Here is a 113641-nt window from a genome sequence, read left to right as displayed (position 1 = left end):
AGGCTGCACAGGGGCCAGACCGCCTCGGGCGAGGACTCTGGCGAGCGATTCGACCACCTCCGGCTGGTAGTCCCGCCCGGTGCCGAGGCGCAGCTGTTCGAGTGCGCCGAGCGCTCCGCCCGCTGTTCCTCCGCTTCCCCCGGTCAGATCGTCGTATGCGTTGACGGCGCGGACGATCCGGGCGGGCAGCGGCTGTTCGCGGTACGGATCGGCCTGCATCTCGACTACGACGGCCACGGCGGCCGGGACGCCGGTCTGGCGTACGACCGCGCCCCCCAGCAGGGCGATCCGCCGCTGCTCGGCGACGGGCAGCAGGGCGGTGGCCCCTTCCGGGACGGGATCGACGAGCGAGAGCTGCCCGATGTCGTGCATCAGGGCCGCGTATTCCAGAACGGTCAGATCGGGGCCCGAGAGCCCCAGCTCGCGCCCCACGGCCGTGGAGAGCGCCGCGACCCGGCGGGCGTGCCCCGGCTGGGTGTATCCGGCGATCTCGGTGGACCTGGCGAGGGAGGCGATGGTCTGCAGGTACGTGGTGCGCACGGCGGCGTACCGGCGGAAGGACAACTGGGTCAGCAGCAGCGGCACACAGAACACGGGCAGCGCCCAGAGTCCGGCGACGGCGACGGAGAGGGCCATCACGGCCCCGGTCGCGCAGACGGCGGACCCGATGCCGATGAGGGCGCGGAGCTCGTCGCGCAGCAGCGGTGGGTACGGGAAGCGGGTGCGGGTGTGCAGCATCGCGGCGGCGAGGACGGCGTCGCACAGGGCGGTCAGGAGGAGCAGCAGGATGAGGAAGAGCGCGTAGTACGCCCCGTGCCCGACCCAGCGCTCCAACTGGCCGGAGTTGTACAGCGGTTGGAAACACGCGGCGGCGAACCCGACGGTCAGCACGCGCCGCGCCACATGATCGAGCGCGGGCCCGCTCCCCCGCGCCACATGGGGCACGGCCCCGGCGAGCGCGGCCGCGACGACGACGGAGACGACCTGCAGCACGCCGTGCGTCGTGGGCCGCCCGGCGCACTCGCCGAGCAGCGCGTACGCGAGGGCCCCCGCGGCTCCGAGCGGCGCGGGCTCCCGCTCCCCGGGCAGGGCCCCCCACCGGGCCAGCTCCCCGACGGCTATGAACGCCCCGAAGGCCAGGGCGTTGCCGGGCTGCTCAAGCCCCTGCCACAGAGTCCACGCCAGGGCCCCAGCGGTCAGCACGGCGGCGGCGACGCACACGCCCCGGACGCCGAACCCGACTGCGGGGCTCACCCCGGCCCGTCCGCGCGGTCGTCGCGCCCCCGCATCGCCACCCGTACCGGCTCCGACTGTGCCGGGACGTTTCCCCGCGCCGCCGGCGGTGCGCCCGGCTCGTCCGAGGTGACCGCCGTCTCCCAGCCGTGCCGCGTGAGCGCCCGCGCCAGCGCCCGGACCATCTGCGGGTCGAACTGCGTCCCCGCGCACCGCTTCAGCTCCTCCAGAGCCGCAGCCACCGGCCGCGCCCGCCGGTAGGAGCGCGTCGACGTCATCGCGTCGAACGCGTCCGCAACCGCCACCACCCGCGCGAACTCCGGGATCTGCCGCCCGACAAGCCCGTACGGATAGCCGCTGCCGTCCAGCCGCTCGTGGTGGTGCAGGATCGCCGCCCGTGCCTCTCCCAGGAATCCGATCCCGCGCACCATTTCGTGCCCGTACTCCGGATGCAGCTCGATCACCCGCCGTTCCTGCGGCGTCAGCGGACCGTCCTTGCGCAGCACCCGCGTCGGCACACCCAGCTTGCCCACGTCGTGCAGGATCCCGGCGAACCTGAGCACTTCGAGACGCCCCTCGTCCATGCTCAGTTCGCGCGCGATGAGCACGGACGCGCGCCCCACCCGCTCGCTGTGCCCGCGGGTGTACTTGTCCTTGAGGTCCACCGCCTGCACCAGCGCCCGGATCGTCGCCTGATGCGCGGCCCGCTCGCGGTGGTACTGGGCGAAGATCCAGCAGGAGATGTACATCGGCAGCAGGACGAACAGCGCGGACAGCGGCCCGTACGGGCTGCGCCACAGCACCGCCATCATCAGCCCGGCGAGCCCGTGCACGAGGTGCGTCGCGAGCGAGCGCAGCAGCAGCCCGCGCCAGGCGCTGCGTACGGGCAGCCGCTCCGCGGTGGCGAGGATGCCGCCGTCGAGCGCGGTCAGCACCAGACAGAAGGCGAGGGCCCCGGCCGCGGCGGGCAGCAGCGCGTACGGGAAGTCGGGGGCCCGCAGCGTCCGCTCACCGCCGAGCAGCAGATACGCCTGCGCCGCGCCCCACGTCGCGAGCGAGAGCTGCGCCGCGCGCCAGATGCGCCGTACGCCCTCGGGCCGCTGGTCCACCCGCCCCAGCAGCGCCCCCGGCACGGCGACGAGCGTGGCCGCGGCGGGCGGCAGCAGAAAGGCCGCGGCGAGCAGTACGGGGAAGAAGGACCCGGCGCCCACCGGCACGGAGTCGCCGACGTAGCGGCAACGGGCGGGCAGCTCGCACACCGCGTACAGACCCGCGAGCATCAGCACCGCGCTCCAGGAAACGGGGGCACCGGTCCGCAGTGGCAGCGCGCAGGCCGCAGCGCAGAGCACGGCTACGAGAATGTACGCACGTGCCGCCGTCGGTATGGCCGTCACCGCCCGCCCCTTCCTCAAATCGAGCGCCAGGCTAGCGAGTTGAGGCGTGAACGGCGGGCGGTTGCGCTCTATTCGCACCCACGGGTGACACGCGGGTGAACATACGAACAGGGCGCGCCGCGACATCCGCGGCGCGCCCTGCACTCGTGTACGAGAGCTACGAGAGCTTCTACTCCTTGGCGAGGCCCGGAAGCTCGGCTCCGGTGATCGTCACATCCTGCTCGGGCACGGCCTGCCCCGAGCGGATCAGATCGATGCGCCCCATGACCTTGGCCCGCAGATCGCTGGGCACGTCGTCATGTCCGCAGCAACGCTTGACCAGCTTCTTCACGGCCTTCTCAAGGCCGTACTTCTCCAGGCACGGCGAGCACTCCTCGAAGTGCACCTCGAACTTCGTGCAGTCGCTGTCGGGCATCTCCCGGTCGAGAAACTCATAGAGATGGTCCAGGACCTCTGAGCAGTCCGTCTCGTGCGGCTCTCCGCAGCTCATGAGCCCGAGCCTTTCGCGTCGTTCGACTCCCCCGCACCGGCCGGGACGAGTCCGCGCTCGCGCGCGTAGTCCTCGAGCATGCCGCGCAGTTGGCGACGGCCCCGGTGCAGGCGGGACATCACCGTCCCGATGGGTGTTCCCATGATGTCCGCGATCTCCTTGTACGCAAAGCCCTCTACGTCGGCGAGATAGACCGCGATACGGAACTCCTCGGGAATAGCCTGCAGCGCTGCCTTCACGTCCGAGTCCGGCAGGTGGTCGAGAGCCTGCGACTCGGCGGAGCGCAGCCCTGTCGACATGTGCGACTCGGCGCGCGCCAGCTGCCAGTCCTCGATCTCCTCGGCGGCGCTGCGCTGGGGCTCGCGCTGCTTCTTGCGGTACGAGTTGATAAAGGTGTTCGTGAGAATCCGGTACAGCCACGCCTTGAGGTTCGTGCCCTCGCGGAACTGGTGGAAGGATCCGTACGCCTTGGCATACGTCTCCTGCACAAGATCCTCGGCATCGGCCGGATTGCGCGTCATGCGCAGCGCGGCCGAGTACATCTGGTCCAGGAAGCCGAGAGCGTCCCGCTCGAAACGGGCATTGCGCTCGGCAGTCGTCTCCTCGGACTGCTCCGCCTGGCCGTCGTCGGTCCCTGCGTCGGTCCCAGTGACCGGACCCACCTCCTCCAACGCTGTGGCGAGACCGAATGCGGACCCGCTCGAATCGGAGGATAGACGACGATCCGCTCCGCCCGCCGCCCGGACAGGGGCGGTCTTGGCCGCGGAAAGCACCGTCCACTCCAGGTCAGCGGCGTGCGAGCGGCTCGGGCAGATGGTCGAACCCATGCGGCGGACTCCCTACTCCATGCTCAGGTGACTGACGTTCCGACATCCGCCACAACAGTGCATGCGCGCGCATCATTCCCGGAGCCCGCGCGTCCAGATCCGGACCGCGTCCGTGATGGTTCTCATACTCTCACTCTCCGTGACCCCGGCGCGCTTGGGGACGGCGAACCCGTGATCTCCGTACGGGACTTCCACGAGCTCGTACGCCCCTTCGGGGAACTCCGCGGGCTTCCCGAAGGGATCATTGCCCCCCTGTACGACGAGGGTCGGCACCCCGGCTCCCAGGAGCTCGTCGGCGCGGGACTTCTCGGGCCTGCCGGGCGGATGCAGCGGAAAACTGAGCGCGAGGATGCCGACGGCCCCGAGCTCGGTCGCGGTCCGGCAGGCCACGCGGGCCCCGGCGCTGCGGCCTCCGGCGACGACGGGCAGCCCAGGCTTCTCCAGCGCGGGCCAGATGCCGCGCCACCCGAGGTCGAGCGTCTTCGGCGCCGGAGCGAGCTTCTTCCCGGCCACCCGCCACGGCTGCTCCACCAGCACGACGCTGACCCCGTCCGCGGTCAGCGCATGGGCGACGGCCTGCAGATCCCGTGCCTCGATCCCGCCCCCGGCCCCATGACTGAGCCCCAGCACCAGCCGGGCCTGCTTGGCGGGATACCAGGTGACCCGCCCCTCACCGGCGTCCGTCTCCACGATCTCAATCCGACTCACGCCTCCATCCTGCCGCGCGCCGGGCCCGCGAGACGGACGCGCCGCGAGCCGAAACCGGCGTACAGCGGTTCGGGCCCCGGCGACACGAGGCCGACGCCCCCGCCCCCCGCGACGCGAGGGCAACGTGCAGCGGGCTCCCCGCGACGCGAGGCCGACGTGCAGCTGGTCCCCCGCGACGCGAGGCCGACGTGCAGCTGGTCCCCCGCGACGCGAGGGCAACGTGCAGCTGGTCCCCCGCGACGCGAGGCCGGTCAGAACAGCGTGGTCTCCTCCGGCGCCGCCAGTTCCTCCAGCAGCTCCGGCCCGTTGTTCCTCACGTTGCTCACCGCCGTCGTCACCGCATACGCCCGCATCAGCCCCTCCGGCGGCGGCTCCAGCATCCCCCGCAGCTCCTCCACGTCCGTCCGTGACGGGTCCAGCCACGCGTCCCACCGGTCCGGCGTCAGCATCAGCGGCATCCGCGGGTGGATGTCCGAGAGCGACCTGGGGCCGTCCGCCGGGGCCACCCCCAGCGGCCCCTTCTCCGCCTCGGTCGTGATCACCGAGCACGTCACCCACCACGCCTGCGGATGATCGTCCGGCAGCGTCCGGTCCCGCCAGAACTCGTACAGCCCCGCCATCGCGAACACCGACCCGTCCGCCGGCGTCACGAAATACGGCTGCTTCCGCGGCCGCTTCTTCTTGCCCTCGACCTCGAGCTCCCGCTCCCCGGCCCCGGTCACCCACTCGTAATAGCCGTCCGCTGGCAGAATGCAGCGCCGCGAGACGAAGGGCTTACGGAAGGACGGCTTCTCGTGAATCGTCTCCGCCCGCGCGTTGATCATCCGGGCCGCACCCTCGGGCGACTTGGCCCATGACGGCACCAGCCCCCACTTCAGCGCCCGCAGCTGGCGAACCGGACGCGGATCTCCGGCGTCTTTCACCGGACGCTCGAGAATCGCGAAGACCTCCTTCGTGGGGGCCACGTTCCAGTCGGGCGCCAGCGTCTCCTCCGGCTCCCACTTCTCGACCTCGAAGAGTCCCGTGAGGTCCTCGGGCCTACGACTCGCTGCATACCGTCCGCACATGAGTGCCAGACTGCCACTCCCGCCCGCCGCCCGAGGAGCCGCCCGAGAAATGGCCATCACACAGTCCGCCACCGATCTGTGGGACCGCGTCTTCGGCTCCCAGCCCGCCCCCGACAAATGGCTTGTCATGGTCGCCGGGGTGATCGCCCTCGGTGCCGTCGTCCCCCACCCGATATGGCGGATCTCGCGCAACGCCATCACCATCGCCCACGAGGGCGGCCACGGCCTCGTCGCCCTGCTCACCGGCCGCCGCCTCGACGGCATCCGCCTGCACTCCGACACCAGCGGTCTGACGGTCAGCCGCGGCAGGCCCACCGGCCTCGGCATGATCCTGACGGCCGCCGCGGGCTACACCGCGCCGCCCCTTCTCGGCCTCGGCGGCGCCTGGCTGCTCGCCGCGCACCACATCACACTGCTGCTCTGGCTGGCCACCGCCCTGCTCATAGCGATGCTGGTGATGATCCGCAACGCGTACGGGGCGCTCACCGTGATCCTCACCGGCGCCACTTTCCTTCTCATCTCGTGGCTGACAGAACCCGGCGTACAGGCCGCCTTCGCCTACGCCGCCGTCTGGTTCCTGCTGCTCGGCGGCGTACGGCCGGCCTTCGAGCTCCAGTCGAAGCGCCGCCACGGCGGGGCCCCCGACTCGGACGCCGACCAGCTGTCCCGGCTGACGCATGTACCGGCCGCGATGTGGCTGTTCCTCTTCCATGCCGTGTCACTGTGTTCACTGATCGGCGGCGGCCGCTGGCTGCTCGGCCTGTGAACCTGACCGGCCAAGCCCCCTATCACGCCCCGGTTACGCCCCTATTTCGCCACTTTTGATCAAGATCCGGGTCTTCTCGGAACCACTAAAGTGATGGCCATGACCGAAAGCTCCGTGCACCCCGCCCTCTGGCCCGCCCCCTTCGCGACCGGAGCCGTCGAAGCGACCGTGACCGTGCCCGGATCCAAATCGGTCACCAACCGGGCGCTGGTGCTGGCCGCCCTCGCAGCCGAACCCGGCTGGCTGCGCCGCCCGCTGCGCTCCCGCGACAGCCTCCTCATGGCGGAGGCCCTGCGCGCGCTGGGCGTCGGCATCGAGGAAGGCGTCGGCCCCGACGGCGAGGGCGAGACCTGGCGCGTGATCCCCGCCGGTCTGCACGGCCCGGCCACGGTCGACGTCGGCAACGCGGGCACGGTCATGCGCTTCCTGCCCCCCGTCGCCGCGCTCGCCGACGGGGCGGTCCGTTTCGACGGCGACCCCCGTTCCTACGAGCGCCCGCTGAACGGCGTGATCGACGCCCTGCGTGTCCTCGGCGCCCGTATCGACGACGACGGCCGCGGCTCGCTCCCCATGACTGTGTTCGGCAGCGGCGCGCTGGACGGCGGCCCGGTCGAGATCGACGCCTCATCGTCCTCACAGTTCGTGAGCGCGCTTCTGCTGTCCGCCCCGCGGTTCAACCAGGGCGTGGAGGTACGGCACATCGGCGGAACGCTCCCCTCCATGCCGCACATCCGGATGACCGTCGACATGCTCCGCGCGGTCGGCGCCCAGGTCGACGAACCCGAGACCGGCGGCGAGCCCAATGTCTGGCGGGTCTCCCCGTCCGCCCTGCTCGGCCGCGATCTGACCGTCGAGCCGGACCTGTCCAACGCCCAGCCGTTCCTCGCCGCCGCGCTGATCACCGGCGGCCGGGTCACCATCCCCGACTGGCCCGAGCGCACCACCCAGCCCGGTGACGCGCTGCGCGGGATCTTCACCGAGATGGGCGGTTCCTGCGAATTGACCGAGTCGGGTCTCACCTTCACCGGCACCGGCCGCATCCACGGTATCGACGTCGACCTCGGCGAAGTCGGCGAGCTGACCCCGGGCATCGCGGCGGTCGCGGCGCTCGCCGACTCCCCCTCCACGCTGCGCGGCGTGGCGCATCTGCGCCTCCACGAGACGGACCGCCTGGCGGCCCTGACCAAGGAGATCAACGAGCTCGGCGGCGATGTGACCGAGACCGAGGACGGGCTGCACATCCGCCCGCGCCCGCTGCACGGCGGCGTGTTCCATACGTACGACGACCACCGGATGGCCACGGCGGGCTCGATCATCGGCCTCGCCGTGGAGGGCGTACAGATCGAGAACGTGGCGACGACCGCCAAGACCCTGCCCGACTTCCCGCAGATGTGGGCCGGAATGCTCGGGGCCTGACGAGACATGCGCCGCTACGGCAAGCACACCGACGAGGACGACATCCGGTCCCGCCCCAATCGCAAGGGCAACCGTCCCCGGACCAACATCCGCCCCAAGCACGAGGACGCGGTCGAGGGCATGGTCCTCACCGTCGACCGGGGGCGGCTCACATGCCTCGTCGACGACCGCGTCGTGATGGCGATGAAGGCCCGCGAACTGGGCCGCAAGGCCGCGGTGGTGGGCGACCGCGTCGGCATCGTCGGCGATCTCTCCGGCGAGAAGGACACCCTCGCCCGCATCGTCCGTATCGAGGAGCGCAAGTCGGTCCTGCGCCGCACGGCCGACGACGACGATCCGTACGAGCGCGTGGTCGTGGCGAATGCCGACCAGCTGGCGATCGTGACGGCACTCGCCGACCCGGAACCGCGCCCGCGCCTGATCGACCGCTGCATCGTCGCTGCGTACGACGGCGGGCTGACCCCTCTGCTCGTACTGACCAAGTCGGATCTGGCCTCGCCCGACGAGCTGCTGGAGAAGTACGGCGCGCTGGGAGTCCCCCATATCGTCACCACCCACGACGAGTTCGTGGACGGCGTCGCCGCCGAGCGGGTCCATGAGCACCTCAAGGGCAGGACCACCGTGTTCGTCGGCCACTCCGGCGTCGGCAAGACGACCCTGGTCAACGCCCTTGTCCCGAAGGAGCGGCGGCGGAGCACCGGCCTCGTCAACGCGGTCACGGGCCGCGGCCGGCACACCACCACATCGGCGCTGGCGCTTCCGCTCGCGGACAAGGAGGGCGGCTGGGTGATCGACACCCCGGGCGTGCGTTCCTTCGGTCTTCACCATGTCGATCCGTCCCGCGTGATCCTCGCCTTCCCGGATCTCGTGCCGGGTACGGAGGGCTGCCCGCGCGCGTGCAGTCACGACGAGCCCGACTGCGCGCTGGACCAATGGGTCGCCGACGGACATGCCGATCCGGCGCGGCTCTATTCGCTGCGACGCCTGCTGGCGACCCGGGAGCGACGCGAGGGGGACTGACTCGTGCACGTTTGCGGTCCCCCGCAGTTGGTAAGTGCATAATCGCACCAAGTCCGACGAAGCAGTCACCGACTGATGCGGGAGGCACAGATCATGGCGTGGCTGCTGGTGGTGGTCGCCGGGATCCTGGAGACGGGTTTCGCGGTCTGCCTCAAACTCTCGCACGGCTTCACCAGACTCTGGCCGACCATCGCCTTCGCCGCCTTCGCGCTGGGAAGCTTCGGCTTGCTGACGCTCGCTCTGAGGAAGCTCGATGTCGGTCCCGCCTACGCGGTGTGGACAGGCATCGGCGCTGCGGGCACCGCGATCTACGGAATGATCTTCCTGGACGACCTGGTGTCCACCCTCAAGATCGTCTCGATCTCGCTGGTGATCATCGGCGTCATCGGTCTCCAGCTGTCGGGCTCGTCTCACTGACGGTTCCGCCCACCGCCTTACGCACCAGCGTTCCGACCCCTTCGCCGACGGGCGCGATCACACAGGACAACGCGAGCCGCGCCGCCAGCTCGCAGCGGTGCGCCACATCGGCCGACTCCTCCTTCGTACGCCCCTCGGCTCTCCCCTGTTCCAGCGCGGCCACCGAGCGGTCCCGTACGGCCGCGACCAGATCCGCGGGTGACGGCGGTCCCGCGTCCGCACGCCGCTGGGCGGGCACCCCGGACAGCACGGCACCGCGGCGGGCGGGCCTCGGCGCGGGCAGCCGCTCGCCCCAGCATGCGGTGAGCAGGGCCCGCAGCAGCGGCCTCGCGCATGCCTCGGCGACGGTCCACTCGGCGACGGAAACCAGCCGGTCCCCGGCCCCGGCCTGCTCGGCCAGCAGCCGCTCCACACCGTGGAGATACGTGTCGGCCTCGCGCCTCACCAGCGCCCGGGCAAGTCCGTCCTTGCTGCCGAACTCGTTGTAGAGGGTCTGCCGCGAGACCCCGGCGGCGGAGGCGACATCGACCATCCGCACCCCCGACCAGGGCACATCGGCAAGCGCCGCGAGAGCGGCGTTCAGCAAGGACTCGCGCGCTGTAGGCATCGTCGCCTCCCCGGCCGTGCGGCTCTACGGCCGTGCGCCTGCGAGGCCGTGCGGCACTGCGCTCAGAGTTGACGCGCGGCCATCCCCTGTCAATAGCCATGCCGGACAGGGCCTGGGCTCGGCCTGGCCAGGGCCCAAGGACGGCCCCCTTGAGCCCCGATAGAGTGACGACCATGCCCGACTACCACGACGATCTGCGTCTTGCCCATGTCCTCGCGGACGCTGCCGACGCCGCCACGATGGCCCGGTTCAAGGCTCTGGACCTGAAGGTCGAGACCAAGCCGGACATGACGCCGGTGAGCGAGGCCGACAAGGCGGCGGAGGAGCTGATCCGCGGACAGCTCCAGCGGGCACGGCCGCGTGACGCGATCCTCGGCGAGGAGTACGGCATCGAGGGAACGGGCCCGCGGCGCTGGGTGATCGACCCGATCGACGGCACGAAGAACTATGTGCGCGGAGTGCCGGTCTGGGCGACGCTGATCTCACTGATGGTGCAGGGCGAGGGCGGCTACCAGCCCGTCGTGGGCGTGGTGTCGGCCCCGGCGCTGGGCCGCCGCTGGTGGGCCGCGCAGGGCGGAGGCGCGTACACCGGGCGCAGCCTGAGCTCGGCGAGCCGGCTGCGGGTCTCCAAGGTCGGCCGGATCCAGGACGCCTCGTTCGCGTACTCCTCACTGAGCGGCTGGGAGGAGCAGGGGCGGCTCGACGGCTTCCTCGATCTGACCCGGGCCTGCTGGCGCACCCGCGGCTATGGCGACTTCTGGCCGTACATGATGGTCGCCGAGGGTTCGGTGGACATCTGTGCCGAGCCGGAGCTCTCGCTGTGGGACATGGCGGCGACGGCGATCGTCGTCCAGGAGGCGGGCGGATCCTTCACGGGCCTGGACGGACGCCCTGGTCCGCACAGTGGCAACGCCGCCGCGTCGAACGGTCTGCTCCACGAGGAGCTGCTGGGCTATCTCAACCAGCGCTACTGAGGGTCGACCGACCGTCAACCGGCGGACAACTGGCGGGTATATACACCCTTTTCCGTCCGTGCGTGCCCCCTTGCTGCCCTGCCGCAGGGCTGCGACTCTGAGAGTCCCCCCACTTGTGAACTTGTGAATCGGTTCCCGAACAACCGATCCACCAAGGAGGTGGCTCCATTCATGCTCGTCCGTGACGCCATGAGCACGGTGGTCCTCACCATCGGACCCGCACACACACTCCGCCAGGCGGCCCGCCTGATGGCCGCGCGCCGTATCGGCGCCGCCGTCGTCCTCGACACCGACGCCGGCGGCCTCGGCATTCTGACCGAGCGCGACATCCTGAACTCGGTGGGTACGGGGCAGGACCCCGATCTGGAGACCGCCGGGACCCACACCACCACCGACGTCGTCTTCGCCGCACCCTCGTGGACCCTGGAGGAGGCCGCGGAGGCCATGACACACGGCGGCTTCCGGCATCTGATCGTGCTCGACAACGACGGGCCCGTCGGCATCGTCTCCGTACGCGACATCATCCGCTGCTGGGCCCCGGCCAGGCGGCATCCGGCGACGCTCGCCGGCTAGCGGAGAGCGGACACAGGACGCAGACAAAGGACAGCGGACATACGGAAGGGCCGGACCCCCCTGGACAGGGATCCGGCCCTCCGTACTACGGCAAGCACCCGTCAGCCACGCAGGGCCTGGACCGCGGCCTCCAGCCGCTTACCGAAGTCTCCGTCGGCGTGACGGAAGTTGTTGACCGCGCGCTCGGCGATGTCGTCGCGCGACACCTTCGCGATGAACCCGGCGAGGTTCTCGATCAGGCGGCCCTTCTCGTCCTCCGACATCAGCCGGTAGAGGTTGCCCGCCTGCACGAAGTCGTTGTCCTCGGCGTGCGAGGGAGCCTCGTGGTTGCCCGTGCCGCCGGCGACGGCGGTCGACACCCACAGCGGCCTGTCCGTCTGGAACGGGCCGCCGAAGCTGTTCGGCTCGTAGTTCTTGGCGCCCTTGTGGCGGCCGTCGTACAGGTAGCCGTCACGGCTGTTCGTGCGCGCCTCGGTGGCGTGCGGGCGGTTCACCGGCAGGTGGTCGGCGTTGATGCCGACGCGGTAGCGGTGGGCGTCGCCGTACGCGAAGAGACGGCCCTGGAGCATCTTGTCCGGGGAGGGACCGATGCCCGGCACGAAGTGCGCGGGGCTGAAGATGGACTGCTCGACCTCGGCGAAGATGTTCTCCGGGTTGCGGTTGAGCTCCAGCTTGCCGATCTCGATCGGCGGGTAGTCCTCGTGCGGCCAGACCTTGGTCAGGTCGAACGGGTTGAAGCGGTAGTTGGCCGCCTCGGACGCCGGCATGATCTGCACCTGCACGGTCCAGGACGGGAAGTCACCGCGCTCGATGGCCTCGCGCAGGTCACGCTGGTGCGAGTCCGGGTCCTCACCGGCGAGCTTCGCGGCCTCTTCCGAGGTCAGGTTCTTGATCCCCTGGTCGGTCTTGAAGTGGTACTTGACCCAGAAGACCTCGCCGGCCTCATTGTTCCACTGGTACGTGTGCGAGCCGTAGCCGTTCAGGTGGCGCAGCGTCGCGGGGATGCCGCGGTCGCCGAAGAGCCAGGTCACCTGGTGCGTCGACTCGGGGCTCAGACCCCAGAAGTCCCACACGTTGTCGGCTTCCTGCGAGCCGGTGTACGGGTCGCGCTTCTGCGTGTGGATGAAGTCGGGGAACTTGATGGCGTCCTTGATGAAGAACACCGGGGTGTTGTTGCCGACGAGGTCGTAGTTGCCCTCTTCGGTGTAGAACTTCAGCGCAAAGCCGCGGGGGTCACGCACCGCGTCCGCCGAGCCGAGGTTGCCGGCCACGGTGGAGAACCGGAGGAAGGTCTCGGTCTGCTTGCCGACCTCGGAGAGGAACTTCGCGCGCGTCCACTGCGACACATCGCGGGTCAGCGTGAAGGTGCCGTACGCACCGGCACCGCGCGCGTGCACGATGCGCTCCGGGATGCGCTCACGGTTGAAGTGGGCGAGCTTCTCGAGCAGCAGCTGGTCCTGAGCCAGGACCGGCCCACCGACGCCCGCGGTCTCGCTGTTCTGGTTGTCGGCGACCGGCGCGCCGGCCTCCGTGGTGAGCGGTCCCTGCGTCACGTGCGCCTCCTGCGTCATTCCTGCAAGTCCTGTCCTTGGCCAGTGCCAGCCCCGATCCTACAATGGACTTTGTCTAAGTCAAGTGCCCATCCAAAGTCACACTCGTTCGGGACCTGGTTCCCTTCGCTGTTAGGCTTGTCGTTATGAGTGACCTGTTGGAACGACTTCGCGGACGCGGCTGGCGCATGACGGCACAGCGGCGTGTCGTGGCTGAGGTCCTCGACGGCGACCATGTCCACCTGACCGCCGACGAGGTGCACGCGCGTGCCGTGACGAGGCTGCCCGAGATCTCCCGGGCGACGGTGTACAACACACTGGGCGAGCTGGTCAGCCTCGGCGAGGTCCTCGAAGTCTCGACGGACCGCCGCGCCAAGCGGTACGACCCGAACGCGCACCGCCCGCACCAGCACCTGGTCTGCGCCCAGTGCGGCGCGATCCGAGACGTCCACCCCGCGGGCAACCCGCTGGCGGACCTCCCGGACGCGGAGCGCTTCGGCTTCACGATCTCGGACGTCGAGGTGACGTACCGGGGCACGTGCCCGAACTGCGCGTCAGCCTGAGGGGTTGCGCCCGCCACCGGCCTGCACCCGGAAACGACGAAGGGCCCGGATCCTATGGATCCGGGCCCTTCGACTATCAGTAGCGGGGACAGGATTTGAACCTGCGACCTCTGGGTTATGAGCCCAGCGAGCTACCGAGCTGCTCCACCCCGCGTCGGTGAACACAACATTACGTCACCCCGCCGACCAGCGCAAATCGGTATTCGTCTCACCATCCGCCCCTCCGTCCGCCGCTACGCCGTGAGCTCCTGGTGGAGCGCCTCGCGCAGCCGAGCCGCACGCTCCGCCACCTCGGCAGGACCCAGCTCGACGGCACGTGCGCACCACCGCTGCCCCTCGGTCAGCTCGCCCCTGCGGGCTGCAAGGAGGGCAAGGCGCAGCGCAGCCCGGCCGTGCCCCGCGCGGGCCGCACGGGTCCACCACAGAGCCGCCTCGCGCTCATTTCCCTCGCGGGCGAGCAGCAGCCCGAGGTTGAACGCGCCGTTGCGGCTGCCCGCCTCGGCGGCCTCCCGGTACCAGCGTGCGGCGTCGGCCATGTCGCCGCGGGCGGCGGCGAGCATTCCGACCCGTACCTGGGCACGGCGGTGCCCCTGCTCGGCGGCACGCTCGTACCACTCCTCGCATTCGCTCTTCTCCGCCATCGGCTCGCCGAGCGCGGGCGGCCCGGGCGGCGGCTGGCGGGAGTCGAGCACGGTGGCGAGCCGGAACGCGGCCTCAGCGCTGCCGCCGCCCGCCGCGCACCGCAGATGGCGCTCGGCGGCCTGCTCGTCACCGTCCCTGAGCAGCGCGATGCCGACCTGGAGGGCGGCCTCCGTGTGACCGGCGGCCGCCGCCCGCTCGTACCAGGACAGGGCCGTACGGTCGTCGTCCCGGCCGACGTAGAGGATGCCCAGATTGAAGGCGGCGTCGACGCTTCCGGCCTCGGCAGCCTTGGAGAACCACGGCTCGGCACCGGTCGCGTCCCCGGCCTGCAGCAGCAGTACGGCGAGCGCGTTGGCGGCCTCGCGGTGACCCGCGTAGGCGGCGCGGCGATACCACTGCTCGGCCTGCGGCGTACGGTCCTGGGCAGCGCAGAGCAGCCCCAGGTTGTACGCGCCGTTGACGTCACCCGCGTCCATGGCAGCGCGGTACCAGCGCTCGGCGGTCTGCTGCTGGCCACGGGCAGCATGCAGGGCGCCGAGGGCGTTGGCGGCATTGCCGTCACCGTCCTGGGCGGCACGCAGCCACCACACTGCGGCGCTCTCCTCGTCGCCGGCGTCGCGCAGCAGGAAGCCGAGCGCGCAGGCGGCGCGGGCCTCGCCGTCCTTGGCGGAGGAGAGGTACCAGCGACCGGCCTCCTTGAGCTCGCCACGCTTCTCCAGGATCGCCCCGAGGTGCAGCGCGGCCCGCCGATGCCCACGGGCGGCGGCCTGCCGGTACCACTGAGCGGCCTCGTCGAGTACGGACAGCTCGCCGTCCTCGTCGCTGGCGGGCGTACCAGCCGCAGCAGCAGCGGCGCCACCAGCAGAAGCCGTACCAATAGCCGCGTCCGACGCACGCGAAACCGCAGCGGCAGCCGCAGCCGGGGCCGCGTCCCCGCAGGCCCGCGCTCCCGCCGTGCCTTCCGCGCGCCCCATCACCGGGCCCACGTCACCACCCGCGCGGGCCTCCTCCGCCGCCCGGCGCTCCAGCGTGCGGGCCAGCCGGTAGGCCGCCTCACGGTGTCCCTGCTCCGCCGCGGCGCGCAGCCAGCGCTCCGCGCCCACATCGCTGCGGTGCTCCAGCAGGTCGGCGAGGGCGTAGGCGCCCAGCGCGTGCCCATGCTCGGCGGACTGGCGCAGCCAGTACTCCGCCGCGGGCTCGTCGCCGCGCTCACGGAAGTGCCGCCCCAGCGCATGCGCGGCGGCCGCGGAACCGGCAACGGCGGCGATACGCCACCACCCGGCCGCCTCGTCGGCGTATCCGCGCTGGTGGAGCAGGACACCCAGGTTGTTGGCGGCGGCGCGGTCGCCCTCGGCGGTCGCGGCACGCAGATAGGGCTCGGCGCCGTCGAGGTCGCCGCGGCGAAGCAGCAGCGCGCCGAGCACGCTCATCGACGCGGTGTCGCCGCGTTCGGCCGCGCGCCGGTGCCGTGCCTCGGCCCCGGCGGTCTCCACCGAGTCGGCACTTTCACCGCTGCCGGCACTGTCAACGTTGTCAGCGGCTTCGGCAGAACTGATCGCATCTGCCACGTTTCCGGCATGCCGCTGCACAAACCGCCCTGTCTCCAACAGAGTTGCCCTGTCCCCCATAAATTCCATCGTCGCACCACCTGCAACCCGCGTACACCTGGTATACCGCAGCCAGTGAGGTCACTTCAGCGTTTTGTCGACATGCCCACAGAGAGATAAGTCAAACACGCCGAACCCCAACTCACGCCACGCGGCACACAGTTCTCACCGGCAGCACATACGCACGAAGAGGGCCCGGATCCTCAAAGGATCCGGGCCCTCTTCATTTCAGTAGCGGGGACAGGATTTGAACCTGCGACCTCTGGGTTATGAGCCCAGCGAGCTACCGAGCTGCTCCACCCCGCGTCGTTGTGTTGCAACCGTACCACGACGCGGGATGGTGCCTGCTCAGCCTCCTTCGGCCACCGTCAGCCGCCCTTGGACGGCGGGGCCGTCGGAGTGGGCTTGGCCTGTGCCTCGGAGAGCCTGCGCAGCGCGTCGTCAAGTGCCTCCTGAGCCCTGCCGTACGCCTCCCAGTCCTTCGGGTCCTTCGCGAGCGCCGCCTCGGCGTCCTGGTGCGCCTTCAGGGCGTCCGCGATGGCCGCCCTCGTCGCCGCGTCACCGGTCGCCGGTGGCGTGGTGGTGCCCGGTGGCGGGGTCGTCGTCGGCGGTGGCTGCTCGGCGCCGGCCGTCGCGAAGGCGGCGTCGAGTGCGGCCGTGAGGCTGTCCTTGAAGACCGGCTTGCCTCCGCCGTAGGCGACGGCAACCTTCTTCAGCAGCGGGTAGTTCGCGCTGCCGCCTCGGGCGTACACCGGCTCGATGTAGAGGAACCCGCCGTCGAGCGGCACCGTCAGCAGGTTGCCGTACTCGATGTCCGAATCGGTGCCTCTGAGGTTTCTGACGAACTCGGCGACATCGTCATTGCCGTTGAGCTCACTCTGCACCTGTTGTGGACCTTGCACGGTCTCGGTGACTCTCAACAGCCTTATCGTGCCGTACTTCTCGCTGTTGGCATCGGCGTCGACCGACATGAACGCGCCCAGGTTGGGGCGTCCGGCCGGCGTGAACGTCGTCGTCAGCGAGAACTTCTGCGTCTTATCGCCCGGCATCTTCAGGCTCAGATAGTACGGCGGGACGGCGCTGGTGTCCTTGTTCGTCGGGTCGTCCGGCACCTGCCAGGCGTCCGAGCCGCTGTAGAACTGCTCCGGCTCGGTGACGTGGTACCGGGTGAGCAGCTCGCGCTGCACCTTGAACATGTCCTGCGGGTACCGCAGATGGGCCTTGAGCGAGGGCGAGATCTCGTCCTTCGCCTTCACCGTGCCCGGGAACGCCTTCATCCAGGTCTTGAGCACCGGGTCCTGGGTGTCCCACTGGTACAGGTTGACCGTGCCGTCGTACGCGTCGACGGTCGCCTTCACCGAGTTCCGGATGTAGTTGACCTGGTTCTGCTGGGCGACGACCGCGCGCTGATTGGTGGTCAGCGAGTCGGCGGTGGTCTCACCCAGCGTCGTACGCGAGGCGTAGGGGTAGCCGTTGGTCGTGGTGTACGCGTCGACGATCCACTGGATGCGGCCGTCGACGACCGCCGGGTAGGCATCGCCGTCGATGGTCAGCCAGGGGGCGACCGCTTCGACGCGCTCCTTGGGCGTGCGGTTGTACAGAATCCGCGAGCCCTCGCCGACGGCTCCCGAGTACAGGATCTGCGGCTCGCTGAAGGCGACGGCGTAGGCCGCGCGGTTCAGCGGGTTGGAGAGATTGACGCCGCTCTTGCCCTTGTAGCTCGTGTACTTGGTGGGGCCGACGCTCGCCTCGTAGTCGAGCTCCTTCTGCGGGCCGCCGACGATGGAGTACTGCTCGGTCTTCTCGCCGTAGTAGATCCGCTGCTCGTACTTGGGGAACTGGTCGCCGGTGGGCATGCCGGACTCGGTGAAGTCGGGCGAGCCGACGGTGCCCTTGTCCGGGTCCGTGATGGTGTTCGTGCCCTTGGCCGCGATCGCGCCGTAGCCATGGGTGTAGGTGAAATGGTCATTGATCCAGTTGCGCTTCTGGATGCCCTTGATGTTGAGCTCGCGCAGACCGATGACGGTGTCCTGCGGCTTGCCGTCGGGGCCGGTGTACCGGTCCACGTCGAGGGTCGCCGGGAACTGGTAGTACTTGCGCTCCTGCTGGAGCTGCTGGAAGGCGGGCGAGACGACGTTCGAGTCGACAAGTCGGTAGCTGGCCGCCGTGGGGGCGGCAGCTCGCTGCTGAGCCTTCCGCTTGGTGTCGCCCTTGCCGGAGTAGTCCTCCGGGTTGGCCTTGTCGATGCCGTACGCGTGGCGCGTGGCCTCGATGTTCTTCTTGATGTACGGACTTTCCTTGGCCTGCTCGTTCGGCTGGACCTGGAACTTCTGCACGATCGCCGGGTAGAGGCCGCCGATGAGGATCGCGGACAGGACCATCAGCCCGAAACCGATCACCGGGAGCTGCCAGGTGCGGCGCCACAGGGTCGCGAAGAACAGCACGGCGCAGATGACGGCGATGCAGAAGAGGATCGTCTTCGCGGGGAGGTAGGCGTTGGCGTCGACGTACCGAAGGCCCGTCCAGTTACCGGTGGCCTTGAAGTCGCTGGACTTCACCGCCAGGCCGTACCGGTCGAGCCAGTACGCCACGGCCTTGAGCGACACGAAGACGCCGAGCAGCACCGAGAGATGCCCGGTCGCCGCGCCGGTCGCCCGCGCGCCGGGGCTGGTGATGCGCAGCCCGCCGTACAGATAGTGCGTAAGGGCGGCGGCGATCAGAGAGAGCACAGCGGCCGCGAAGCCGAAGCCGAGCAGGAACCGGTACCAGGGCAGATCGAACGCGTAGAACGACACGTCCATCTGGAACTGCGGGTCCTTCTGGCCGAAGGGGACGCCGTTGACCCACATCAGCCAGGTCCGCCACTGGCCGGTGGCGGAGGCTCCCGCGATCAGCCCGACGAGAGCGGTGATCGCGAGGAGCACCCACTTCTTGTACGGCGCAATGCCCATCCGGTACCGGTCGAGGCTCTGCTGCTCCAGCGACATCGCGCTCAGCGGCGGGCGCAGCCGGTGGGCGAGCCAGATGTTGACGCCGACGGCCGCGGCCATCAGCAGTCCGAAGACGGCGAACAGTCCGACCTTGGTCCACAGGGTGGTGGTGAAGACGGAGGAGTAGTGAACCGATCGGTACCAGAGCCAGTCGGTCCAGAACCCGGCGAACATGACGAACGCCATGGCCAGAACGGCCAGGACGCCCAGTGTCATGAGCAGGGTGCGGACACGCCGGGACGGGCGGCCCACTCTGATCCGTGGCCCGGTCGGGCCTCCGCCGCGGTCCGGCATCTGGAAAGCCAACGTGCGCACCTCGAAGTTCGCGGTCGTGTGAAACGGGCCCCGCGATCGTAGAGCCCACTACTGCAACTTACTGAGGCTTTACCTAGTTCCCGTCTTGGGGTCGGAAGGAGGCAGGATGTTGGGCATGTCCAACGTTTCTCCTTCAGGCCCTCCGATGGCCGCGAGCCCGCTGACCCGCGCCGTGCTCGAAATCGACGAGTACGCGTCCGGGCTCGGCTGGGACCAGCCGGCCAGGCTCTTCGCGCTCGTCGACACCGCGCAACTGCGCTCCCAGGAGCCGGGCCTCGCGGCCCAGCTCGGCCTCGACGGCGAGGACGCGGCCGCGCCGCTGACGCCGATCGAGCAGGACGAGATCCCGGCCGGCACCCCGCTGGACGAGTTCCTCGCGACGATCGCCTGGCCGGACGCGGTGGCAGGCTGCGCCCTGACGGTGGAGCGCCAGATGCTCCCGCCCTCGGCCGAGTCCTCCGTCCCGGCCGGCCTCAGCGACAAGGCCCTCACCAAGTGGGTCTCGTCCCACCCGGACCGTCAGGAGGTCCGCATGACGGTGGCGGTCCTCCGCGACGGCACCCGCGAATCGGCACTGCGCCTGCGCGAAAAGGACTCCCCTACGGAGGTCCTGACGGGCGGGGCCCTGGTCCCGGGCCTCGCGGAGGCCCTCTCGGCGACGTTCGAGGCGTAGCCCCTCATGCCGACACCGCCGTACCGGGTACGGCGGTGTCGGCAGTCAGCGCTCCGGAAGCGGGCCGAGCGCGGGCTGATCGAAGCCCTGGCAAGGGCGGGGCTCAGCCCGCCGCGCAGCCCACCAGGCCCGCCGTGTTCCCCGAACGGATCTTCTCCAGCGACTTCGCCGCGTCGGCGATCGTGTTCACCTTCACCAACGTCAGCCCGTCCGGAATGTCCGATGCCGCCGCCGCGCAGTTCTCACTCGGCGTCAGGAAGTACTCCGCCCCGGCATTCCGCGCGCCCACCAGCTTCATCTCGATCCCCCCGATCGGGCCGACCTTCCCCGCATCGTCGATCGTCCCGGTGCCCGCGACGAACTTCCCGCCGGTCAGGTCGGCCGGCGTCAGCTTGTCGACGATCCCGAGGGCGAACATCAGCCCCGCACTCGGCCCGCCGACATCGGCCAGATTGATGTCGATGCCGAACGGAAACGTGTGGTCGGTCCCCGCCTGGATGCCGACGATCGCCCGGTCGTCCTTGTCCGCCTTGACCGTGGTGATCGTGATCTTCTCCGTGCCCTCCGGCTCCTTGCCCGCCTTCTCGGCCGCGGCCGCCTCCTTCGCGGGCACGATCGTGAAGACCACGTCCTCACCGGGCTTGTGCTTCACGACCAGCTTCGCGACGTCACCGGGCGCCTTCACCGCCGCACCGTCCACCGCGCGGATCACATCACCCGCATGCAGCCGGTTCTCCGACGGGGTCCCCTTGAGAACCGTCGAGACGACGACGCGCGACTTCACCGGGATCTTCAGCTGCTGCAGCGCCGCGACCTTGGCGCTCTCCTGCGACTGGGTGAACTCCTCGGCGTTCTCCTGTGTCGACTGCTCTTCCGTCTTGCCGTCCGGGTAGAGCGTGTCGTGCGGCACCACCACGTTGTCGTGGGCCAGCCAGCCGTACACCGCCTCGACGAGGTTCATGTTGTAGTCCGCGCCGGTGACCCTGACCGTCGTCATATTGAGATGACCGCTCGTCGGGTACGTCTTGCGGCCGGAGATCTGCAGGACCGGTTCTCCACCGGCCGCGCCGAGCGTGTTGACCGTCGGCCCGGGCGACATCTCCGAATACGGCACTTTGATGAACACCCCGGCGCAGAGCAGCGCGATGAAAATCAGGGTGGAGGCGAGCATCGTCGCGGTGCGGCGTGGCATGGAACGACAGTACGGGACGGGTCTGTCAGTGCACCGCCGGGGCCGGTCCGTACGTGGCATGCTGGCAACTGCGTACGGTCAGCGGCCGGGTCGTCCCGGGGTCAGACGGGTCGGATGGGCCAGAGGACGTCAGGCGGCGTCAGTACCGGAGCCTGCTTTCTCCATCGCGTCGCGAAACCGCGCATAACCGGCAAGCTCGGCAACGTCCCCGGAGGTCCGGTTCCGTGAAGCCCAGCTTCCCCATATCGCAGCACCGACGGCGGCGAAAAGCGGAATCAGCAGCCAAGCAAGTGCCGCCATCGCGACCCCCTTACCCCATGAACGTACTCAACTGAGTGATCAGCAGATTAGTGTCTGCAAGTTCAACGCTCATGGCAGGGGGGCAGTTACGCAAATCGGGGCGCTTGGTAACCCTCCGGGTTTCAGCCGAGCCCGGCTCAGCAGGCGCCGACCCACTCCTCCGTGCCGTCCGAGAACTTCTGGTGCTTCCAGATCGGCACCTCGTGCTTGAGGTCGTCGATCAGCTTCCGGCAGGCCTCGAAGGCCTCCCCGCGGTGCGGGCACGACACGGCGACGACGACCGCCAGATCGCCGACCGCCAAGTCACCCACACGGTGGACCGCGGCAAGCGCCCGAACGGGAAACTCCGCCGTGACCTTCTCGGCGATACGGCGCATCTCGGCCTCTGCCGTGGGATGGCAGGAGTACCCCAGAGTGTCCACATCGGCGCCGCCGTCGTGATTGCGCACGGTGCCGACGAAGAGGGCAGTGCCGCCCGCCGCGTCGTCGCCGACGGCCGCGAAGACCTCATCGAGGGAGAGCGGGGTGTCGCGGATCGCGAGCAGACGGATGGGGTCCTGAGCGGCCTGCTCACCGGGGTGGTCGTACCTGCTTGCCATGCCTTCCATCGTGCCGTACGCCACTGACATCGCGGAATAGCGCATTCGACCGGCCGGGGCAGCTCCGCCTTGGAGCCTCCTACAGACGGCGTCTGGCCTTGCGCGCACGCCGCACCAGCGCGGCCGTACCGAGGAGCGCCACTGTCGCACCCGCGGCGCCCGCCGCAGTCGCGTCCTTGCGGCCGAGGCGGCGGCCCGCGACGGTGTGGCGGCCCTCCACCTCCTCCAGCAGCGCGGCCAGGACCTCCTCATTGGTCCACTGAGGACGCCAGCCCGCGTCGTGGAGACGGCTGACACTGACCACCCAGGGGTGCATCGTGTACGCGAGGTCCCCGGCCGGGGACGGCGTCAGACCGATCCGGTGGAGCCGCGCCGCCGCGCCCAGGGCGACTGCCGATGGCAGCTCCATCCGCCGGATGCCGCTGAGCTCCTCGACCTCCTCCTGTTCGAGCCAGCCGTCGCAGCCGACGGCCAGCTCGCCGTCGACCTTCTCCAGCGCGGCGTACTCCAGAGCGCTCACCAGGTCCTCGACATGGCAGAACTGCCAGGTGGGACGGGATCCGGCGACCACAAGGAGACGTGGCGACTCGAAGTAGCGGGTCAGCGCCGTGTCAGTACCGCCGACCAGGACGGCGGGCCTTACCACCGTCACATTCAGCCCGGGATGCGCGCGCGGCGCGCGGCGGCCCAGGCGTTCGATCTCCAGCAGGTCACCGACGCCCGTGGCCTCGGCGGTGGCGCGCAGCTCTGCGTCCTCCGAGAGGGGGATGTCGTTCTCCGGCAGCGCCCCGTAGACCATCGCCGAAGTGCACAGGACGACCCGGTGCACGCCTGCCGCGGCGGCGGCGGTCAGCACGGTCTGTGTACCGCGCACGTTGTACGCGGTACGGGCGGCCGAGTCGGTCTCCAGGTCGAGGTCGAGCGCCAGGTGCACCACCACGTCCGCACCGCGCAGCTTCTCGGCGATGGCCGGGTCGCGTACGTCGAGAATGTGCCACTGCGCCTCGGCGACCTCGCCCCGGCGCTCGTCGATCGCGATGACCTGCTTGACCTCGTCGGACCCGGCGAGGCGCCGGGTGAGCAGCTCGCCGACGCCCGTGGCGGCACCAGTGACCGCTACGACGGGCCCACGGCCGGCGGACCCGCGGCCCGGGGCCGAGGTCTGGGTTGAGCGGTTTCGCGCTGCGCGAACCTGCGGATCTGGGGAACTCACCAGGCGTCTCCAGCGGTTGTCTTCAGTACGTGAGCGAATGAACGCGTACGTACCAGGTGGCGTCCATCCTGCCGCAGGCCAAAGCTCGGCGGAGCACCGAGCCCATTTGCGGCCCGCATGTCTACGCTGGGTGGTGTTGTCGGGCAGCCGCCGCCGGCAGGAAGCCGGCGGCCCTACGAGCCGAGGAAACCCGTGAGTGACACCCCATTCGGATTCGGCCTTCCGCCGGAGGAGCCGGAGAACGGCGACGAGGGCAAGAAGAAGGATCCCGCCGGAGGTGGCCAGGGCTCCGGCGGGCCTTCCCCCGCCAATCCTTTCGGTTTCGGCTCCGGGGACAGCGCGGACAATCCGTTCGCCGCGATGTTCGGTTCCCTGAACCCGAACGACCTGGGTGCGGCCTTCCAGCAGCTCGGCCAGATGCTGAGCTATGAGGGCGGTCCCGTGAACTGGGACATGGCCAAGCAGATCGCGCGCCAGACGGTCTCCCAGGGCACGCCGGACGGCACCAAGGACCAGAGCGTGGGCCCGGCCGAGCGGACCGCGGTCGAGGAGGCCGTGCGCCTCGCCGATCTCTGGCTGGACGGGGCGACCTCGCTTCCCTCCGGGGCGAACACCGCCGTGGCGTGGAGCCGCGCCGAGTGGGTCGAGGCGACCCTTCCGGCGTGGCAGCAGCTCGTCGACCCGGTCGCCGAACGCGTCGGCCTGGCCATGGGCGATGTGCTGCCCGAGGAGATGCAGGCCATGGCGGGCCCGCTGATCGGCATGATGCGCTCCATGGGCGGCGCGATGTTCGGCCAGCAGATCGGGCAGGCCGTGGGTGTGCTGGCGGGCGAGGTGGTCGGCTCGACCGACATCGGCCTGCCGCTCGGCCCGGCCGGCAAGGCCGCGCTCCTGCCGCTGAACGTCGAGGCGCTCGGCAAGGACCTCGGTGTGCCTAAGGAGGAAGTGCGGCTGTATCTCGCGCTCCGCGAGGCCGCCCACCAGCGGCTTTTCGCGCACGTGCCGTGGCTGCGCTCGCATCTGTTCGGTGCGGTCGAGGCGTACGCACGCGGGATCAAGGTCGACACGAGCAAGCTGGAGGACGTGGTCGGCCAGTTCGACCCGCAGAACCCCGAGCAGCTCCAGGAAGCTCTCCAGCAGGGCATGTTCCAGCCGGAGGACACCCCCGAGCAGAAGGCGTCGCTGGCCCGTCTGGAGACCGCGCTCGCGCTGGTCGAGGGATGGGTGGACGCGGTGGTGCACGAGGCCGCCTCGACCCGGCTGACCTCGGCGGACGCCCTACGCGAGACGCTGCGCAGGCGGCGGGCCTCCGGCGGTCCCGCCGAGCAGACGTTCGCGACGCTGATCGGTCTTCAGCTGCGTCCGCGGCGGCTGCGGGACGCCTCCCGGCTGTGGGCCTCGCTCACCGATGCTCGGGGCGTGGACGGGCGCGACGGCCTGTGGGAGCACCCGGACATGCTGCCGACGGCCGATGATCTCGACGACCCGGACGGCTTCGTCCACCGTGAGCAGCTCGACTTCTCCGAGCTGGACAAGATGCTCGGCGAAGCCGCGAGCGGCAACAAGCCGAATCTCGACAAGGACCTCGGCAAGGACGAGGGCAAGGGCGACGACGAGGGCGACAAGGACAAGTGAGCCTGCACGACGACGCCGTCCTCGTACTGAAGAGCTACGAGGACCAGGAGGAGCTGCGCCGGCTCTATCTGGACCACTTGGCGGCGCATCCCGACGGAATGTGGAAGGCCTGCGAGGCAGGGCATGTCACGGCGAGCGCGCTGGTCGTCGACCCGGAGCGCGGCCGGGTGCTGCTGACCCTGCACAAGAAGCTGGGCATGTGGCTTCAGATGGGCGGCCACTGCGAGCCGGGCGACGCGACGCTGGCGGCCGCCGCGCTGCGCGAGGCCACGGAGGAGTCGGGGATCAGCGGCCTGACGCTGCTGCCCGGTGGCCCCGTACGCCTTGACCGGCATCCCATTCCGGCGCCCTGCCACTGGCATCTCGATGTGCAGTACGCGGCGCTGGCTCCGCCGGGAGCGGTCGAGGAGATCAGCGAGGAGTCGCTGGATCTGCGCTGGTTCGCGTACGACGAGGTGGCGGACGTGGCCGACACGTCGGTCGTACGACTGCTTGAGCTCACGCGAGCGACACTGGTCGCCGGCCGCCGCGCTTGACGACCGATGCATGCGTAAGGGGCGGCCTCCCATGGGGGCCGCCCCTTACCTGTGCCCTACTGCGCGTCAGCTCCAGGCGTTGTTCTGGTTCTGGGCGTGGGCGCCGTGCTGGCCCACGCCGTACTGCGCACGCATGCCCTGCCCGATCTCCGCGGTCTGCGGCGGCATGACCTCACTGGGCTGCACCAGCGCGAAACCCTGGCCCAGGAAGCTCAGTTCCCAGCCCTCGCCGGTGTTGCCGCGCCTGCGCCGTACACCGGAGGAGTGCGTCTGCGCCTGCATCTGCACCCGCAGCGCGGACGACCAGGCGACGATCGCGTCGGCGTCGGCATTGACGTACTTGTCGGGCGTCACCTGCATCATCAGCGGCTGGCCCGAGGTCATCAGCGCGACCTTGCCTCGGCCGGAGATGTTGAGCTGGTACTTCCCCGAGCCGGAGATGCCGTACTGGCTGTCCACCGCGATGACTTCGGTGTGCAGTGTCGAATCGAGCGCCAGGACATAGGCGCTGTCGACGGTCATGCCGTCCTGGTCGACGTCCACGACATGGATGTACTGGGCGAGGTTGGCGAAGTAGACGGTGCCCTGCCCGGAGCAGCGCATCAGGTCCAGGCCCTCGCCGGTGTTGGCGCGGGCCCGCCGCTGATTGCTCGTCTGGTACTCACCGTCGAAGTCGACAAGACCCTGGTACGCGACCATGGCGCCCTTACGGGCGAGGATGTCGTCGTGGCCCGTGAGCGCGACCCGCAGCAACTGCGGGTTCTGCACGACATACCGGTCCTGGGACTGCTGTTCCGTGTGGCTGAAAAGCGGACTCTGCATGGTGTGTTCTCACTCCCCCTCAGTGCCGGATCCGCAGGCGGTCGGTACTGTCCTCGCTCGGCTGTACGACGACGATGCCCTGGCCCGAGAAGGCCATCTGGTACGCCTCTCCGCTGCCCCGCCCGATCAGCGAGGAAGCCTTGAAGCTGCGCTTGCCCTTCACCTTGAGGTTCGGGGACCAGGCGACAAGGGCGTCCGGGTCGACATAGGTCTCGTCCTCGCCGCGGCCGCAGTCGACGACGATCGGCGTACCGCGGGAGGTGAGGGCCACCCAGCCGGTGCCCGCGACCTCGACGTTCCACAGGCCCTGGCCGGCGAACTTGGCCAGGCCCTTGACCCGCTCCACGCCCCACTGCAGGTGCGCGTCGAAGGCCAGCAGATTGGTGCCGTTGACCGAGAGCGAGTCGTTGTTGAGGTTGATGACGACGACGTCCGCACCGTAGTCGGCGAGGTAGAGCAGTCCGTCACCGGAGCACTTCATGATGGGCGCGCCTTCGCCGGACACCCACTGGGAGGCGATCTGACGGACAGCGGGCGGGTTCGGCTCGTACTGCACGAAGCCTTCGTAGGCGACCATCGAGCCGGTGCGTGCGTAGAGGTCCTGGCCACTGGCCATGGCGACCTTGAGCATCGCGCGGCCGTGGTTCTCCATCCGGGCCGCGATCGGGGTCGGGGCGAAGCCCGCGAGTTGCTGGTTCATTTGTTCGGGCTCCCTCAGACCTCGTACGGCTGGACGACGATGAAGTTGCCGGGGGCGCCCCGGAACTGGAGGTTGACGGTCTCTCCGCTGTGTCCCGGGTACGCGTTGCGGCGCAGCCGGACCTGGCTGGAGAGAATCACCTGCGACGCGGCCGACCAGGCGACGACCGCATTGCAGTCGGCGAAGGTCGTCGGCGTGACCGGCAGGACCACGGGGACACCATGGGTCTTCACGACGACGGTGCCGGTGCCCTGGAACATCATGGTGAACAGCGCGCCGCCGGGGATGCCATGGCCCTCGATCCTGCGGACCTCGTGCTGCAGGGACTCGTCGAACGCGAGGACGTTCTCGGCGGAGACACAAATGCCGTCGCCCTGCAGCTCGATGGAGTGCAGATGCGCGCCGTTCTCGGCGAGGAAGACCTGGCCACGGCCACTGCAGCGCATCAGCTGCATCTCCTGGCCGGTGGCGTTGCCGACGATGCGACCGGCGAAACCGGCGCCCTTGTAACTGAAGTCGACCTTGCCCTGGTACATGACCATGCTGCCCTGACGGGCCAGCACGGGCGTGCCACCCATGGTCAGATCGACCCGCATGAGCTGCTGGTTCTGCGGGGTCCAGCGCTGGCCGGTGGCGGTCTCGCGGTAGGGCTGGAGAGCGGCCTGAAGACCGGCGCCCGCCTGCGGGACGCCCTGGGGGACGCCCTGCGGAACCCCTTGCGGCATGCCCGGAGGCTGCTGCCCGTACGGAGAGGGTGCCTGCTGTCCGTACGGCGAAGGCCCACCCGGCGGGACCTGCCCGGGGACCTGACCCGGCATCTGACCGGGCATCTGTCCCGGGACCTGGCCGTACTGCGGCTGCTGGGGCGGCTGTCCGTACGGGGACGGCGGCGGCACAGTACCTGCGGGCGGGCTCATCGGAGCCGCGATGGTGGGCGCGGCGTGCATCTGCGGGTTCGGCTGAGGTACGGGAGCCGGGGCCGCGGGTGCGCCGAACGACGGCGCGGGCTGCGGGGCCTGGGGAACCTGAGGCGCATGCGGTGCGGCCGGTGCGCCGAACGCCGGAGGCGCGGTGGCCTGCGGGGGCGGCGCGAACGACGGGGCGGCGCCCTGGGGCTGCGCGCCGGGCTGCTCCTCGGCGACCTCGCCGCCGAAGTTCTTCAGCAGCGCGTCGAGCCCGCCGTCGAAGCCCTGTCCGATGGCGGCGAAGCGCCAGACGTCCTTCAGGTAGAAGTCACCGAGCATCACCGCGCGCTCGGTGGTGAACTCCGAACCGGTGAAGGCGTACCGCACAACTTCCTCGCCACCCGCGACGATTCGGATGTGCCCCGGGCCGACCTGCGACATCTGTCCGGCACCGTCGATCGTGGCGGTGAAGGAGAGCCGGTGAATGTTCGCCGGAATGCGGTCCAGCGTGACGCGGAACGACTCGGTGTCGCCGGACTGCGCGCCGAGCAGCTGGATGGACTCCTCAGGCGATTTCGGCTGGTTGAAGAAGATGAAGTACCGGTCGTCGGAGAGCTGCTCGTTGGCGTCGAGTCCGAAACAGCTGATGTCGAAGGTCAGACCAGGAGCTGCGATCTGCACACCTACGTACAGATCCGTTCCTGGAGTGAGATCACTGATCTTGGCCTTGTGGCCGCGTTGGAATTCCCTGGCCATGCGTAACGACCGTCCCCCATCCCGAAATGTGACTGCGTCGCGCCAGGCTAACGGCTGAGTCCGGCATTGGGCCAAGCCGGTACACATTCGGTACAGGACGGCTGCCGGTCACTCTCCGCGTGCGGCGGGCAGGTGCGGCAGCCGGTCGGCGGCGACGACGCCCTCGAGATAGCCCCGCGCGCGCTCGGTTCGCGGATAGGCCTCGAGGAGCCGCCAGAACCGCGGTCCGTGTCCTGGCACGAGGAGATGAGCCAGTTCATGGACGAGCACATAGTCGACGACGTACTCCGGCATGCCCTGCAGTCGGTGCGACAGGCGGATGCTGCCCTCCGCCGGGGTGCAGGAGCCCCAGCGGGTGTTCTGGTTCGTCACCCAGCGCACGGACGTCGGTCTTGCGCGTCCGTCGAAGTACTGGGCGGACAAGCGCTCGGCGCGCTCGGCCAGTTCGGTGTCGCCGAGGATGCGTTTGCTCTCCTGGGCGGCGAGCTTGTCGAGCATCACGGTGACCCAGCGCTGCTCCTCCGCCTCGGACATCCGGGCGGGGATGAGGACGATGGTCCGGTCACCCTCGCGGTACGCGGAGACCGTTCTGCTGCGGCGGGTGCTCCTGCGGACCTCGACCGCACTCGTCCCCGATCCGCGGGGCGGGCGGGTTTTCGCGCTGCGCTGTTGACTCCCGGCGCTGCGCGGTGGGGATTCCCCGGCAACGCGAGGGGGTGGCTCCCCAGCGAAGCGAGGGGAAGGGTCGACGGACACGCCCCGACGTTACCCGCTGTCAGTGTAGGAAGTCCCGCCTCCGGGACGGTTCGAGCTTGATCCACTCCATGGCTGCACCATTTGAACGACTAATACCCCATGCCTGTGGATAACTTTTCACATCCGCCGAGGCGGCCGTGCATTCTGACAACAGATCAGCGGAGAGATCCGACAAGACTTCACGGGGGAAGTGGATATGCATCCGATGGTGAAGCCTGCCCTGAAGCGGGCATGGCGGGAGCGGCAGACCGTGCAGTTCGGGGCGACTCCCGCGCATGCGGTGATGGTCGGCCCGGTGGACACGGCGACGGGGGCACTGCTGGAACTGTTCGACGGGACGCGGGGGCTGCCCCTTCTGCGCCAGGAGGCGCGAGCGATAGGGCTGCCGGAGGGACAAGTGGACGCGCTGGTGAAGCGGCTGACATCGGCCGGGCTGCTCGACGATCCGAGGGGCGGCGGACCTGCGGCCGACGCGTTACGGAAACGGGCGGGCGCGCTCGACCGGCTGCGCCCCGATCTGGCATCGCTGTCTGTGGTCGACGCGGAACCGGGCGGCGGAATACGGCGCCTGGCGGCCCGGCGGGCAATGCGCGTCCAGGTCCGGGGCGCGGGCCGGGTGGGTGCGACGGTCGCCGCGATCCTGTCGGCCTCCGCGGTGGGCCGGGTCGACGTGCTGGACGGCGGGTGTACGGAGCCGTGGGACGTGGCGCCCGGCGGGCTGCCGGTGGAGGCGATCGGTGAGCGGCGGGAAGCGGCGGCCCGGCAGCTGGTGCGGCGGGCCGCACCCGACCGCCCGCCGCGCGCGGCCGGGTCCGGGCCGGCACGGGGCGGCGCCGCGCCCGGTCTCTCTCTGATCGTGGTCGCCCCTCGGGACGGTCTGGCGGCCTACGCACCCGACCCGGCCGCGGCCGCGGACTGGGTCTCCACCGGAACACCCCATATCTATGGGGGAGTTGTGGAGGCAACGGGTGTGGTGGGCCCGCTGGTGCTGCCCGGCGGCACGGCGTGCGCGGGCTGTCTGGAGCTGGGCCGCACGGAGCGTGATCCGGGCAGGCCGAGGCTGCTCGCGCAGTGGCGTTCGGGCCGCCGCCGCGCGGTACCGGCCTGCGATGTCACCCTGGCCACGGCAGTGGCTGCGATGACGGCCGCGCACGCGCTGTCCTTTCTCGACGGGGAGCTGCCCGCCAGTACGGGAGCCCGATGGGAGGCGTCACTGCCGCTGCTGGAGTGGCGCTCGGAGACAATCACGCCCCATCTCGACTGTGACTGCGGCGCGGAAGGGAAGAGTGAGGGGGCACACCTCGGAGTTCGGGTCGCCGCACGAGACAATGGCCGGGTAACCGCCGTCAACGGAGCAATGCCGTAAGGCACACGCGGCACGGCTGTCTGGGATTTGGAGGGGCGCATGTCTGATCTTCCCCGGAAGGCGGTCACCCGGACCGCCAAGTTGGCCGCACTGCCACTGGGCTTCGCCGGGCGGGCCACTTGGGGTCTGGGAAAGCGGATCGGCGGGAAGTCCGCGGAGATCGTGGCCAGGGAGCTGCAACAGCGCACGGCGGAGCAGTTGTTCAAGGTGCTCGGCGAGCTCAAGGGCGGTGCGATGAAGTTCGGGCAGGCCATGTCCGTCTTCGAGTCGGCGCTCCCCGAGGAGGTCGCGGGCCCCTACCGCGCGGCCCTCACCAAGCTCCAGGACGCCGCGCCCCCGATGCCGACGCGCACGGTCCACGCGGTCCTCGCGGAGCGGCTGGGCGAGGAGTGGCGGGAGCTGTTCCTCAACTTCGAGGACAAACCGTCGGCCGCCGCGTCCATCGGTCAGGTGCACCGGGCGGTGTGGCACGACGGGCGCGAGGTCGCGGTCAAGGTGCAGTACCCGGGGGCGGGGGACGCGTTGCTGTCCGACCTCACGCAGCTCAGCCGCTTCGCCCGGCTGCTCGGGCCGCTGATCCCTGGGATGGACATCAAGCCGCTCATTTCGGAACTCCGCGACCGGGTCTCGGAGGAGCTGGACTATGAACTGGAGGCGCAGGCACAGCGGGAGCACGCGGCCGAATTCGCAGACGATCCTGACGTCCTGGTGCCGGATGTGGTGCACCAGTGCGACCAGGTGCTGGTGACGGAGTGGATCGACGGGATCCCGCTCGCCGAGGTGATCGCCAAGGGCACCGAGGAGCAGCGGAACCGGGCCGGCCAGCTGCTGGCCCGCTTCCTCTTCTCCGGCCCTGCCCGCACGGGACTGCTGCACGCCGATCCGCATCCGGGTAACTTTCGGCTGCTCCCGGACGAGGACGGCGCGGGCTGGCGGCTCGGGGTGCTGGACTTCGGCACGGTGGACCGGTTGCCCGGCGGGCTGCCGCAGACCATCGGCGACTGTCTGCGGATGACGCTGGAGGGCGAGGCCGAGGCGGTCTACGAGCTGCTGCGCGAGGCGGGCTTCGTCAAGGAGTCGATAGAGCTGGACCCGGACGCGGTGCTCGATTATCTGCTGCCGATCATCGAACCCGCGGAGGTCGGGGAGTTCACGTTCACCCGCAGCTGGATGCGCAACCAGGCGGCCCGGATCGCGGACATCCGCTCCCCCGCGCATCGGCTGGGCAAGCAGCTCAATCTGCCGCCCTCGTATCTGTTGATACACCGGGTGACGCTGAGCACGATCGGGGTGCTGTGCCAGCTGAACGCGGCAGTGCGACTGCGGGACGAACTGGAGTCGTGGCTGCCCGGGTTCCTGCCGGAGGACGAGGAGGACGGCGCGGCGGTCGAGGCGCAGGCCTGAGCGATCGCCGCCGGGGACACCGGCGCGGGGAACGGCACGGGCCGTACCGCGTCAGGCGGCGATCACCACCAGGCGGAGTCGAGCCTGCCCTCGATCGCTCTGATGTTGGCGCGGGCGCAGTCGTCGCAGAGGTAGTGACGGGTGCCGTTCTCCATGGAGCAGGTCCAGGTCGGCGGTGGTCCCTCGGCGGCGGTGCCGCAACGGGAACACACGATGCTCTCGGCACCCGGCCGCGCAGGGTGAGGAGTCTGCTGCTCGTCCACCTCGTGACGATAACCCCATAACGGACCCGCCGCAGGGACAACGCACCGCGGGGGCCGGTCCGTTCGGACCGGCCCCCGCGGGTCAGTGTGTGCGTGTCAGTGCACGTCGGTGCGCTGGTGCGGTCAGTGCATGACCGCCATGGCCAGCGCACGGCGGGCACGCATCGACGCGCGCTCAGCACGGCGCTGCATCCGCCGGGCGGTGACCAGGCGCATGGCCTGGCTTTCCGCCTCGGCTTCGCGCAGGCGGTCGTGCATATGCGCACGCGCCATGGCTTCTGGGATGAGTTGCATCTCACGGGTCCTGTTCTGACGCGAGGCGTTCGCGCCGATGGTGGTGACGTCTGGGGTGGCGGAGCCGGAGGGCTCGCTGGTGGAAGAGGTCATGGGGGCCAGCTTCTGGGGATCGTGCGTGACGGGTCGGTCGATGGTTCCGATGGCGGTCATGCCGCGACCGGGTTCTTGCGCGGGCGGCCACGCGGCCGCTTGCGGGCGACGACCACGCCCTGGATGAAGAGCTCACCGCCCCAGACGCCCCACGGCTCACGCCGCTCCTTGGCGCCCGCGAGGCAGGCCTCCATCAGCGGGCAGGTGCGGCAGAGGGACTTGGCGTACTCGACATCGGCCGGGGACTCGGCGAAGAAGACCTCCGGGTCGTAAGCACGGCAGGGGACGGGTACGCCGAGGTTCTCGATGGCGTCGTCGAGCGCGGTGAGCGCAGTGAGCGGAGTCAAGGTGGAGTCCTCCGTGAGGGCGGGCGGGGGGATCGTCTCGGAAGGCGGTACGGACGGGGCGTGCGCTTCGAGTTGCACGGTGGTGTCGTTCCTCGTCTGGTCGGTCCGGCCTGTTGGCCGGTTGTCGGCTGGTACCGGGTGCTGCTTGTCCCGAGGCCCCTTCGCTCCGTCGTCCCCGTTTCGGGGAAAACAGAAGGGCCGCGGATCCCGGGTGGGGTTCCGCGGCCCTGAAGGCGCCGGCCTGATCTGGATCAGGCTGGATCACTCCAGGGTTCGAGCCCACGGAAGGCCCACATCGTGTGATGCTGCGTCGTCTGCTTCTGGGTTTCGGCACTGGCCGCCGCAATGGCATAGGCCTGAGCCTCTGCCGCTGCTACTCCTGCTGCCAGTGCCTTGGTCGGTCGCTCATTGCGCTCCAGGACGGGGAGGCCGCCCAGGCCGGACACAGGAAGCACGGCGGAGAAGCCGGACAGACCGGTGCCGTTGAAGGCCGCGGAGAAGCCGAGCGTGCAGGCGGAGACGACCGAGCGATCGGTCACTTTGGTGCTGGTGAAGCGGGTCTTGGTGCTGATCACTGGAATCGCCTCCTCTCGGCGTCTAGAGGACCGGCCGGGGCCGATCGCGCGTATTCGGATAAGTACAGCACGAGGACAGGGCTTCAGAGAAGTCGCTGTTCCCGTGGTTAAGAACCTATGGGGCTTGCTGGGGCGCGCGCAAACTATTTTCTCGACGAGTTTGTATCAGTCGTCCTCGTCGACTCCTCCAACTTCCTGACCTGCACAGATGACCAGCACATCGGCTCCGAAGCGCTCAAGCTTGCGTCCGCCGACGCCGGAGATCTGAGCCAACTCGCCCTCGCTGCCCGGCACGGCCTCGGCGATCGCCATCAGCGTCTTGTCGGTGAACACGCAGTACGCGGGCTGGCCCAGCTCCTTGGCCTGGTCCGAGCGCCACTCCCGCAGGCGCTCGTACAGCGCCTCGTCCATGTCGGAGGGGCAGTCCTCACAGCGCATCAGCTTCATCTCGCCCGCGTCGGTGAGCGTCTTGCCGCAGACGCGGCACAGCACGGGCCCGCGCCGCTTGCGCCGGCCGCTGCCGCGTTCGATGCCGCCCGCGCCACCCGCGCCACGGGCGCCCGGGGCGACGGATCCCGGGCGCATCCCGTTCAGGAAGCGGGTGGGGCGACGGGACGCGCGGCCGCCGGGTGAGCGGGACAGCGCCCAGGACAGCGAGAGATGGAGCCGGGCACGGGTGACGCCGACATAGAGCAGTCGGCGCTCCTCCTCGACCTGTTCGTCGGTCTTGGCGTAGGTGATCGGCATCATGCCCTCGGTGAGGCCGACGAGGAACACGGCGTCCCACTCCAGGCCCTTCGCCGAGTGGAGCGATGCGAGGGTGACGCCCTGGACGGTGGGCGCGTGCTGGGCGGCGGCGCGCTCGTCGAGCTCGGCCACGAGATCGGAGAGGGTCGCCCCCGGCTTGACCCGTACGTAGTCCTCGGCGAGGCGGACCAGCGCGGCCAGGGACTCCCAGCGGTCGCGCACAGCGCCCGATCCGGCGGGCGGCTCGGTGGTCCAGCCCTTGGTGGACAGCACGGCCCGCACCTGGGACGGCAGATCCTCGGCGTCGTCGAGCAGGGAGTCATTGCCTCCGGCGCGGGCAGCACCGCGCAGGGCGATGCCCGCTTCCCTGACCTCCTGACGTTCGAAGAAGCGCTCGGCGCCGCGCAGCTGGTAGGGGACTCCGGCGTCCGCCAGCGCCTGTTCGTAGACCTCCGACTGGGCGTTGACGCGGTAGAGCACGGCGATCTCACCGGCCGGGACGCCCGCGGCGATCAGGTCGCGGATACGGCGGGCCGTGCCCTCGGCCTCGGCCGGCTCGTCGGCGTACTCGGTGTAGGCGGGCTCGGGGCCCGCCTCGCGCTGCGAGATCAGTTCGAGGCGGTGCTCGGCTGCGCGGCCATGGGCCTGGCTCAGCAGGCCATTGGCGAGATGGACGACCTGGGGCGTCGAGCGGTAGTCACGGACCAGTTTGACGACGGTCGCGCTGGGGTGGCGGGTGCGGAAATTCAGCAGGTGGTCGGGGGTCGCTCCGGTGAAGGAGTAGATCGTCTGGCTGGCGTCGCCGACGACGCAGAGGCTGTCCCGGTCGCCCAGCCACAGATCGAGCAGGCGCTGCTGGAGCGGGCTGACGTCCTGGTACTCGTCCACCACGAAGTGCTGGTACTGGCGGCGGATCTGGTCGGCGATGTCGTGCCGGTCCTGGAGGATGCCGACCGCGAGCAGCAGGACATCCTCGAAGTCGATCACCGAGCGGTCGCGCTTGAGCTGCTCGTACATCCCGTAGATCTGGCTGATCTCCGCCGTGTCGCGGGGGGCGTCGCGGTGCGTTTTGGCGACCGCGGCCGGGTAGTCGGCGGGGACGGTCTGGGTGACCTTGGCCCACTCGATCTCGCTTGTGACATCCCGCAGCTCGTTGCGGTCGAGCCGGATGCGGCAGCGTGCGGCTGACTCGGCGACCAGCTGGATCTTGCGCTCGAGGAGCCTCGGCAGCTCGCCGCCGACCGCCTTCGGCCAGAAGTACTGGAGCTGGCGCAGTGCGGCGGAGTGGAAGGTGCGCGCCTGCACACCGCCGGCGCCGAGCTGGCGGAGCCGCCCGCGCATCTCGCCCGCGGCGCGGTTGGTGAAGGTGACGGCCAGCACACTGGCGGGCTGGAGTATGCCCGCACGCACGCCGTACGCGATGCGGTGGGTGATCGCGCGTGTCTTGCCCGTGCCGGCGCCTGCCAGCACGCACACCGGACCGTGCAGGGCCGTCGCCACTTCGCGCTGCTCGGGGTCGAGCCCGTCGAGCACCGCGTCCGCCGACTCGGGGACCTGCGGGAAAAGAGAGGAGTGCGTTGCTGCTGTCACACCGCCATGCTGCCAGGTCGGCGGAGGCTGCCGTGGCCGTTGTCCACAGCGAGCCGGGGGCAGTCGTACTAATGCGGGAATGGTGGCCAGGTCACATACGTTCAAGTACCCGGTGCGAAGACGCATCGAGCAAGACGGACGGCACTGCGAGACAGAGGAGCACGAGAGACGATGCAGGGCACTGTGACGATGTACAGCACCACGTGGTGCGGCTACTGCCGTCGGCTGAAGAGCCAGATGGACCGCGAAGGCATCACGTACACCGAGATCAACATCGAGCAGGACCCGCAGTCCGCGGCCTTTGTCGAGAAGGCCAACGGGGGCAATCAGACCGTCCCGACCGTGCTCTTCCCGGACGGTTCGACGCTGACCAACCCCTCGCTGGCCCAGGTCAAGCAGAAGATCGGCGTCTGAGCCGCCGAGCTCTCAGCCGACCTCACCGGGCTTGGGCAACGGCTTTCCGTACCAGAGCTCGACCAGGCGGGCCGCAATCGAGATCCCGTAGGGAGGCAGCACCTCCCCGGACTCGAAGGCGGCCCGCAGGTCTTCCCGGGAGAACCAGCGCGCCTCGTGGATCTCCTCGCCGTCCACGTTGATCTCCGAGGACGTCGCCCGCGCCATAAAGCCGAGCATCAGGCTGGAGGGGAAGGGCCAGGGCTGGCTGGCGATGTACTCGACGTCGCCGACCGTGACGCCCGCCTCCTCGAAGACCTCCCGGCGCACCGACTGCTCGATCGACTCGCCCGGCTCGACGAAGCCCGCGAGTGTGGAGAAGCGTCCCTCGGGCCAGTGCACCTGGCGGCCCAGCAGCGCGCGGTCCTCCTCGTCGGTGACGAGCATGATCACGGCCGGGTCGGTACGGGGGTAGTGCTCTGCTCCGCAGGCCGGGCAGCGGCGGATGTGGCCCGCGGCCGCGATGACCGTGCGCTCGCCGCAGCGTGAGCAGAAGCGGTGCAGCCGCTGCCAGTTCTCCAGCGCGACCGCGTGCACCAGCAGGCCCGCGTCACGCGGCGAGAGCAGCAGTCCGGCTTCGCGCAGGCCCGCGGGACGGGCCGACTGGTCCATGCGCCCGGGCAGCGCGTCCTTCTGGAGCGCGAAGTAGCGCACGCCCTCTTCGTCGGTGCCCAGGAAGTAGCGGTGGGTCTCGGTGACCGGGGCCTCGAAGGCCGGGGTCATGACCAGTTCCGTACGGCCGTCGGGGGTGTCGTCGATCAGCGCCTGCCCGCCTGAGACGACGAAGACACGGGTTGTGGGGTGGCTCCACGCCGCCGCGAGCCATGCCTCGTCGAGACGGTGATGCGCCTCGCGGTCGATGCCGGTCGGCGCGGTGAGACCGATCGGGCGGTCCGCGGTGGCGTAGCTGTTGGTGCTCACGGTATTTCCAACTCCCCCGGGTGGATTGAGTGTCGGTTCAGCGGAGTTCACCGCAGGGCTTCGGCGAGGTCGCCCCACAGGTGGGCGGTTGTCTCCACGCCCTTGACGAGCAGGTCCAGTTCGACCTTCTCGTTGGGGGCGTGCCAGCCGTCGGACGGTACGGAGATGCCGAGGAACAGCACGGGAGTCTCCAGGACGTCCTGAAGGTCCGCGGCGGGTCCCGAGCCGCCCTCGCGCGTGAAGCGGATCTTCTCCCCGTCGAAGGCGCGGCTCATGGCCCGTATGACCGACTGGAGGGCGGGGTGGTCCAGCGGGGTCAGACAGGGGCGGGTCGAGGCGGCGAAGCGGATCTCGTGGCGGATTCCGGCCGGGACGCGGGCCGCGACCCAGGCGTCGACGGCCTTCTCGATCGTGTCCGGATCCTGTCCCGCGACCATCCGGAACGTGAGCTTCAGCTGCGCTGACGACGGGATGATCGTCTTGCCGCCGGGGCCCTGGTAGCCGCCGCCGATGCCGTTGAGCTCGGCGGTCGGACGGGCCCAGATGCGCTCCAGCGTCGAGTACCCGGCCTCGCCAAGGGTGCCGTACGACTTGGCGGTTTTCAGCCAGTCCGCCTCGTCGAAGGGCAGTTCGGCGAGCAGCTCGCGTTCGGCGTCGGTGAGCGGCGCGATGCCGTCGTAGAAGCCCGGGATCGTCACCTGCTCGTCGGCGTCGTGCAGCGCCGCGACGATGCGGGCGGCGACGGTGGCCGGGTTCGGGACCGCGCCGCCGAAGGAGCCGGAGTGGATGTCCTGGTCCGGGCCGTACAGATCGATCTCGCAGTCCACGAGGCCCCGCATGCCGGTGCAGACGGTGGGGGTCGTCTCCGACCACATACCGGTGTCCGAGACGATCACGGCATCGGAGGAGAGGCGGGCGGCATTGGCCTCGACAAGTGCGCGGAAGTTCGGCGAACCCGACTCCTCCTCGCCCTCGATCAGCAGCTTGAGGTTGACCGCGGGGGCGGTGCGGCCGGTGGCGGCGAGGTGGGCCCGTACACCCAGAGTGTGGAAGAAGACCTGGCCCTTGTCGTCGGCCGCGCCCCGCCCGTACATCCGGCCGTCAGTGATCAGCGGCTCGAAGGGGTCGCTGTGCCAGCCGTCCTCGCGGGCGGCGGGCTGGACGTCGTGGTGGCCGTAGACGAGCACGGTGGGCGCGTCCTGGTCGCCGGACGGCCACTCGGCGAAGACCGCGGGGGCGCCGGGTGTGGGCCATACCTCGGTGACCGGGAAGCCGGTCTCCTTGAGCTTGGCCGCGAGCCAGTCGGCACTGCGCCGTACGTCCGCCGCGTGGTCGGGCTGGGCCGACACGGACGGGATGCGCAGCCAGTCGGCGAGGTCGTCGAGGAAGGCTGCGCGGTGCTGCTCGATGTACGTACGGACGGCGCTGTCCGGGGTGTCGCTCATGCACTTGAGCCTAACGGGCCTCGGCGGCTGCCTCGTCGGCCGTCTCGCCCAGCAGGATGCGCTCCAGCTGGGCGCGGCCGGGGAGGGCGGTGGGGCGCGCGATCTCGCCGCTGCGGACGTAGACGAACGCGGCGTTGACGGCTTCGAGTGGGAGATCGTGCTGCTCGGCCCAGGCGAGGCGGTAGATGGCGAGCTGGAGGGGGTCCGCGGTGCGTGTGCGGCTGGTCTTCCAGTCGACGATCTCGTACGTGCCGTCCTGCTCGCGGTAGACGGCGTCGATACGGCCCCGGATCACGCGGCCCGCGAGGGTGATCTGGAACGGCGACTCCACGCGGTAGGGGGTGCGGCGGGCGTACGGCGTGCGCTCGAACGCCTCCTTGAGCGCGGTCAGATCGCGCTCGTCCACGATCTCGGGGTCGTCGGCCTCGCCCCCGGGGAGCTCGTCCGGGCCGAGCATCGGGAGCGGCAGCTCCTCGAACCGCGACTCCACCCAGGCGTGGAACCGGGTGCCCCGGCGGGCGGCGCGCTGCGGGGGGCGGGGCATGGGGCGCGCCAGCTCCTGGGCGAAGCCGTCGGGGTCGGCGGCGAGACGCATGAGCTGGGAGGCGGAGAGGGAGGGCGGCAGGGGTACGTCGCGGACGGTGGCGCGGGTGCGGCGGAGTTCGCCGGTGAGGGCGGTGAGGTCGCGGTCCCAGGAGGCGATGGTGCGGGCGTCTTCGGGGGTTGCCTCCTCCCCCACCCCGCCCCTTCCCGAAACCGGGGCTCCGCCCCGGAACCCGGGGGAGGGGGACGTGGGGGCTGACGCCCCCACACTCCCGGAAGCGCCGGCTTCGCGGCGCTGGTGCGGCAGGTCAGCCTGCGGAGCGTCCTGCTCCCACTCCGGCTCCGGGGCGTCCTCGTCCCATGGCGGCTCGTCGTCCCAAGGCTCCCAGTCCTGGTCCTCCGGCTCCTCCAGCTCCTCCGGTTCATCCGGCTCGGCCGGCTCGGCCGGCTCGGCCGGAAGCAGCGTCAGCGCGTCCAGGTGTGACAGCACCTTGTCCGCCGCCTCGCGGCGGCGGGACAGCGACGTCGGGTCAAGGGGGAGCGGCCAGGCGTGGTCCTGCGTCGACTCGTGCAGGCACGGGTTCTCCGCGTCCTCCTCCGGTTCGTCCGCCCAGACCTCGATCTCGCCGAAGCCCTCCGCGCAGTGGTCGTACAGCGCCTGCAGGAACGCCGACGGACCCCGTCGCCGCTTCTGGGTCGGGCCCCACCAGTGGGCCGAGCCCAGCAGCAGGGAGCGGGGGCGGGTGAACGTGACGTAGCCCAGGCGCAGTTCCTCCGTGTGCTGGTGGTCCTTCATGGCGTCCTTGAAGGCCTTGAGGCCCCTCGCGTCCCAGGACGGCACGTCCGGAAGCGTGCCCGCGTCGCCGCGGAGCGCGTGCGGCAGGACCTTGGACTGGGAGGTCCAGGCCTCGCGCGCCTGGTCGTTCGGGAAGTGCTTGGTGACCAGGCCGGGGACCACCACGACGTCCCACTCCAGGCCCTTGGACTTGTGGGCCGTGAGGACCTTGACGGTGTTCTCGCCGCCCGGCAGGGCGTTGTCGAGGCCCTTCTCGTACTGGGCGGCCGTACGGAGGAAGGCGAGGAAGGCAAGCAGTGTGGCCTCCCCGTCCAGCGCCGCGAAACCGGCCGCTGTGTCCAGGAAGTTGGCGAGGGTCTCCCGGCGGCGGGCGGCCAGGGCGTGCGGGGACGCGGAGAGTTCGACCTCCAGGCCGGTGGTGGCCAGGACGCGGTGCAGGACGTCCATCAGCGGGTCGGCCAGCGAGCGTCGCAGGTCGCGCAGTTCCGCGGCGAGGCGGGCGAAACGGACCCGGGCCTCCGCGGAGAAGGGCAGGTCGTCGTGCTCGCCGCCCGCCGACTCAAGGAAGGTGTCCAGGGCGTCGGCGAGCGAGATGACCTCGGCCGGGTCGGTGCCCTCGACGGCCGCGGCCAGCCGTTCGTCCGGGTCCGTGCCGTCGGCCGGGGTGCGGTGGACGAGCAGCCTGGCCCGGCGGCCCAGCAGCGCCAGGTCGCGCGGGCCGATACGCCAGCGCGGTCCGGTCAGCAGTCGTACGAGCGAGGCATTGGCTCCCGGGTCCTGGAGGACTTCGCACACCGCCACCAGGTCGGCGACCTCCGGGAGGTGCAGCAGCCCGGACAGGCCGACGACCTCCACGGGGATGTCCCGGGCGACCAGCGCGCCCTGGATCTCGGGGAAGTCACCCGCCGTACGGCACAGGACCGCGATCTCGCCGGGCTCCTTGCCCGTACGCACCAGGTGGGCGATCGAGTCGGCGAGCCATTCGATCTCCTGGGTGTGGGTGTCGAGGAGGGCGATGCGCACGGATCCGTCCCGCTCGGCGCCGGGCGCGGGGCGCAGCGCCTCCACGCCCGCGTGCATCGCGCGCAGGGGTTCGGCCAGGCCGTTGGCGAGGTGCAGCAGCCGGCCGCCGCTGCGGCGGTTCTCGCTGAGCGAGAAGCGGGTGGCGGGGCTGGGGGCACCTCCCGGGCCGCCAGGCCCAGGGGGACCGTCGGCGTGCGCGAAGTGCGCCGGGAAGTCGTCGAGGTTGGCGACGGAGGCCCCGCGCCAGCCGTAGATGGCCTGGCAGGGGTCGCCGACTGCGGTCACGGCATGGCCGGTGCCCTGGCCGAACAGGCCGGACAGGAGCAGCCGTTGAGCCACCGACGTGTCCTGGTACTCGTCGAGCAGGACGACCCGGAACTCGTCCCGCAGGATCGTCCCGACCTCGGGCCGCGTCAGCGCGAGCTCGGCGGAGAGCGCGATCTGGTCGCCGAAGTCGAGGAGATCGCGGGCACGTTTGGCCTCGCGGTAGCGGACGGTCAGATCGAGCAGCTCACGGCGGGCCGCCGCGGCCTCCGGGACCTTGCGCAGCTCGGCGTTGCTGAGCCGGGCGTTCTCCAGCGTGCGCAGCAGTTCCACGTCGTACGCGGCAAGCTGCTCGGGACGTACGAGATGCTCCGCGAGCTCGGCGTCGAGCGCCAGCAGATCGCTGACCAGGGAGGGAAAGGACTTGGTCAGCGAGGGATACGGGCCCGGCGCCTCGCGCAGCACGCGCGCGGCGAGCTGGTAGCGGGTGGCGTCGGCGAGCAATCGGGCCGTCGGCTCCAGGCCGATCCGCAGCCCGTGATCGGTCAGGAGCTGTCCGGCGAAGGCGTGGTACGTGGAGATGCGCGGCTCTCCCGGCGGGTTGTCCGGGTCGATGATGTCGGGGTCCGTCACCCCGGCCCGTACGAGCGCGGTGCGGACACGCTCGGCGAGCTCGCCCGCCGCCTTGTTGGTGAAGGTGAGACCGAGGACTTGCTCGGGGGCGACCTGGCCGGTCCCCACGAGCCACACCACGCGCGCGGCCATGACCGTCGTCTTCCCCGACCCGGCTCCGGCCACGATGACCTGCGGGGCGGGCGGCGCGGTGATGCAGGCCGTCTGCTCCGGGGTGAAGGGGATACCGAGGAGCTCCTTGAGCTGCTCGGGGTCGTTGATACGTGCGGTCACCCCAGTGAGGCTAATGGGGACCACTGACAGCCATGGCCCCCATCGGCCTCAGCGGCGTCCGGCTCCCGAACCTGGGCCGGAACCGGCCCCGGAGCGGCCTCTGTCGGAGCGCGTGCCTGAGTCGGAGCGGGCACCTGAGCCGGAGCGGGCGCCTGCCGCGACGGCCGAGCCCAGGTTGTCCACGTCCACGACCTCGTCGGGCGGCGGGGCCACGGCCTTCACCGGCTTGTTGTAGTCCGAGAGCGTCAGCGCGCCCGGCTCGACGCCGCCTTTCTTGACGACCTTGAGCAGATACGGCTCGCCCTGCTTGGCGACGTACAGGGTGAGCGTCTCGCCGCTGGGCTTCTTCTTCACCAAGGTCGCCACGGGCTTGCCGCCCACCGCGGCATCGGGCCCCCTGGTCATGCCCTGGCGCTCCGACCTGTCCTTGTCCATGTCGGCGATCATCGCCTTGAGATCGCAGACCCCCTCCATGCTGGTGGAGCTGCCCTGCGGCACCTTCATCCAGCGGCCCTTCAGAAGCTCGGTGACGCCGTCGGCCTGCCCACCGAGCGAGGCCTTCCAGAACGCGTCGTCGCCCTTGATGTACATGACCTTGTCGACCTGGAGAAGCTCGGCGTTGCCGCCCTTCATCCCGATCTTGCCGGTGCAGGAATCCTTGTCGTCCACCGCGAAGTCGACGGTCAGCAGCTCGCCGTCGCCGGTGACCTTGCCCACCATCCGGATGGAGTGTGCGGACTTGGTGGCAGCGACGGCCTTGTCGGCGATCTGGTCGGCGCTGAGACCGCCGAACGGGTCATCCGAAGCCTTCGTGGTCGCGGCGGCCACCGCGTCCTTCTTCCCGATCTTCTCGGCGCCGCTCTCGGCTTTGAGCCCGCCGCCGGTGGAGCAGGCCGCGAGTCCGGCGATCGTGGTCGCGCAGACCACCGCCATAACCAGGCACTTCCGCTTGGCCGCCATGTACTTCTCCTCGCCGATCACGTGGTTCCGTGGCACGGCCTGCGTGACCCGCGTCACAGCGCCGCTCACTCCACTATCTGGCGGCCTTCCGGCTGTGCGCTGCATGACGCACGGAACGCGCAGTGGGTGCAGTGCTGCCCGGCGGAGGGCGTGAAGCGCTCGTCGAGTACGCGGCCCGCGGCGGTGGCGAGCAGCTCGCCGACCCACTCCCCCGCCAGCGGCTCCTGCGCCTGGATCTTGGGGAGGTCCTCGCCGCCCTCCTTCTTGGCGGCGGCCTGACGCAGCTGTACAAGCTCGGCGCCGCCCGGCTCGGGGCGGCGGCCGTCGAAGGCCTCGTCGAGGGCGCCCTCGCGCACGGCGAGCTGGTAGACGGCGAGTTGGGGGTGGCGGGCGACCTCGTCGCGGGTCGGGGTCTGCTTGCCGGTCTTGAAGTCGACGACGTACGCGCGTCCTTCGGCGTCCTGCTCGACGCGGTCCATGGAGCCCCGGATGCGTACTTCGTAGTCACCGGCCTCCAGCGTCACGTCGAAGCCGTGCTCGGTCGCGGCGGGGACACGGCCGCCGCGGTCCATGACATGCCAGCGCAGGAAGCGTTCGAGCGCCACGCGCGCGTGCTCCTTCTCCTGCTTGGACTTCCATGGGGCGTCGAAAACCAGCGCGTTCCAGACCGAGTCGAGGCGCTCCATGAGGACCGCCAGATCGGCGGGGGTCTGTCCGGACGCCACCTCGTCGGCCAGTACGTGCACGACATTGCCGAAGCCCTGGGCGGCGGTGGCGGGGGCGTCCGCCTTGACCTCGCGGCCCAGGAACCACTGGAGGGCGCAGGTGTTGGCGAGCTGGTCCAGTGCGCTGCCGGAGAGGGTGACGGGCTCGTTCCGGTCGCGCAGGGGCAGTCGGCTGTGCGTCGGCTCGTACAGGCCCCACCAGCGGTAGGGGTGCGCGGCGGGCACGAGCGGCTGGCCCTCGTCGTCCGTGAGCGCGGCGAGGCGGGCGAGACGGCGGGCGGCGGCGTCACGCAGGGCGGGGGTTGCCTGCGGGTCCACTGTGGTGGCGCGCAGTTCGGCGACGAGCGCGGCGACGGCGAGCGGGCGGCGGGGGCGGCCGGTGATGTCCCTGGGCTCGACGCCGAGTTCGGTGAGGAAGCGGGAGGGCTGGTCGCCGTCGTCGGCGGGTGCCTTGACGGCGGTGACGACGAGGCGGTCGCGGGCGCGGGTGGCCGCCACGTAGAAGAGCCGGCGCTCCTCGGCGAGGAGGGCGCCGGGGGTGAGCGGTTCGGCGAGGCCGTCGCGGCCGATGCGGTCGGCCTCCAGGAGGGAGCCGCGGCGGCGGAGGTCGGGCCACAGGCCCTCCTGTACGCCCGCCGCGACGACGAGGCTCCACTCGAGGCCCTTGGAACGGTGGGCGGTCATCAGGCGTACGGCGTCGGGGCGGACCTCTCTCTTGGAGAGGGTGTCGGCGGCGATGTCCTGGGCCTCGATCTCTTCGAGGAAGTTGAGCGCACCACGGCCGCCGGTGCGCTCTTCGGCGCGGGCGGCCGTGTCGAAGAGTGCGCACACGGCGTCGAGGTCCCGGTCGGCATTGCGGCCGGCGGCGCCGCCGCGGAGGGCGGCGCGTTCCAGGCGCTGCGGCCAGGGGGCGCCGGCCCACAGCTCCCACAGGGCCTCTTCGGCGGTGCCGCCGCCCTCGAGGAGCTCGCGCGCCTTGCGCAGGAGCCCGCCGAGCCGCTGCGCGCCGCGAGCGTACGCGGGGTCGTGCGCGACGAGCCGCTCGGGCTCGGCGAGGGCGCGGGCGAGGAGCTCGTCGGAGGGCGGGGGCACGCGGTTGCCACCGGCGCGCTCCTCGTCGCGGAGGGCGCGGCCGAGGCGGCGGAGGTCGGCGGTGTCCATGCCGCCGAGGGGCGAGGCGAGAAGGGCGAGGGCGGTCTCGGTGCGGAGCCAGGGGGTGGATGCCGCGGGCTCCGCCGACCTCGCTGGCTCCCCGGCCGTGGGTAGGGGGGCTTCGCCTTCGCCTCCGGCGGATGGTGCGCCCGGGTCGGGGTGGGGATTGTTCCCCTGTCCCGCCCCTTCCCGAAACCGGGGGGCGAGCCCCCCGGACTCCCCGGGGGACGTGGCGGCTTCGCCCCCGGCGGATTGCGCGGCGGCTTCGCCGCGCGCCTCGGGCGCGGCGTCGCGACCGTCGGCGGCCCCGCCGTCCGGCGACGTGCCGGCGGCGGGGCTCTCGCCCGCGGCTCCTTCGGCGGCCTCACGGCCCGCCTCGGCCGATGCGCCCCTTCCGGCCTCGGTCGGCCCAGCCGCGTCCGCGCCCGGCCCCTCAGCCCCCTGCCGCCCCGTCGCCGCCTCCGCAACCGCGCGCAGGGCCGTCAGCAGGGGTGAGACCGCCGGTTCGTGGCGGAGTGGGACGTCGTCGCCGTCCACGTCCAGGGGGACGCCCGCCGATGTCAGGGCGCGGCGGACCGAGGGGATCGTGCGGCCGCCCGCGCGGACCAGGACCGCCATCTCGTTCCAGGGGACGCCCTCCTCCAGGTGGGCCCGGCGCAGGATGTCCGCGATGTTGTCGAGTTCCGTGGAGGCCGTCGGGTAGGTGTACGTCTCGATCCGGCCGCCCTCGCGGACCGCGCCCAGTTCCCGGTGCGCCCGGACCTTCTCCGACGGGAGGCGGGGCAGCGGCATCCTGCGGGTGAGCAGGCGGGTCGCGGCCAGCAGGTCCGACCCGCTGCGGCGGGACGTCGTCAGCACGGCCACCCCCGCCGGGCTGCCGTCCGCGTGCCGGAAGGCGTCCGGGAAGTCGAGGATGCCGTTCACGTCCGCGCCGCGGAAGGCGTAGATCGACTGGTCCGGGTCGCCGAAGGCGACCAGCGTGCGGCCCCTTCCCGCCAGGGCCTGGAGCAGCCGTACCTGGGCCGGGTCCGTGTCCTGGTACTCGTCCACGAACACCGCGTCATAGGGAAACCCGTACGGCAGTCGCTCCGCCAGCAGCACCGCCCGGTGCACCAGTTCCGCGTAGTCGAGCACGCCCTGCATGTCCAGGACGTCCAGATACTCGGCGAGGAACGAGGCGGCCGCCCCCCAGTCGGGGCGGCCGGTGCGGGCCGCGAAGCGGGCCAGGGAGTCGGGGCCCAGGCCCAGTTCACGGCTCCGGGCGAGCACCGCACGGACCTCGTCGGCGAAGCCGCGCGTCGTCAGGCAGGCCCGCAGCTCGTCCGGCCACTCGCTGCGTGCGAGTCCCTGGGCCTCCAGGTCGAGCTGACCCGCGAGCAGTTCGCGTACGGCGACGTCCTGCTCGGGACCGGACAGCAGCCGCAGCGGCTCGGAGAACAGGTCGGCGTCCTGGTGCGCGCGGACCAGTGCGTAACAGAAGGAGTGGAAGGTCGTCGCCTGCGGTCCCTTCGTACCACCGAGCCGGAGCGCCATCCGGTCGCGCAGTTCCACCGCCGCCTTGCGGCTGAAGGTGAGCACCAGAATCCGCTCCGGATCCGCCCCCTTGGCCACCCGCGCGGCGACCGCCTCGACCAGCGTGGTGGTCTTGCCGGTGCCCGGACCTGCCAGAACGAGCAACGGACCGTGATCGTGGTCAACCACAGCGCGCTGAGTTGCGTCCAGGAGAGGAGGATCCACCGGGCCCGGCGGGGTACGCACCAGTCGGTACGCGCCGGGGTTCCGCCCTCTACGCCCCTGCGGGCGTGGGGGAACCCCCTGCCGTACCTGTTGCTGGTACGGCGTACGCCCGCTGGTGGAGGAGGAGCTCACGTGGATCGCCGGTCCTGGTGGGTGTGCTGGTAGTGATGGAGCGGTTCGTGCCGCGGGCTGACGACGCTACGCCAGCGCAGGGCGGGGACGCAGGGAGTCCTTCGAGTACCGCGTGTAGTCCCGGTACTCCGTACGGTCGTCCGATTCCCCGTGCAGCCCCCGTTTGGCGGAAGCTGTCATATGTGAGCGCTGTCGTCGGCACCCTCGCCGCCGTCCCATCGCGCCCGCTTCATGTCGAGGCGCGGCACATGGCTGTCGGCGCTCCGTGCCGCCTCGCGCAGGGGCGTCCCCTCCGTGCGGTACTGCGCAAGCGCGCTCAGCTCATGGCCGGGCAGCAGTGTGCCGTCCGCACGCACCACGCGCCACCAGGGCACTCCGCCGCCGTACAGCGCCATGACGCGGCCGACCTGCCTCGGGCCACCCTCGTCGAGCCACTCGGCTATGTCGCCGTACGTCATCACGCGGCCCGGCGGGATCAGCTCGGCGACCTCGAGCACCCGCTCCGCGTACTCCGGCAGCTCTTCCATCCGGTCCATCCTGCCGCACGCCACCGACAACGCCCCGGGCAGCAGGCACCTCGCACGGGGCCGGCGCCTGGAGGCAAAGGGACGCATCTCACGCACCTCGCGCCCCCGCGATACACCCTGATGCCCCCCTCTGTCGTCGGGTCGTGCCACCATCATGCGGGCGGTGACTGGTGATACGAGATCAAGAAGAGACCGAGACGGCGAAGGAGCAGGACGTGCAGCCTCCGAAGGTGGCAAGCACCCCTGAGGCCGAGTCGTACCCGGACGCGCCCGTTCCGCAGCCGGACGCGAGCGACCGGGCGGGGGCCGGAAAAGCGGCCGATGCCGCCGCGGACAAGACAGCCGACAAGGCAGCCACGGAGAAGGCAGCGGACAAGGCAGCCGACCAGCCCGCGGCCGCAGCCGGGGACAAAGCGGCCGACGTGGCAGACACGGCAGACGCGGCAGACGCAGCAGACGCAGCCGAGGTGACCGACGTCGTCGGCGTCGACCGCGTCTCCGGGGACGAGCCTCTGCTCGCCGCCCGCGTCCACCGCCCCTCCGATCTGATGCGCCTGCTCATCGGCATCCTCGCGATCGCCGTCGTACTTGCCGTCGCTGCCTTCGCGCAGGGCACCACCACCGGCCTCGCACAGGACATCGGCAAGGGCACCGAGCAGGCACCCGACCTGTTCGTCAAGATCGCCGGTCTGGTGTCCAGCATCGCCGTACTGCTCGTACCGGTCGCCTTCGCCATCGAGCGGCTGATCAAGCGCGACGGACTGCGGATCGCGGACGGCGTCCTCGCCGCCGTGCTGGCGCACGGAGCCACCCTCGCCACCGACCTCTGGGTCGCCAGGGCCGCGCCCGGCACACTCCAGGAAGCCCTGACGCAGGCGCAGTCCGGCGGTGGGCTCACCGATCCCGTTCACGGATATCTCGCGCCCGTCATCGCCTATATGACAGCTGTCGGAATGTCCCGAAGACCGCGATGGCGCGTGGTCCTGTGGGTGGTGCTGCTGCTCGACGCCTTCGCGATGCTGGTCGCCGGGTACACAACACCGTTCTCGATCATCCTCACCGTGCTGCTCGGCTGGACCGTGGCCTACGGAACGCTGTACGCCGTCGGCTCGCCGAACGTACGCCCCACCGGCCAGACCCTCCTGGCCGGTCTGCGCCATGTCGGTTTCCGCCCCGTCACCGCCATGCGGGCCGAGGACATCCCCGACTCCGCCGAACAGGGCGACCGCGGCCGCCGCTATCTGGTCACGCTGGAGGAGGGCTCGCCGCTCGATGTCACCGTCGTCGACCGCGAGCAGCAGGCGCAGGGCTTCTTCTACCGCGTGTGGCGGCGGCTGACGCTGCGCTCCATCACCACCCGCCGCTCCATCCAGTCACTGCGCCAGGCACTGGAACAAGAGGCGCTGCTCGCGTACGCGGCGATCGCGGCCGGAGCCAATGCCCCGAAGCTGATCGCCACCTCCGAGCTCGGTCCTGACGCCGTGATGCTGGTCTACGAGCACCTGGGCGGCCGTTCACTCGACTCCCTGGACGACGACGAGGTCACCGACGACGTCGTGCGCGGGGCCTGGCGGCAGGTGAAGGCGCTCCAGTCCAGGCGCATCGCGCACCGTCGGCTGACCGGCGACGCGATTCTGGTGGATCGTTCCGGCAAGGTGATCCTGACGGATCTGCGCGGCGGCGAGATCGCGGCGGGCGATGTGGTGCTGCGTATGGACATCGCGCAGCTGCTCACCACGATCGGCCTGCGCGTCGGCGCCGAACGCGCGGTGGCCATCGCGGTGGAGGTGCTCGGCCCGGACCAGGTCGCCGACTGTCTGCCGCTGCTCCAGCCCATCGCGCTCAGCCGGTCGACCCGGGCGACGCTGCGCAGGCTGGCGCGCGAGCGGTCCCAGCGCGAGCGCGAGGCCGTCCTTGAGGCGTCGGCCGCCGCCAAGCGGGCCCGTACGGAAGAGGCCCACGCCGACCCCAAGGTCGTACGCAAGACCGAACGCGCGGAGAAGCAGGCCGACAAGAAGGCCATGGACGTGGCCATGGACGAGGCGCGCGAGGAGGATCTGCTCTCCCAGATCCGCGCCCAGATGCTGCTGATCAGGCCGCAGGCGCCGGTCGAGCCGGTCCGTCTGGAGCGGATCAGGCCGCGGACGCTCGTCAGCTTGATCGCGGGCGCGGTCGCCGCGTACTTCCTGCTCTCGCAGCTCGCGGGCATCGACTTCGGCACGGTCTTCGGCCAGGCCCACTGGGGCTGGGTGGCGGCCGCGGTCGCCTTCTCGGCGCTCAGCTATTTCGCGGCGGCGATGAGCCTGCTGGGCTTCGTGCCCGAGCGGGTGGGGTTCCTGCGGACCGTCGTCGCGCAGGTCGCCGGATCCTTCGTCAAGATCGTCGCCCCGGCGGCGGTCGGCGGCGTCGCGCTGAACACCCGCTTCCTGCAGCGCTCGGGGGTACGCCCCGGGCTCGCAGTGGCGAGCGTCGGCGCCTCGCAGCTCTTCGGGCTCGGCGCGCACGTCATGCTGCTGCTCGCCTTCGGCTATCTGACCGGTACGGAGCGGACGGCGTCGTTCACCCCGTCGAGGACGGTGATCGCGGGTCTGCTGACGGTCGCCGTGCTGGTGCTGGTCGTGACCGCGATCCCGTTCCTGCGGAAGTTCGTCTCGACGCGGCTGCGCTCGCTGTTCGCCGGGGTCGTGCCGCGCATGCTCGACGTACTGCAGCGGCCGATGAAGCTGATCACCGGCATCGGCGGGATGCTGCTGCTGACCGGCGTGTTCGTGATGTGTCTTGACGCGTCGATCCGGGCCTTCGACAACGGCAACCAGCCGCTGAGCTACGCCAGCATCGCCGTGGTGTTCCTCGCGGGCAACGCGCTGGGGTCGGCGGCGCCGACGCCGGGCGGTGTGGGTGCGGTGGAGGGTGCGCTGACCTTCGGTCTGATCGTGGCGGGGGTGCCGAAGGAAGTCGCTGCGCCGGCGGTGCTGCTGTACCGCATGATGACGCTGTGGCTGCCGGTGCTGCCGGGGTGGTTCGCGTTCAACCACCTGACGCGCAGGGGAGCGCTGTAGGGCCGGGGGCACCCGCGCGGGGTGCGGGGCGGAGACCGGGCTACGGGAACCACCCGCATGGACCGTCGTCGCGGGCGCAGCCCGCACCCGCGGCGCACGATGGCCGCATGCCGACCGCTTCCCCCGCCCTGCGCGCCGCCGCCCTCGCTTCCTGTGTCGCCGTGCTGCTGGCTGCCGCCGGCTGTTCCGACAGCGGCGACAAGGGCAAGACGGATCAGGGCGGGACGAAGGACCTCGCATCCCAGAAGCTGGACTGGCAGAAGTGCCCGGCCCCCTCGGAGGCGGAGGGCGGCGGGACCGCGCCGTCGCCACTGCCCGGCGGCACCGTCTGGGAGTGCGCGTTCATGGACGCCCCCCGCGACTACGCGAAGCCGGACGGCGACACCATCGAGCTCGCCCTCATCCGCGCCAAGGCCCGCGACCAGTCCAAGCGGATCGGCTCCCTCATCTTCAACTTCGGCGGCCCCGGCGTCTCCGGTGTCGCCAATCTGCCACCCGCTGCGGCGGACTACGGAAGCCTGCGCACCCGTTACGACCTGGTGAGCTTCGACCCGCGCGGGGCCGGCCGCAGCGCGGCCGTGGAGTGCGAGAGCGACAAGCAGCTCGACGCGTACTACGAACAGGACGCGACGCCCGACGACGCCGCCGAGGAGAAGACCTTCACCGACGGCCTGAAGTCCTTCGCGTCGGCCTGCAAGAAGAAGTCCGGGGGCGAGCTGCCCCACGTCGGCACCCTCAACGCCGCCCGCGACATGGACCTGATGCGCCAGGTCCTCGGCGACGAGAAGCTCTACTACTTCGGCATTTCGTACGGCACCGAACTCGGCGGCGTCTACGCCCACTTGTATCCGACGAAGGTCGGCCGGGCGGTCTTCGACGCCGTCGTGGACCCGACCAAGAACTCCGAACAGGGCTCACTGGGCCAGGCGAAGGGCTTCCAGCTGGCCCTCGACAACTTCGCCCAGGACTGCGTGAACCGCGGCGACAAGTGCCTGCTGCCCGGCTCCACTCCGAAGGAGATCGAAGCCTGGATCATGGCGCTCCTCCAGGCGCTCGACAAGAAGCCGATCCCCGGCAGCGGCGACCGGATGCTGACCCAGAGCCAGGCCACCAACGGCATCGTGCAGGCCCTGTACTCCAAGGAGTACTGGCAGTACCTGGAACAGGGTCTCGACGAGGCCGACGGCGGCAACGGCGGGCTGCTGCTCGCGCTCGCCGACTCGATGAACGGGCGCGACGAGAACGGCCACTACAGCAACATCATGGCGGCGAACGAGGCCATCAACTGTGTCGACTACAAGGACCGCTGGACCCTGGAGCAGACGAAGGCGAAGCTGCCGGAGTTCCGCCGGGTGTCCCCCGTCTTCGGCGATTCCCTCGGCTGGGCGCTGCTGAGCTGCACCGAGTGGCCGGTGCCCGGCACCTGGGACACACCCGACGTCTCCGCCCCCGGCGCACCGCCGATCGTCGTCATCGGCAACACCGGTGACCCCGCGACCCCGTACGAAGGGGCGAAGGCGATGGCCGACGCCCTCGGCAAGGGAGTGGGCATCGAGCTGACCTACCGGGGCCAGGGACACGGCGCGTACAACGGCGGCAGCAAGTGCGTGCAGCAGGCCGTGGACGCGTATCTGCTGAACGGCAAGGTCCCGGCGAACGGCACGACGTGCTCGTAGCAGGCGAGGGGCCCCGGACCGGCACTCCGGTCCAGGGCCCTGACGCACACTGCGGATCTCAGTAGATCGGCTTGTCCGGCTCGATCTGGTTTACCCAGCCGATCACGCCGCCGCCGACGTGCACCGCGTCCGCGAAGCCCGCGGACTTGAGCACCGCGAGGACTTCCGCACTGCGGACACCCGTCTTGCAGTGCAGGACGATGCGCTTGTCCTGGGGCAGGTCCTGGAGGGCGGTGCCCATCAGGAACTCGTTCTTCGGGATCAGCCTGGCACCGGGGATCGAGACGATCTCGTACTCGTTGATCTCACGGACATCGATGATGTCGATGCTCTCGCCGCCGTCGATCCACTCCTTGAGCTGCTTGGGAGTGATCGTCGAACCGGCCGCCGCCTGCTGGGCCTCCTCGGAGACGACGCCGCAGAAGGCCTCGTAGTCGATGAGCTCGGTGACGGTGGGGTTCTCGCCGCAGACCGCGCAGTTCGGGTCCTTGCGGACCTTGACCTGGCGGTACTGCATCTCCAGAGCGTCGTAGATCATCAGCCGGCCGAGCAGCGGCTCACCGATGCCCGCGAGCAGCTTGATGGCCTCGTTGACCTGGATGGAGCCGATGGACGCGCAGAGCACACCGAGGACGCCGCCCTCGGCGCAGCTCGGGACCATGCCCGGCGGCGGGGGCTCGGGGTAGAGGCAGCGGTAGCAGGGACCGTGCTCGGACCAGAAGACGGACGCCTGGCCGTCGAAGCGGTAGATCGAGCCCCAGACGTACGGCTTGTTGAGCAGCACGCACGCATCGTTGACCAGGTACCGCGTCGCGAAGTTGTCCGTGCCGTCGACGATCAGGTCGTACTGGCTGAAGATGTCCATCACGTTCTCGGCCTCGAGCCGCTCTTCGTGCAGGACCACGTTCACGTACGGGTTGATGCCGAGCACCGAGTCCTTGGCGGACTCGGCCTTGGAACGGCCGATGTCGGCCTGGCTGTGGATGATCTGGCGCTGCAGGTTCGACTCGTCGACCTCGTCGAACTCCACGATGCCGAGCGTGCCGACACCGGCCGCGGCGAGGTACATCAGGGCCGGCGAACCCAGGCCGCCGGCGCCCACACACAGCACCTTGGCGTTCTTCAGCCGCTTCTGCCCGTCCATCCCGACATCAGGGATGATCAGGTGGCGGGAGTACCTGCGGACCTCGTCGACGGTGAGCTCAGCAGCTGGCTCGACCAGGGGTGGCAGCGACACGGGGACTCCGTTGCGTCGATAAGTCAGTACGGTTGTTCTCCCCGTAACACTGCCACGCCCCTCCTCATTCCGAGACACCCGGTCCGATCTGCGAGACGATTTCGTCCCAGTAGCCGGGGAGTGCCTCGAATGCACTGTTATGTCCCCGGTGGTCCGTGCGGTCCGTGCGATCGGTGAAGAAGATCGTCCCGGCACCCTGCCAGCGGGCGATACGGGTGGCCTCCTCCAGATGTGTACGCGGCACCCCGTGGACGAAGTGCACAAAGCGCTCCGGCGGATAGTCGGCCGTCCACTCCGCCACCTGCGACCAGCGGTAGTCGGCCCACGGCCCGGAGAAGGTCACCAGCTGGTCTGCGGCCTCGGCATAACCCGGGTACGGGTGCGAGCCGTGCCCGAGAACGAGATGGCCGCCGTCGAGGACCGCCTCCAGCGTCGCCGTCGTACGGCGCACCTCCTGCAGATCGGCGCGGTCCGTCGGACAGCGGTCCAGCAGAAAGCCGTCGACCCGGTACCACTCCAGGTAGTGATGCGCGTCGGAGACGAGATCGCCGAAGGAGCGCGAGCCGTGGGCCATGTCGAGATGGCCGAGGACCCTCACACCCGCGTTGCGCAGTTTGCCCGCGGCCTCCAGACAGTGCGGGTCGGGGCGGTCGCCGGGGCCTCCGTCGACATTGAGGACGACCCAGTGCAGGGGTGTTCCCGGGCGGGTCAGTTCGGCCCATTCGACGGGGGCGAGCAGCGGGTGGGCATAGCCGGGGATGCCGAAGCCGAGCCTCTCCGCGCCGGTGGCAGAGAGCTGGGTGCCGGTGGTGATCAGATGCGGCATGCCGCCTCCATCCAGATGTCGGCGAGGGACTCTTCGAGGTTGATCCGCGGGCGCCAGCCGAGGCGGTCCCGGGCGGTACGGACATCCGCCTGCTGCCAGCTGCCGCAGCCGTCCGGGTAGGGCGCCGGGGTCGCCGAGAGCTGCTCCAGTACGGATTCGGAGCGGGGGGCGCCGATGGACGGGCGGCCGGGTGACGCGTCGAGCTCGTGCAGCGCGCCCGCGTAGCCCGCGACCCGGGCCAGGACGGCGGCCGCGTCCCGCAGTCGCACGGCACGTCCCGTACCGATGTTGACGACGCCCTGGGCGGCGGAGAGCGAGGCCGCGTGGACTGCCCGCGCCACGTCCCGTACGTCGACGAAGTCGCGCTGTACGCCGAGGCCGCTGAGCTTCAGCTCACCGTCGCCGGACTGCATGGCGCGGCGCATCGCCTCGGCAAGGCGGCCGAGCGGGGAACCGGCCGGGGTGCCGGGGCCGACGGGCGAGAAGACCCGCAGCACGACGGCGTCCAGGCCCGCGCCCAGTACCAGCTCGGTGGCGGCGAGCTTGCTGACGCCGTACGGGCCGCCGGGGCGCGGAATCGCGTCCTCCGCTGTCGATGAGCCCTGCTGGGACGGCCCGTACTCGGACGCGCAGCCGAGTTGGACGAGCCGGGCGCCGCAGCCGCTGCGGCGCAGGGCCTCGCAGACCGTGGCGACGGCGACGGTGTTGTGCCGGGTCAGATCGCGGGCGCCGCCGCGGGTGGCGCCGGCGCAGTTGATGACGACGCCGGGGTGGACGGCGCCCAGGAAGCGGGTGAGCGCACCCGGGCTGCCGCCGGCGAGGTCGAAGCGCACGTCCGCGTCGTCTCCGCGCCCGAGGGCGGTGAGGTGCACGGCCGGGTCGGCGAGCAGCCGGTCGGCGACGAAGCGGCCGAGGAATCCATTGGCACCGAGCAGAAGCACCCTCATCGCGCGCCCCCTCGGTGCCGACGAGCCTCAGTTGGAGGTTGGGGGGTCATGTCGCTTTCTCCTTAGGGGTGTTGCTGTCGATGCCGGCACGGGTGCAGGGTGCCGGGTGCGCCCTCGATGTCGGCTCCGCGGGAGCATGAGGTCAGACGGTGTGCGCCGAGGCCCGGGACAGGGCAGCGGTGGCATGGGCCAGCAGGCCGACGGCTGCGGCCGAGCAGGCGATGGCAGGTACGGAGCCGGCGCCCCAGGCGCCGACGGCCGCCTCGACGGGGCTCGCCAGAACGTCGCAGCCGGGCAGACGTCCGGCGAGCAGGAGGGCAGGGGCGACGGCCTCGGCGGCGCAGGCGACGGCGAGGCCGGCGGCCGCGGACGCCGGGAAGCCGTGGACGATGAGCAGCCGGGCCAGGAAGAGCAGGGTGCCGAGGGCGACAGTAGGGACGAGGGCCTGGTGCGGGAATGCGAGGCCGGCCAGCACGAGGAGCGCCGTAAGGGCGCAGACGTACAGCGCGACGGCTCCCAGCAGCAGGGGGCGCGCTCCGGACGCGAACTCCTCCAGACCCCGGCTGCCGTCCAGCCTGCGCCGCGCCTGTACGGAGAAGAGCCGGGCGCACCAGGCGGCGGGGGCGACGGCGAGGGCGAGCCCGACGAGCGGGGCGGGGCTCATGGGCAGCGGCCCGTCCGGACCCCCGCCGATGACCTCGTCGAGCAGCCCTTCTCCGTACGCCGCGTACGCCAGCAGCCAGAGCGTCCACAGGCGTACGGCGGGGACCGTGCGCCCCTCGGCGCGCAGGGGACCGCGCCGCAGACAGAGCGCGAGAGCGGCAGTGACGACGATCGCGCCCGCGATCGCCGCGGCGATCCTGGCACCGCCCTCTGTCGCCTCCCTACCGGCGACGGCGAGGGCGCAGACGGCGCCGGGCAGCAGCGTGAGCAGTGCGCGCCCGGCGGCTCCGGGGTGGCGTCCGGCGCGCGCCTGGGCGTCGCGCGCCGGACGGTCCCCGGCCTCCGCCGACTCCGCTCCCCGCGGCACGCGGGCGTACAGCTCCTCGGCGAGCGAGAAGACGTCCCGGTGGCGGAAGCGGGCGGCGGTCCGGTCGGTGACGCCGTGGGCTTCGAGACCCGCGGCAATCTCCAGGGGGTCGACGGCCCGCTCGCACAGCTCCCGGTGGCGGTGCATCAGCGCCTTGACGGGGTCGGCGGGGCCGCGGCGGGGGGCGGCGGGCTTGCGTGTCCTGGTGGGCTCGTCCTCCCGGACCTCGTCGAGCAGGGCGCCGGAACGGGTGTCCCAGCCGTCGGCGCCGAGGGGTGACGTGGGCCCGTCGAGGCTGGGGGGATCCCCGGCGTCCGCCGCGCCCTTCGTGCTCTCCCTGATCCGCGACGTACTCATGCGCGCGCCTCCTTCGGGGTCGCGGCCGCTGTGACCAGTCCGCGCACTGGGTCCGGTCTGTCCGCCCAGCGCGGGGTGCGGCCGGTCGACGCGGTGCCGCCGCCCGTCCAGTGGCCCGGCACATGCGCCTCGGCGGGGTGGGCGAACGGCAGCGGCTCGCCGTCCTCGTTCACTGCTTCGCGTTTCACCGGGGAGTGCGAGATCAGCTCCAGGTAAATGCCGCGAAATGCCGTCAGGTTCTGCTCGATCGTGAACAGTTCGAGTGCGCGGGCGCGCGCGGCGGCGCCCAGGCGTTCCCGGCGCTCCGGGTCGCCCAGCAGCGCGAGGCAGGCGTCCGCGAGCGCACGCGGATTGCGCGGGGGCACGACCAGGCCCGTACCGCCGATGACTTCGACGACCGCGCCGACGTCGGTGGACACCGTCGCGCGGGCGCAGAACATCGCCTCGACGAGGCTGATCGGGAAGCCCTCGACGACGCTGGACAGGACGACCACGCCGCCGGACGCGTAGGCGTCGGCGAGTTCGGGGGCCTCGGGTCCGCCGATCTCCTCGAACGAGACGGGGTTGTCGCCGACGGCGTGCGCGTCGGCCGCCTCGTCGGGGAAGAGCTGCGCGGCCAGCGCCTTGCAGTGGGCCAGATACGTTGCGGCCTCGGGCCCCTGCACCGGCGCCCCGAACAGCCGCAGCCGCGCCTGCGGCTCCTCCTTGCGTACCTCCGCGAAGGCGTGGAGCAGCGCGATGAGGTCCTTGGCGGGCTCGATCCTGCCGACCCACACGAGAGTGTGCTCGTCACCGCTGTCGTCGCCGTCGCCCACCGCCGCGAACCGCTCCGCCTCCATGCCCGGGTAGACGGTCCGCAGCTTGGCGCGGTCGGCGCCGCATTTCTCCTGCCAGCGCCGTGCGTGCGTATTGCCGGGGGTGATGACGGCGGCCTGGGCGTAGACCTCGGCGGCGAGCCGTCCCTGGAAGGCGGCGAGCATGGCCCGTACGGGCGCGGTCAGATCGCGCTCGCCGGCGGCCAGATAGTGCGCGCGCAGTTGAACGCCGTACTCCGTGACCAGCAGCGGGACCCCGAAGAAGCGTTTGGCCAACAGGCCGGGAAGAGCCGCCGGTCCGCCGGACGCGGCATGGCAGAGATCGACGGCGCCGAGTCCGTCGTCGCCGTACCAGTCGAGGGAGAGCGGGCGCAGGGCGCGCTCCAGATGGTCGACGAAGGCGAGATAGTCGGGGACGGTGGCGGCGTGCAGCGTGCGCCGCGCGCCGGGGGCGCGGCAGGCGGATTCGACGACGCGCACGGCCAGTTCGGAGCGGAGCGCGGCGTAGAGGCCGCCGCGTTCGCGGGCGAGTTCGGCGAGGCCGTAGAGACCGTCCGCGAAGCCTTCGCCCTGTCCGCAGACGGCGGCGGCGAGCTCCTTGAAGTGGCCGACGAAGCACCGTCGTTCGCGTCGGCCGTACGTGTGCCCGTCGTCCTCGGGCGCCCACAGCGGGGCGGTGCGCACGCGCTGTACCTGCGCCGGGAGCCGGATCCAGCCGTGGTCTTCCTGCTGTGCGCTGCGGCTGAGCGCGTAGATGTCGAACTCGTGCTGCGCGAGCCCGCGCACAAGCCGGTCGCACCACAACCTGGACTCACCCTTCGCATACGGATAACCACCGTCCGTAAGCAGTCCGATCCGCACGAGCGCACCCCCGATCTCCCTTGTGGGCGGCCGCCGTTGGTTCGGCGACTCGCAGCGGGACGACGTTAAGCCGGTACGGCTGTGGCGCGACGGACGGTTGTCCATCGCGCCACCAGAAGGGGTGAATGCACGTAACTTTCGCGCGCCGGTTGCGTTTCGTCGCGCTAAGGTGCCGATTCGTTACGGAGGGTCAGGCTGCGGCCAGCTCCTTGCCGAGCCCTTGGCCAGCTCCCTGCGAGCGGAGCGACGGGCAGCCGCGAGCACGGGATCGAGCGCGGGGACGGCGGCGAGGAGCTGTTTGGTGTACGGATCCTGCGGGGAGCCGTACACCTCCTCGACATCGCCCTGCTCGACGATGCGGCCGCCGCGCATGACGGCGACACGGTCGCTGACGTGCCGTACGACGGCGAGATCGTGGGCGATGAAGACCAGGGCGAGGCCCAGATCCTCCTGGAGCTCCCTGAGCAGCCGCGTCACCTGTGCCTGCGTGGTCACGTCGAGCGCGGAGACCGGCTCGTCGCAGACGATCAGCTTCGGCCCGGCGACAAGTGCCCGGGCGATCCCGATCCGCTGCCGCTGTCCGCCGCTGAACTCGTGCGGATAGTTGTCGTACCGCTCGGGATCGAGGCCGACCCGCTCCAGCAGCTCCCGTACGCGGCCCCTGATCCGCTGCTCGTCGCGCTCGCCGGCGGCCCGCAGCGGGTCGGCGATGGACTCGCCGACGGACCTGCGCGGGTTCAGCGACGAGACGGGGTCCTGGAACACCATCTGGAGTTCGCGCCTTTGGGGTCGCAGGGCCTTCTCCGACAGAGAGCCGATCTCCGTACCCCTGTAACGGAGTTGGCCCTCCGTCGGATCCAGCAGCCGCACGAGCATGCGCCCGAGGGTGGTCTTGCCGCTGCCGCTCTCCCCGACGATCCCGAGGGTCTCGCCGGCCCGGACGGTGAGCGACACGCCGTCGACAGCGAGCACCCGTTCTTTGCCACGCCCGAACTCCCGCCGCAGTTCAACGGCTTCGAGCAGCGGCTCGCCCGTGCGCGCCGCGGCGGCAGGCCTGGGGGCGTCCAGCCTCGGGACCGCCGCAAGCAGTGCCTGGGTGTACGGCTCCGACGGCGCGCCCAGGACGTCCCGCACCGGGCCCTGCTCGATCCGGCGTCCCTCGCGCATCACCAGGATGTCGTCAACGCTCTCGGCCGTGACCCCCACGTCGTGGGTGACCAGCAGCAGCCCCATGCCCGTCTCCGCCCGCAGACCGTGCAGCAGATCGAGGATCTGGGCCTGGACGGTGACGTCCAGCGCGGTCGTCGGTTCGTCCACGATCAGCAGGCGGGGCTCGCACGCGAGCGCCATCGCGATGAGGGCCCGCTGGCGCATACCGCCGCTGAACTCATGAGGGCGGGCCTTGGAGCGCCGCGCCGCGTCCGGGATGCCGACCCGGTCCAGCACCTCGACGGCACGCGCGCGTGCAGCCTTGCGCGAGACATCCGTGTGCACCCGGTACACCTCGGCGATCTGGTCGCCGATCGCGTAGTACGGGTCGAGGGAGGACAGCGGGTCCTGGAAGACCATCGCGGCCACTGAGCCGCGCAGTTCGCGCAGCTCCCTCGCGGACGCGGCGAGCACATCCGTGCCGCCGACCCGTACGCCGCCCGAGATCCGCGCTCCGGTACCCCCGTGCAGCCCGAGCAGCGCACTGGCGACGGTGCTCTTCCCGCTTCCCGACTCACCGACCAGGCCGAGCGCCTTTCCGGGAGCCAGCTCGAAGGAGAGGCTGTCGACGGCGCGCAGGTGACCGTCCCCCACCGGGAATTCGACCGTGAGGTCCGTGACCTCCACCAAGGCCGTCATGTCAGGACCACCCTCCGGTCGGCGACCGCGTACAGCAGATCGGCGACCACGTTTGCCAGCACCACCGCGGCGCCGATCACCAGCACCACTCCCACCACCACCGGCAGGTCGACCACCCGGACCCCGTCGATCAGCGTCTTGCCGAGGCCGGGGATCCCGAACAGTGACTCGGTCAGTACCGCGCCGCCCATCATCGAACCGAGGTCGAGCGCGCTGAGCGCGATGACCGGCGGTACGGCGCCGCGCAGCGCATGCCGCCCGACGACCGCCCGCTCCCCCACTCCGTACGCACGGAAGGTGCGGATGTGGTCCTCGGCCAGCGTCTCCAGTGTCGAACTGCGTGTCAGCCGCGCGTACTTGGCGCTCTCGAAGAGCCCGAGGGTGATCCACGGCAGCAGCATGTTCCAGGCCCACTGCTCGGGATCGTCGGTCAGCGGCACATACGTCGGGAACGGCAGCCACTGCAGATACGCGCAGACAATCATCAACAGCAGCAGTCCGAGGATGAAGACGGGCGTGCTGGTGCCGGCGAGCGTGAGGGTGGTCAGCGCGCGTTCGGTGAGGCCGCCGCGGCGCAGCGCGGACAGCAGCCCGGTGCCGACCCCGATGACCAGCCAGAGGACCATCGCGCCGAGCGCGAGGGACGCGGTCGCCGGAAGCCGCTGCAGGATCAGCTCGGTGACCTGCTGGTCGCTCTGGTACGAGAAGCCGAGGCAGGGCGCATCGCAGTGCAGGACGGCGGTTCCGGTGGAGTAGTCGCGGCCCGCGAAAACGCCCTGCAGGAAGTGCGCGTACTGCGCGAACACCGAGTCGTTCAGGCCCAGTTGCTCCCGTACCTGAGCGACCTGCTGGGTGGAGCAGCGGTCTCCGCAGGCGAGCCTGGCCGGGTCGCCCGGCGCGAGATAGAACAGCGCGTAGACGACGACGGAGAGCGCGAGGAGCACCAGTACCGCGCCGCCGAGCCGCTTCAGCAGATAGCGGGTCACCGCTTGGCTCCCTTTCTGGTTCCGATGCGCAGCCGGCTGGCCTCGCGCGGGTCGAGCGCGGTGCGCACCGCGTCCCCCAGCACCGTGAAGGCGAGCACTGTCACGAACAGCAGCCCCGCGGGCAGCAGCACATACATCGGGTCGGCGCGGAACCAGATCTGCGCACTCGACAGCATCTGCCCCCACGAGGGCGTCGGCGGCTTGACCCCGACGCCGAGGAAGGACAGCGAGGCCTCGATCACGATGTTGGACGGCAGCAGAATCGCCGCGAACGTGATGACGGGCGCGGCCAGCGACGGTGCCAGTTCGCGCCGGGCGATGCGGAAGGTCCGCGAGCCGCCGAGCCGCGCGGCGGCCACGAAGTCGAGCTGCTTCAGGCTCAGGGTCTGCGCCCGTACGATCCGTGCCGTACTGCCCCAGTTGAGCAGGCCGATGACCAGGATCAGCAGCAGTGGCCGGGGGAAGTCCGCGGGCACCACGGCGGTGAGCGCGATGGCCAGCACCAGCATCGGCAGGGCCACCATCACATCGGTGACGCGGCTGAGGAAGCCGTCCAGGAGCCGGCTGCCGAACCCGGCGGCGAGGCCGACCGCGACCCCGATCGCCACCTGGACGACCGTGGCCCCGACGGCGACGAGCAGCGAGATGCGCGCCCCGTACAGCAGCCGTACGAACAGATCGCGCCCGGTGCCCGGCTCGATGCCGAGCCAGTGGTCGCCGCTGACGCCGCCGAACGAGCCGGTCGGCACCCCGCCGCGCGCCGAGTCGACGAGGTCGTCGTGGTACGTGTTCGCGTCCTGGCCCTCCAGCGAACCGAGCAGCGGCGCGGCGATCGCCAGCACCGCGAGGAGGCCCAGTACCGCCGCAGCCACCAGGGCGGACGGCCGTCTGCGCAGCCTCAGCCACACCTGGCGTGCGGCGCCCGCTGCCGGGGCCGTAGCCCCGGCAGCGGGCGCCAACAGGTCGTGCGCCGTACTCACTTGACCGCGACCTGCGAGATGTCGAGAACGCCGGTCCAGTCGCTGATCACGATGTTCTTGACGTTCTTGCCGTACAGCCGCTTGTAGACAGGGTGGAAGAGCGGCACGTCGAGCGCCTGCTCACCGGTCTTCTTGTCGAGTGCGCCCCAGCGCTTGGCCGCCTCGTCCAGGTCGGTCAGCTTGTTGATCTCGTCGATCTCCTTGTTGACCGCCGGGTCGTTCAGCTGCGCGTGGTTGTAGTTGGAGCCGTCTGTGACGATCTGCCGGCCGTCGAAGATCGGCGCGAGGAAGGGGCCGCCGGACGGCCAGTCCGCACCCCAGCGGGAGAGGAAGAAGCCCGGCGCGTCCTTGGCGCTCCAGCGCTTATCGTTGAACGCGTTGTTCTCCAGGCCCTGCAGCTTGACCGTGATCCCGGCCTTCCCCAGCGCCTCCTGTACCGCGGTCGCGACCTCGGGGCTGGTCTGCCGGTTCTTGTCGGTCGAGTGCGTCAGCGTGATCGTCAGCTTCTCCTGACCGGCCTCCTTCAGCAGCGCCTTGGCCTTCGCCGCGTCTCCGGTACTGCCAGCCGGGAAGTGGTCGTAGGCGGTGAAGCCGAAGGCCTTCTGCTCGGGCAGGAAGGTGGTGGCGGGCTCGGCGAGCGCGGAGCCGCCGGCCGCGTTGACGACGCTGGTGCGGTTGATCGCGTACGAGATCGCCCGGCGCACCTTCGGGTCGTCGAACGGCTTCACCTTCGGGTTGAAGGCGAGGTAGTTGGTGTAGCCGAAGTGGCCGGTGCCGACGCGGGCTGCGAGCGCCTTGTCGCTGCCGATCTGGGCGAGTTCGGCCGGGCCGAGGTTGGTGTCGGTGGTGACGGCGGCGGCGTCCACGCCGGAGCTGGTGGACAGCCGCTGGTTGATGACGGCCGAGTCCAGCCCGGACTTGACGTCGATCGTGTCGGGGTAGGCCTTGCGCTCCTCGTCGGTCTTCTCGGACCAGTGCGGATTGCGCTCGAGGACGAGGTGCTCGCCGTCGCCCTCGTTCTTGACGACCTTGTACGGGCCCGACGAGACCGGGTGCTCCTCGTACTTCGTGCCCTTGTCCTTGGCCTTCGGGACCGGCGCGAACTGGGTCTGCGTGGCGACGAAGGGGAACTCGCCCTCGGGCTTCTTCAGCTTGAAGACGATCGTCCTCGCGTCGGGCGTGACGATCGAGGCAAGGCCCTTTTTGTCCTTGTACGGGCCCTGGTAGGCGTCGCCGCCGATCAGCCAGTCACGCAGATACGGCGCGCCGCCGGACAGTTCGGCGGCGAAGGAGCGCTCGATGCCGTACTTGATGTCGGCGCTGTTGATCGCCGTGCCGTCCTCGTACTTCAGCCCCTCCTTGAGGGTGTACGTCCACTCGGTGGCGTCCTTGTTGGGGCGCCCGGTGTCGGTGGCGAGGTCGGGCACGACCTTGGTGCCGGCGGCGCCGTCCTCACGGTTGCGGGTGGTGAGGGTGCGGAAGACGAGCGAGGGGACGTTGCCGCCGCCGGAGGTGTAGAGCCGGGCGGGGTCGAAGTCGGTCTGCGGCTCGGAGTTCAGCACGGTGAGCGTGCCGCCCTTCCGGGGCTTGCCGCCTCCCGCGGCGTCGCCCTTGGCGCCGCTGTCCTGGGGCCCCGCGCAGGCGGCGGCGCCCGATGCCACGACAAGGCTTACGGCGGCCGCTGCCACGCGGCGCGATTTGAGGGACAGTTGACGCATCGGAAGAAGGCCTCTCGGTGTGCTTGCTGCTTGCTGCGGAAAAGGGAAACGTCCGGGGGCAGGCAGCGGCGAGAGAGCGCGCGAAAGGGCACTGGAAATGCCGGGAATGCAAAATGCCGCGCCTGCGGACGAGATTCGACCGGGCGCGGCGAAAATTCGGCTGGGAATGAATGCCGGTGCGCGCTCGGGCAGGCGTCAGCGACAGTGAATGTCGGCCACGCTGTGCCCGGTCACGCCGATGAGCGCCAGCTCTATGGCGGCGCGATCGAAGGCGGCGTGACGGTGCGACATGCTGAGAAATATGTACGACCCCGCGGTCGCTGTCAACGCGAGGGCAGCGGGCGTGAGACACCCGTCCCGCATGCTGGACTCAACTGCCGGGATGCACCCAGGGGTTGGGCCTGCACTTGATGCCGTCGATGTCCAGGGACTTGGTCTGCTGCTGCATCACGGGCGCGAGCGCTCCAGGGGTGCGGCAGTTCACATGCCCATGCCCGAGGCGGTGTCCGACCTCGTGGTTGATGAGCATCTGACGGTAGGTCAGCATCGCGTTCTCGCCGTAGGTCGCTGAGCCCTGGGCCCAGCGATAAGCGTTAATCATCACGCGGTCGGTCGACGCGGAATCGCAGCTGACATTGTCCTGTGTCGTATCCAGACCGGATTTCGCGCACCAGTCCGCCGTGGTCCCGGGACTGGCTAGCGTAATGACGAATTCGGGATCGCCGGAGGATATGCGCTCGAAGGTCATCTCCCCGCCGTGCGCCCAACTGCGGTCGTCGTTCAGGGTCTGCTGGACCGCTTTGGCGAAGAGTGCGCCGTCGAGCCCGAGGCCCTGTTCGACATCCACCCGGTAGCGGATCTTGCGGCCCTTGCCCGGCGCCTTGTCGAACCCGGGGACGGCCTCGAACTTTCCGCTCGCCTTCAGCTTGGGGGCGATAGGGAACCGCGTGGCCATCAGTTGCTGGTACGAGGCCGGGGCCGCGGGAGCGGCGGGCTCACCCTTCGGCGGAATCTGCCGGTTGTCCGAACGCGACGCCGGGCTCTCGGCCCCGCTCCGCTCGTCGCCCGCGGACTGTGCGCTGGAGTGGCTGTGGTTGTCGGCGGCCACCTGGCCGGCCACGACGACGGCGAGCACCGTGGTGACCGCGGCGGCTGCGATCCCGGTGAAGGTGCGCCCCTTGCCGCCCTTGGTGGGCCGCTCCTGCGGTGCACCGTCCTCGTCGTCGGACGTGTCGAAGGGCCGGCCGGGCTCGTCGGCCCAGGAGCCGACGGATGCGTACGGATCGTCCTGCGGCCCCCGGCCCTGCTGCCTGCCGGACTGCGGCTCGTCGAATGCCTCGAGGAACTCCCGTCGCGGGCCCGGTATTCGCGCCCCGCTGGCCACTGTCCGCGGTGGCGCGAGAGGCGCCTGCGCCCGCTGCCCGCCCGGACCGCCGCCCGGCCGGTTCTGGTACTGCTGCGGCACGCCCCAGCCGCCGCCCGGCTCGTGCTGCTCGGGGTGTCCTCCCCTGGCCTGCGGTGCGCCGTAGCCGGAGGGAGCGTGCTGCTCGGCACCCTGCCCGGCCCCGCTCCGGCGCTGCCCGCCGCCCTGATCGGCCCCTATGCCGGACGTGCTGCCCGAATCTGCGCCCTTGGGTGCGGGGCCCTTGCGGCTATGTCGTCCCACGCCCCGGATCAGCTCCCACCGCAGTCGTCGAGCAGCTCCCGGAAGGCCAGGGCGACCGTTTCCGGGTACTCCATCATGGCGACGTGCCCCGCGTCCGGGAGTGTCAGCAGCCGGGAATCCCGGAAGGCCGCCGCCGCTTTGCGCGCCATACGGTACGCGACGAGCTGGTCGCGTCCTCCGTACACCAGGAGCGTCGGCGCGAGCACCCGCTCCGCCTGCCGCCACAGTCCGTGCTGGCCGCCGAGTGTGTACGCGTCGACGATGCCCCGCGCCGAGCGGGCCATCGCGTCCCAGAAGTACGGGAGCTGTATGCGCCGCTCCATCTCCTCGACGGCATTGCGCAGCGCCTCGTCGGTGACCCGCGCGGGGTCTCCGTAACAGAGCGCCAGCACACCCTTGGTGCGCTGCTCGGCCGACCAGTCCTTGGTGATTCTGGTGAAGAGCGAGGCCACACCGGGCAGCGCGAGCAGTGCGGTGGGCACGGCCGAGCTCTGGACGCGGATCTCGGGCAGCGCGGGCGAGACCAGAGTGAGCGTGCGCACCAGATCGGGCCTCACGGCCGCGACCCGGGTGGAGACCGCGCCGCCCAGCGAGTTGCCGATCAAGTGCACGGGCCCGTGCCCGGCGGCGTCCAGAAATCGGATCACGGCCCGGGCGTGTCCCGTGACCGAGTAGTTGCCGTCGTCCGGCGGCGGGGAGTCCCCGAAGCCGGGCAGATCGAGCGCTTCTCCGTCCACGACGTCCTCGAGCTGTGCCATCAGCGCCGACCAGTTGAGCGAGGAACCGCCGAGACCGTGCACGTACAGAGCGCGCGGCAGCCCGGCGCGCGCCGCGGGCCGGGATCTGACGGTGAGCGTCAGTCCGGGCAGCGCGACGGAGCGCAGCGCCTCACCGTCGGCGACCCGTACGGCCGCGACCTTGGGGGCCACGGCGGCGGTCGCGGCGCGGACTCCCGGCAGCTCGGTCGAAGACATGCGGCAATGTTACGAGACGATCACACGGTGGTTCGTGTGTTCGGCATCACACATCGCGTAGCGCCCCGAATCAGTAGCTCCTACGCTCGTAGGAAAGGCGCTCTCCATGGAAAGCGGTGCCCCATGTCTGTCGATCCCACCGACCCGGAAATTTTCGAAGCAGACGACCAGGCCGCCGCACTCGACGAGGAGGTCCCCGAGGCCGACGCGGCGGAACAGCACACGGACGTGCGACCGGAGCACGACGACCAGGTCAGCCCCAATGACCTGGACTCGGCGAACGAGGCCGACGCCGTGGAACAGGCCCGGGTCGTGGCCCTCGACGAGGACGACTACCGGTGACCTGCCCCTAATTGCCCCCGAATAGGGAGCTACCGCGAATGTCCGGTCCGTGAAATTCTGCGCTCGCAGCACGCACAGCCGGGTTACCCAAAAGTACGATGGCGGCGCTGCGCACAGCGCGCACGGAACGATTTTGGGAGGCGGCGTGACAGCCATCGAGCAGACAGAGGCGGCGCGCCCGCGGGGCACACGCCTGCCACGCCGAGCCCGCAGGAACCAGCTTCTGGGCGCCGCCCAGGAGGTATTCGTGGCGCAGGGTTACCACTCGGCAGCCATGGACGACATCGCCGAACGCGCGGGTGTCAGCAAGCCCGTGCTCTACCAGCACTTCCCGGGCAAGCTCGAGCTCTATCTCGCGCTGCTCGACCAGCACTGCGAGTCGCTGCTGCTCGCCGTCCGTACGGCGCTCGCGTCGACGACCGACAACAAGCTGCGCGTCGCCGCCACGATGGACGCCTATTTCGCCTACGTCGAGGACGAGGGCGGTGCCTTCCGGCTGGTCTTCGAGTCCGACCTGACGAACGAGCCCGCCGTGCGCGAGCGCGTGGACCGGGTCTCGCTCCAGTGCGCCGAGGCGATCTCCGACGTGATCGCCGAGGACACGGGGCTGTCCAAGGAGGAGTCCATGCTGCTGGCCGTGGGCCTCGGCGGCGTCTCCCAGGTGGTGGCCAGGTACTGGCTCTCCAGCGATTCCGACATTCCGCGCGACACGGCCGTACAACTGCTGACCTCCCTGGCGTGGCGGGGCATCGCGGGCTTCCCGCTGCACGGCACCGACCAGCACGGAGGCTGACCCTTCGGTGTTCGCTCCTGGCGTTCACCGGGGACACCTGCCGTGTCCCCGGGCCGGGCTAGGGTGTGCTGCGTACGGCGCGGCTGAACGCGCAACGCACTGACCGTTCGGAGGGACATAGCCGTGGAGGTCAAGATCGGCGTGCAGCACGCGCCCCGGGAGATCGTTCTGGAGAGCGGGCAGTCCGCCGAGGAGGTCGAGCGCGCGGTGGCCGACGCTCTGGCCGGCAAGGCGCAGCTGCTCAGCCTCACGGACGACAAGGGCCGCAAGGTCCTGGTGCCGGCCGACCGCATCGCGTACGTCGAGATCGGCGAGCCGGCGGTGCGGCGCGTGGGCTTCGGCGCGCTCTAGGGCGCCGCGAAGTCACTGAAGCAGTACGGAAGAGGGCCCGGCGGGAATTCCCCGCCGGGCCCTCTTCCGCTGCTCAGGGAGGGTTGTATTCCGCGGCGGCCGGGTAGTACGGGCTACGACCGATTTGCCCGCACCGGCATCCGTGAGGTGATCAGCAGTGCTGCTGGAAGCGCTCGGTTCAGTCCTGCTCGGACTCACCCTCGCCTGGGCCGCTGCCCGTCAGCTGCCGGACCGTCTGCCGTCGCGCCGCGTGGTGCTCACCACAGGCCCGATCGGGGCCCTGTTCGGCGCGTATGTGACGCACGAGGCGCTCGGTCCCGGACACACCCTGGCGGTGCTGGTGGGCGCGGTGGCGATCGGAGCCGTACTGCTCTCGCTGCTGATCCGGCCGTCAACGCAGCGACTGCGCCGGGCGTTCCCTTTCTGAGGCCGCATGAAGCGGCTTCCGCGAAGCCGCGGAAGCCGCCGAAAGCTCCGGAGCCGACTCAGCCGCCGGAACCGCCGGAGCCGCCGGAGCCGCCCTAGGTCAGGACCTAGGGCCGGCCCGAAGCTAGGCCGCGAGGCCCAGGGCCGCCATGCGCTTGGTGTGCGCCTCGGTGATCCGCGAGAACATCCGGCCCACCTCCGCGAGGTCGAAGCCGCCCGCCACACCGCCCACGAGCATCGTGGAGAGCGCGTCGCGGTCCGCCACCACACGCTGCGCCTGCGAGAGCGCCTCGCCCATCAGCCTGCGCGCCCACAGCGCGAGCCGTCCGCCGACGCGCGGTTCGGCCTCGATGGCGGCGCGCACCTTCTCGACCGCGAAGTTGCCGTGGCCCGTGTCGTCGAGCACGGCGAGCACCAGCGCGCGGGTGTCGGTGTCGAGGCGGGCCGCGACCTCGCGGTAGAAGTCACTGGCGATCGAGTCGCCGACGTACGCCTTGACCAGGCCCTCGAGCCAGTCGGACGGCGCGGTCTGGCGGTGGAAGTCGTCCAGGGCCTGGGCGAAGGGCTCCATCGCGGCGGTCGGCTCGGCGTCGATGGCGGTGAGCCGGTCGCGCAGCTGCTCGAAGTGGTGGAACTCCGCGGAGGCCATCTTCGCCAGCTCCGCCTTGTCGCCGAGCGTCGGTGCGAGCTTGGCGTCCTCGGCGAGCCGCTCGAAGGCCGCCAGCTCGCCGTACGCGAGCGCGCCCAGCAGATCCACGACGGCTGCGCGGTACTGGGGGTCGGCGGACGCCGTGGCCCAGTCCTGGGCGGCGATTCCGGTGGGTTCAGTGGCGTTGTCAGGCGTCTCCATGAAGCGCACAATAGCCCGCTCGCAGCAGGGCGGAAGGGCCTGGTCAGCCACACCCGTAGCCCGGTTCCGACGAATTCACCCAACACACATGCGCGATTCCGGGGTACAGTGGTATTGCGCCTGTCGAGCGTTTTAGCTACTCGGCGGGCGATCGCAGTGTATGACTGGGGGATTTGTTCCCCAGAGTCCCCTTGAGGATGCCCGGTCGGTGGCACGATCGGCTCCGAACCGACCGCCCTCCGCGCGGACTGTGCGCACAGTTGCGTACGACCGCAGATGAGGGGCCCCCTCAGCGGCATGACGCTCGAGCGACGGCAGTGGTCCCGCGCCATCCGGCCAACCCACGGCCGGCCCAGTACCCAGGTGCGGTACGACCCCCATCGTTCGCCTCGTGCCGCGTCTCACAGAAGAGGCAGCACCCTGACTACGACTTTCCGGGATCTTGGGATCCTTCCCGAGACCGCCGAGGCCCTTGAGGCCGTCGGCATTCTGTCCCCGTTCCCCATCCAGGAGATGACGCTCCCCGTCGCGCTCTCCGGCACCGATGTCATCGGCCAGGCCAAGACCGGCACGGGCAAGACCCTCGGTTTCGGTCTGCCGCTGCTGGAGCGTGTCACCGTCCCCGCGGACGTCGAGGCGGGCCGGGCAAAGCCCGAGCAGCTGACCGACGCCCCGCAGGCGCTCGTGGTCGTCCCCACCCGCGAGCTGTGCCAGCAGGTCACCAATGACCTGCTGACCGCCGGCAAGGTCCGTAACGTCCGCGTGCTCGCCATCTACGGCGGCCGTGCGTACGAGCCGCAGGTCGAGGCGCTGAGGAAGGGCGTCGACGTGATCGTCGGCACCCCGGGCCGGCTGCTCGACCTGGCAGGCCAGAAGAAGCTGGACCTCTCGCACGTACGCGCGCTCGTCCTCGACGAGGCCGACGAGATGCTCGACCTGGGCTTCCTGCCCGACGTCGAGAAGATCATCAACATGCTTCCGGCGAAGCGTCAGACGATGCTGTTCTCGGCGACCATGCCGGGTGCGGTCATCGGCCTCGCCCGCCGCTACATGTCGCAGCCCACGCACATCCGCGCGACCGCGCCGGACGACGAGGGCGCGACCGTCGCGAACACCGCGCAGTACGTGTACCGCGCGCACTCCATGGACAAGCCGGAGCTGGTCTCCCGCATCCTGCAGGCCGACGGCCGCGGGCTCGCGATGATCTTCTGCCGCACCAAGCGCACGGCGGCCGACATCGCCGAGCAGCTGCAGCGCCGCGGCTTCGCCTCCGGCGCGGTCCACGGCGACCTCGGCCAGGGCGCACGCGAGCAGGCGCTCCGTGCCTTCCGCAACGGCAAGGTGGACGTCCTCGTCTGCACCGACGTCGCGGCTCGCGGCATCGACGTCGAGGGCGTGACGCACGTCATCAACTACCAGTCCCCCGAGGACGAGAAGACCTACCTCCACCGCATCGGCCGCACCGGCCGGGCGGGCGCCAAGGGCATCGCGATCACGCTGGTCGACTGGGACGACATCCCGCGCTGGCAGCTGATCAACAAGGCGCTGGACCTCGGCTTCAGCGACCCGGTCGAGACGTACTCCACGTCTCCGCACCTGTTCGAGGAGCTGAGCATCCCGGCGGGTACGAAGGGCGTTCTGCCCCGCGCCGAGCGCACCCGCGCCGGTCTGGCGGCGGAGGAGCTCGAGGACCTGGGCGAGACGGGCGGCCGCGGCCGCAAGTCCGCTCCGGCGTCCCCGACGCGGGAGGAGCGCGCGCCGCGCACCCCGCGCCAGCGTCGCCGTACGCGTGCCGGATCGACCGCGGAGACCGGGGAGCCGACGACCGAGTCGACGCCCGAGGCCACGGACGCTCCTGCGGAGCCCCGCACCCCGCGCCGCCGCCGTCGCACCCGGGTGGGAGCGGCGACGACGGTCGTGGACACGGTCGAGTCGGTCGACACGGTGGTCGAGAGCGAGGTTGTGGCGGAGACCAAGCCGCGCCGCCGCACCCGCGCCGCCAAGCCGGCCGAGGCCGAGGTCGACTTCCAGATCGCACCCGCGACCGAGCCGGAGGTGGAGACCAAGCCCCGCCGCCGCACCCGCGCCGTCAAGGCCGTAGACACCGTCGAGGCTGTGGCGACCGAGGTCGAGGCGGAGACCAAGCCGCGCCGCCGGACGCGTGCCGCCAAGCCGGCCGAGGCCGAGGTCGACTTCCAGATCGCACCCGCGACCGAGCCGGAGGCGGAGACCAAGCCCCGCCGCCGCACCCGCGCCGCGAAGCCGGTCGAGGCCGTCGCGACGGCTGAGGCTCCTGAGGCGGCTGCGAAGCCCCGCCGCCGCACGCGCACGCCGAAGGCCACCCAGCCCGAGAGCTGACGCACGAACCGGATGGCCCGGCCCCCCTCTGCGGGGGCCGGGCCATCGGTGTCTCTCCTCGGGACCGGAGCGGTCAAGCTCCCGCGCAGCGCCCGCGCGGCGGAGCCCCAATGTCCCAGCACGTAGCGGCCCGTTAGCCTCGTCGCATGAGTCGGCCGCCCACCTTCACCCCGCCCGCCTGCGCCCTCCCCCGCGACCTCGTCACCGCGCGCGGCACCTTCGCCGTGCTCGATGCGCAGCCCAGCCGCCCCCGTCAGCCCCTCAAGGGCACCGCCCTCCTCCTTCCCGGGTTCACCGGGAGCAAGGAGGACTTCATCGCGCTGCTCGAACCCCTCGCCGATGCCGGTTACCGCACCGTCGCCGTCGACGGGCGCGGGCAGTACGAGACCGAGGGCCCCGACGACCAACAGGCCTATGCCCAGAACGAGTTGGCCCTCGACATCCTCGCCCAGGCCGCGGAGATCCCAGGCCCGGTCCACCTCCTCGGGCACTCGCTCGGCGGCCAGATCGCCCGCGCCGCCGTCCTCGTCGCCCCCGCCCCTTTCCGCACCCTGACCCTCATGTCCTCCGGGCCCGCGCAGATCTCCCCCTCCCAGCAGCAGAAGGTGAAGATGCTCAGCGACGCGCTCGCGGTGATGGGCATGGACGAGGTCTGGCAGGCGATGAAGGCGCTCGACCCGCCCGAGGACACGGACACAGACCCCACGAACGGCGAGGACCTGCGCCAACGCTGGCTGCGCCACAACCCGGCCCAGCTGATCGCCACCGGCCGCGCCCTGACCGTGGAGCCCGACCGGGTCGACGCACTCGCCGCCGTACAGCCGCTGCCCAAGCATGTGCTGTCCGGTGAGCGCGACGACACCTGGCCGGTCCCGCTCCTGGACGCGATGGCACAGCGTCTGGACGCCCACCGGACGGTCATCGCCGGGGCCGAGCACTCACCCAACACCGACCGCCCCGCCGAGACCGCGGCCGCCATCGCCGCGTTCTGGGATCAGTACTGAGCCTGCAGGTGCTGCCAGAACCCGTCCCTCAGCGCCCGCCTCAGCACCGCGTGCCCCCGCAGTGACCGCTGCAGCACCCGCTCCGCCTCGATCAGCAGGTCCTGGTCCACCGGTCCCGGCAAGTACGGATGCCCGGGCAGCAGTTCCGCCATCGCGTCCCGCCCCCGCTCCACCAGCCATGTCGCCGCGATCTGCGCACCTACGAAGCGCACCTCGTCGCGCGACGGTGGCGGCGCGCCCTCGTTCTCGTAGGTCGTGACAGGGCGGCGCGTGATGTACGGACGGCAGAAGTCCAGGTCGAATGTCCGCTGGCTGTCGACCTCCCACAGCAGCGGCTCGGCCTGATTGCGTCCGTCACCCGCCTCTATGCCCCACAGATGGACCCGCGCCCCGTACCCCTGCGCCGCCTCGACAGCCGAGACCAGGTCCTCGTCGCCGCCCACGAGCGCCGCGTCGCTGATCGCGCGGTGCCGGGCGAGCGACTCCAGGTCCGTACGGATGAGTGAGTCGACGCCCTTCTGCTGGTTGTTCGCGTTGAGATTGCCCAGGCGCACCTTGACGTCCGGCAACTCGGCGATGGACTGCTGCTCAGGAGTGTGGATACGGCGCCGGGCGCCGTCGTACCAGTACACCCGCAGCAGCCTGCTGTCCGCGAAGATCGTGCGGGCCTTGTCGATGAAGGCCTCGATCAGCCCCTCGGCGTCCAGGTCGAAGGAACGCCGGTCCTCGGTGCCCGCCACAAGCAACCCGGCCGCAGCATAGACGTAACCGGCGTCGACGAAGATGGCATGCGTCGAAGGGGTCTTGGCGACCTCGGCGAGCATGCGATGGAGCAGCTCGTTGGTGCGCTCCAGGCGGGCGCCGACCTCGTTGATCTCTGCATCGTTCATACGAGGCTCATTCTCCGTGGCCGCGCCACTACCTGCCAGTAGTTAGGCATCCAAAAAATTTCCTTAGCGTAGGGAATGTTTGCAGGGTGCATACCGTTGAACGGCTATAGAACCCAGACGGACATCCGTTTGCCATCAGTTCTCCAGCAGGAGGATCAGACGAAGGGAGAAGCCATGCGCTTCGAGATCATGCGACTCGACGACGTCGACGGCGCCGCCGTTGACACCACCGTCGTAGACGCCGCCTCCGTCAACCGGATCGTGCAGCAGGCCGCTTCGATCGGCCAGCGCATCTATATCCGACCGGCCGAATCCACGGCCTCGTAACGCTTGAAGATGTTGTGATGTGACGCAGAGCGCCCCCGTACGGATCACCGTACGGGGGCGTTGTGCATGCGGTCACCTGCTCAGGAGCCCCGGATCACCTGGGTCACGCCGTTGATGATCTGCTGCACGGCGATGGCGGAGAGCATCATGCCCGCGAGCCGGGTCACCAGCACCACGCCGCCGTCCTTGATCAGCCGGATGATCAGCAGCGAGTAGCGCATGGTCAGCCAGAGCACCACATGCATCGCCACGATCGCCGCCCACACGGACACCTGCTGCGTGACGCCGTCCGCGTGCTGCACGGCCAGAATCACCGAGACGATCGCACCGGGACCGGCAAGCAATGGCATGCCCAGCGGTACGAGCGCGACATTGACGTCCTTCGTCTGCTGCGGCTCGTCCGTCTTGCCGGTCAGCAGGTCGAGCGCGATGAGCAACAGGAGCAGACCGCCCGCGATCATCAGGGCGGGCACAGTGACATGCAGATAGTCCAGGATCTGCTGGCCGAGAATGCCGAAGACGGTGATCACGCCGAAGGCGACGGCCACGGCCTGCCAGGCCATCCGGCGCTGCACCTTGGCGGGCCGGCCGGAGGTCAGCGCGAGGAAGATCGGAGTGATCCCAGGGGGATCCATGATGACAAAGAGGGTCAGGAAGAGAGAGCCGAAAATGGCAGCGTCGAACACAGTGAGGGCCTAGCGGGAAGAGGGGTCGAACAGGGGGCGAGGTGAGGGAATGTCAGGTCGATCGAGCCCGGCACGATGGGCCGGACAGGCCTTAGGCGGGGCGTCCGCCCGTGCCCGGCACCGGGAACGCGCCCGTCGCGCGGCGCGTGATCTCGCCGTAGATCTCCGGGTCGGTGGTGAACTCCCCGAGCCGGCACGTCTTGCGGCTGCCGTGGTAGTCGCTGGATCCGGTGCCCAGCAGGCCGAGGTCGGCGGCGAGTCCGCGCAGCCGGTCCCGCGTCGCCTCGTCGTGGTCGACGTGATCGATCTCGATGCCGTCGAGACCCGCCGCGGCGAGTTCCGCTATCGCGCTCTCCGGCACGGTACGGCCGCGCTTCACGGCGAGCGGGTGCGCGAAGACAGTGACGCCTCCGGCGGCCTTGACCAGCCGGACCGCCGTGAAGGGGTCGAGCTCGTGCTTGGTGATGTGCGCACGGCCTCCGTCGGCGATCCACTCGGTGGTGAACGCGTCGGAGACGGTGGGTACGACGCCGAGTTCGACGAGCGCGGACGCGATGTGCGGGCGGCCGACCGAGCCGTCTCCGGCGATACGGGCGACGTGCGACCACTCGACGGGCACACCCAGCTCCTGGAGCTTGGCCACCATCGCCTGGGCACGCGGTACCCGGTCGTCCCGTACGAGCTCACGCTCACGCAGCAGATCCGGCTCGTCCGCGTCGAAGAGATACGCCAGCAGATGCAGGCTCACCCCGTCGATACGGCAGGAGAGTTCGGCGCCGGTGACCAGGGTGATGCCCTCGGGGAGCGCAGCCATCGCCTCGGCATGGCCGCGGGTGGTGTCGTGGTCGGTGAGCGCCACGACGTCCAGTCCGGCAGCGGCGGCATTGCGCACCAGCTCGGCCGGGGTGTCCGTGCCGTCCGATGCCGTGGAGTGGGTGTGCAGATCGATGCGCACGACGCGTGACTCCAGGGACGGCAGACGGACAGGGGGACGGTCAAGTGTATCGGGGATTCGAACAGCCCCGGTTCACGACAGCAGACGCGGTGACAGCGCCCCGCAGGGCAGCAGTTCCACCTCGGCGCCGGCCTCACGCAGATCCGTCAGCACCAGCTCGTCGTACATCAGCAGCCCGGACTGCTCGGGCCAGACGATCGCCCACAGCCAGAGCCCGCGGGCCTCGCCCGCGAACACCGCCCGGTCGTCGGGCGAATCGGCGACATGCCACAGCGGGGTGGGGCGGCCGGCGGCGAGGACCTTGGTCTGCGGAGGCTTGTCGACGCAGATGTGCGGGCCGGGGTCGGGGCCGTCCATCCCCGCATGGCGCGCCCCGAGGCCGACGCCCAGTTCCTCGGCGATCAGGAGCAGTTCACCTATGCCGCCGAGCGGGCCGGGGCCCGAGCAGGCCACCGCGGTCGCGCGGCCGCCGCTGCGGTCGTCGCCCGCGTAGGCGACACCGGTGAAGAGCCAGCCGACGGGCAGCGGCCAGGGCATCCAGACGGGGACTTTCGCACGGTTCACGACCACGCCGAGAGCCTCGACGCTGGGCGGGATCACCGGCTGCAGCGGGTGCACAGCCCCGTGCACATCGCACTGCCAGGAGTCGGCAAAGAGACCGGGCGCCCTGACCCGGCCACCGCACTTCGGGCAACTGGGTTCGCCCCTCATAGCGCCCCACGGTCCTCCCCGGCCGTCGTCGCGTCAAGGACGATCACCCGTCCGGCGTGTGCTCCCACCAGCCGAAACTAGATGTAACTTGCATTCATTAGGGTGCCTAATTTATTGTATGTATATCGCAACGATTCGATCAGTCCAGCGGAGAAGCAGAGGAGCCGTTTCATGCGCGGAGAGGATCCGTTCGAAGAAGGAGCCACGAGCATCCTGCGTCAGCCGAAGGCCGTCTGGGCCACGGCAGGCGCGTCCGTCGTCGCCTTCATGGGGATCGGCCTGGTGGACCCGATCCTGCCGTCCATCGCCAAGGGCCTGGACGCGACGCCCAGCCAGGTCTCGCTGCTCTTCACCTCGTACTTCCTGATCACCGCCGTGGCCATGCTGGTCACCGGCTACGTCTCCAGCCGCATCGGCGGCCGCAAGACGCTGCTGGCCGGTCTCGCACTCGTCATCGTCTTCGCCGCACTGTCCGGCACCTCGGGATCGGTCGGCGAGCTGGTCGGCTTCCGGGCCGGCTGGGGTCTGGGCAACGCGCTCTTCGTCTCGACCTCACTCGCCGTCATCGTCGGCGCCGCGGCCGGCGGCAGCGCAGCGGCGATCCTGCTGTACGAGTCGGCTCTCGGCCTCGGCATGGCCTGCGGGCCGCTGCTCGGTGCCCTGCTCGGCGACGCCAGCTGGCGCTATCCGTTCTTCGGCACGGCCGCACTGATGGCGATCGGCTTCCTGTGCATCACGGCCCTCCTCAAGGAGCAGCCGAAGCCCGCGCGCAAGACCTCGCTGCTCGACCCGGTGAAGGCGCTCGGGCACGGCGGACTCGCCTCCGCCGCCGCGTCGGCGTTCTTCTACAACTACGCGTTCTTCACGGTTCTGGCCTTCACGCCGTTCGTGCTGAACATGACCCCGTACACGTCGGGCGCGGTCTTCTTCGCCTGGGGTGTGCTACTCGCGGTCTTCTCGGTTCTGGTCGCGCCCCGGCTGCAGGCACGCTTCGGGTCGCTCAAGGTGCTCGGCGGATCGCTGGTGCTGCTCGCGGTCGACCTGCTGGTGCTCGGATACGGCAATCACACGGTGGCCGTCGTAGGGACGATCGTCTCCGGCGCCTTCATCGGCCTGAACAACACCGTCTACACCGAGCTCGCGCTGGGCGTCTCGGACGCGCCCCGGCCGGTGGCCAGCGCCGGTTACAACTTCGTGCGCTGGTTCGCGGCGGCCGCGGCGCCCTACTTCGCGCCGAAGATCGAGGAGTGGACCGACATCCACATCCCGTTCGTGGTCGCGGCGGTCGCAGCGGTGACCGGCGCGGGCATCGTCTGGGCGCGGCGGGCCTCGCTGAGCCACGAGGCGGAGGAGCACCGGCCGCTGCACGCGACCGAGGACAGTGTGACCGTCTTCGCCAACTAGTGAGAAATCACTCGAGAGTTACGGACCTGCGCAGCGGATCGCGCAGGTCCGTACCGTGCGTCAGCCAGCGCTCCTGGAGCTCCTGTGCGCCGTGCACCCGCTTCCAGGCCGCCTCGTTCGACGTCATCGGCAGCAGCGGCAGAAAGCGCACCGGGTCCATCGGATCGTCCAGTTCCAGATCCTCGACCAGACCGCCCGGTTCTGCGACGAGCACCGAGCTGAACGGTGCGGAAGGCCAGAGCGGACCACCGACGTCCAGCGAGGCGCCGGGAGCCACCACCACGCCCTCGACCTGCGGGGACGCGGCCAGTACGGCGAGAGGCCGCAGCACCTTGTCGGTATCGGCGAGCCCGGCCCGTACGGACAGGACCAGCTCCGCGCGCGGCCCCTTCACCGGGTCGGCGAGGGCCTCGGCGGGGTCCGTCATCGGATTCGCGGACATGCCGAGCGTGGCGTAGCGGACGATGTCCCCGTCCATGAAACGCAGTACCTCGATGCGGTCCGTACCGAGGAAGGTCACCGCGGCGCGCGCGTCCGGCTCGCCCAGTGCCGTACGCAGCCGGGCCTCGACCAGAGCAAGAACATCTTCCATGTCGCGAGCATAAAGCGCGTATGGAACGGGCAAAACAAGGGATTGGCCCTCTGTCGGCTGATAGTCTTGGCCGCTGGTCGGGACGGCACGCAGGAGCGTTCTTTCAGTCCCGACGACACGTCATCCCCCACGGGGGACCGGCCGGAGGAGGTGGGGTCTGCGGTGGATCGAAGTCGACCGTGCAGTACCAACCGCTCTTCCGCACGACACCTCTCCTTGGTGATCTGAGGCCTTCCCGCACGGGGCCCGCGGCATTTCGCACGACGGAAGAGCACTTCGTTTTTGCCTGTCTGTAGCGAACGCCGTCACCGCGAATCCCGCGGTGCCGCCCGCTTTGCGGACGTATGCATCACGTCCTCATTCCGGGCTGTGCCACGCCACCCGCCGACGGCCTCTCCGTGAAGGAGCCAGCCATGTCGATGATCCGTGACCTGCGTGCAGCAGTGCGCCCGTCCCTGCGCAAGAGCAGCACCCCGTACAGCACGTACGACACCACCCGCGACCCCTCCGCCTCCAGTGCCGTCGTCGACTGCGCGGTCTACCGCGACGGCAAGCGGCTGGACACCGACGTCTGCCAGACGCCGCACGAGGCGATGCTGCGGGTGCGCGAGGGCGGCGGCTTCGCATGGATCGGGCTGCACGAGCCGACGGAAGCTGAATTCGCGGGTATCGCGGCGGAGTTCGGGCTGCACCCGCTGGCCGTCGAGGACGCGGTCCACGCCCACCAGCGGCCCAAGCTGGAGCGGTACGACGACACGCTGTTCACCGTCTTCAAGACGATCCACTACGTCGAGCACGCCGAGCTCACGGCGACGAGCGAGGTCGTCGAGACCGGTGAGGTGATGTGCTTCACCGGCCGGGACTTCGTCATCACGGTGCGCCACGGCGGCAAGGGCTCGCTGCGGGCGCTCCGGCACCGGCTCGAGGAGGACACCGAGCTGCTCGCCAAAGGGCCGTCCTCGGTGCTGCACTCCATCGCCGACCATGTGGTGGACGGGTACATCGCGGTGGCCGCGGCGGTGCAGGACGACATCGACGAGGTCGAGATCGATGTCTTCTCGGCGCCGGCGAAGGGCAGCCCACGCGGCAGCGACGCCGGGCGGATCTACCAGCTCAAGCGTGAGGTCCTGGAATTCAAGCGAGCCGTGTCACCGCTGCTGCGGCCGATGCAGCTGCTGAGCGAGCGGCCGATGCGGCTGATCGACCCGGACATCCAGAAGTACTTCCGCGATGTCGCCGACCACCTCGCCCGGGTGCAGGAAGAGGTCATCGGCTTCGACGAGCTGCTGAACTCCATCCTCCAGGCCAACCTCGCGCAGGCGACGGTCGCGCAGAACGAGGACATGCGCAAGATCACCTCCTGGGCGGCGATCATCGCCGTGCCGACGGCGGTCTGCGGGGTCTACGGCATGAACTTCGACCACATGCCGGAGCTGCACTGGAAGTACGGCTATCCCCTGGTGCTCACCGGCATCATCGGGCTCTGCCTCGCGATCCACCGCACCCTGAAGCGCAACGGCTGGCTGTAGATAGGCTGCCCGCATGACTGAACAACTGCTCGGCCCGGCGCTCATCGAGGAGGCCACGAAGAAGTCCGGCCTCGTCTGGGTGCGCGGCGGGGGTCCCGCGCGGGCCCTGTGGCACGTCTGGCACGACGGTGCCGCGCATGTCGTGGGCGACGGTCCCGGCGAGCAGCCCCTGCCGCAGTTGGCGGACGGCGCGACGGCCGAGGTCACGGTCCGCAGCAAGGACAAGGGCGGCCGCCTGATCGTCTGGACGGCGACGGTGAGCGAGCTGGAGCCGCACTCCGAGGCCTGGGAGTCGGCTGTCGCCGAACTGAAGGGCAAGCGCCTGAACGCGCCGGACGCGGAGCAGATGACGGAGCGCTGGGCGCGTGAGTGCCGGGTGCTGCGCCTTGAGCCGGGGGCGGCGTCGACGACGGACTTCCCCGACGATTCGGGGGCGGCGGCGCCACTGCCGACGACGGCGACCACCCGCCGGCCGGCGCCTGCGGGCCTGCCGCGCCTGCTCCTGAAGCGCAAGCAGAAGCGCAGCTAGGGCCTGTCGTTTGGATCAGGCCGGATCAGGAAGCGGCCCGCCGCGGAGCGGCTGATGTCACTGCGGTGCGTGCGATCGCAAGGCGGAGGAAGGAGCCGACGCGGAGCGTCGGCGACTGACGACAACGCGGCGTGGGGGCACCTCCCGTGCCCGAAGGGCTACGGGGGAGCGCGCGCCAGGGCACGCGAGCCCGGCAAGATCCGAACGACAGGCCCTAGTCTCTGGTCTTCGGCAACTTCTGGCCGTAGTCCACCGTCTCGTCCTTCGACGGCGCGGCCAGCGCGAAGTCCTTGTCCCAGTCCCCCAGCGTCAGCACACCCGCCCCGCCCGCGCGCGCGAACTGGAGCGGATACGGCTTGCCCTCCAGCGAGACGTCGAGCGTGCCGCCCGCGCCCTCGCCCGCCATGACCTTGATCGTGCGGACGCCGCCCACCTGCGTACGGTCGCCCTTGCTGAGTTCGCCCTGCATGCCGAGCAGGCCCTCCAGCAGCACATCCATGTCCGTGAAGCCGCGGAACTGCTTGTACGCCGGGTCCCCGGAGGGAACCTTCACGTACTTGTCGTTGAGCTTGCCCGCCACCTCCGCGTCGCTCTTGCTCGGCTTCCCGTCGCCCTTGCCGTCCGCGTGGCTCCAGAAGCCCGCGTCGGCCTTCAGATAGAGCGCGTCCCCGATCCGCAGCAGTTCGAAGGTGTTGTCCTTCGAGGTGACCGAGCCGGTGCCGCCGTCGTGCTTGAGGCGCATGTTGAGCTTGTACGTACCGCCCTTGCTGACCAGCGTCCCGGAGAGCCGAACCGAAGCCGCCGCGTCCGCCGTGGCGCGCGCCTTGGTCTCGATCTCGTCCGCGGAGAGCTTGCCGACTCCGTTGGTCCCCGCGTCCGGATCCTCGCTGCACGCCGTGAGTACCGCGATCAGCCCGGCGCACAGCGCCATGGAGAGCGCGGCCCGGCGGCCCCGGGAAACCGGAGGGAGGGGAGTCACAACCACTGCCTCTCATCTGCGTGTCGTGGTGGCAGATCGCAGCGTACCCGTGCTGAGGACATCGATCGGAAGGGTCCCGTCCGGACGCCCAGCCAGGGCATCCCGGAACGGTACGGGCTAGCCTGAAGCCCTCAAACAGCGGCATTCACGGGCAAAGAGGAGGCGGGGAGCATGGCGGCAGGCGCCCCCCGGATCTTTGTCTCCCACCTCGCCGGTGTGCCTGTCTTCGACCCCCACGGAGACCAGGTGGGACGCGTGCGCGACCTGGTCGCGATGCTGCGCGTCGGACGCCGGCCGCCGCGGCTGCTCGGCATGGTCGTCGAGGTGCTCAGCCGCCGCCGGATCTTCCTCCCGATGACCCGGGTCACGGGCGTGGAGTCGGGCCAGGTCATCACCACCGGCGTACTGAACATGCGCCGCTTCGAGCAGCGCCCCACCGAACGGCTGGTGCTGGGCGAGCTGCTGGACCGGCGCGTACGGCTCGTGGAGACCGACGAGGAGGCCACCGTCCTCGACGTCTCGATCCAGCAGCTGCCCGCCCGCCGCGACTGGGAGATCGACAAGGTCTTCGTGCGCAAGGGAAAGCCCGGGGCGCTGCGCCGCAAGGGCGAGACGCTGACCGTCGAGTGGTCGACCGTGACCGGCTTCTCGCTGGAGGAGCACGGGCAGGGTGCGGAGAGTCTCCTGGCGACCTTCGAGCAGCTGCGCCCTGCCGACCTCGCCAATGTGCTGCACCATCTCTCGCCGAAGCGGCGTGCCGAGGTCGCGGCCGCCCTCGACGACGACCGGCTCGCGGATGTACTGGAGGAGCTGCCCGACGACGACCAGGTGGAGATCCTCGGCAAGCTCAAGGAGGAGCGCGCGGCGGACGTCCTGGAGGCGATGGACCCGGACGATGCGGCCGACCTGCTCTCGGAGCTCCCCGAGGAGGACAAGGAGCGGCTGCTCACGCTGATGCGGCCGGACGACGCCGCCGATGTGCGGCGGCTGCTGTCGTACGAGGAGCGGACGGCGGGCGGTCTGATGACCACCGAGCCGATCGTGCTGCGCCCGGACGCGACGGTCGCGGACGCGCTCGCCCGCGTACGGCAGCAGGACCTCTCCCCCGCGCTCGCCGCGCAGGTGTACGTGTGCAGGCCGCCGGACGAGACGCCGACGGGCAAGTACCTGGGCACGGTGCACTTCCAGCGGCTCCTGCGGGACCCGCCGTTCACGCTGGTCAGCTCGATCGTGGACAGCGATCTGCCGCCGCTCGCGCCGGACACCCCGCTCCCCGCGGTGACCAGCTATCTCGCGGCGTACAACATGGTGGCGGCGCCCGTCGTCGACGAGAGCGGATCGCTGCTGGGGGCGGTGACCGTCGACGACGTACTCGACCATCTGCTGCCGGAGGACTGGCGGGAGACGGATTTCGAGGAGTCCGCCCGCGAGGAATCCGCCCGCGAGGAGTCCGCCCATGGGTAGCGGCAGCGAGTACGGGCTGAGCGAGCGCGGCGAGCCGAAGGAGCGCATGCCGGCCGGGGCGAGTGCCGTGCGCCGCAGGGTCCGGCTCGATGTGCCGCGCGCGCCACGGCGCAGGCTGCTGCCGGACTACGACCCCGAGGCCCTCGGCCGGTTCTCGGAGAAGACTGCCCGCTTCCTGGGAACCGGGCGGTTCATCGCCTGGATGACGGTGATCGTCGTCGTGTGGGTCGTGTGGAACGTCTCCGCTCCCAGTGATCTCCGCTTCGACGAGTACCCGTTCATCTTCCTGACGCTGATGCTGTCGCTGCAGGCGTCGTACGCGGCCCCGCTGATCCTGCTGGCGCAGAACCGCCAGGACGACCGCGACAGGGTCACCTACGAGCAGGACCGCAAGCAGAACGAGCGCTCCATCGCGGACACCGAGTATCTGACCCGGGAGATCGCCGCGCTGCGGATGGGACTCGGCGAGGTCGCCACCCGGGACTGGATCCGCACCGAATTCCAGGACTTGATGAAGGAGATGGACGAGCGGCGTCTATTCCCGTCCGAGCGCACGGACGGGAGTGACGAAGGCGACCGCTGACAGGGCTTACCGGGGGTGGCGGTCGGCGCCGTACCATCGTCCGTATGGCTACGGAAGACGCGGTGCTTGAAGCACTGGCGACGGTGAACGACCCAGAGATCAACCGACCGATCACCGACCTCGGCATGGTCAAATCGGTCGAGATCGGGGCGGACGGGGCGGTCGCCGTCACGGTGTATCTCACCGTCTCCGGCTGCCCGATGCGCGAGACGATCACCAAGAATGTAACCGACGCGGTCGCGCGGGTCGAAGGCGTCACGCGCGTCGACGTCTCGCTGGACGTGATGGGCGACGAGCAGCGGCGCGAGCTGGCGGCCTCGCTGCGCGGCGGGACGGCGGAGCGCGAGGTGCCGTTTGCCCAGCCGGGCTCGCTGACCAGGGTGTACGCGGTGGCCTCGGGCAAGGGCGGCGTCGGCAAGTCCTCCGTGACCGTGAACCTGGCGGCGTCGATGGCGGCCGACGGGCTGAAGGTCGGCGTCGTGGACGCGGACATCTACGGCCACAGCGTGCCGCGCATGCTGGGTGCGGACGGCCGTCCCACCCAGGTCGAGAACATGATCATGCCGCCGTCGGCGAACGGCGTGAAGGTCATCTCGATCGGGATGTTCACCCCGGGCAACGCCCCGGTGGTGTGGCGCGGCCCAATGCTTCACCGCGCGCTTCAGCAGTTCCTCGCGGATGTGTACTGGGGCGACCTGGACGTGCTGCTGCTCGACCTGCCGCCGGGCACCGGCGACATCGCGATCTCCGTGGCGCAGCTGGTGCCGAACGCCGAGATCCTGGTGGTCACCACCCCGCAGCAGGCTGCCGCGGAGGTGGCCGAGCGGGCCGGTTCGATCGCCGTGCAGACCCACCAGAAGATCGTGGGCGTCGTCGAGAACATGTCGGGCATGCCCTGCCCGCACTGCGACGAGATGGTCGACGTCTTCGGCTCGGGTGGCGGCCAGCGGGTCGCCGAGGGGCTGACGAAGACGACGGGCGCGAATGTGCCGGTGCTGGGCTCAATCCCGATCGACGTCCGGCTGCGCGAGGGCGGCGACGAGGGCAAGCCGGTCGTCCTGACCGACCCGGATTCGCCCGCGGGCGCGGCGCTGCGGGCGATCGCGGGCAAGCTGGGCGGCCGCGCGCGCGGACTGTCCGGCATGTCGCTGGGCATCACGCCGCGCAACAAGTTCTGACCTGGGTTGTGGGCAATCGTTCCGCGGGGCGGAACGATCGGGCACAACCGACGACCGGCCTGCACGGTCCGCACATGCGTGAAGGGCACCGCTCGACGAGCGGTGCCCTTCGTCATGCTGCCTACGCGTACGCGCCCAGGTCCTGGACCACCGCGAAGCCCAGCCCGTACGCGCTCATCCCCCGCCCGTACGCACCGATGTGCACACCCGTCCGCGTCGACCCGGCCAGAACCCAGCCGAACTCCGACTCGCGGTAGTGGAAGGAGGTCGGCTCACCGTCCACCGGCAGCGAGAGCATCGACCAGGCCTCTCCGTGCAGATCGTCGGCCAGCTCGAACGCGGTCTCGGTCTGCTGGTCCAGCCAGTCGTCGCGCAGCGAGTGGTCCAACTGGCCGGGCCAGGTGTGGGCCAGGAGCCCCGAGCCGGCCAGCCAGGCCGCCGAGGAGGCCGTGGTGGCGTCCAGGACGCCCGTGCCGTCACCGCTGCGGCGTACCGGGCTCGCCGCCACGGTGATGACCGCCGCGAAACGCTCCCTCTCCGTGCCGCCGGCCTCCGACCGTATCGACGGCTCGTCGCCGTGGCCCGTCGCGCCGTGCTGCACCGTGCCGTCCGCCGCGGTGCCGACCTGCATCAGCCGGCGCGGGCCCGTGAAGGCCTCGTCGAGGCCGTACCAGGGGAAGGACGCACGCAGGTACTCGTCGACCGCGCGCCGGGGCGGCGTCCCCGCCGGTGCCTCCGCGAGCGGGCGCTGCCCGCCGGGGGCAGGGGAATCGCTGACCGTGCCTTGCGCCGCCAGCCGACTTGTCGTCTCCATCTACCCGGCCGCCTCCTCTGTGTCCGAGGCCCGGAGCGGACCCGCCCCCCTCGGGCGTCCTCACTGCCGGACAGATGGAGAATAGCCACCCTGTCCCGGCTCGCAGGGATTGACGGTACTCAGGTGGCGTCTGCGTCGAAGGGCGGTCGCTCGTCCTGATCGAGCTTTTCGCGCTTCTTGAGCAGGTCGGGGGTGCCGGGCGAGCCATTGACGGCGGCAGGAACCGATGTGTCGGATTCCTTGCTGTTCACCGCATCGGCGACCTCGTTGATCTCCTTCTTGAGGTCGAAGCTGCTGCGGAGGTCCTTGAGATCCTTCAGGTCCTCGTTCTCGTTCAGCTGCTTGCGGATGAACGCCTTCGGGTTGAGGTCCTCGAACTCGAAATCCTTGAACTCCGGCCCCAGTTCGCTGCGAATGTCCTGCTTCGCGCTCTCGGAGAACTCGCGGATCTTCCGGATGAAGCGGGTGACGTCCTGGATGACCTTCGGCAGCTTGTCGGGGCCGAAGATGAGCACGGCGAGCACCACGAGCGCCACCAGCTCCAGTGCGCCTATGTCATTGAACACCCTGCTGCTCCTCGTGTTCTCTGTGGCCCGCAGGTCGGATGGGGTCCGGGCCCGATCCACGGTACCCGCCGGAACTGTCCGCGCGGTACCTTCCCGCGACCCGTGCCGGACCCTGTGTCTTCGGCGTTTCGCTGTACGTCATGTGCCGGACGCGGAGCCGAGCGTGAGGGTCATCGTCCGTTCACGGCCGCCGCGCACCAGGGTCAGCTTGAGCCGGTCGCCGGGGCGGTGGGAGCGGATCTTCACTATCAGCTCCTCGCCGCTGTGGACGCGCTGGCCGTCGACCTTGGTGATGATGTCGCCCGGCTTGATACCGGCCTTGGCGCCGGGGCCCTTGGGCGAGACGGACGGCGTGCCGTCCTTGCCCTTGTCGCCGACGCGGGCGCCGTCGCCGGTGTACTTCATGTCGAGGCTGACGCCGATCACCGGATGGGTCGCCTTGCCGGTGTTGATCAGCTCCTCGGCGACGCGCTTGCCCTGGTTGATCGGGATGGCGAAGCCGAGACCGATGGAACCGGCCTGTCCACCCTCGGGACCCGAGCCGGTGTCGGCGGCGCGGATGGCGCTGTTGATGCCGATGACGTGGGCCTTGGTGTCCACCAGCGGGCCGCCCGAATTGCCGGGGTTTATCGGGGCGTCGGTCTGGAGCGCGTCGACATAGCTGACATCGCTGCCGTCGCCCTTCTCGCCGCCCGCGGTGATCGGGCGCTCCTTGGCGCTGATGATGCCGGAGGTCACGGTGTTCTGGAGGTCGAAGGGCGCGCCGATGGCCACGACCGGGTCGCCGACCTGCACGCTGTCGGAGTTGCCGAGGGGCAGGGGCTTGAGGTTCGAGACGCCGGAGACCTTGACCACGGCGAGGTCGTAGCCGCTGTCCTTGCCGACGAGCGTCGCCTTGGCGGTCTCGCCGCCGCTGAAGGTGACGGAGATGTCGCCGGAGGAACCGGCCGGGTCGACGACATGGTTGTTCGTCAGGATGTGGCCCTGCTGGTCGAGTACGAAGCCGGTGCCGGTGCCCTGTTCGCCGCTGCCGCTGACATGGAGGGTGACGACGCTCGGCAGCGCGCTGGCGGCGATGCCCGCGACGCTGTCGGGTGCGCGGTTGCCGTTGTCCTTGGGCGCCTGTGGGAGTTCGAGGTCGGTGATGCCGCCGTTGCGTTCGATGTACGCGCCGATGCCGCCGCCGATGCCGCCCGCGACCAGCGCCAGCAGGACGGCCCCGACGAGCAGCGATCCGCGTCGTCGCTGCTTCTTGGCGGGTTCACCGGGGTGGGTCAGCGGCTGGCCGGGGGTGCTCCATGGGTCGTACTGCAGCCAGAGGGAGGTGCCCGGCTGGGCCGGGACCTGGGGCTGGGGCTGCGGGTGCTGCTGGGCATGCGGCTGAAGCTGATCGTGAGGCTGGGCATGCGGCTGAGGTTCGGGCGGCGGGGCGTATCCGCCGCCGCTGCCCCCTGCCGGTGCCGTGCCGTTCGACGCGGGGTACTGCGGCGGTACGGGAGTGCCCTGCGCCGGCGTCGGCACCGGATGCTGTACGTGCGGTGCCGGCGCCCACGGCCCCGGCTCGCCGTACGGCGGGGTGCTGTACTCGTCGGGCTGGTGCTGCGGCTTCGCCCTGGCCTGCGCGGGAGTGGGCGGAAGCTCCGCCGTGACCTCGGTGTCCGCTACCTCCTCGGGCACAGGCACCAACGCAGGTTCAGGCGCCGGCACCGGCTCCTGAATCTGCGCCTCCGAGTGGGTCGCACGTGCCGCGCTGGGCCGGCTCCACCACTTCGCCTTCGGTCCGGTGGGCTTCCCGTCGTCCATGCTCTCCCCGCAAACTGCCGGCCACTGCGCACCCCCGTGGGGCACCCCTCAGAGGATTCAACCAGGTTTGCGAATCTGCGCGCAGGGTCCCCGTCAGTGCTGGGGCGGCAGGGGCCGAGCAGACTGCGTCGGAGCAGCGTGATGTGTGGGGACGGGTGTGGCCGTCGGGGTGGGACCGGGATCGGTGGCGAGCTGGAAAGCGGAGCCCGCGGGCCGTATCAGCGGCGGCCTGGAGAGCGAGGTGTCCGTCAGCATCGGTGCGGAGAAGGGGTGGTTGAGCGGCGCGGCAGGGGCCAGCAGGCTGGGCGCCCCGGCAATCACCGGCCGGTTGTCCGATCGGCCAAGGCCGTTGCCCCCGCTGCGGCGGCGCTCGGCGTCCGTACTCCGGATGCCGCTCACCCCGGAACCCGAACCGGTGGGCGAGCGCAACGGCGTGACGTTGTTCCCCGAGCCCTCGCCCCTGGGGCCCGCCTGGACCGAGCCGTCCAGCGGGATGGCCCCGCCGAGGGCGATCGCAGCGAACGAGACCGCGCTTGCGGCCGCGAAGGCGAACCTGCGCCCGCGCCAGGGCGAGCGCTCCGCTTCCGAGCGCCCGACGTCATGGATCCGGAAGCCGCCGGATCCACCGGGAAGCACGGCCGCGTGCGCGCCCGTGGGGACGTACCCGAAGGTCTGGGTGCGGGAGTCGCGGGCCTGCCCCGACGAGGGGTTCAGTGCTCCGAAAACGGAGTCGGCGATCCGCCCCCCGTCGAAAGGACCCCCCCGGCCGTCGTCGTCACCTCCGGGTCCCGCGGGCAGCCCCTGGAGCCGCGCGAGCAGCCCCTCGGAAGGCGGCGGCGGCGCGGTGTGCGCGAAGACGTTCTTCAGGCGGCGCTGGGCATCGGCCTCGGCCTTGCACTTGGGACAGGTCGCCAGATGGGCCAGCACCCGGTCCCGGACGTCGTGTTTCAGCTCGCCGTCGACAAGCGCGGCGAGCCGGTCCCCCAGGTGCTGCTCCGCAGGGGTGGGACTTGAGCCGCTCACGCCGGTCCGCCCTCCCCTGCCAGGCCGAGCGCACCCGCCGGCATGCGCTGCTCCGCACGGGCCTCCGGGGAACGGTGCTGCAGAGCCTTGCGCAGATGGGACCGGCCGCGGTGGATGCGGCTGCGGACGGTGCCGAGCTTGACGCCGAGGGTCGCGGCGATCTCCTCGTACGAGAGCCCCTCGATGTCACAGAGGACCACGGCCGCACGGAACTCCGGCGCGAGGGTGTCCAGCGCCTGCTGCACATCGGCGTCGAAGTGGGTGTCGTTGAAGACCTGCTGCGGGGACGGCTCACGGCTGGGCAGCCGCTCGGCCGCGTCGTCGCCGAGCGCGTCGAAGCGGATGCGCTGCTTGCGGCGGACCATGTCCAGGAACAGGTTCGTGGTGATCCGGTGGAGCCAGCCCTCGAAGGTGCCGGGAGTGTACGTCGACAACGAGCGGAAGACCCGGACGAAGACCTCCTGGGTGAGGTCCTCCGCGTCGTGCTGGTTGCCCGTCAGTCGGTAAGCGAGGCGGTAGACCCGGCCGCTGTGCGTGCTGACGATCTCCTCCCAGGTGGGAGGCGTCCACGCCTGCGATTCCGCATCCGATGCGAAGGTCGCGGTTGCTGCGGAGTCGTTGGTGCGGGACTGGTCAGCAATGTAGGTCACGGATCTCGGCTCACCCGACGACCTGAGGAAGCGCCTCAGCACTCCTCTCCGATCCGCAGGTGCAGCCGCACCTCCCCTGTCGGCTCTGGTGGTGTCCAGCGGAGCCCCTACCATAGCCACCTCGCCCGTTAGCTCCGGATAAGAATCTTTACGCGAATTTGGGTGCTGCTTCCGGTCTTGATCCATGTGCTTCCCCCGTCCTTCATAACGCCTGGTCCCATCTGCGGGTTCCCGGGTGCAGCGGATACAGTCAGCGTCGCGCCAACTACGGGGACGGGAGAGGGTCATTACCGCCAACCGGCAGACGAGCTGGGCGTTCGCCGACGCCTTTGTCGCCGAGGACGACGCGCTGCGCTGGGCCCGTGACCGGGCCCGGGAGTCAGGGCTGCGCTCGGTGTCACCAGGCACGGGCGCCGCGCTGCGACTGCTGGCTGCCACGGCTGACGCGAAAGCGGTGGCCGAAATCGGTACGGGGACGGGTGTCTCCGGGATCTATCTGCTGCACGGCATGCGGCCCGACGGCGTACTGACCACGGTGGACCCCGAGCCGGACCGTCAGCAGTTCGCCAAGCAGGCGTTCCGTGCGGCGGGCTTCGCGGGGAACCGGGCCCGCTTCATCCCCGGCCGGGCGCTGGACGTCCTTCCGCGGCTGGCGGACGGCGGGTACGACCTCGTGTTCTGCGACGGCGACCGGATGGAGTCGCTGGACTGTCTCGCTGAATCGTTGCGCCTGCTGCGACCTGGCGGTCTGGTGTGCTTCGAGGGCGTTTTCTCGGACGGCCGCACGGTGGATTCGGCGGCCCAGCCGGCAGAGGTGCTGCGCGTACGGGAGCTGCTGCGAGCGGTCCGCGAAAGCCAGGAGCTGCTGTCGTCACTGCTCCCGGTTGGCGACGGCCTGCTCTGCGCGGTCCGCCGGGGCTGAGTTTCCAGGGGTGGAATCACATTGCCCCGGCACGTGAGTGCCGGGGCAATGAAAAGTGAGGGCGTTTCCGCGTCAGCCGACGACCTTCTTCAGGGCGTCGCCGAGGGCATCGGCTTCGTCCGGAGTCAGCTCGACGACAAGCCGACCGCCGCCTTCGAGGGGAACGCGCATGACGATGCCCCGCCCCTCCTTGGTCACCTCGAGCGGGCCGTCGCCCGTCCGCGGCTTCATGGCCGCCATGCTCGTTCCCCTTCCTGAAACCAGCTCATCGCAGCCGACAACCCAGGTGTCACCGGCATCGAACACATTGCTTCCAGGTCATTATCCCGCATGGCGGGACCCGATGACCAACATCAGTCGGCATCGCTTGCGCAACGCGCTCTCTCAAAACCACTCAATTCGGCGATCCGCCTGCGATACTTCGCCACCGCGCACCGGACCTGACCCCAAGATTGTTTGACGCAGGTCACATGTTCGGGCCCGTCGATCTCCGACATGCTGGGCGTGAACACGGGCCGAAGACGCCTGAACACCGCCGTTTGAGCCGCAAAGGGGACCCTGCCATGGCCGACTCCGTGCTGTACGAGGTGAGCGACGGACTCGCGACGATCACGATCAACCGGCCCGAGGCCATGAACGCGATGAACACCGAGGCCAAGGTCGCCCTCCGGGACGCGGCCCAGGCAGCCGCCGCAGACCCCGCCGTACGGGCGGTACTGCTCACCGCGTCCGGGCGCGCCTTCTGCGTGGGCCAGGACCTCAAGGAGCACATCGGGTTCCTCGCGGCCGACCGCGAGTCGGGCAGCGGCAGCACCATGAGCACCGTGCGGGAGCACTACAACCCCATCGTGCGGGCCCTGACGGAGATGCCGAAGCCGGTCGTGGCCGGGGTCAACGGCGTCGCCGCGGGCGCGGGCCTCGGCTTCGCCCTCGCCGCGGACTACCGGGTCGTCGCCGACACCGCCAAGTTCACGACGTCCTTCGCGGGTGTCGCGTTGACCGCGGACTCCGGGGTGTCCTGGACGCTGCCGCGGCTGATCGGCCAGAGCCGCGCCGCCGACCTGCTGCTCTTCCCGCGTTCGTTCTCGGCGCAGGAGGCGTACGAGTGGGGCATCGCGAACAAGCTGGTCCCCGCGGACAACCTGGCCGCAGAGGCCGCCGCCGTGGCCCGCGCCCTCGCCGAGGGGCCGACCGTGGCGTACGCGGCGCTCAAGGAGTCCCTGGCCTACGGCGCCGGCCACACTCTCGGCGAGACCCTCGAGAAGGAGGACGAGCTCCAGACGCGGGCGGGCGCATCGGAGGACCACACGATCGCGGTCCAGGCGTTCATCGGCAAGGAGAAGCCGAAGTACCTCGGCCGCTAGGAGGCCACTGGAAGGCCGCTAGGAGGCGGCACCGCGGGCGACGCAGTCCCGCAGATGGTCGTCGACGAGGCCGCACGCCTGCATCAGGGCGTAGGCGGTGGTCGGTCCGATGAAGCGCAGACCGCGCTTCTTGAGTGCCTTCGCCAGCGCCGTGGACTCGTCGGTGACCGCGGGCACGTCGGCGATCGTGCGCGGAGCCGGCCGCTTCGCCCCATCCGGGGCGTACGACCAGATCAGCGTGTCCAGCTCGCCGGCCGACCAGTCGGCGAGCACACGCGCGTTGGCGAGGGTCGCATCGACCTTGGCGCGGTTGCGGATGATCCCGGGGTCGGCGAGGAGTCGTTCCCTGTCGGTGTCGGTGAACTCGGCCACGGATGCGATCTTGAAATCGTCGAAGGCGGTCCGGAAGCTCTCACGGCGGCGCAGAATGGTGATCCAGGACAGGCCTGACTGGAACGCCTCCAGACAGAGCCGTTCGAACAGCGCGTCGTCGCCGTGGACCGGGCGGCCCCACTCCTCGTCGTGGTACGTGACGTAGTCGTCCGTGGACAGGCCCCAGGGGCAGCGCAGCTTCCCGTCGGGCCCGGGTACGACGCCGCCGGTCACTGCTCGGGCTCCTCGCCGGGCTTGGTGAACAGGTCGGGCCTGCCGACCGTGGTGGCCTGCGCACCGGCCAGCGCGGACTCCAGTTCGGCGATGCGCGCGTCCCGCTCGGCGAGCTCAGCGGCGAGGCGGCCCAGCACATCGTCCACGTCGGCCATCCGGTAGCCGCGGGGGGCGACCGGCAGGCGCAGTGCGTCGACGTCGGCCCGGCCGACGGGGCGGGAGACCGGCAGCGGATCGACGAGCTGCTCGGGCGCCACCTCCGGCAGAGCCGCACTGTCGCCGCCGCCGACCACGGCGAGCGTGACCGCGGCGACGACCACGACCATCGCGATCAGCAAGAACAAGAACACGAGCGACCCTCTCCCCGGAGCGGAAACTGTCCGGTGCTGATCGTGCCACGCGAGTCCGACAGTTAGGGTCGCAGGCGGACGACCTGAGGAGGAAACAGCTGATGCTGCGGCTGGGACAGCGTGAATTCGACGCGCACGAGCCGGTGATCATGGCGATCGTGAACCGTACGCCTGACTCCTTCTACGACCAGGGTGCGACGTTCCGCGACGAGCCCGCCCTCGCCCGCGTCGAGCAGGCGGTGTCGGAGGGCGCCGCCATCATCGACATCGGTGGCGTGAAGGCCGGTCCCGGCGAGGAGGTCACGGCCGAGGAGGAGGCGCGGCGGACGGTCGGCTTCGTGGCCGAGGTGCGCAAGCGGTTCCCGGACGTGGTGATCAGCGTCGACACCTGGCGGCACGACGTGGGCGAGGCGGTCTGCGAGGCGGGCGCGGACCTGCTCAACGACGCGTGGGGCGGTGTCGACCCGAAGCTGGCGGAGGTCGCCGCGCGGTACGGCGTCGGCCTGGTGTGCACCCACGCGGGCGGCACACAACCCCGCACGCGGCCGCACCGGATCGCGTACGACGACGTGGTTGCGGACATCCTGCGGGTGACGCTGTCGCTGGCCGAGCAGGCGGTGGAGCTGGGGGTTCGCCGGGACGGGATCATGATCGACCCGGGTCATGACTTCGGGAAGAACACGCGGCATTCGCTGGAGGCGACGCGGCGGCTCGGGGAGCTGGTCGAGACGGGGTGGCCGGTGCTGGTCTCGCTCTCGAACAAGGACTTCGTCGGCGAGACGCTCGACAAGCCGGTGAAGGAGCGCGTGATCGGGACGCTGGCGACGACGGCGGTGTCGGCGTGGCTGGGGGCGCAGGTCTACCGGGTGCACGAGGTGGCGGAGACGCGTCAGGTGCTGGACATGGTGTCGACGATTGCGGGCCACCGGCCACCGGCGGTGGCGCGGCGGGGCCTGGCGTAACGGCGGGTTCTGGCATTCATGGCGCGGCCGGGCATAAACGTGGGCCCTGGCGTTCACTGCACGGCCGGGCGTAAGACGGGCCTCTGCCCCGGACCCCGCTCGTTCCGACGGCGCGAGGGTCCGGGACAGAGGCCCGGGGGAAGCTAGCGGCCCGTTTCCTTGGTCACCATCGCCACCGCCTCCTCCACGTCGTCCGTGACATGGAACAGCAGCAGGTCGTGCTCCGACGCCTTCCCCTGCGCCACCACCGTGTTCCGCAGCCAGTCCACCAGGCCGCTCCAGTACTCCGTACCGAACAGCACGATCGGGAAGCGCGTGACCTTTCGCGTCTGGACCAGGGTCAGCGCCTCGAACAGCTCGTCCAGGGTGCCGAGGCCGCCCGGCAGGACCACGAAGCCCTGCGCGTACTTCACGAACATCGTCTTTCGGACGAAGAAGTAGCGAAAGTTCACGCCGATGTCGACGTGCGGGTTGAGCCCCTGCTCGAAGGGGAGCTCGATGCCCAGGCCGACGGAGATGCCTTCGGCCTCCCGCGCGCCCTTGTTCGCCGCCTCCATCGCGCCCGGGCCGCCGCCCGTGATCACCGCGAAGCCGGCGTCGACCAGGGCCTTGCCGATGCGGACACCCGTCTCGTACTCGGGGGATCCCGGCGCCGTGCGGGCCGAGCCGAAGACGCTGATCGCGCTGGGCAGTTCGGCGAGCGCGCCGAAGCCCTCAACGAACTCCGACTGGATGCGCATGACCCGCCAGGGGTCGGTGTGCACCCACTCGGAGTCGCCCTCGGTGTCCAGCAGCCGCTGGTCGGTGGTGCCGGGCTGCACCTGTTCCCTGCGGCGCAGCACCGGGCCCAGTCGCTGTTCCGCCAGCGCCCGCAAACCCTCGGGTCCCTCGGGGTTGCCCATGACCTGCTCCCTCCGCCGAACATCATCGCTTTGGGTCAGGGTAGGTCGGCGAACGTTACGACATGTGAAATCAGGGCTGTCAGGCAGTGAGCCAGTCGCGGAGCCGGCCCTCGCAGTACGAGATCTTCTCCACCGCGACATGCTCGTCCCGCTTGTGGGCGAAGAGCGCGTCGCCCGGTCCGTAGTTGACCGCGGGCACGCCCAGCGAGCTGAAGCGCGAGACGTCCGTCCAGCCGAACTTGGGCTGCGCCGTGCCGCCGACGGCCTCCATGAACGCGGCAGCGGCCGGGTGCGAGAGCCCCGGCAGCGCTCCGCCCGAGTGGTCGTCCACCACGAACTCCTGAACCCCGCAGTCCGCGAAGACCTCGTGCACATGGGCCAGGGCCTGCTGCTCGGTGAGGTCGGGCGCGTAGCGGTAGTTGACCACCACGGTGCACTCGTCGGGGATGACGTTGTTGGCGACGCCCGCCTCGATCCGTACGGCGTTGAGCCCCTCCCGGTACTCGAGGCCGTCGATCACCGGCCGCCTCGGCTCGTACGCGGCGAGGCGGGCCAGGATCGGGGCTGCGGCGTGAATGGCGTTGGACCCCATCCAGCTGCGCGCGGAGTGTGCCCGCTCCCCCGTCGTACGGAGAAAGACCCGCAGGGTGCCCTGGCAGCCGCCCTCGACCTGGGCGTCGGACGGCTCGAGCAGGACCGCGAAGTCACCCTCCAGCCAGTCGGGGTGGGCCTCGGCCACATGACCCAGACCATTCAGGTGTGCGGCGACCTCTTCGTTGTCGTAGAAGACGAAGGTGAGGTCGCGGTTGGGCTCGGGGACGGTCGCGGCGATGCGCAGCTGGAGCGCGACGCCCGACTTCATGTCGCTCGTGCCGCAGCCCCACAGCACGCCGTTCTCGTCCAGCCGGGACGGCACGTTGCCGGCGATGGGGACCGTGTCGATGTGCCCGGCGAGGATGACCCGCTCGCCGCGCCCGAGGTAGGTGCGGGCCACGATGTTGTTGCCGTGCCGGTCGACGGTGAGGTGCGGCAGCTCGCGCAGCGCCTGCTCGATCGCGTCGGCGAGCGGCTTCTCGGTGCCGCTGACCGACGGGAAGTCGACGAGTGCGGCGGTCAGCGCCGGGGCATCAAGAGTGAGGTCAAGCACGGTGTCGGGCATGGCTCCGACCTTAACGCGGGCTCCAGTACGGTGGGCAGCGTGTCCGAGACCGCCTCCCCCCTCAGGCGCGGCCGCCTCCTGCGTATCGCGGCCGCGCTCGCCGTGCTGCTGGCACTGATCGGTTATGTCGTCGTGCAGTACGTCACCGGCGGCGGCGCTCCGCGCTGCACGGTCCGGGCGTCCCAGGGCGGGGACGGCGGCCCCACGTACGAACTCAGCGCCGAGCAGGCCGCGAACGCCGCCACGATCTCCGCCGTCGGCACCACCCGCGGCATGCCGGAGCGCGCGGTCACCATCGCGCTCGCGACCGCTCTCCAGGAGTCGGGGCTGCGCAACATCAAGCACGGCGACCGGGACTCGCTCGGCCTCTTCCAGCAGCGTCCTTCGAAGGGGTGGGGCACGACCCGGCAGATCCTCGACCCGGTGTACGCCGCCGGGAAGTTCTACGAGCATCTCGCGGAGGTACCCGGCTACTCGCGGCTGCCGCTGACGGTCGCGGCGCAGCGCGTCCAGCGCAGTGGTTTCCCGCAGGCGTACGCGAAGCACGAGCCCGACGCGACGTTGCTGGCCGCGGCCCTCACCGGCCGGGCGGGCGGGGCTCTGACCTGCGAGTCGCGCGAGGTCCACAGGGCGGGCGACCCGGCGAAGGTCCGGGCGGAGCTGGTGCGGGCGTTCGGTCCCGAGCTGCTGCCCGAGGCCCGGACCTCCGGCAGGGCGGGAGCACCCGGCCCGCGCGAGGTGTCCGTACCGGTGCCGTCGACGGTCGGGACGGACGGCGGCGGGGCCTCCCGGCGGGGCTGGGAGCTGGCGCACTGGGCGGTTGCCCGCGCGGACGGGCTGCGCATCGAAGAGGTCTCGTACCAAGGCCGGGTGTGGAGCGCGCAGAAGTCCGAGAAGGGCTGGCATTCCGCGGGCGCGGCGTCGGATTCGGCGGGGTCCGCAGCGGATTCCGACACGGGTAACGTACGAATTCGCCTCGCACGCTAATCCGGGCACTCCCTCGAACGAGGCACTCCACTCGTCCGCCGACAAGAATTCGCCCATCCCTTCGTCACGTCTGTCGCGTGCCCCTCAAACCCCATGCAGGCAAAGGGAAGTGACGGTTCGGCAGTCGGCTGCGCAATGCAATGTTTGCCCGTCTTTATCCGAAACTGATAATGCGACGCATTGCAAACTCTTTACCTTGGCGCACCGCAACTTCTCCCTCCCTCCTGGCGGTTGTCACTGCGTCCGAACCAACGTCCTTCTCGTCTCAAGGAGCATCATGTCCCTCCCCCTGACCCGTCGGATCGCCCGTGCCGCGCTGCTCATCGCGGCGGGAGCAGCCCCCGTGGTCGGTGCGGCCGGCTCCGCAGGCGCTGTGGAACTTCCGCAGGCCCCGCTCGGCGGTGGCCTGACCGCGCTCGACACGGACAGCCTCGGCGGCACCGTCGACGGTGCGGCGCAGAAGACCACCGACCTGGCGGGCACCACCGGCGGCAACGCGGTCAAGCAGGCCGTCCCGGCCGCGGGCAAGACCGTCGGCAAGACCGGCAAGAAGGCTCCCGGCACCGCCAAGGAGGCGGCCGGTGACACCGCGGGCAGCGCAGGCGACGTCCTGGGCGACACCACCGGGACGGCGACGCAGTCGCTCGGCGGCCTGCCCGTCGGCGGCGGCCTTCCCGTCGGCGGCGGCCTGCCCACCGACCAGCTGCCCGTGAATTCCCCGCTCGGCTAGTCCCCCGTACACACCGAAGGGGCCCCGGGAGCACAAACTCCCGGGGCCCCTTCGTACGTACTCGGCTGTACTCAGCCCAGGCGCTTGACCGCGGCCTCGACGCGCTCGTCGGTCGCCGTGAAGGCCACCCGTACGAAATGCTCACCGGCGGTGCCGTAGAAGTCGCCCGGCGCCACCAGAATGCCGAGCTCCGCCAGGTGCGACACCGTGTCCCAGCACGGCTCGTCCCGCGTCGCCCACAGATAGAGGCTGGCCTCGCTGTGCTCGATGCGGAAGCCGTGCCCCTCCAGCGCGGTGCGCAGAGCGGCACGCCGGGCCGCGTACCGCGCCCGCTGCTCGGTGACATGGACGTCGTCGCCGAGCGCCACGACCGTGGCGGCCTGCACCGGCGCGGGGGTCATCATGCCGCCGTGCTTGCGGATCTGGAGCAGCTCGCCCAGCACGCTCTCGTCACCGGCGATGAAGGCGGCGCGGTAACCGGCCAGGTTGGAGCGCTTGGAGAGCGAGTGGACGGCGACGATGCCCTCATACGTACCGCCGCAGACATCCGGGTGCAGAACCGAGACCGGCTCCGCCTCCCAGCCCAGCTCCAGATAGCACTCGTCGCTGAAGACCAGCACGCCGTGCTCGCGCGCCCACGCGACGATACGGATCAGCTCGTCCTTGGCCAGCACCCGGCCGGTCGGGTTGGAGGGCGAGTTGAGCCAGAGCAGCTTCAGGCCGGTGGGGTCGAGCTCGCTGCCCGCAGGGTCACCCGCAAATGTCTCCGTGTCGTAGACGACCGCCTCCGCGCGGGCCAGCCGCGCGCCCACTTCGTACGTCGGGTAAGCAAGCCGCGGATAGGCGACCTTGTCGCCGGGGCCGAGACCCAGCTGGGTCGGCAGCCAGGCCACCAGCTCCTTGGAGCCGACGACGGGCAGGACGTTGGTGTGCGCGACGTCGACCGCGCCGAGGCGCCGCTCGACCCATCCGGTGAGCGCGTTCCGCAGCTCGACCGTGCCCCACACCGTCGGATAGCCGGGCGAGTCGGCGGCCGCGACAAGGGCCTTCTGGATCAGCTCCGGGACGGAGTCGACCGGAGTGCCGACGGAGAGGTCCACGATGCCGTCGGGGTGGGCCGCGGCCGTCGCCTTGTACGGCTCGAGCTTGTCCCAGGGGAAGACGGGAAGGCGCGAAGAGACTGCGGACACGGGCTTCTCTTTCTGTCTTTCTGGGGTGAACGCTTCGGTCCCGTACGGACGACGAAGCCGTACGGGACCGGGGAGAGCACCTGCCGCGGGTCCTACTGGTTCTGCGGCGGAAGTGCGGCGATGAAGGGGTGGTCGCGCTCGATCAGGCCGAGCTTGGAAGCACCGCCGGGCGAACCGAGCTCGTCGAAGAACTCGACGTTCGCCTTGTAGTAGTCCTTCCACTCCTCCGGGGTGTCGTCCTCGTAGAAGATCGCCTCGACCGGGCAGACCGGCTCACAAGCACCACAGTCGACGCATTCGTCCGGGTGGATGTACAAGGACCGGGAGCCCTCGTAGATGCAGTCGACGGGGCACTCCTCGATGCACGCCTTGTCCTTGACGTCGACACAAGGCTGCGCGATGACGTAGGTCACGCTGTCGTTCCTCCTCGGTAGGGCTGGCATTGCGCGGGAGCGCGGCGTCGTCGATGCCCGCCCCTAGTATCTCCGTTCCTGGGGACGATCCGAACAGGAGGGGCGCGCAGACCTGTGGAATTCATCGGCGGCGGACGGCTCGAGGTCCGTATTACACCCACTGACGTGGGCAAACGTGTATCAGTGCGACGCCTGACCGACGCTGACAGCGGGCTGACGAAGTTCACCGACACGGTTGGTGTTCTCACATCCTGGAACGAGGGTGTGCTGCTGATCACACGACGGACCGGTGAAACCGTCCGTATCGCGGAATCGTCGCTGGTCGCGGGCAAGGTCGTGCCTGCCGCTCCGGCCCGCCGGAGGGGGCCGGCGGCGGATTTCGAGGAGCTCGCGCGGGTCATGGCGCGGGCCTGGCAGCCGGTGGAGAGCGAGCGGCTGGGCGCATGGGAGCTGCGGGCGTCGTCCGGGTTCACCCGGCGGGCCAATTCGGTGCTGCCGCTCGGTGACCCCGGGCTGCCGCTCGACGAAGCACTGGCGCATGTGCGCGCCTGGTACGAGCGCCGGGGGCTGCCCGCGTACATACAGACCGCGACCGGGGCCGCGGGCACGCAGGAGGAACTCTGTGCGCAGCTGGAGGCGCGCGGATGGCTGCGCGAAGTCACGGCGGAGGTGCGGATCGGGGCGCTGGCGCCGGTCGGCGACCTGGACGCGGAGGTGGAGCGGGTGCGGCTCGCGCGCTCCTTCGACGAGGCGTGGCTGAGGCGCTACCAGCGGTCCGGTGTGCCCGGGCCACATGTGCGCCAGGTACTGGGGAGCGGCCCTTCGGTGTGGTTCGCGACCGTGCCCGGCGAGGGTGAGGTACCTGCGGCGATCGGGCGGTGTGTGGTCGACGGACGCTGGGCGGGCTTCATGGCTGTGGAGGTGGACCCGGAGTACCGGCGACAAGGGCTGGCCACCACGGTGATGACCGCGCTGGCACGGCGCGCGCTGGAGGAGGGCGCGTCGGCGGCGTGGCTGCAGGTGGAGACGGACAACGACGGGGCGCGCGCGCTGTACGAGGGGATGGGCTTCGCGACCCATCACCGCTATCACCACTTCCGGTCCGCGTAGGCGGGTACGAATCGCGTATGCACGACGAATCCGCCGAGATGCCTCCCGACCGGTCTGCCGAACGGCGGCAGCAGTTCGCCGAGGAGGCCCGCTCCGAGCGGCCCGACCTCGCGATGCTGTGCCTGCTCGTGGGCGCGGAGGCGGACCCGGCCGTGGACGACGCCGCCCTGGACGCGGCCCAGATCGAACTGGACCGGCTCGCGGGTCTGCTCCCCTTCGGCCTGACCGCTCCCCGGGCCTGGGCGACGGCGCTGGCCGACCTCCTCGGCGTGCGCTGCGGTTTCAGAGGCTCGCCCGGTGACTACCAGCGCCTGGAGTCCTCGCTGCTGCAGGAGGTCCTGCGGCGCCGCCGGGGGCTGCCCATCCTGCTCTCGGTGATCTGGATCGAAGTGGCCCGCCGAGCCGGGGCGCCTGTGTACGGAGTCGCGCTGCCCGGCCACTTCGTGGTCGGCTTCGGCGACCCGGCCGCCACGGACGAGCAGGTCCTCGTGGACCCCTTCGGGGGCGGCCGGCTGCTGACGGGACCGGACGCGGAACTACTGGTCGCGGGCGCGACGGGCGCGCCGCTCGACCCCTCCATGCTCTCCCCGGCGGATCCGCTCGACGTGGTGCTGCGCATCCTGAACAACATCCGCGCCTGGGCGGCGGCCCGCCCGGAACGCTCGGACGTCGCCCTGTGGGCGGTCGACCTGTCCCTGCTGCTGCCCTCGCATCCGGCGCGGCTGCGCTACGAGCGGGCTCAACTGCTCGTACAGCGCGGGGAGTACCTGACGGGCGCGGCGGAGCTGGACGCGTACGCGGAGGTGGTGGCGGCGGTGGACCGGGCCGCGGCGGACACGATCAAGGGGCGGGCGCGGGCGGCACGGGCGATGCTGAACTGAGTCCCGCCGGGGCCGTCGAGGCCGTCGGCGCACTCGTCGTGGGGCTGGGGGTCGGCCTGACCGGGGCAGCCGTACCGCTCGGAGTCGATGCGGTTGTGGGCGTCGGCTTCGGCGTGGGCGCGGCTGCCCCGGGCGTCTCGTCGATGCAGTCGATGAACCTGACGACGCGCGCGGCGTTCGCGCCTTCCAGCACCACGAAGTCGGCGGCCGCGTGGGTCCTGAGCAGGCACATGTCGTAGCGCGCGACCTTCGGGATCTTCTTGACCGGTCCGAACAGTCGGTACTCGTGGCGGCCGACCAGCTGACAGGAGTCGTAGCGGATCAGTGGCCCGCGCGCCCCGATCGTGTAGCGATGCGGGCGGACGTCCTGGGAGAAGTCCATGTACGCAATGGCAGTGTCGTCGCAGTCGCTGAAGCGGACCGTCCCGCCGGACCACGAGCAGTCGATGACCAGGACGTCCGGGTCGCGCACTTCGAAGCGGATGTCCGACGCGTGGAAGCGCTGCACGGAATCGTGGTGCGCCCTCACTGGGAATCGGAAGAAGGTGCTGGTCCTGCCGTACTCCGAACTGTCGTCGGGGCGTTTGTCGAGGATGATGTACGAGCCGCCACGGCAGGTGATCGAACCTCCGTAGGGGAACTCCAGAAAGTTGCCCCAGTCGTATTCGACCTTCATGTCGTTGAACCAGTAGTTGAGGAACTGGTCCTGCCGCTGGGGGTGCGGTGCGCGTTGCGACAGGCCGGAGTAGAGGAAGGCCTTGCGGTAAGCGCCGCCGACTCGGCAGGCGTCCCAGAGCATCTCGGAGTTGGTGTCGCTGCCGTCCAGCGCGATCCCGTACTCCCACTCACCCATCCATTCGCATTGCGAGAACCGGTAGTCCTGCGCCTGCCCGGTCGAGTACGAGTAGAAGAACGATGCCCCCGGGGTGGCCGACCGGAAGTGGATCTGTTCGAACATCACATTGGCCCATGTGTCTTCGTTGCGGCACAGATACGAGCCCGGACCCGTTTCCGGCTGGAAGACGATCTCGGTCATGCGCTTCCCCGCGCCCCGGAAACGCAAGCCGTTCGCCGGGCGCGGCGGACTTGTGCCGTTGAGCAGTGCGTGAGGGCGTGTGACGAGGAACCTGCCGGCGGGAATGTCGATGACGGTGCGGCCGATTCCCCCTCTCACCCGTGAGGCCGCGTACCGGTAGGCGAGTTCGAACGCCAGGGAGTCATCGGTTTTCCCGTCCCCCACGGCCCCGCAGTCCGTGACGATGTCGACCACGGACGGCGTCCAGAAGGACACACTGCGCTTGGATTCGTCGGCCTCACGGCCTTCCCGGCCCGTGCGGTCCGAGCCCGGCGCCGCCACCGCCGGCGCACTGTTCGTGAGCATCGCCGCTCCGGCCACAACGGCCCCGCCACGCAGGAGACTTCTTCGGCTTCCTTCAGGAACCTCACCGTCCACATCTGCCATAATTTGCTCCTTTCCTGTATTCCATATAGAACAGGGACAAAGTGAGCGACCTTCTTGAAGTGCTCAGACTGCTCTCGACGGCTCAGAAGTCCGCGAGGGGGGTGTCGGTCTACTCGCAGTTCGTCAACCGCCCGGCAGGTCGTCTCCTCGCGGCCCTGGCGTACCGGGTCGGGGCGACTCCCAACCAGGTGACTGCGGTCGGAGCCCTGTTCACCTTTCCGGCGCTGCTCGCCGTCGCGCTGGTCCGGCCCGGGACGGCCATGGGGTTCTGCGTGTTCGCCGCCCTCGCCACGGGGTTTGCGCTGGACTCGGCGGACGGGCAGCTGGCACGAAGCCGACGGTCCGGAAGCATCTCGGGAGAATGGCTGGACCACGTTCTCGACTGCATCAAGACCGTCAGCATCCACTCGGTGGTTCTGATCTCCTTCTACCGCTTCTTCGACCTGCCCGATCCGCGCTTCCTGCTGGCGCCGATGGCCTTTCAGCTGGTGGCCGTCGTCGTCTTCTTTGCCGGGATCCTGAGGGAACAGCTGAGGCCGAGGACGGATCAGGCGGCAGTGCCGATGACGCGGAGGTCGGTGCTGCGCTCCCTGCTCCTCCTGCCCGTCGACTACGGGATGGTCTGCGTCATCTTCCTATTCCTGGGCAGCCAGGATCTCTTCCTCGGGCTCTACTGCGCGCTGCTCGCGGCTCATGTCCTCTTCATGGCCGCCTTCCTTGTGAAGTCGTTCCGGGAGCTGTCCTGATCCGCCCCCCGCCCGACCCCCGTCGAGGAGGTCGAGTGCTCTGCGCAGCAGGGTGCTCGACGTGTGCACCGTGTAGGGAAAGTAGACGACTTCCACGCCGAGCTGCCCGAATCTTGCCTCGAGCGCGTTCCATATTTCCGAGCCCTGCCAGTCATCTCCCTTGAAGACGACGTCGAACCCGACCCTCTTCCATGTTTCGACCTTGTCGGGAAAGGACTCGACGATGGCTTCGTCGACGAAACGGACACTGGTCACGATCTCCAGTCGCTCGTTGAGCGGCACGACGGACGGCCGCCCCTTCATCGTGACCACCTTGTCGTCGGGGGCGACGCCCGCGATGAGGTAGTCGCATTGAGCGCGGGCCTGGCGCAGGATGTTGAGATGCCCCACATGGAACAAGTCCCAGACGCCAGGCGCGAATCCAACCCGCTTCCCGCCTCTCAAGGCTTGTCCGCCGTTCCCGTTTGGGCGAGGGCCGCGCTCACGGTGACTCGGCCGGAATGGGGTGAAGTGTTGTCCCCGTCGGTGACCGTGATCGAGTAGCGGTGGCGTGTATTCGCCGTCACCGTGTCCGTGAAATGCATCTGCGGGCGGTCCCAGTAGGCGGAACGCTGCGCGAGCGACTTCAGCAGTGCGCCGTCACGGTAGATCTTGTACGTGAGAACGGCGTCGTCCCGGTCCCACGAGGCTTGCCAGCTGAGCTCGTTCACAGTGGCGCTGGTGCTGGAGACAGCAAGCTTGGGGACGTCCGGCGCTCCGATGTCGGGCCCGTCGCCGAAGCGAGTCAGCCCTTGTTGTGGTTTGTCGTTGACGGTGGTGAATTCACCGCCGGTCCACAGGATTCCGTTCGCCATGACCATGGCCCGTGGCCCCAGTTGTTCTCCCAATCCGTCATTGGTGTCGGGGAACCAGTACTGGATGGTCTTGTTCGCGATCGAGTTGGCCACGAAGTGGTGGCGCTTCTTGTGCTCGGGGAAGCCGCCCGGCGTGTCGCTGCAGTCGTGGGCGTGTGATCCGCTGTAGAGAATCCCCTTGTAGGGGACGACGGCCTGGGTGGCGCCAAGGCAGTTGTCCTTCCACCGGAGCTCGCCGGTGGCGAGGTCCCCGGCGATACGGCCGTCGAACATCCAGGTCCCAGTGCCTTCGGCTCCCAGGTAGAAATTCGTGCCGTCGTGGGCAAGGGCTTTGACGACCGACCGAGCCGGGATCCAGTTCTCGTACGTCTGGACGGTCGAGCCGGTCGACGGGTCGAGGGCGACAAGAGCGTGCGCCCAGTTGCCCTGCACCCAGTCGAAGTCGCCGCCGACGAAGACCTTTCCGTGTTTCTCGGCTGCCGTAATGGCACGGACCGGCCCGTCGATTTCGGCGTTGAACGGCAGCAGCTTCCCGCTCGGGCTGAGAGCGGCGATGCGGCTCCTCGCCTGGCCGCTGACCGTGGTGAAGTCGCCGCCCAGATAGACGGCCTTGTCCGTGACATCAATGGCCCGCACGGTCGCTGACACAGCGGGCCTGAAGTCCTTCCGCAGCGAGCAGTCGGCCGTATTCAGCGCGACGGCGCTCGCCACACCGGTGGAACCGACCTTGCCGAACGAGCCGCCCACGTACAACACCGAGCCGTCGCGGGATGGCTTCATTGCGCGCACGGTGTTGGCCCCACCGCTGAAGGCAGGAGCACAGGGCAGGAGTTTGCCGGTAACGGCGTCGAAGGCGGCGAAGTTCGTGCGGGTTTTTTCCTTCTCACCGGGTGCCGCACCCGGGGGACGGACCGAGGTGAAGCTGCCACCGGCGTAGACGACGCCGCGTGCGTACGCGAGCGACCAGACGATCCCGTTCGTCTGCCAGGTGGCCAACGGATCCGCGGTCAGCGTAGTGGTCCCCTCCGCGGCTGCGGAGCCGGGCGCGGCGACGAACGCGGCGGCGGTGAGGCAGGCCGTGGCGCAAGCCGCGGCTGCGGTTTTCGTGGTGGATGTTCTCAGGCGCATGGAATCCCCGGGCATGGCAGAGTTGGGCGACGAACGGGCGGAGGAATTACGGCGTTCCTGGTTGTGCGGGCAGCCTGCCGCGACGCGATTGTGGAGCGCGGCTGCGGAGTGCGTGGACGAGATCGTTCACGCCTAGAGTCTTGCGATATCTCCACAAACTTATACTAAATACGCACAGAATCACCGTAATTGCGGCGGCGAGTCCTCGACCCGTGTCACCGGCCAGCAACCGGGCGGAAAGCGCCGGCGCAGCGGCGACGAAGAGCCCGAGTCCGGCTGCGGCGAGGTACCCGCGGTCGACAGTCGTGAAGCCCAGCCCCCTGCGGACGAGTCTGGCGGAGACGAGGTTCTCGACGACGATCGAAGCGCCCCACGACACCGCCGCCCCCAGAACTCCCCAACGCGGCACAGCGAAAAGGCCGGTGGCCACCTGCACCGCGAAGGCTGCTCCCGTGACGGCCAGGTGCCAGGAACTCTTCCCCGCCATGAGAAGCACGGTCTGTGCGTTACCCACCGAGATATTGACCACCGAGGCCGCACACAGGACGAGCAGGGCGTTCGCCCCCTGGTCGAACCCGGCCCCGAAGACCGACAGCACGGTGGCCGGGAAGCAGGCGAGGACCACGAGCAGCGGCCAGGAGAACAGCACGATCCAGCGGGTGGAGATCAGGTGCAGGCCGTGCGCCTGATCGGTTTCGCCCATGGCGAGCAGGCGGCTGATCTGGGGAGCGACGGCGAGCCGGATGGCGAGTTGCAGCAGAGTTCCCGCGGTGATGATCCGCCCGATGGCCGTATAGAGGCCTGCCTCCTCCGTCGACGCCAGTGCCGACAGCAGGATGACGCCGACCCAGACCGCGCCGATGTCGAAGAGGGAGGAGATGGCCCGGGGGGCGGAGAACGCCCAGAACTCCCGCCAGGGCAACGCGGCTTCGGGCTGCTGCCGGGTTCCCGCGTACCCCGCGCGGCATCGTCGCAGGGCGAACCAGGCGACCACGGCACCGGCCAGAGAGGGGACGAGCCACGCGGCGGAGAGCATCAGCGCGCCCGGCATGAGCAGCGCGACCGGTACGGCGAGAAGGAGGCGCAGTACCGGTTTGCCGATCTGCTCGACACCCACGAACGGCACCACCGTCCCGTAGCCGCTCGTCGCACCGAGCAGCAGCAGCGAGAGCGTCGCCACGGGAAGGAACAGTGCGAACAGCCTGATGAGCGTCTGCGCCTCCGCGGGGGCCATCGCCGGAAGCAGGAACGTGGACAAGGATGAGGCGTAGAAGAGGACTGCGGCGGTCGCGATGCCGGCCACCGCGCCCGGCACCACGGCGGTGCGCAAAAGCGCCCCCACCTGGCGCCCACCGCCCGTCGCGAGGTCGCGTGAGACGAAGCGCACGAGGCCCGTGTCGGCGCCCAGCTTGCAGGCGTTGCTCAGGATCGTGAAGGCGGCCACGCCGGTGAACACCGTGCCCGCCCCGTAGGTCCCGCCCACCCGCGTGATCAGGGCGACCAGGGCGAAGCTGAAAACCGCGTTCGCGCCTGATCCCAAGAAGCCCCACCAGCCACCGCGTGCGGTGGCGGTCACCTCGCTTGAGGTGGCCGTCCCGCTCGCGGCGGGTGCGGACGTTCCATACACGGTCATCCCTGGGAGGCCGCTCCTGGGGCCCGAGTCACGCTCTTTTTGGCGGACGAGCCCGCGTCGTGCTTGGGGATCTGCTCCGCGCGCGGCCCCTCGACCTGCTGCTCGGCGATGGCCGGTCGGCGGTACTTGCTCCTGCGGTGCCGGGCGCCGTCCAGAGCGCTGCTGAGCCGGCTGCCCCTGGCACCGGCGTCGAGCACCGCGCCCACGACTCGGCCCCCGGCGCAGGCGATCAGTTCGTGCAGCCGTTTGAGATCGTCGCGCCGTGTGAGGTTCAGCCCGCCCACCACGAGAACCCCGTCCACCCGCTGGGCCAGAGCCAGGGCGTCGGCGTGGTCGAGCAGCGCGCGGCCGAGGAACACAACCGACTTCGCGGGGTCTGTCTCCTTGCTGGTCTCCGCCTTGCCGGAGACGACGGCGAAGCGGCCTGCTGTGCCCGCGTTGACGACGTCAGCGCTGTCCGGAAGAAGGGGCAGCCGGGTCGCCAGTGCAGGCGTCGTGGCAGTGGCGTCCACGAGCACCACGTCATGACCGAACTCGGCCACGGCTGCGGCGAGATTCACGGCGACGGCCTCGGCGTTCCGGTGCTCTCTCGGGGCCAACACCAGCAGGCTGCGCCCGCCGGCGGACCGTTCGTCGTGGGTGAGCCGGAAGGCGAGCGTACGGTAGGCCTCGGTCAGGGGGCTGTGGGAGTGGCCGACTGCAAGCAGTTCATCGCCCAGTGCCGCGCCGGGCAGGATGCCGAGCACCGGAGCACGCAGGCTGATCTGCAGATCGGAAACGGAGCGCACCCGCGGTTCGAGGACGGAGAGCAGCCAGGCGAGCATGATGCCGAGGGTGAGTCCGCCGAGCAGCCCGAGCCCGCCGAGTACGACGCGTCCCGGTCCGGCCGGGGCGACGGGCGGCTCGCCCAGGCGCACGATGTCACCGCCAGTGGTGTCGCGGGTCTTGAGGTCCGCGAGGCGCCTCTGCAGCCCGTCGATCTGGCCCGCCAGAGCCGGCTGCGCCGCCTTCTGTTTGCCCAGCGCGGCGAGTTGCTGGTCCACGGCCTTCGTCGTCCGCTTCAGCACGGCGTCGGTCCTGGCCTGGCGATCGGTGAGGTAGGCGTCGAGAAAAGCGTTGATGACGCGGGCGGCCCGCTTCGGGCTGCCCGCTGTGTACTCGAAGCGCAGCACCTGTGTGTCGGGCGGGTTGGTCACCGTCAGGCCCTGCTGCAGCGGGGCGGCGTCGGCGGGTCCGCCCAGCGACTTGGCGGCGCGGGCGGCGACCGTCGGACTGAGCGCGACCTGCCGCTCGGTGGCCATGCTCAGCTGGTGGTCGATCGGCACGCTCAGCGAGCCGAACGGGTCGGCTGTCGAGCGCACGACCACCTCACCGGTGGAGGTGTAGTGGTGGGCACGGAGCACTGCCAGAAGCGCTGCGCAGAGCAGCCCGAGCGCGATGCCCAGTGCGATCACCGCGCGGTACCTCATCAGTCGGCGCATCTGGTCGCGCAGTTGGTCCGGCTCGTTGTACAGGTCGTCGAAGCTGGTGGGGCCGTTCACGGTTGCCCTCCTCTTCCGGAGATTGTTGCGTGGGCGGTTGTGCCGGCCGGCACCACCGCTGACGAGAGCCGGGGTGTCCGGGCAGCGCGGCTGGTGATGAGAAACGGGACGGTCAGGAGCAGGAACAGCGGTCCGACGATGCCCATGAGGCTGCCGCGCAGGAAGATCAGCTGGTAGAAGGCGAACGCCGGGATCAGCAGGGTGGCCAGGGTGGCGGGTCCGCCAAGAGCCCGGTTGCGAATGTCGTCCATCCGGCGTCCGACCGCACCGAGCAGACAGAAGACCACCATCACTGCCGGGAATCCGGCCCAGAGGTAGCTCTCGATCCAGAGCGGTGCGGAGATGTTCTGGAAGTCGTAGCCCGCGTACTGGGCAATCTTGACGCCGCTGTCCTGCGGTTTGTCGGGCCAGGCCGAGCGCGGCACCATGAAGAGGACAGGTCCCAGGGCTGTCGACGGCGAGAATCCGTTGTCCTTCGCGTAGTCGATGCCAGTCTGCATCTGATGGAAGGCGTCGTAGTCCATATTCGTGGTGAACTGCTCAGCGAGGGAGACCACGGTGATCGATTCACGTTTGTCGTAGCGGAAGTAGTCGCCGTACGGGAAGACCAACAGAACCGCGGCCATGACCGCTGCCGCAGTGACGCGGAAGGCGCGCGGACGCCACATGCGACTCGATGAGAAAAGCAGGGTGAGCAGTACGGTCCCGGCCCAGAAGCGGGGCTTGCTGATCGGATTGTTGACGACGACGTTGAGGGCGAGCAGCAGCGGAAGCAGCATCCAGCGAACGCCGCGCAGCAACCGGTCTCCGTCCCTCAGCCGCGGCAGATGTACGAGGGCCAGCAGAGCCCAGAATGCGGGGACGGCGAGCGACCAGGCCATGAGGACCCCCGAGCTGTCGTCCGCGTCCGCTACGGCACCTGCCTGCTTGACCGCCTGTCGGCTGCTGAAGAAGGCGCCGAGTCCGCCCAGTTGAGGAATCAGCACAACACTCAGGACGCACACCAGACCGCACACCAGGAGCAGGGGCATCGGCGCGATCCGGCGGGAGAGCGCAGCCTCGAGAACGACGGACCGGTTCTTGGCGTGCCGGGCCGCGAGGGCGGTTCCGGCGCTGTAGGCCACGAGCCCGGCCTCGATCAGAACGGTGGCGGTGAAGGCGGTGCTCTCCCCGGCCCGGTACTGGAGGGGGTACTGATCGGCAGCGAGCATGGCGAGCGGAGCCAGTCCGAGCCACACATACACAAAGAGCCAGAAGCCGAAAGCGACCAGCCGGGCCGTCGTAGCCGTGAGCACCCGGGCGAGCGCCCCACCGGCATGTGCCAGGACGACACACTGCACAGCGAGTGCCGCACTCAGGCGCACGTCGAGCGACTGCAGGACCAGTCCCGGCAGCAACGCGATCAGGACGACGGCCCAACTGCTCACCGCAGCCACGCTACGTACTTGACCGCCCTGCACCTCTGCCCCCTCGCTCATCCGGGCTTGACAGCATTGATGGTCATCACTCGTCATCTGTAGCTCATGTTGGGTCTACCTCGTGATCCGACATACCGACCCAGACTGGCCATAGGCCGCTAAATGCCCCATACGTTGTAATCTGACGAAATGGAAAGCCTGCTCGCCGGTCGCCGTGTTCTCGTCGTATCGACCAACTACGCCCCTGAGCACGCAGGGATCGGCCCCTACTCGGCGCAGACAGCGGAGCACCTCGCCGCGTGCGGTGCCGAGGTCCATGTACTGGCGGGAATGCCGCACTACCCGGCCTGGCGGCTGGACGACGACTACCGGGGACGCCGGCGGGTCACGGAGATCCGGCAGGGCGTCCACGTCCATCGCCGCCGCCACTATGTGCCAGCGCGTCAGACCGCACTGCTCAGGGCCCTTTACGAGGTCACGTTCCTCGCGCACGGATCGGTCGCGCCGCCGCCCGCACGCCCGGACATCGTGCTCAGCCAGATGCCGAGCCTGGCCGGAGGCCTCATCGGCCGCCGCCTGGCCCGCAGGCACCGGGTTCCGCACGTGGTCATCGTGCAGGATCTGATGGGTGCCGCCGCCGCGCAGAGCGGCATCAGCGGCGGCAGCCGGGTCGCCTCGCTGGCTTCGAGGGTGGAAGCGGCAGTTCTGAGGTCGGCCTCACTGGTCGGCGTGGTGCACGAGACGTTTACGGACCGCGTCAAAGCCATGGGGATCACCGCGTCACGCATCAGAGCGGTGCCCAACTGGACGCATGTGGCCGCTCCGACCGGTGACCGTCACGCGGTACGGGAACGGCTCGGCTGGCGGCCGGACGAGGTCGTGGTGCTGCACTCGGGCAATATGGGCCTCAAGCAGGGGCTCGAGGTGCTGATCGAGACCGCTCGGATCGCGGCCGGCACCGGGCCACGCGTCCGCGTCGTGCTGATGGGCGACGGCAGCCGGCGTGCCCACCTGGAGCGTCTCGCCGAAGACCTGCCGAATCTGGACCTGTTGCCGCCGGCGGAGGAGAAGGACTTCCCCGATGTGCTGGCCGCGGCCGACGTACTCGTGGTGACCCAGAGGGCTTCCGTACTGGACATGAGCCTTCCCTCAAAGCTGACCTCGTACTTCGCCGCCGGGCGGCCCGTCGTGGCCTCGGTGGCCCCGGAGGGCGGCACCGCTCAGGAGGTGCACCTCTCCGGGGCGGGGGTCGTGGTGACACCGGAGGATCCCAGGGCATTGTTCGACGCCGTCCGGGCACTGAGCCGTGATCCGGAGCGTTCCGCCGCACTCGGCATCCGCGGTCCCGCCTATGTGGCCGAGCGACTGAGCCGTGAGGCCGGGCTCGGCCGGATCACCGCGCTGCTGTCGGAAGCGCTGACGGCATAGCCGACGGGGCCGTGCTCCGTCGGTGTCCGCGCGGCTCGTGCCATCCATGCCCGGATGGGGCAACGGTCCCCCTGCGAGAGTGAATCTTCCCAACCGCTCGGACCAATCGCATTGCCACTGCAGCCTTCACGCGCCACCACTTAGTCATATTGGCATTTAGTGCCATCTAACGAAAGTGGAGGCAGAAGTGCGCTCACTGACTTCGGGCAGCCGTTGGGCCGTCCGATCCGCCCTGGTCATGGCTGCGACGCTCAGTCTGATCGCCATGAATCCGGCGTCCGGCGCTGCCACAGGAATGGCCGCCCCGGCCGAGACCCCGGTCCAGACTCACGGCAAGCTCCATGTCTGCGGCACACAGCTGTGCGACCAATCGGGCAAGGCCGTCCAGCTGAGAGGTATGAGCACGCACGGCACGCAGTGGTACGCCCATTGCCTGACCGACCGCGCCTTGGATGTGCTGGCCTATGACTGGAAGGTGAGCGTCCTGCGTGTCGCGACGTATGCGCTCGACGGCGGGTACAACTCGAATCCCCAGAAATTCACCGACCTGGCAAGTCAGTTGATCGAGAAGGCCAGCGCCCGTGGCATGTACGTCATCGTGGACTGGCATCACATCGGCCCGGGCGACCCGAACGCAAACATCGAGAACGCCAAGAAGTTCCTCAAGGAGATCGCCCAGAGGCACAAGCACCGGAACAACGTGATCTACGAGATCGCCAACGAGCCGAACAAGGTGAGTTGGGAGCGGATCAAGAGCTACTCGGAGGCAGTTATTCCGGTGATCCGCGAGCAGGACCCGGACAGCGTGATCCTCGTCGGCACCCGCGGCTGGTCCACGCTCGGCGAAGCCGACGGCGGCAACGAGAACGAGGTCGTCGCCAACCCGGTGAGAGCCTCCAACATCATGTACACGTTCCACTACTACGCGCAGTGGTATCGGGACAGGTACCGCAATCGCCTCGACATCGCCTCCTCCAAGCTCCCCATGTTCGTCACGGAGTGGGGCACCTCGTCGTGGACCGGCTATACGAACGACTTCCCCATGGCGCAGAAATTCGTCGACCTGATGGCGAAGAAGAAGATCAGCTGGACGAACTGGGCCGTCGCCGACAACGCCCACGATCTCTCGGTCTTCAAGCAAGGCGTCTGCAGTGCCGGCACATTTGCCGGCACCGGCGTCCTCAAGCCCGCCGGCGTCTGGGTCCGGGAGCGGATCAGAGGCTGAGCACAGCGGCGCGGGCGGACTGCGCTGATCGTTCACCGCAGCCTCGACGCCGGTGGCCCGCGTTCACCGACCGACCTTCCCCCACGAAACGTCACCCCCCCCACAGGAGGATGCACCCGTGTACACCGCCACGCCCCGTCGAAAAGTCATAGCCCGCGCCCGGGCAACCGCGTCAGCCGCCGCGGCGGTGGCCGCCGGGCTGATGCTGCCGCTGGCCGGGACCGGCAATGCCGCGCCGCCGCCGGTCGTCGCCCCCTCCGCCAAAGTCCCGTCCAGCGTCAAGACCATCTCGTCCGGGTGGACCATCCCCTGGGGCGCGACGTGGCTGCCGGACGGTTCCGCACTGATCAACGAACGGGACTCGGTCGAGGTCTACAAGGTCAGCCAGACCGGTACCAAGACCAAGGTCGCCGCCCAGCCGCTGATCGCGAGTCCCAACAGTGGGGAGACCCTGCTCGGCATCGCCGTGTCACCCAACTGGCTCCAGGACCACTACATCTACCTCTATCACGGGGCCAAGGAGGGCAACCGGATCGCCCGGATGACCTATGACGGGTCCACCCTCACCGGCTACAAGACGCTCGTCAGCGGCATCAAAAGGGGCCTGCACAACGGCGGACGCATCAAGTTCGGCCCCGACGGCTTCCTTTACGCCACCACCGGCGACGCCGGGATACCCGGCGAGTCGCAGGACAAGCAGTCCCTCAACGGCAAGATCCTTCGGCTGACCACCGACGGCAAGCCCGCCCCGGGCAACCCGTTCGGCACGCTCGTCTACTCCTACGGCCATCGCAACCCCGAGGGCCTCACCTGGGACGCACAGGGCCGGCTGTGGGAGACCGAGATCGGCGAGGACACCTGGGACGAGCTCAACCTCGTCGAACCCGGAAAGAACTACGGCTGGCCCACCTGCGAGGGCGAGTGCACCACCGCCGGCATGTCCAACCCCGCCCGGCAGTGGCACCCCGCCCAGGGCGTGCCGGGCGGACTCACCTACACCGACGGCGCCTTGTACATCGCCGCGCTGAAGGGCCAACGGCTGTGGCGAGTTCCGGTCGACGGCACCACCACCGGCACCCCGGTCGCGTACTTCACCAATGGTTACGGCCGGCTGCGGGATGTCGTGAAGGTCCCGGGCAAGAGCGCCCTGTGGATCACCACCGACAAGGCGGGCAGGGCGGCGGACAGAGTGCTCCAGGTCGATCTCACGTAGCAGTCGCCCCACAGGCCGTCATCCGATCGCCGAGCAGGCCGGGCGGGACCTCGAAGACGCCTCCGCACTGGAGATCCTGAAGTGGGCGGCCGACACCTTCGGTCCGCGCTTCTGCGTCACC

The 113641-nt window shown here is 70.1% G+C and carries 104 protein-coding genes, 2 tRNA genes and 2 pseudogenes (1 of these 108 cut by a window edge); 40 read left to right on the top strand and 68 right to left on the bottom strand.

Annotation, left to right across the window (positions count from 1 at the left end; all coding sequences use genetic code 11):
- The 6 genes from ABZS64_RS21735 to ABZS64_RS21710 all read right to left on the bottom strand — a co-directional run.
- On the bottom strand, nucleotides 1-1203 hold the 5' portion of the coding sequence (locus ABZS64_RS21735) for an HD domain-containing protein (protein ID WP_355831952.1). Its footprint begins 6 nt before the window's first position; the window shows 1203 of its 1209 coding nt (coding positions 1-1203); the start codon lies at nucleotides 1201-1203; its stop codon lies beyond the left edge, outside the window.
- Nucleotides 1204-1250: 47 nt separating this feature from the next.
- The gene (locus ABZS64_RS21730; RefSeq protein WP_355831919.1) at nucleotides 1251-2627 is read right to left on the bottom strand and encodes an HD-GYP domain-containing protein; all 1377 of its coding nucleotides are present in this window, start codon (nucleotides 2625-2627) and stop codon (nucleotides 1251-1253) included.
- A 169-nt stretch (nucleotides 2628-2796) separates the two neighbouring features.
- Nucleotides 2797-3117, bottom strand: coding sequence for a mycothiol system anti-sigma-R factor (rsrA, locus tag ABZS64_RS21725; protein WP_355831917.1), 321 nt, complete (start codon nucleotides 3115-3117; stop codon nucleotides 2797-2799).
- Nucleotides 3114-3779, bottom strand: coding sequence for a sigma-70 family RNA polymerase sigma factor (locus tag ABZS64_RS21720; protein ID WP_355831914.1), 666 nt, complete (start codon nucleotides 3777-3779; stop codon nucleotides 3114-3116). The genes rsrA and ABZS64_RS21720 overlap by 4 nt, the downstream gene beginning before the upstream one ends.
- 237 nt (nucleotides 3780-4016) lie before the next feature.
- Nucleotides 4017-4652, bottom strand: coding sequence for an alpha/beta family hydrolase (locus ABZS64_RS21715; RefSeq protein ID WP_355831911.1), 636 nt, complete (start codon nucleotides 4650-4652; stop codon nucleotides 4017-4019).
- A gap of 251 nt (nucleotides 4653-4903) precedes the next feature.
- Nucleotides 4904-5719, bottom strand: coding sequence for an SOS response-associated peptidase (locus ABZS64_RS21710; protein WP_355831908.1), 816 nt, complete (start codon nucleotides 5717-5719; stop codon nucleotides 4904-4906).
- Between the two features lie 49 nt (nucleotides 5720-5768).
- On the opposite strand from ABZS64_RS21710, the gene ABZS64_RS21705 reads away from it, so the two are divergent.
- The 4 genes from ABZS64_RS21705 (at nucleotide 5769) to ABZS64_RS21690 (ending at nucleotide 9338) form a co-directional block, all read left to right on the top strand.
- Nucleotides 5769-6485 carry a M50 family metallopeptidase gene (locus ABZS64_RS21705; RefSeq protein WP_355831905.1) on the top strand — a complete coding sequence of 239 codons (717 nt, stop codon included), beginning with the start codon at nucleotides 5769-5771 and terminating at the stop codon, nucleotides 6483-6485.
- A 99-nt stretch (nucleotides 6486-6584) separates the two neighbouring features.
- Nucleotides 6585-7901 (top strand): 3-phosphoshikimate 1-carboxyvinyltransferase, encoded by a 1317-nt coding sequence (aroA, locus tag ABZS64_RS21700; RefSeq protein WP_355831902.1) that lies wholly within the window; start codon nucleotides 6585-6587, stop codon nucleotides 7899-7901.
- Between the two features lie 6 nt (nucleotides 7902-7907).
- Nucleotides 7908-8921 (top strand): ribosome small subunit-dependent GTPase A, encoded by a 1014-nt coding sequence (rsgA, locus tag ABZS64_RS21695; RefSeq protein WP_355831899.1) that lies wholly within the window; start codon nucleotides 7908-7910, stop codon nucleotides 8919-8921.
- 93 nt (nucleotides 8922-9014) lie between these two features.
- The gene (locus ABZS64_RS21690) at nucleotides 9015-9338 is read left to right on the top strand and encodes a multidrug efflux SMR transporter (RefSeq protein WP_355831950.1); all 324 of its coding nucleotides are present in this window, start codon (nucleotides 9015-9017) and stop codon (nucleotides 9336-9338) included.
- Here the strand turns inward: ABZS64_RS21690 and ABZS64_RS21685 are convergent.
- A complete protein-coding gene (locus ABZS64_RS21685) occupies nucleotides 9304-9945 on the bottom strand; it encodes a TetR/AcrR family transcriptional regulator (RefSeq protein ID WP_355831896.1) in 642 nt (213 codons plus the stop codon). The genes ABZS64_RS21690 and ABZS64_RS21685 overlap by 35 nt on opposite strands.
- Before the next feature lie 173 nt (nucleotides 9946-10118).
- On the opposite strand from ABZS64_RS21685, the gene hisN reads away from it, so the two are divergent.
- Together hisN and ABZS64_RS21675 are read left to right on the top strand one after the other, a co-directional pair.
- The gene (hisN, locus tag ABZS64_RS21680; protein ID WP_355831893.1) at nucleotides 10119-10919 is read left to right on the top strand and encodes a histidinol-phosphatase; all 801 of its coding nucleotides are present in this window, start codon (nucleotides 10119-10121) and stop codon (nucleotides 10917-10919) included.
- A gap of 171 nt (nucleotides 10920-11090) precedes the next feature.
- Nucleotides 11091-11492: a CBS domain-containing protein gene (locus tag ABZS64_RS21675; RefSeq protein WP_355831891.1), complete on the top strand. Its 402-nt coding sequence runs from the start codon at nucleotides 11091-11093 to the stop codon at nucleotides 11490-11492.
- A 101-nt stretch (nucleotides 11493-11593) separates the two neighbouring features.
- Here ABZS64_RS21675 and ABZS64_RS21670 read toward each other — a convergent pair whose 3' ends face one another.
- Nucleotides 11594-13063, bottom strand: coding sequence for a catalase (locus ABZS64_RS21670; RefSeq protein WP_355831888.1), 1470 nt, complete (start codon nucleotides 13061-13063; stop codon nucleotides 11594-11596).
- Nucleotides 13064-13188: 125 nt separating this feature from the next.
- Between ABZS64_RS21670 and ABZS64_RS21665 the strand changes: the two genes are divergently transcribed.
- A complete protein-coding gene (locus ABZS64_RS21665; protein WP_355831886.1) occupies nucleotides 13189-13605 on the top strand; it encodes a Fur family transcriptional regulator in 417 nt (138 codons plus the stop codon).
- Nucleotides 13606-13685: 80 nt separating this feature from the next.
- On the opposite strand, the gene ABZS64_RS21660 is transcribed toward ABZS64_RS21665, so the two are convergent.
- The 4 genes from ABZS64_RS21660 to ABZS64_RS21645 all read right to left on the bottom strand — a co-directional run bounded on the left by ABZS64_RS21660 (nucleotide 13686) and on the right by ABZS64_RS21645 (nucleotide 19138).
- Nucleotides 13686-13759, bottom strand: a tRNA-Met gene (locus ABZS64_RS21660).
- A gap of 79 nt (nucleotides 13760-13838) precedes the next feature.
- Entirely contained in the window at nucleotides 13839-15884 is a 2046-nt protein-coding gene (locus tag ABZS64_RS21655) for a tetratricopeptide repeat protein (RefSeq protein WP_355831883.1), read from the bottom strand.
- A 202-nt stretch (nucleotides 15885-16086) separates the two neighbouring features.
- Nucleotides 16087-16160: transfer RNA gene (locus ABZS64_RS21650), tRNA-Met, on the bottom strand.
- A gap of 62 nt (nucleotides 16161-16222) precedes the next feature.
- Nucleotides 16223-19138 carry a UPF0182 family protein gene (locus tag ABZS64_RS21645; protein WP_355831947.1) on the bottom strand — a complete coding sequence of 972 codons (2916 nt, stop codon included), beginning with the start codon at nucleotides 19136-19138 and terminating at the stop codon, nucleotides 16223-16225.
- Nucleotides 19139-19274: 136 nt separating this feature from the next.
- On the opposite strand from ABZS64_RS21645, the gene ABZS64_RS21640 reads away from it, so the two are divergent.
- Nucleotides 19275-19832, top strand: coding sequence for a PPA1309 family protein (locus tag ABZS64_RS21640; RefSeq protein WP_355831881.1), 558 nt, complete (start codon nucleotides 19275-19277; stop codon nucleotides 19830-19832).
- A 103-nt stretch (nucleotides 19833-19935) separates the two neighbouring features.
- On the opposite strand, the gene ABZS64_RS21635 is transcribed toward ABZS64_RS21640, so the two are convergent.
- The 4 genes from ABZS64_RS21635 to ABZS64_RS21620 all read right to left on the bottom strand — a co-directional run bounded on the left by ABZS64_RS21635 (nucleotide 19936) and on the right by ABZS64_RS21620 (nucleotide 23136).
- The gene (locus tag ABZS64_RS21635) at nucleotides 19936-21024 is read right to left on the bottom strand and encodes a PDZ domain-containing protein (RefSeq protein ID WP_355831878.1); all 1089 of its coding nucleotides are present in this window, start codon (nucleotides 21022-21024) and stop codon (nucleotides 19936-19938) included.
- Nucleotides 21025-21153: 129 nt separating this feature from the next.
- Nucleotides 21154-21324, bottom strand: a complete 171-nt coding sequence (locus ABZS64_RS21630; RefSeq protein WP_328669025.1) for a hypothetical protein — start codon at nucleotides 21322-21324, stop codon at nucleotides 21154-21156.
- Nucleotides 21325-21461: 137 nt separating this feature from the next.
- Complete coding sequence (locus tag ABZS64_RS21625) at nucleotides 21462-21923, bottom strand: molybdenum cofactor biosynthesis protein MoaE (protein ID WP_355831874.1); 462 nt, start codon at nucleotides 21921-21923, stop codon at nucleotides 21462-21464.
- A 79-nt stretch (nucleotides 21924-22002) separates the two neighbouring features.
- Entirely contained in the window at nucleotides 22003-23136 is a 1134-nt protein-coding gene (locus ABZS64_RS21620; protein WP_355831871.1) for an SDR family oxidoreductase, read from the bottom strand.
- Between the two features lie 192 nt (nucleotides 23137-23328).
- Between ABZS64_RS21620 and ABZS64_RS21615 the strand changes: the two genes are divergently transcribed.
- Both ABZS64_RS21615 and ABZS64_RS21610 read left to right on the top strand, forming a co-directional pair.
- Nucleotides 23329-24771: a zinc-dependent metalloprotease gene (locus ABZS64_RS21615; RefSeq protein ID WP_355831868.1), complete on the top strand. Its 1443-nt coding sequence runs from the start codon at nucleotides 23329-23331 to the stop codon at nucleotides 24769-24771.
- Complete coding sequence (locus ABZS64_RS21610; protein ID WP_355831865.1) at nucleotides 24768-25307, top strand: NUDIX hydrolase; 540 nt, start codon at nucleotides 24768-24770, stop codon at nucleotides 25305-25307. The genes ABZS64_RS21615 and ABZS64_RS21610 overlap by 4 nt, the downstream gene beginning before the upstream one ends.
- Before the next feature lie 66 nt (nucleotides 25308-25373).
- Here the strand turns inward: ABZS64_RS21610 and ABZS64_RS21605 are convergent, their stop codons facing one another.
- From ABZS64_RS21605 to ABZS64_RS21590, 4 genes are all read right to left on the bottom strand, one after another.
- A complete protein-coding gene (locus ABZS64_RS21605) occupies nucleotides 25374-26129 on the bottom strand; it encodes an AIM24 family protein (protein WP_355831862.1) in 756 nt (251 codons plus the stop codon).
- A gap of 19 nt (nucleotides 26130-26148) precedes the next feature.
- Complete coding sequence (locus ABZS64_RS21600; protein ID WP_355831859.1) at nucleotides 26149-26829, bottom strand: AIM24 family protein; 681 nt, start codon at nucleotides 26827-26829, stop codon at nucleotides 26149-26151.
- A 14-nt stretch (nucleotides 26830-26843) separates the two neighbouring features.
- Nucleotides 26844-28490: a TerD family protein gene (locus ABZS64_RS21595; RefSeq protein ID WP_355831856.1), complete on the bottom strand. Its 1647-nt coding sequence runs from the start codon at nucleotides 28488-28490 to the stop codon at nucleotides 26844-26846.
- A 108-nt stretch (nucleotides 28491-28598) separates the two neighbouring features.
- Nucleotides 28599-29246, bottom strand: coding sequence for a M48 family metallopeptidase (locus tag ABZS64_RS21590; RefSeq protein ID WP_355831853.1), 648 nt, complete (start codon nucleotides 29244-29246; stop codon nucleotides 28599-28601).
- Nucleotides 29247-29442: 196 nt separating this feature from the next.
- On the opposite strand from ABZS64_RS21590, the gene ABZS64_RS21585 reads away from it, so the two are divergent.
- Both ABZS64_RS21585 and ABZS64_RS21580 read left to right on the top strand, forming a co-directional pair.
- Nucleotides 29443-30612, top strand: a complete 1170-nt coding sequence (locus ABZS64_RS21585; RefSeq protein ID WP_355831850.1) for a ThiF family adenylyltransferase — start codon at nucleotides 29443-29445, stop codon at nucleotides 30610-30612.
- Nucleotides 30613-30651: 39 nt separating this feature from the next.
- Nucleotides 30652-32016, top strand: coding sequence for an AarF/ABC1/UbiB kinase family protein (locus tag ABZS64_RS21580; RefSeq protein WP_355831847.1), 1365 nt, complete (start codon nucleotides 30652-30654; stop codon nucleotides 32014-32016).
- Between the two features lie 62 nt (nucleotides 32017-32078).
- Here ABZS64_RS21580 and ABZS64_RS21575 read toward each other — a convergent pair whose 3' ends face one another.
- The 5 genes from ABZS64_RS21575 to ABZS64_RS21555 form a co-directional block, all read right to left on the bottom strand.
- Entirely contained in the window at nucleotides 32079-32279 is a 201-nt protein-coding gene (locus ABZS64_RS21575; RefSeq protein ID WP_355831846.1) for a hypothetical protein, read from the bottom strand.
- Between the two features lie 123 nt (nucleotides 32280-32402).
- The gene (locus ABZS64_RS21570; RefSeq protein ID WP_355831843.1) at nucleotides 32403-32726 is read right to left on the bottom strand and encodes a hypothetical protein; all 324 of its coding nucleotides are present in this window, start codon (nucleotides 32724-32726) and stop codon (nucleotides 32403-32405) included.
- Nucleotides 32723-33091, bottom strand: a complete 369-nt coding sequence (locus ABZS64_RS21565) for a WhiB family transcriptional regulator (RefSeq protein WP_355831840.1) — start codon at nucleotides 33089-33091, stop codon at nucleotides 32723-32725. Before ABZS64_RS21565 ends, ABZS64_RS21570 begins: the two co-directional genes overlap by 4 nt.
- A gap of 173 nt (nucleotides 33092-33264) precedes the next feature.
- Nucleotides 33265-33588 (bottom strand): hypothetical protein, encoded by a 324-nt coding sequence (locus tag ABZS64_RS21560; RefSeq protein ID WP_355831838.1) that lies wholly within the window; start codon nucleotides 33586-33588, stop codon nucleotides 33265-33267.
- A 165-nt stretch (nucleotides 33589-33753) separates the two neighbouring features.
- The gene (locus ABZS64_RS21555) at nucleotides 33754-35925 is read right to left on the bottom strand and encodes an ATP-dependent DNA helicase UvrD2 (RefSeq protein ID WP_355831835.1); all 2172 of its coding nucleotides are present in this window, start codon (nucleotides 35923-35925) and stop codon (nucleotides 33754-33756) included.
- A gap of 171 nt (nucleotides 35926-36096) precedes the next feature.
- Between ABZS64_RS21555 and ABZS64_RS21550 the strand changes: the two genes are divergently transcribed.
- Nucleotides 36097-36339: a mycoredoxin gene (locus ABZS64_RS21550; protein ID WP_355831833.1), complete on the top strand. Its 243-nt coding sequence runs from the start codon at nucleotides 36097-36099 to the stop codon at nucleotides 36337-36339.
- Nucleotides 36340-36351: 12 nt separating this feature from the next.
- Here the strand turns inward: ABZS64_RS21550 and nudC are convergent, their stop codons facing one another.
- From nudC to ABZS64_RS21520, 6 genes are all read right to left on the bottom strand, one after another.
- Nucleotides 36352-37299 carry an NAD(+) diphosphatase gene (gene nudC, locus ABZS64_RS21545; protein ID WP_355831830.1) on the bottom strand — a complete coding sequence of 316 codons (948 nt, stop codon included), beginning with the start codon at nucleotides 37297-37299 and terminating at the stop codon, nucleotides 36352-36354.
- A gap of 47 nt (nucleotides 37300-37346) precedes the next feature.
- A complete protein-coding gene (locus tag ABZS64_RS21540; RefSeq protein ID WP_355831827.1) occupies nucleotides 37347-38744 on the bottom strand; it encodes a dipeptidase in 1398 nt (465 codons plus the stop codon).
- A 10-nt stretch (nucleotides 38745-38754) separates the two neighbouring features.
- Nucleotides 38755-42276 carry an ATP-dependent DNA helicase gene (locus ABZS64_RS21535; RefSeq protein WP_355831825.1) on the bottom strand — a complete coding sequence of 1174 codons (3522 nt, stop codon included), beginning with the start codon at nucleotides 42274-42276 and terminating at the stop codon, nucleotides 38755-38757.
- A gap of 48 nt (nucleotides 42277-42324) precedes the next feature.
- Nucleotides 42325-43293 carry a hypothetical protein gene (locus ABZS64_RS21530; protein ID WP_355831822.1) on the bottom strand — a complete coding sequence of 323 codons (969 nt, stop codon included), beginning with the start codon at nucleotides 43291-43293 and terminating at the stop codon, nucleotides 42325-42327.
- A gap of 8 nt (nucleotides 43294-43301) precedes the next feature.
- Nucleotides 43302-46982 (bottom strand): UvrD-helicase domain-containing protein, encoded by a 3681-nt coding sequence (locus ABZS64_RS21525; RefSeq protein ID WP_355831820.1) that lies wholly within the window; start codon nucleotides 46980-46982, stop codon nucleotides 43302-43304.
- 176 nt (nucleotides 46983-47158) lie between these two features.
- Entirely contained in the window at nucleotides 47159-47509 is a 351-nt protein-coding gene (locus tag ABZS64_RS21520) for an MGMT family protein (protein WP_355831818.1), read from the bottom strand.
- A gap of 215 nt (nucleotides 47510-47724) precedes the next feature.
- Here ABZS64_RS21520 and ABZS64_RS21515 point away from each other — a divergent pair, with 215 nt between their 5' ends.
- Both ABZS64_RS21515 and ABZS64_RS21510 read left to right on the top strand, forming a co-directional pair.
- Complete coding sequence (locus ABZS64_RS21515) at nucleotides 47725-50568, top strand: lysylphosphatidylglycerol synthase domain-containing protein (protein WP_355831815.1); 2844 nt, start codon at nucleotides 47725-47727, stop codon at nucleotides 50566-50568.
- 107 nt (nucleotides 50569-50675) lie between these two features.
- Nucleotides 50676-52244 (top strand): alpha/beta hydrolase, encoded by a 1569-nt coding sequence (locus tag ABZS64_RS21510; protein ID WP_355831812.1) that lies wholly within the window; start codon nucleotides 50676-50678, stop codon nucleotides 52242-52244.
- A gap of 58 nt (nucleotides 52245-52302) precedes the next feature.
- Here the strand turns inward: ABZS64_RS21510 and moeZ are convergent, their stop codons facing one another.
- The 12 genes from moeZ to ABZS64_RS21450 all read right to left on the bottom strand — a co-directional run bounded on the left by moeZ (nucleotide 52303) and on the right by ABZS64_RS21450 (nucleotide 66489).
- Nucleotides 52303-53481 carry an adenylyltransferase/sulfurtransferase MoeZ gene (gene moeZ, locus ABZS64_RS21505; protein ID WP_355831810.1) on the bottom strand — a complete coding sequence of 393 codons (1179 nt, stop codon included), beginning with the start codon at nucleotides 53479-53481 and terminating at the stop codon, nucleotides 52303-52305.
- 64 nt (nucleotides 53482-53545) lie between these two features.
- On the bottom strand, nucleotides 53546-54307 hold the full coding sequence (locus tag ABZS64_RS21500) for a spherulation-specific family 4 protein (protein ID WP_355831807.1): 762 nt from the start codon (nucleotides 54305-54307) through the stop codon (nucleotides 53546-53548).
- Entirely contained in the window at nucleotides 54295-55254 is a 960-nt protein-coding gene (locus ABZS64_RS21495; protein ID WP_355831804.1) for an NAD-dependent epimerase/dehydratase family protein, read from the bottom strand. The genes ABZS64_RS21500 and ABZS64_RS21495 overlap by 13 nt, the downstream gene beginning before the upstream one ends.
- Before the next feature lie 142 nt (nucleotides 55255-55396).
- Entirely contained in the window at nucleotides 55397-56641 is a 1245-nt protein-coding gene (locus ABZS64_RS21490; RefSeq protein WP_355831801.1) for a hypothetical protein, read from the bottom strand.
- On the bottom strand, nucleotides 56638-58317 hold the full coding sequence (locus ABZS64_RS21485; RefSeq protein ID WP_355831798.1) for a DUF3492 domain-containing protein: 1680 nt from the start codon (nucleotides 58315-58317) through the stop codon (nucleotides 56638-56640). Before ABZS64_RS21485 ends, ABZS64_RS21490 begins: the two co-directional genes overlap by 4 nt.
- A gap of 180 nt (nucleotides 58318-58497) precedes the next feature.
- Entirely contained in the window at nucleotides 58498-60165 is a 1668-nt protein-coding gene (locus ABZS64_RS21480; protein WP_355831795.1) for an ABC transporter ATP-binding protein, read from the bottom strand.
- Nucleotides 60162-61151 carry an ABC transporter permease gene (locus ABZS64_RS21475; protein ID WP_355831792.1) on the bottom strand — a complete coding sequence of 330 codons (990 nt, stop codon included), beginning with the start codon at nucleotides 61149-61151 and terminating at the stop codon, nucleotides 60162-60164. Before ABZS64_RS21475 ends, ABZS64_RS21480 begins: the two co-directional genes overlap by 4 nt.
- A complete protein-coding gene (locus ABZS64_RS21470) occupies nucleotides 61148-62113 on the bottom strand; it encodes an ABC transporter permease (RefSeq protein WP_355831944.1) in 966 nt (321 codons plus the stop codon). The genes ABZS64_RS21475 and ABZS64_RS21470 overlap by 4 nt, the downstream gene beginning before the upstream one ends.
- 14 nt (nucleotides 62114-62127) lie before the next feature.
- A complete protein-coding gene (locus ABZS64_RS21465) occupies nucleotides 62128-63849 on the bottom strand; it encodes an ABC transporter substrate-binding protein (RefSeq protein ID WP_355831789.1) in 1722 nt (573 codons plus the stop codon).
- Between the two features lie 195 nt (nucleotides 63850-64044).
- Complete coding sequence (locus ABZS64_RS21460) at nucleotides 64045-64140, bottom strand: Ms4533A family Cys-rich leader peptide (RefSeq protein WP_355831786.1); 96 nt, start codon at nucleotides 64138-64140, stop codon at nucleotides 64045-64047.
- A gap of 79 nt (nucleotides 64141-64219) precedes the next feature.
- Nucleotides 64220-65515, bottom strand: a complete 1296-nt coding sequence (locus tag ABZS64_RS21455; protein WP_355831783.1) for a DUF3152 domain-containing protein — start codon at nucleotides 65513-65515, stop codon at nucleotides 64220-64222.
- An 8-nt stretch (nucleotides 65516-65523) separates the two neighbouring features.
- A complete protein-coding gene (locus ABZS64_RS21450; protein WP_355831780.1) occupies nucleotides 65524-66489 on the bottom strand; it encodes an alpha/beta hydrolase in 966 nt (321 codons plus the stop codon).
- A gap of 123 nt (nucleotides 66490-66612) precedes the next feature.
- Between ABZS64_RS21450 and ABZS64_RS21445 the strand changes: the two genes are divergently transcribed.
- The 4 genes from ABZS64_RS21445 (at nucleotide 66613) to ABZS64_RS21430 (ending at nucleotide 68402) form a co-directional block, all read left to right on the top strand.
- Complete coding sequence (locus ABZS64_RS21445) at nucleotides 66613-66831, top strand: hypothetical protein (protein WP_355831778.1); 219 nt, start codon at nucleotides 66613-66615, stop codon at nucleotides 66829-66831.
- Between the two features lie 145 nt (nucleotides 66832-66976).
- Entirely contained in the window at nucleotides 66977-67624 is a 648-nt protein-coding gene (locus tag ABZS64_RS21440) for a TetR/AcrR family transcriptional regulator (protein ID WP_355831776.1), read from the top strand.
- Nucleotides 67625-67747: 123 nt separating this feature from the next.
- Nucleotides 67748-67975 (top strand): DUF3107 domain-containing protein, encoded by a 228-nt coding sequence (locus ABZS64_RS21435; protein ID WP_355831773.1) that lies wholly within the window; start codon nucleotides 67748-67750, stop codon nucleotides 67973-67975.
- Between the two features lie 157 nt (nucleotides 67976-68132).
- Nucleotides 68133-68402 (top strand): hypothetical protein, encoded by a 270-nt coding sequence (locus ABZS64_RS21430; protein ID WP_355831770.1) that lies wholly within the window; start codon nucleotides 68133-68135, stop codon nucleotides 68400-68402.
- A 123-nt stretch (nucleotides 68403-68525) separates the two neighbouring features.
- On the opposite strand, the gene ABZS64_RS21425 is transcribed toward ABZS64_RS21430, so the two are convergent.
- A complete protein-coding gene (locus ABZS64_RS21425; protein WP_142213844.1) occupies nucleotides 68526-69251 on the bottom strand; it encodes a ferritin-like fold-containing protein in 726 nt (241 codons plus the stop codon).
- 513 nt (nucleotides 69252-69764) lie between these two features.
- Here ABZS64_RS21425 and ABZS64_RS21420 point away from each other — a divergent pair.
- A complete protein-coding gene (locus ABZS64_RS21420; RefSeq protein ID WP_355831768.1) occupies nucleotides 69765-71609 on the top strand; it encodes a DEAD/DEAH box helicase in 1845 nt (614 codons plus the stop codon).
- Nucleotides 71610-71755: 146 nt separating this feature from the next.
- Complete coding sequence (locus ABZS64_RS21415) at nucleotides 71756-72613, top strand: alpha/beta hydrolase (RefSeq protein ID WP_355831765.1); 858 nt, start codon at nucleotides 71756-71758, stop codon at nucleotides 72611-72613.
- Here ABZS64_RS21415 and ABZS64_RS21410 read toward each other — a convergent pair.
- Entirely contained in the window at nucleotides 72604-73503 is a 900-nt protein-coding gene (locus ABZS64_RS21410) for an NYN domain-containing protein (RefSeq protein ID WP_355831761.1), read from the bottom strand. The two genes, ABZS64_RS21415 and ABZS64_RS21410, sit on opposite strands and share 10 nt — an antisense overlap.
- Before the next feature lie 174 nt (nucleotides 73504-73677).
- Here ABZS64_RS21410 and ABZS64_RS21405 point away from each other — a divergent pair, with 174 nt between their 5' ends.
- Nucleotides 73678-73830 carry a hypothetical protein gene (locus ABZS64_RS21405; protein WP_355831759.1) on the top strand — a complete coding sequence of 51 codons (153 nt, stop codon included), beginning with the start codon at nucleotides 73678-73680 and terminating at the stop codon, nucleotides 73828-73830.
- 80 nt (nucleotides 73831-73910) lie between these two features.
- On the opposite strand, the gene ABZS64_RS21400 is transcribed toward ABZS64_RS21405, so the two are convergent.
- The 3 genes from ABZS64_RS21400 to ABZS64_RS21390 form a co-directional block, all read right to left on the bottom strand.
- Nucleotides 73911-74516, bottom strand: coding sequence for a MarC family protein (locus tag ABZS64_RS21400; protein ID WP_355831756.1), 606 nt, complete (start codon nucleotides 74514-74516; stop codon nucleotides 73911-73913).
- A gap of 91 nt (nucleotides 74517-74607) precedes the next feature.
- Nucleotides 74608-75471: a PHP domain-containing protein gene (locus ABZS64_RS21395; protein WP_355831753.1), complete on the bottom strand. Its 864-nt coding sequence runs from the start codon at nucleotides 75469-75471 to the stop codon at nucleotides 74608-74610.
- A 72-nt stretch (nucleotides 75472-75543) separates the two neighbouring features.
- Complete coding sequence (locus ABZS64_RS21390) at nucleotides 75544-76182, bottom strand: DUF6758 family protein (RefSeq protein ID WP_355831750.1); 639 nt, start codon at nucleotides 76180-76182, stop codon at nucleotides 75544-75546.
- 171 nt (nucleotides 76183-76353) lie between these two features.
- Between ABZS64_RS21390 and ABZS64_RS21385 the strand changes: the two genes are divergently transcribed.
- Nucleotides 76354-77586, top strand: coding sequence for an MFS transporter (locus ABZS64_RS21385; RefSeq protein ID WP_355831747.1), 1233 nt, complete (start codon nucleotides 76354-76356; stop codon nucleotides 77584-77586).
- Between the two features lie 7 nt (nucleotides 77587-77593).
- Here ABZS64_RS21385 and ABZS64_RS21380 read toward each other — a convergent pair whose 3' ends face one another.
- Nucleotides 77594-78178: a suppressor of fused domain protein gene (locus ABZS64_RS21380; protein WP_355831745.1), complete on the bottom strand. Its 585-nt coding sequence runs from the start codon at nucleotides 78176-78178 to the stop codon at nucleotides 77594-77596.
- 413 nt (nucleotides 78179-78591) lie between these two features.
- Between ABZS64_RS21380 and ABZS64_RS21375 the strand changes: the two genes are divergently transcribed.
- Complete coding sequence (locus ABZS64_RS21375; protein WP_355831742.1) at nucleotides 78592-79707, top strand: magnesium and cobalt transport protein CorA; 1116 nt, start codon at nucleotides 78592-78594, stop codon at nucleotides 79705-79707.
- 13 nt (nucleotides 79708-79720) lie between these two features.
- Entirely contained in the window at nucleotides 79721-80236 is a 516-nt protein-coding gene (locus tag ABZS64_RS21370) for a hypothetical protein (protein ID WP_355831740.1), read from the top strand.
- Nucleotides 80237-80450: 214 nt separating this feature from the next.
- Here ABZS64_RS21370 and ABZS64_RS21365 read toward each other — a convergent pair whose 3' ends face one another.
- Complete coding sequence (locus tag ABZS64_RS21365) at nucleotides 80451-81215, bottom strand: hypothetical protein (RefSeq protein WP_355831737.1); 765 nt, start codon at nucleotides 81213-81215, stop codon at nucleotides 80451-80453.
- A gap of 171 nt (nucleotides 81216-81386) precedes the next feature.
- Here ABZS64_RS21365 and ABZS64_RS21360 point away from each other — a divergent pair, with 171 nt between their 5' ends.
- Genes ABZS64_RS21360 through ABZS64_RS21350 form a run of 3 tightly spaced genes read left to right on the top strand, consistent with a single transcriptional unit; the run spans nucleotide 81387 to nucleotide 84440 of the window.
- Nucleotides 81387-82679, top strand: coding sequence for a CBS domain-containing protein (locus tag ABZS64_RS21360; protein ID WP_355831735.1), 1293 nt, complete (start codon nucleotides 81387-81389; stop codon nucleotides 82677-82679).
- Between the two features lie 46 nt (nucleotides 82680-82725).
- Nucleotides 82726-83262 carry a DUF1003 domain-containing protein gene (locus ABZS64_RS21355; protein ID WP_355831941.1) on the top strand — a complete coding sequence of 179 codons (537 nt, stop codon included), beginning with the start codon at nucleotides 82726-82728 and terminating at the stop codon, nucleotides 83260-83262.
- A gap of 44 nt (nucleotides 83263-83306) precedes the next feature.
- A complete protein-coding gene (locus ABZS64_RS21350) occupies nucleotides 83307-84440 on the top strand; it encodes an Mrp/NBP35 family ATP-binding protein (RefSeq protein WP_355831732.1) in 1134 nt (377 codons plus the stop codon).
- A gap of 121 nt (nucleotides 84441-84561) precedes the next feature.
- On the opposite strand, the gene ABZS64_RS21345 is transcribed toward ABZS64_RS21350, so the two are convergent.
- The 5 genes from ABZS64_RS21345 to sigE form a co-directional block, all read right to left on the bottom strand.
- Entirely contained in the window at nucleotides 84562-85254 is a 693-nt protein-coding gene (locus ABZS64_RS21345) for a hypothetical protein (protein WP_355831730.1), read from the bottom strand.
- A 119-nt stretch (nucleotides 85255-85373) separates the two neighbouring features.
- Nucleotides 85374-85820 carry a sec-independent translocase gene (locus tag ABZS64_RS21340; RefSeq protein WP_355831728.1) on the bottom strand — a complete coding sequence of 149 codons (447 nt, stop codon included), beginning with the start codon at nucleotides 85818-85820 and terminating at the stop codon, nucleotides 85374-85376.
- A gap of 138 nt (nucleotides 85821-85958) precedes the next feature.
- Nucleotides 85959-87623, bottom strand: a complete 1665-nt coding sequence (locus ABZS64_RS21335) for a trypsin-like peptidase domain-containing protein (protein ID WP_355831725.1) — start codon at nucleotides 87621-87623, stop codon at nucleotides 85959-85961.
- A 93-nt stretch (nucleotides 87624-87716) separates the two neighbouring features.
- Nucleotides 87717-88646, bottom strand: a complete 930-nt coding sequence (locus ABZS64_RS21330) for a zf-HC2 domain-containing protein (RefSeq protein WP_355831722.1) — start codon at nucleotides 88644-88646, stop codon at nucleotides 87717-87719.
- Complete coding sequence (gene sigE / locus ABZS64_RS21325) at nucleotides 88643-89410, bottom strand: RNA polymerase sigma factor SigE (RefSeq protein WP_355831719.1); 768 nt, start codon at nucleotides 89408-89410, stop codon at nucleotides 88643-88645. Before sigE ends, ABZS64_RS21330 begins: the two co-directional genes overlap by 4 nt.
- A gap of 130 nt (nucleotides 89411-89540) precedes the next feature.
- Between sigE and ABZS64_RS21320 the strand changes: the two genes are divergently transcribed.
- Nucleotides 89541-90218 (top strand): O-methyltransferase, encoded by a 678-nt coding sequence (locus ABZS64_RS21320; protein ID WP_355831938.1) that lies wholly within the window; start codon nucleotides 89541-89543, stop codon nucleotides 90216-90218.
- Between the two features lie 72 nt (nucleotides 90219-90290).
- Here ABZS64_RS21320 and ABZS64_RS21315 read toward each other — a convergent pair whose 3' ends face one another.
- Nucleotides 90291-90458 (bottom strand): DUF3117 domain-containing protein, encoded by a 168-nt coding sequence (locus tag ABZS64_RS21315; protein ID WP_003966491.1) that lies wholly within the window; start codon nucleotides 90456-90458, stop codon nucleotides 90291-90293.
- A 323-nt stretch (nucleotides 90459-90781) separates the two neighbouring features.
- Between ABZS64_RS21315 and ABZS64_RS21310 the strand changes: the two genes are divergently transcribed.
- A complete protein-coding gene (locus tag ABZS64_RS21310; protein ID WP_355831716.1) occupies nucleotides 90782-91582 on the top strand; it encodes an enoyl-CoA hydratase-related protein in 801 nt (266 codons plus the stop codon).
- An 18-nt stretch (nucleotides 91583-91600) separates the two neighbouring features.
- On the opposite strand, the gene ABZS64_RS21305 is transcribed toward ABZS64_RS21310, so the two are convergent.
- Together ABZS64_RS21305 and ABZS64_RS21300 are read right to left on the bottom strand one after the other, a co-directional pair.
- Nucleotides 91601-92188, bottom strand: coding sequence for a DNA-3-methyladenine glycosylase I (locus tag ABZS64_RS21305; RefSeq protein WP_355831713.1), 588 nt, complete (start codon nucleotides 92186-92188; stop codon nucleotides 91601-91603).
- Nucleotides 92185-92538 carry a DivIVA domain-containing protein gene (locus tag ABZS64_RS21300; RefSeq protein WP_355831711.1) on the bottom strand — a complete coding sequence of 118 codons (354 nt, stop codon included), beginning with the start codon at nucleotides 92536-92538 and terminating at the stop codon, nucleotides 92185-92187. Before ABZS64_RS21300 ends, ABZS64_RS21305 begins: the two co-directional genes overlap by 4 nt.
- Nucleotides 92539-92639: 101 nt before the next feature.
- On the opposite strand from ABZS64_RS21300, the gene folP reads away from it, so the two are divergent.
- Entirely contained in the window at nucleotides 92640-93500 is an 861-nt protein-coding gene (gene folP, locus ABZS64_RS21295; RefSeq protein WP_355831708.1) for a dihydropteroate synthase, read from the top strand.
- 143 nt (nucleotides 93501-93643) lie between these two features.
- Here the strand turns inward: folP and ABZS64_RS21290 are convergent, their stop codons facing one another.
- Nucleotides 93644-94402 (bottom strand): TIGR00730 family Rossman fold protein, encoded by a 759-nt coding sequence (locus ABZS64_RS21290; protein WP_355831704.1) that lies wholly within the window; start codon nucleotides 94400-94402, stop codon nucleotides 93644-93646.
- Between the two features lie 79 nt (nucleotides 94403-94481).
- On the bottom strand, nucleotides 94482-95561 hold the full coding sequence (gene dapE / locus ABZS64_RS21285; RefSeq protein ID WP_355831701.1) for a succinyl-diaminopimelate desuccinylase: 1080 nt from the start codon (nucleotides 95559-95561) through the stop codon (nucleotides 94482-94484).
- 39 nt (nucleotides 95562-95600) lie between these two features.
- On the opposite strand from dapE, the gene ABZS64_RS21280 reads away from it, so the two are divergent.
- Both ABZS64_RS21280 and ABZS64_RS21275 read left to right on the top strand, forming a co-directional pair.
- Nucleotides 95601-96548 carry a hypothetical protein gene (locus ABZS64_RS21280; RefSeq protein ID WP_355831699.1) on the top strand — a complete coding sequence of 316 codons (948 nt, stop codon included), beginning with the start codon at nucleotides 95601-95603 and terminating at the stop codon, nucleotides 96546-96548.
- A gap of 277 nt (nucleotides 96549-96825) precedes the next feature.
- Nucleotides 96826-97278, top strand: coding sequence for an ATP-binding protein (locus ABZS64_RS21275; protein WP_355831697.1), 453 nt, complete (start codon nucleotides 96826-96828; stop codon nucleotides 97276-97278).
- Nucleotides 97279-97349: 71 nt separating this feature from the next.
- On the opposite strand, the gene dapC is transcribed toward ABZS64_RS21275, so the two are convergent.
- Together dapC and fdxA are read right to left on the bottom strand one after the other, a co-directional pair.
- On the bottom strand, nucleotides 97350-98468 hold the full coding sequence (gene dapC / locus ABZS64_RS21270; protein WP_355831694.1) for a succinyldiaminopimelate transaminase: 1119 nt from the start codon (nucleotides 98466-98468) through the stop codon (nucleotides 97350-97352).
- A 92-nt stretch (nucleotides 98469-98560) separates the two neighbouring features.
- The gene (gene fdxA / locus ABZS64_RS21265; protein WP_018089397.1) at nucleotides 98561-98881 is read right to left on the bottom strand and encodes a ferredoxin; all 321 of its coding nucleotides are present in this window, start codon (nucleotides 98879-98881) and stop codon (nucleotides 98561-98563) included.
- A gap of 114 nt (nucleotides 98882-98995) precedes the next feature.
- Here fdxA and ABZS64_RS21260 point away from each other — a divergent pair, with 114 nt between their 5' ends.
- The gene (locus ABZS64_RS21260; protein WP_355831693.1) at nucleotides 98996-99991 is read left to right on the top strand and encodes a GNAT family N-acetyltransferase; all 996 of its coding nucleotides are present in this window, start codon (nucleotides 98996-98998) and stop codon (nucleotides 99989-99991) included.
- A gap of 17 nt (nucleotides 99992-100008) precedes the next feature.
- The gene (locus tag ABZS64_RS21255) at nucleotides 100009-100872 is read left to right on the top strand and encodes a transglutaminase-like domain-containing protein (protein ID WP_355831691.1); all 864 of its coding nucleotides are present in this window, start codon (nucleotides 100009-100011) and stop codon (nucleotides 100870-100872) included.
- Here ABZS64_RS21255 and ABZS64_RS21250 read toward each other — a convergent pair.
- A complete protein-coding gene (locus ABZS64_RS21250; RefSeq protein WP_355831688.1) occupies nucleotides 100832-102253 on the bottom strand; it encodes a hypothetical protein in 1422 nt (473 codons plus the stop codon). The two genes, ABZS64_RS21255 and ABZS64_RS21250, sit on opposite strands and share 41 nt — an antisense overlap.
- Before the next feature lie 122 nt (nucleotides 102254-102375).
- On the opposite strand from ABZS64_RS21250, the gene ABZS64_RS21245 reads away from it, so the two are divergent.
- A complete protein-coding gene (locus ABZS64_RS21245) occupies nucleotides 102376-103080 on the top strand; it encodes a CDP-alcohol phosphatidyltransferase family protein (protein WP_355831686.1) in 705 nt (234 codons plus the stop codon).
- Nucleotides 103081-103104: 24 nt separating this feature from the next.
- On the opposite strand, the pseudogene ABZS64_RS21240 reads toward ABZS64_RS21245, so the two are convergent.
- From ABZS64_RS21240 to ABZS64_RS21220, 5 genes and pseudogenes are all read right to left on the bottom strand, one after another.
- Nucleotides 103105-103524, bottom strand: a pseudogene (locus ABZS64_RS21240) (adenylyltransferase/cytidyltransferase family protein); the annotation flags it as partial.
- Nucleotides 103521-105062 carry a fibronectin type III domain-containing protein gene (locus tag ABZS64_RS21235; RefSeq protein WP_355831683.1) on the bottom strand — a complete coding sequence of 514 codons (1542 nt, stop codon included), beginning with the start codon at nucleotides 105060-105062 and terminating at the stop codon, nucleotides 103521-103523. The pseudogene ABZS64_RS21240 and the gene ABZS64_RS21235, both read right to left, overlap by 4 nt.
- A 46-nt stretch (nucleotides 105063-105108) precedes the next feature.
- Complete coding sequence (locus ABZS64_RS21230) at nucleotides 105109-106695, bottom strand: oligosaccharide flippase family protein (protein ID WP_355831680.1); 1587 nt, start codon at nucleotides 106693-106695, stop codon at nucleotides 105109-105111.
- Nucleotides 106692-108236, bottom strand: coding sequence for a hypothetical protein (locus ABZS64_RS21225; RefSeq protein ID WP_355831677.1), 1545 nt, complete (start codon nucleotides 108234-108236; stop codon nucleotides 106692-106694). The genes ABZS64_RS21230 and ABZS64_RS21225 overlap by 4 nt, the downstream gene beginning before the upstream one ends.
- Nucleotides 108233-109663 carry a hypothetical protein gene (locus ABZS64_RS21220; RefSeq protein ID WP_355831674.1) on the bottom strand — a complete coding sequence of 477 codons (1431 nt, stop codon included), beginning with the start codon at nucleotides 109661-109663 and terminating at the stop codon, nucleotides 108233-108235. Before ABZS64_RS21220 ends, ABZS64_RS21225 begins: the two co-directional genes overlap by 4 nt.
- Before the next feature lie 180 nt (nucleotides 109664-109843).
- Between ABZS64_RS21220 and ABZS64_RS21215 the strand changes: the two genes are divergently transcribed.
- The 4 genes and pseudogenes from ABZS64_RS21215 to ABZS64_RS21200 form a co-directional block, all read left to right on the top strand.
- A complete protein-coding gene (locus ABZS64_RS21215; RefSeq protein WP_355831671.1) occupies nucleotides 109844-111082 on the top strand; it encodes a WcaI family glycosyltransferase in 1239 nt (412 codons plus the stop codon).
- A gap of 187 nt (nucleotides 111083-111269) precedes the next feature.
- Nucleotides 111270-112307: a glycoside hydrolase family 5 protein gene (locus tag ABZS64_RS21210; protein ID WP_355831669.1), complete on the top strand. Its 1038-nt coding sequence runs from the start codon at nucleotides 111270-111272 to the stop codon at nucleotides 112305-112307.
- Between the two features lie 118 nt (nucleotides 112308-112425).
- Nucleotides 112426-113520: a PQQ-dependent sugar dehydrogenase gene (locus tag ABZS64_RS21205; RefSeq protein WP_355831666.1), complete on the top strand. Its 1095-nt coding sequence runs from the start codon at nucleotides 112426-112428 to the stop codon at nucleotides 113518-113520.
- Nucleotides 113510-113641, top strand: a pseudogene (locus ABZS64_RS21200) (phosphoadenylyl-sulfate reductase); the annotation flags it as partial. The gene ABZS64_RS21205 and the pseudogene ABZS64_RS21200, both read left to right, overlap by 11 nt.

Source organism: Streptomyces sp. NPDC005408, from assembly GCF_040606445.1.
Classification (GTDB): domain Bacteria; phylum Actinomycetota; class Actinomycetes; order Streptomycetales; family Streptomycetaceae; genus Streptomyces.
The sequence above is the reverse complement of the archived record's forward strand: the minus strand, read 5'-3'. Positions and strand labels throughout refer to the sequence as shown.

Bases quoted from the DNA above. Each gene is read 5' to 3' on its own strand.
- ABZS64_RS21290 (WP_355831704.1), bottom strand. From the start codon at position 94,402: ATGGGCAACCCCGAGGGACCCGAGGGTTTGCGGGCGCTGGCGGAACAG.
- ABZS64_RS21640 (WP_355831881.1), top strand. From the start codon at position 19,275: ATGTCCAACGTTTCTCCTTCAGGCCCTCCGATGGCCGCGAGCCCGCTG.
- ABZS64_RS21310 (WP_355831716.1), top strand. From the start codon at position 90,782: ATGGCCGACTCCGTGCTGTACGAGGTGAGCGACGGACTCGCGACGATC.
- ABZS64_RS21600 (WP_355831859.1), bottom strand. From the start codon at position 26,829: ATGAACCAGCAACTCGCGGGCTTCGCCCCGACCCCGATCGCGGCCCGG.
- hisN (WP_355831893.1), top strand. From the start codon at position 10,119: ATGCCCGACTACCACGACGATCTGCGTCTTGCCCATGTCCTCGCGGAC.
- ABZS64_RS21550 (WP_355831833.1), top strand. From the start codon at position 36,097: ATGCAGGGCACTGTGACGATGTACAGCACCACGTGGTGCGGCTACTGC.
- ABZS64_RS21580 (WP_355831847.1), top strand. From the start codon at position 30,652: ATGTCTGATCTTCCCCGGAAGGCGGTCACCCGGACCGCCAAGTTGGCC.
- ABZS64_RS21540 (WP_355831827.1), bottom strand. From the start codon at position 38,744: ATGAGCGACACCCCGGACAGCGCCGTCCGTACGTACATCGAGCAGCAC.
- ABZS64_RS21500 (WP_355831807.1), bottom strand. From the start codon at position 54,307: ATGCCGCATCTGATCACCACCGGCACCCAGCTCTCTGCCACCGGCGCG.
- folP (WP_355831708.1), top strand. From the start codon at position 92,640: ATGCTGCGGCTGGGACAGCGTGAATTCGACGCGCACGAGCCGGTGATC.
- ABZS64_RS21445 (WP_355831778.1), top strand. From the start codon at position 66,613: ATGTCTGTCGATCCCACCGACCCGGAAATTTTCGAAGCAGACGACCAG.
- ABZS64_RS21510 (WP_355831812.1), top strand. From the start codon at position 50,676: ATGCCGACCGCTTCCCCCGCCCTGCGCGCCGCCGCCCTCGCTTCCTGT.
- ABZS64_RS21460 (WP_355831786.1), bottom strand. From the start codon at position 64,140: ATGTCGCACCGTCACGCCGCCTTCGATCGCGCCGCCATAGAGCTGGCG.
- ABZS64_RS21275 (WP_355831697.1), top strand. From the start codon at position 96,826: ATGTCCCTCCCCCTGACCCGTCGGATCGCCCGTGCCGCGCTGCTCATC.
- ABZS64_RS21595 (WP_355831856.1), bottom strand. From the start codon at position 28,490: ATGGCCAGGGAATTCCAACGCGGCCACAAGGCCAAGATCAGTGATCTC.
- ABZS64_RS21630 (WP_328669025.1), bottom strand. From the start codon at position 21,324: ATGGCGGCACTTGCTTGGCTGCTGATTCCGCTTTTCGCCGCCGTCGGT.
- ABZS64_RS21425 (WP_142213844.1), bottom strand. From the start codon at position 69,251: ATGGAGACGCCTGACAACGCCACTGAACCCACCGGAATCGCCGCCCAG.
- ABZS64_RS21235 (WP_355831683.1), bottom strand. From the start codon at position 105,062: ATGCGCCTGAGAACATCCACCACGAAAACCGCAGCCGCGGCTTGCGCC.
- ABZS64_RS21465 (WP_355831789.1), bottom strand. From the start codon at position 63,849: ATGCGTCAACTGTCCCTCAAATCGCGCCGCGTGGCAGCGGCCGCCGTA.
- ABZS64_RS21385 (WP_355831747.1), top strand. From the start codon at position 76,354: ATGCGCGGAGAGGATCCGTTCGAAGAAGGAGCCACGAGCATCCTGCGT.
- ABZS64_RS21585 (WP_355831850.1), top strand. From the start codon at position 29,443: ATGCATCCGATGGTGAAGCCTGCCCTGAAGCGGGCATGGCGGGAGCGG.
- ABZS64_RS21635 (WP_355831878.1), bottom strand. From the start codon at position 21,024: ATGCCACGCCGCACCGCGACGATGCTCGCCTCCACCCTGATTTTCATC.
- ABZS64_RS21645 (WP_355831947.1), bottom strand. From the start codon at position 19,138: ATGCCGGACCGCGGCGGAGGCCCGACCGGGCCACGGATCAGAGTGGGC.
- ABZS64_RS21685 (WP_355831896.1), bottom strand. From the start codon at position 9,945: ATGCCTACAGCGCGCGAGTCCTTGCTGAACGCCGCTCTCGCGGCGCTT.
- rsgA (WP_355831899.1), top strand. From the start codon at position 7,908: ATGCGCCGCTACGGCAAGCACACCGACGAGGACGACATCCGGTCCCGC.
- ABZS64_RS21415 (WP_355831765.1), top strand. From the start codon at position 71,756: ATGAGTCGGCCGCCCACCTTCACCCCGCCCGCCTGCGCCCTCCCCCGC.
- ABZS64_RS21390 (WP_355831750.1), bottom strand. From the start codon at position 76,182: ATGAGGGGCGAACCCAGTTGCCCGAAGTGCGGTGGCCGGGTCAGGGCG.
- rsrA (WP_355831917.1), bottom strand. From the start codon at position 3,117: ATGAGCTGCGGAGAGCCGCACGAGACGGACTGCTCAGAGGTCCTGGAC.
- ABZS64_RS21570 (WP_355831843.1), bottom strand. From the start codon at position 32,726: ATGACCGCCATCGGAACCATCGACCGACCCGTCACGCACGATCCCCAG.
- ABZS64_RS21710 (WP_355831908.1), bottom strand. From the start codon at position 5,719: ATGTGCGGACGGTATGCAGCGAGTCGTAGGCCCGAGGACCTCACGGGA.
- ABZS64_RS21345 (WP_355831730.1), bottom strand. From the start codon at position 85,254: ATGGAGACGACAAGTCGGCTGGCGGCGCAAGGCACGGTCAGCGATTCC.
- ABZS64_RS21605 (WP_355831862.1), bottom strand. From the start codon at position 26,129: ATGCAGAGTCCGCTTTTCAGCCACACGGAACAGCAGTCCCAGGACCGG.
- dapE (WP_355831701.1), bottom strand. From the start codon at position 95,561: ATGCCCGACACCGTGCTTGACCTCACTCTTGATGCCCCGGCGCTGACC.
- ABZS64_RS21380 (WP_355831745.1), bottom strand. From the start codon at position 78,178: ATGGAAGATGTTCTTGCTCTGGTCGAGGCCCGGCTGCGTACGGCACTG.
- ABZS64_RS21495 (WP_355831804.1), bottom strand. From the start codon at position 55,254: ATGAGGGTGCTTCTGCTCGGTGCCAATGGATTCCTCGGCCGCTTCGTC.
- ABZS64_RS21625 (WP_355831874.1), bottom strand. From the start codon at position 21,923: ATGGCAAGCAGGTACGACCACCCCGGTGAGCAGGCCGCTCAGGACCCC.
- ABZS64_RS21250 (WP_355831688.1), bottom strand. From the start codon at position 102,253: ATGCTCACGAACAGTGCGCCGGCGGTGGCGGCGCCGGGCTCGGACCGC.
- ABZS64_RS21520 (WP_355831818.1), bottom strand. From the start codon at position 47,509: ATGGAAGAGCTGCCGGAGTACGCGGAGCGGGTGCTCGAGGTCGCCGAG.
- ABZS64_RS21215 (WP_355831671.1), top strand. From the start codon at position 109,844: ATGGAAAGCCTGCTCGCCGGTCGCCGTGTTCTCGTCGTATCGACCAAC.
- ABZS64_RS21705 (WP_355831905.1), top strand. From the start codon at position 5,769: ATGGCCATCACACAGTCCGCCACCGATCTGTGGGACCGCGTCTTCGGC.
- ABZS64_RS21255 (WP_355831691.1), top strand. From the start codon at position 100,009: ATGCACGACGAATCCGCCGAGATGCCTCCCGACCGGTCTGCCGAACGG.
- ABZS64_RS21370 (WP_355831740.1), top strand. From the start codon at position 79,721: ATGACTGAACAACTGCTCGGCCCGGCGCTCATCGAGGAGGCCACGAAG.
- ABZS64_RS21315 (WP_003966491.1), bottom strand. From the start codon at position 90,458: ATGGCGGCCATGAAGCCGCGGACGGGCGACGGCCCGCTCGAGGTGACC.
- aroA (WP_355831902.1), top strand. From the start codon at position 6,585: ATGACCGAAAGCTCCGTGCACCCCGCCCTCTGGCCCGCCCCCTTCGCG.
- ABZS64_RS21450 (WP_355831780.1), bottom strand. From the start codon at position 66,489: ATGTCTTCGACCGAGCTGCCGGGAGTCCGCGCCGCGACCGCCGCCGTG.
- ABZS64_RS21410 (WP_355831761.1), bottom strand. From the start codon at position 73,503: ATGAACGATGCAGAGATCAACGAGGTCGGCGCCCGCCTGGAGCGCACC.
- ABZS64_RS21420 (WP_355831768.1), top strand. From the start codon at position 69,765: ATGACGCTCCCCGTCGCGCTCTCCGGCACCGATGTCATCGGCCAGGCC.
- ABZS64_RS21490 (WP_355831801.1), bottom strand. From the start codon at position 56,641: ATGAGTACGTCGCGGATCAGGGAGAGCACGAAGGGCGCGGCGGACGCC.
- ABZS64_RS21670 (WP_355831888.1), bottom strand. From the start codon at position 13,063: ATGACGCAGGAGGCGCACGTGACGCAGGGACCGCTCACCACGGAGGCC.
- ABZS64_RS21405 (WP_355831759.1), top strand. From the start codon at position 73,678: ATGCGCTTCGAGATCATGCGACTCGACGACGTCGACGGCGCCGCCGTT.
- ABZS64_RS21480 (WP_355831795.1), bottom strand. From the start codon at position 60,165: ATGACGGCCTTGGTGGAGGTCACGGACCTCACGGTCGAATTCCCGGTG.
- sigE (WP_355831719.1), bottom strand. From the start codon at position 89,410: ATGGTAGGGGCTCCGCTGGACACCACCAGAGCCGACAGGGGAGGTGCG.
- ABZS64_RS21335 (WP_355831725.1), bottom strand. From the start codon at position 87,623: ATGGACGACGGGAAGCCCACCGGACCGAAGGCGAAGTGGTGGAGCCGG.
- ABZS64_RS21355 (WP_355831941.1), top strand. From the start codon at position 82,726: ATGCCGGCCGGGGCGAGTGCCGTGCGCCGCAGGGTCCGGCTCGATGTG.
- ABZS64_RS21675 (WP_355831891.1), top strand. From the start codon at position 11,091: ATGCTCGTCCGTGACGCCATGAGCACGGTGGTCCTCACCATCGGACCC.
- ABZS64_RS21230 (WP_355831680.1), bottom strand. From the start codon at position 106,695: ATGACCGTGTATGGAACGTCCGCACCCGCCGCGAGCGGGACGGCCACC.
- ABZS64_RS21690 (WP_355831950.1), top strand. From the start codon at position 9,015: ATGGCGTGGCTGCTGGTGGTGGTCGCCGGGATCCTGGAGACGGGTTTC.
- ABZS64_RS21350 (WP_355831732.1), top strand. From the start codon at position 83,307: ATGGCTACGGAAGACGCGGTGCTTGAAGCACTGGCGACGGTGAACGAC.
- ABZS64_RS21375 (WP_355831742.1), top strand. From the start codon at position 78,592: ATGTCGATGATCCGTGACCTGCGTGCAGCAGTGCGCCCGTCCCTGCGC.
- ABZS64_RS21665 (WP_355831886.1), top strand. From the start codon at position 13,189: ATGAGTGACCTGTTGGAACGACTTCGCGGACGCGGCTGGCGCATGACG.
- ABZS64_RS21655 (WP_355831883.1), bottom strand. From the start codon at position 15,884: ATGGAATTTATGGGGGACAGGGCAACTCTGTTGGAGACAGGGCGGTTT.
- ABZS64_RS21360 (WP_355831735.1), top strand. From the start codon at position 81,387: ATGGCGGCAGGCGCCCCCCGGATCTTTGTCTCCCACCTCGCCGGTGTG.